Annotated in this window: 110 protein-coding genes, 1 tRNA gene, 1 other RNA gene and 1 riboswitch (2 of these 113 cut by a window edge); of the genes, 52 read left to right on the top strand and 60 right to left on the bottom strand. The window is 52.8% G+C overall.

Features of this window, described 5'->3' with window-relative positions; all coding sequences use genetic code 11:
• From rimP to mtr, 11 genes are all read left to right on the top strand, one after another.
• Positions 1 to 236, top strand: the 3' portion of a protein-coding gene (gene rimP, locus J4645_RS12800; protein ID WP_000105461.1) for a ribosome maturation factor RimP. Its footprint begins 217 nt before the window's first position; 236 of the gene's 453 nt are visible here — the last part of the coding sequence; its start codon lies off the left edge, out of view; it ends in the stop codon at positions 234 to 236.
• A gap of 27 nt (positions 237 to 263) precedes the next feature.
• Positions 264 to 1,766 (top strand): transcription termination factor NusA, encoded by a 1,503-nt coding sequence (nusA, locus tag J4645_RS12795; RefSeq protein ID WP_001031038.1) that lies wholly within the window; start codon positions 264 to 266, stop codon positions 1,764 to 1,766.
• 24 nt (positions 1,767 to 1,790) lie between these two features.
• On the top strand, positions 1,791 to 4,469 hold the full coding sequence (gene infB / locus J4645_RS12790) for a translation initiation factor IF-2 (protein WP_000133064.1): 2,679 nt from the start codon (positions 1,791 to 1,793) through the stop codon (positions 4,467 to 4,469).
• Positions 4,470 to 4,689: 220 nt separating this feature from the next.
• Positions 4,690 to 5,091 (top strand): 30S ribosome-binding factor RbfA, encoded by a 402-nt coding sequence (rbfA, locus tag J4645_RS12785; RefSeq protein ID WP_001040208.1) that lies wholly within the window; start codon positions 4,690 to 4,692, stop codon positions 5,089 to 5,091.
• Positions 5,091 to 6,035 carry a tRNA pseudouridine(55) synthase TruB gene (gene truB / locus J4645_RS12780; RefSeq protein ID WP_000089678.1) on the top strand — a complete coding sequence of 315 codons (945 nt, stop codon included), beginning with the start codon at positions 5,091 to 5,093 and terminating at the stop codon, positions 6,033 to 6,035. Before rbfA ends, truB begins: the two co-directional genes overlap by 1 nt.
• Before the next feature lie 150 nt (positions 6,036 to 6,185).
• Positions 6,186 to 6,455 carry a 30S ribosomal protein S15 gene (gene rpsO, locus J4645_RS12775; RefSeq protein WP_000059465.1) on the top strand — a complete coding sequence of 90 codons (270 nt, stop codon included), beginning with the start codon at positions 6,186 to 6,188 and terminating at the stop codon, positions 6,453 to 6,455.
• Positions 6,456 to 6,696: 241 nt separating this feature from the next.
• Positions 6,697 to 8,832: a polyribonucleotide nucleotidyltransferase gene (pnp, locus tag J4645_RS12770; protein WP_001670767.1), complete on the top strand. Its 2,136-nt coding sequence runs from the start codon at positions 6,697 to 6,699 to the stop codon at positions 8,830 to 8,832.
• 109 nt (positions 8,833 to 8,941) lie between these two features.
• Entirely contained in the window at positions 8,942 to 9,826 is an 885-nt protein-coding gene (gene nlpI / locus J4645_RS12765) for a lipoprotein NlpI (RefSeq protein ID WP_000802069.1), read from the top strand.
• Positions 9,827 to 9,931: 105 nt separating this feature from the next.
• On the top strand, positions 9,932 to 10,012 hold the full coding sequence (yrbN, locus tag J4645_RS12760; protein WP_010723222.1) for a protein YrbN: 81 nt from the start codon (positions 9,932 to 9,934) through the stop codon (positions 10,010 to 10,012).
• Positions 10,005 to 11,894, top strand: coding sequence for an ATP-dependent RNA helicase DeaD (deaD, locus tag J4645_RS12755; RefSeq protein ID WP_000807248.1), 1,890 nt, complete (start codon positions 10,005 to 10,007; stop codon positions 11,892 to 11,894). The genes yrbN and deaD overlap by 8 nt, the downstream gene beginning before the upstream one ends.
• 153 nt (positions 11,895 to 12,047) lie before the next feature.
• Entirely contained in the window at positions 12,048 to 13,292 is a 1,245-nt protein-coding gene (gene mtr / locus J4645_RS12750) for a tryptophan permease (protein ID WP_000224373.1), read from the top strand.
• Between the two features lie 90 nt (positions 13,293 to 13,382).
• Here mtr and J4645_RS12745 read toward each other — a convergent pair whose 3' ends face one another.
• From J4645_RS12745 to J4645_RS12735, 3 genes are all read right to left on the bottom strand, one after another.
• Positions 13,383 to 14,390: an LLM class flavin-dependent oxidoreductase gene (locus J4645_RS12745; RefSeq protein WP_000130432.1), complete on the bottom strand. Its 1,008-nt coding sequence runs from the start codon at positions 14,388 to 14,390 to the stop codon at positions 13,383 to 13,385.
• A gap of 177 nt (positions 14,391 to 14,567) precedes the next feature.
• Positions 14,568 to 15,464 carry a U32 family peptidase gene (locus J4645_RS12740; RefSeq protein WP_077911074.1) on the bottom strand — a complete coding sequence of 299 codons (897 nt, stop codon included), beginning with the start codon at positions 15,462 to 15,464 and terminating at the stop codon, positions 14,568 to 14,570.
• Entirely contained in the window at positions 15,455 to 16,450 is a 996-nt protein-coding gene (locus tag J4645_RS12735; protein WP_023214439.1) for a peptidase U32 family protein, read from the bottom strand. Before J4645_RS12735 ends, J4645_RS12740 begins: the two co-directional genes overlap by 10 nt.
• Positions 16,451 to 16,666: 216 nt before the next feature.
• On the opposite strand from J4645_RS12735, the gene J4645_RS12730 reads away from it, so the two are divergent.
• Together J4645_RS12730 and J4645_RS12725 are read left to right on the top strand one after the other, a co-directional pair.
• A complete protein-coding gene (locus J4645_RS12730; protein WP_000884721.1) occupies positions 16,667 to 17,191 on the top strand; it encodes an SCP2 domain-containing protein in 525 nt (174 codons plus the stop codon).
• The gene (locus J4645_RS12725; protein WP_000908562.1) at positions 17,185 to 17,688 is read left to right on the top strand and encodes an N-acetyltransferase; all 504 of its coding nucleotides are present in this window, start codon (positions 17,185 to 17,187) and stop codon (positions 17,686 to 17,688) included. Before J4645_RS12730 ends, J4645_RS12725 begins: the two co-directional genes overlap by 7 nt.
• On the opposite strand, the gene J4645_RS12720 is transcribed toward J4645_RS12725, so the two are convergent.
• On the bottom strand, positions 17,675 to 17,992 hold the full coding sequence (locus J4645_RS12720) for a GIY-YIG nuclease family protein (protein ID WP_000928379.1): 318 nt from the start codon (positions 17,990 to 17,992) through the stop codon (positions 17,675 to 17,677). The two genes, J4645_RS12725 and J4645_RS12720, sit on opposite strands and share 14 nt — an antisense overlap.
• A gap of 37 nt (positions 17,993 to 18,029) precedes the next feature.
• Between J4645_RS12720 and J4645_RS12715 the strand changes: the two genes are divergently transcribed.
• A complete protein-coding gene (locus tag J4645_RS12715; RefSeq protein WP_001608176.1) occupies positions 18,030 to 18,473 on the top strand; it encodes a YhbP family protein in 444 nt (147 codons plus the stop codon).
• Here J4645_RS12715 and yhbO read toward each other — a convergent pair.
• Positions 18,453 to 18,971: a protein/nucleic acid deglycase gene (gene yhbO, locus J4645_RS12710; protein WP_000037599.1), complete on the bottom strand. Its 519-nt coding sequence runs from the start codon at positions 18,969 to 18,971 to the stop codon at positions 18,453 to 18,455. The two genes, J4645_RS12715 and yhbO, sit on opposite strands and share 21 nt — an antisense overlap.
• A 130-nt stretch (positions 18,972 to 19,101) precedes the next feature.
• Between yhbO and J4645_RS12705 the strand changes: the two genes are divergently transcribed.
• Positions 19,102 to 19,737 carry an NAD(P)H-binding protein gene (locus J4645_RS12705; RefSeq protein WP_001552025.1) on the top strand — a complete coding sequence of 212 codons (636 nt, stop codon included), beginning with the start codon at positions 19,102 to 19,104 and terminating at the stop codon, positions 19,735 to 19,737.
• A gap of 66 nt (positions 19,738 to 19,803) precedes the next feature.
• Here the strand turns inward: J4645_RS12705 and dolP are convergent, their stop codons facing one another.
• Genes dolP through J4645_RS12685 form a run of 4 tightly spaced genes read right to left on the bottom strand, consistent with a single transcriptional unit; the run spans position 19,804 to position 23,396 of the window.
• Positions 19,804 to 20,379 carry a division/outer membrane stress-associated lipid-binding lipoprotein gene (gene dolP / locus J4645_RS12700; protein WP_000643280.1) on the bottom strand — a complete coding sequence of 192 codons (576 nt, stop codon included), beginning with the start codon at positions 20,377 to 20,379 and terminating at the stop codon, positions 19,804 to 19,806.
• Positions 20,380 to 20,388: 9 nt separating this feature from the next.
• The gene (gene diaA, locus J4645_RS12695; protein ID WP_000893481.1) at positions 20,389 to 20,979 is read right to left on the bottom strand and encodes a DnaA initiator-associating protein DiaA; all 591 of its coding nucleotides are present in this window, start codon (positions 20,977 to 20,979) and stop codon (positions 20,389 to 20,391) included.
• Between the two features lie 21 nt (positions 20,980 to 21,000).
• The gene (locus tag J4645_RS12690; RefSeq protein WP_000057283.1) at positions 21,001 to 21,396 is read right to left on the bottom strand and encodes a YraN family protein; all 396 of its coding nucleotides are present in this window, start codon (positions 21,394 to 21,396) and stop codon (positions 21,001 to 21,003) included.
• On the bottom strand, positions 21,354 to 23,396 hold the full coding sequence (locus J4645_RS12685) for a penicillin-binding protein activator (RefSeq protein WP_001608172.1): 2,043 nt from the start codon (positions 23,394 to 23,396) through the stop codon (positions 21,354 to 21,356). Before J4645_RS12685 ends, J4645_RS12690 begins: the two co-directional genes overlap by 43 nt.
• 63 nt (positions 23,397 to 23,459) lie before the next feature.
• Here J4645_RS12685 and rsmI point away from each other — a divergent pair, with 63 nt between their 5' ends.
• Positions 23,460 to 24,323 carry a 16S rRNA (cytidine(1402)-2'-O)-methyltransferase gene (gene rsmI / locus J4645_RS12680; protein WP_000812285.1) on the top strand — a complete coding sequence of 288 codons (864 nt, stop codon included), beginning with the start codon at positions 23,460 to 23,462 and terminating at the stop codon, positions 24,321 to 24,323.
• A 157-nt stretch (positions 24,324 to 24,480) separates the two neighbouring features.
• Here rsmI and J4645_RS12675 read toward each other — a convergent pair whose 3' ends face one another.
• From J4645_RS12675 to J4645_RS12630, 10 genes are all read right to left on the bottom strand, one after another.
• Positions 24,481 to 25,254: a DeoR/GlpR family DNA-binding transcription regulator gene (locus J4645_RS12675; protein WP_001083899.1), complete on the bottom strand. Its 774-nt coding sequence runs from the start codon at positions 25,252 to 25,254 to the stop codon at positions 24,481 to 24,483.
• A 110-nt stretch (positions 25,255 to 25,364) separates the two neighbouring features.
• The gene (gene gatD / locus J4645_RS12670) at positions 25,365 to 26,408 is read right to left on the bottom strand and encodes a galactitol-1-phosphate 5-dehydrogenase (RefSeq protein WP_000844174.1); all 1,044 of its coding nucleotides are present in this window, start codon (positions 26,406 to 26,408) and stop codon (positions 25,365 to 25,367) included.
• Positions 26,409 to 26,451: 43 nt separating this feature from the next.
• Positions 26,452 to 27,825, bottom strand: a complete 1,374-nt coding sequence (locus J4645_RS12665) for a PTS galactitol transporter subunit IIC (protein WP_000490601.1) — start codon at positions 27,823 to 27,825, stop codon at positions 26,452 to 26,454.
• Positions 27,826 to 27,828: 3 nt separating this feature from the next.
• Entirely contained in the window at positions 27,829 to 28,113 is a 285-nt protein-coding gene (gene gatB / locus J4645_RS12660; protein ID WP_000824293.1) for a PTS galactitol transporter subunit IIB, read from the bottom strand.
• A 30-nt stretch (positions 28,114 to 28,143) separates the two neighbouring features.
• Complete coding sequence (gene gatA, locus J4645_RS12655) at positions 28,144 to 28,608, bottom strand: PTS galactitol transporter subunit IIA (RefSeq protein ID WP_000080444.1); 465 nt, start codon at positions 28,606 to 28,608, stop codon at positions 28,144 to 28,146.
• Positions 28,609 to 28,622: 14 nt separating this feature from the next.
• On the bottom strand, positions 28,623 to 29,894 hold the full coding sequence (gene gatZ / locus J4645_RS12650; RefSeq protein WP_023214438.1) for a tagatose-bisphosphate aldolase subunit GatZ: 1,272 nt from the start codon (positions 29,892 to 29,894) through the stop codon (positions 28,623 to 28,625).
• 197 nt (positions 29,895 to 30,091) lie between these two features.
• A complete protein-coding gene (locus tag J4645_RS12645; RefSeq protein WP_023214437.1) occupies positions 30,092 to 30,898 on the bottom strand; it encodes an HPr family phosphocarrier protein in 807 nt (268 codons plus the stop codon).
• Entirely contained in the window at positions 30,885 to 32,312 is a 1,428-nt protein-coding gene (locus J4645_RS12640; RefSeq protein WP_000719914.1) for a PTS fructose transporter subunit IIBC, read from the bottom strand. The genes J4645_RS12645 and J4645_RS12640 overlap by 14 nt, the downstream gene beginning before the upstream one ends.
• Before the next feature lie 26 nt (positions 32,313 to 32,338).
• On the bottom strand, positions 32,339 to 33,253 hold the full coding sequence (gene pfkB / locus J4645_RS12635; RefSeq protein ID WP_000640685.1) for a 1-phosphofructokinase: 915 nt from the start codon (positions 33,251 to 33,253) through the stop codon (positions 32,339 to 32,341).
• 10 nt (positions 33,254 to 33,263) lie between these two features.
• On the bottom strand, positions 33,264 to 34,118 hold the full coding sequence (locus tag J4645_RS12630; RefSeq protein WP_000469985.1) for a tagatose bisphosphate family class II aldolase: 855 nt from the start codon (positions 34,116 to 34,118) through the stop codon (positions 33,264 to 33,266).
• Between the two features lie 333 nt (positions 34,119 to 34,451).
• Between J4645_RS12630 and J4645_RS12625 the strand changes: the two genes are divergently transcribed.
• Both J4645_RS12625 and J4645_RS12620 read left to right on the top strand, forming a co-directional pair.
• On the top strand, positions 34,452 to 35,285 hold the full coding sequence (locus J4645_RS12625; RefSeq protein ID WP_001118368.1) for a DeoR/GlpR family DNA-binding transcription regulator: 834 nt from the start codon (positions 34,452 to 34,454) through the stop codon (positions 35,283 to 35,285).
• A gap of 10 nt (positions 35,286 to 35,295) precedes the next feature.
• Entirely contained in the window at positions 35,296 to 36,243 is a 948-nt protein-coding gene (locus tag J4645_RS12620) for a sugar kinase (protein WP_001027806.1), read from the top strand.
• Between the two features lie 239 nt (positions 36,244 to 36,482).
• Here the strand turns inward: J4645_RS12620 and garD are convergent, their stop codons facing one another.
• Positions 36,483 to 38,054, bottom strand: a complete 1,572-nt coding sequence (garD, locus tag J4645_RS12615) for a galactarate dehydratase (protein ID WP_001273723.1) — start codon at positions 38,052 to 38,054, stop codon at positions 36,483 to 36,485.
• Between the two features lie 529 nt (positions 38,055 to 38,583).
• On the opposite strand from garD, the gene garL reads away from it, so the two are divergent.
• From garL to J4645_RS12555, 12 genes are all read left to right on the top strand, one after another.
• Positions 38,584 to 39,354, top strand: a complete 771-nt coding sequence (gene garL, locus J4645_RS12610) for a 2-dehydro-3-deoxyglucarate aldolase (RefSeq protein WP_001057715.1) — start codon at positions 38,584 to 38,586, stop codon at positions 39,352 to 39,354.
• 25 nt (positions 39,355 to 39,379) lie between these two features.
• Entirely contained in the window at positions 39,380 to 40,270 is an 891-nt protein-coding gene (gene garR, locus J4645_RS12605) for a 2-hydroxy-3-oxopropionate reductase (RefSeq protein WP_000178106.1), read from the top strand.
• Between the two features lie 97 nt (positions 40,271 to 40,367).
• Positions 40,368 to 41,513 (top strand): glycerate 2-kinase, encoded by a 1,146-nt coding sequence (gene garK, locus J4645_RS12600; RefSeq protein WP_000706458.1) that lies wholly within the window; start codon positions 40,368 to 40,370, stop codon positions 41,511 to 41,513.
• Positions 41,514 to 41,545: 32 nt separating this feature from the next.
• Positions 41,546 to 41,920, top strand: an RNA gene (rnpB, locus tag J4645_RS12595) — RNase P RNA component class A.
• A 1,159-nt stretch (positions 41,921 to 43,079) separates the two neighbouring features.
• A complete protein-coding gene (tdcA, locus tag J4645_RS12590) occupies positions 43,080 to 44,018 on the top strand; it encodes a transcriptional regulator TdcA (protein ID WP_001094907.1) in 939 nt (312 codons plus the stop codon).
• A 97-nt stretch (positions 44,019 to 44,115) separates the two neighbouring features.
• Entirely contained in the window at positions 44,116 to 45,105 is a 990-nt protein-coding gene (gene tdcB / locus J4645_RS12585; RefSeq protein WP_000548368.1) for a bifunctional threonine ammonia-lyase/L-serine ammonia-lyase TdcB, read from the top strand.
• A gap of 20 nt (positions 45,106 to 45,125) precedes the next feature.
• The gene (tdcC, locus tag J4645_RS12580) at positions 45,126 to 46,457 is read left to right on the top strand and encodes a threonine/serine transporter TdcC (RefSeq protein ID WP_000108129.1); all 1,332 of its coding nucleotides are present in this window, start codon (positions 45,126 to 45,128) and stop codon (positions 46,455 to 46,457) included.
• Positions 46,458 to 46,523: 66 nt separating this feature from the next.
• Complete coding sequence (gene tdcD / locus J4645_RS12575; protein WP_001527989.1) at positions 46,524 to 47,732, top strand: propionate kinase; 1,209 nt, start codon at positions 46,524 to 46,526, stop codon at positions 47,730 to 47,732.
• A gap of 33 nt (positions 47,733 to 47,765) precedes the next feature.
• A complete protein-coding gene (gene pflB, locus J4645_RS12570; protein ID WP_000867316.1) occupies positions 47,766 to 50,060 on the top strand; it encodes a formate C-acetyltransferase in 2,295 nt (764 codons plus the stop codon).
• Between the two features lie 69 nt (positions 50,061 to 50,129).
• Complete coding sequence (gene tdcG / locus J4645_RS12565) at positions 50,130 to 51,494, top strand: L-serine ammonia-lyase (RefSeq protein ID WP_000622071.1); 1,365 nt, start codon at positions 50,130 to 50,132, stop codon at positions 51,492 to 51,494.
• Positions 51,495 to 51,809: 315 nt separating this feature from the next.
• On the top strand, positions 51,810 to 53,141 hold the full coding sequence (locus tag J4645_RS12560) for an amino acid permease (protein WP_000443189.1): 1,332 nt from the start codon (positions 51,810 to 51,812) through the stop codon (positions 53,139 to 53,141).
• A gap of 25 nt (positions 53,142 to 53,166) precedes the next feature.
• The gene (locus J4645_RS12555) at positions 53,167 to 54,477 is read left to right on the top strand and encodes a serine dehydratase subunit alpha family protein (protein WP_000463082.1); all 1,311 of its coding nucleotides are present in this window, start codon (positions 53,167 to 53,169) and stop codon (positions 54,475 to 54,477) included.
• Between the two features lie 112 nt (positions 54,478 to 54,589).
• Here the strand turns inward: J4645_RS12555 and J4645_RS12550 are convergent, their stop codons facing one another.
• Together J4645_RS12550 and J4645_RS12545 are read right to left on the bottom strand one after the other, a co-directional pair.
• Positions 54,590 to 54,754, bottom strand: coding sequence for a hypothetical protein (locus J4645_RS12550; RefSeq protein WP_000039326.1), 165 nt, complete (start codon positions 54,752 to 54,754; stop codon positions 54,590 to 54,592).
• Positions 54,755 to 54,777: 23 nt separating this feature from the next.
• Positions 54,778 to 55,479 (bottom strand): pirin family protein, encoded by a 702-nt coding sequence (locus J4645_RS12545; RefSeq protein ID WP_000633549.1) that lies wholly within the window; start codon positions 55,477 to 55,479, stop codon positions 54,778 to 54,780.
• Between the two features lie 104 nt (positions 55,480 to 55,583).
• On the opposite strand from J4645_RS12545, the gene yhaJ reads away from it, so the two are divergent.
• Positions 55,584 to 56,480, top strand: a complete 897-nt coding sequence (gene yhaJ / locus J4645_RS12540) for a DNA-binding transcriptional regulator YhaJ (protein ID WP_001041026.1) — start codon at positions 55,584 to 55,586, stop codon at positions 56,478 to 56,480.
• A 38-nt stretch (positions 56,481 to 56,518) separates the two neighbouring features.
• Here the strand turns inward: yhaJ and J4645_RS12535 are convergent, their stop codons facing one another.
• From J4645_RS12535 to J4645_RS12470, 14 genes are all read right to left on the bottom strand, one after another.
• On the bottom strand, positions 56,519 to 56,884 hold the full coding sequence (locus tag J4645_RS12535; RefSeq protein WP_000384139.1) for a DUF805 domain-containing protein: 366 nt from the start codon (positions 56,882 to 56,884) through the stop codon (positions 56,519 to 56,521).
• A 123-nt stretch (positions 56,885 to 57,007) separates the two neighbouring features.
• Positions 57,008 to 57,994, bottom strand: a complete 987-nt coding sequence (locus tag J4645_RS12530) for a glutathione S-transferase family protein (RefSeq protein ID WP_023214435.1) — start codon at positions 57,992 to 57,994, stop codon at positions 57,008 to 57,010.
• A 67-nt stretch (positions 57,995 to 58,061) separates the two neighbouring features.
• On the bottom strand, positions 58,062 to 58,454 hold the full coding sequence (locus J4645_RS12525; RefSeq protein WP_001592732.1) for a DoxX family protein: 393 nt from the start codon (positions 58,452 to 58,454) through the stop codon (positions 58,062 to 58,064).
• A gap of 247 nt (positions 58,455 to 58,701) precedes the next feature.
• Positions 58,702 to 59,001, bottom strand: coding sequence for a YqjK-like family protein (locus J4645_RS12520; RefSeq protein ID WP_000095795.1), 300 nt, complete (start codon positions 58,999 to 59,001; stop codon positions 58,702 to 58,704).
• Complete coding sequence (locus J4645_RS12515; protein ID WP_000785626.1) at positions 58,998 to 59,396, bottom strand: phage holin family protein; 399 nt, start codon at positions 59,394 to 59,396, stop codon at positions 58,998 to 59,000. Before J4645_RS12515 ends, J4645_RS12520 begins: the two co-directional genes overlap by 4 nt.
• Before the next feature lie 2 nt (positions 59,397 to 59,398).
• Entirely contained in the window at positions 59,399 to 59,704 is a 306-nt protein-coding gene (locus tag J4645_RS12510) for a YqjD family protein (RefSeq protein ID WP_000031217.1), read from the bottom strand.
• A gap of 41 nt (positions 59,705 to 59,745) precedes the next feature.
• Positions 59,746 to 60,114, bottom strand: coding sequence for a DUF1090 domain-containing protein (locus tag J4645_RS12505; RefSeq protein WP_000877297.1), 369 nt, complete (start codon positions 60,112 to 60,114; stop codon positions 59,746 to 59,748).
• 144 nt (positions 60,115 to 60,258) lie between these two features.
• The gene (mzrA, locus tag J4645_RS12500) at positions 60,259 to 60,642 is read right to left on the bottom strand and encodes an EnvZ/OmpR regulon moderator MzrA (protein WP_000917516.1); all 384 of its coding nucleotides are present in this window, start codon (positions 60,640 to 60,642) and stop codon (positions 60,259 to 60,261) included.
• A gap of 3 nt (positions 60,643 to 60,645) precedes the next feature.
• Entirely contained in the window at positions 60,646 to 61,308 is a 663-nt protein-coding gene (yqjA, locus tag J4645_RS12495; protein ID WP_000422141.1) for a DedA family general envelope maintenance protein YqjA, read from the bottom strand.
• 449 nt (positions 61,309 to 61,757) lie between these two features.
• Positions 61,758 to 63,002 carry a serine/threonine transporter SstT gene (gene sstT / locus J4645_RS12490; RefSeq protein WP_000235360.1) on the bottom strand — a complete coding sequence of 415 codons (1,245 nt, stop codon included), beginning with the start codon at positions 63,000 to 63,002 and terminating at the stop codon, positions 61,758 to 61,760.
• Between the two features lie 254 nt (positions 63,003 to 63,256).
• A complete protein-coding gene (locus J4645_RS12485; protein ID WP_001098833.1) occupies positions 63,257 to 64,225 on the bottom strand; it encodes a TerC family protein in 969 nt (322 codons plus the stop codon).
• 270 nt (positions 64,226 to 64,495) lie between these two features.
• Positions 64,496 to 65,494 (bottom strand): Gfo/Idh/MocA family oxidoreductase, encoded by a 999-nt coding sequence (locus J4645_RS12480; protein WP_023214433.1) that lies wholly within the window; start codon positions 65,492 to 65,494, stop codon positions 64,496 to 64,498.
• Between the two features lie 87 nt (positions 65,495 to 65,581).
• A complete protein-coding gene (locus J4645_RS12475; protein WP_001646364.1) occupies positions 65,582 to 66,274 on the bottom strand; it encodes a vancomycin high temperature exclusion protein in 693 nt (230 codons plus the stop codon).
• A gap of 151 nt (positions 66,275 to 66,425) precedes the next feature.
• On the bottom strand, positions 66,426 to 66,923 hold the full coding sequence (locus J4645_RS12470; RefSeq protein ID WP_023207676.1) for a M48 family metallopeptidase: 498 nt from the start codon (positions 66,921 to 66,923) through the stop codon (positions 66,426 to 66,428).
• An 85-nt stretch (positions 66,924 to 67,008) separates the two neighbouring features.
• On the opposite strand from J4645_RS12470, the gene rlmG reads away from it, so the two are divergent.
• Positions 67,009 to 68,145: a 23S rRNA (guanine(1835)-N(2))-methyltransferase RlmG gene (rlmG, locus tag J4645_RS12465; RefSeq protein ID WP_023214432.1), complete on the top strand. Its 1,137-nt coding sequence runs from the start codon at positions 67,009 to 67,011 to the stop codon at positions 68,143 to 68,145.
• Between the two features lie 80 nt (positions 68,146 to 68,225).
• Here the strand turns inward: rlmG and J4645_RS12460 are convergent, their stop codons facing one another.
• Together J4645_RS12460 and ygjG are read right to left on the bottom strand one after the other, a co-directional pair.
• Positions 68,226 to 70,244, bottom strand: a complete 2,019-nt coding sequence (locus J4645_RS12460) for an NADPH-dependent 2,4-dienoyl-CoA reductase (RefSeq protein ID WP_000121531.1) — start codon at positions 70,242 to 70,244, stop codon at positions 68,226 to 68,228.
• 170 nt (positions 70,245 to 70,414) lie between these two features.
• Positions 70,415 to 71,794 (bottom strand): putrescine aminotransferase, encoded by a 1,380-nt coding sequence (gene ygjG, locus J4645_RS12455; RefSeq protein WP_001520281.1) that lies wholly within the window; start codon positions 71,792 to 71,794, stop codon positions 70,415 to 70,417.
• 429 nt (positions 71,795 to 72,223) lie between these two features.
• On the opposite strand from ygjG, the gene J4645_RS12450 reads away from it, so the two are divergent.
• A complete protein-coding gene (locus J4645_RS12450) occupies positions 72,224 to 73,744 on the top strand; it encodes a PAS domain-containing methyl-accepting chemotaxis protein (RefSeq protein ID WP_023214431.1) in 1,521 nt (506 codons plus the stop codon).
• A 386-nt stretch (positions 73,745 to 74,130) separates the two neighbouring features.
• Positions 74,131 to 75,699 (top strand): methyl-accepting chemotaxis protein, encoded by a 1,569-nt coding sequence (locus tag J4645_RS12445; RefSeq protein WP_000478462.1) that lies wholly within the window; start codon positions 74,131 to 74,133, stop codon positions 75,697 to 75,699.
• Here the strand turns inward: J4645_RS12445 and J4645_RS12440 are convergent.
• Positions 75,696 to 76,343 (bottom strand): PadR family transcriptional regulator, encoded by a 648-nt coding sequence (locus J4645_RS12440; RefSeq protein ID WP_000983434.1) that lies wholly within the window; start codon positions 76,341 to 76,343, stop codon positions 75,696 to 75,698. The genes J4645_RS12445 and J4645_RS12440 overlap by 4 nt on opposite strands.
• A 231-nt stretch (positions 76,344 to 76,574) precedes the next feature.
• Between J4645_RS12440 and J4645_RS12435 the strand changes: the two genes are divergently transcribed.
• The gene (locus tag J4645_RS12435; RefSeq protein WP_000213764.1) at positions 76,575 to 77,342 is read left to right on the top strand and encodes a siderophore-interacting protein; all 768 of its coding nucleotides are present in this window, start codon (positions 76,575 to 76,577) and stop codon (positions 77,340 to 77,342) included.
• A 79-nt stretch (positions 77,343 to 77,421) separates the two neighbouring features.
• On the opposite strand, the gene J4645_RS12430 is transcribed toward J4645_RS12435, so the two are convergent.
• Positions 77,422 to 77,497, bottom strand: a tRNA-Ile gene (locus J4645_RS12430).
• 125 nt (positions 77,498 to 77,622) lie between these two features.
• On the opposite strand from J4645_RS12430, the gene mug reads away from it, so the two are divergent.
• Positions 77,623 to 78,129 carry a G/U mismatch-specific DNA glycosylase gene (mug, locus tag J4645_RS12425; RefSeq protein WP_000237776.1) on the top strand — a complete coding sequence of 169 codons (507 nt, stop codon included), beginning with the start codon at positions 77,623 to 77,625 and terminating at the stop codon, positions 78,127 to 78,129.
• Between the two features lie 123 nt (positions 78,130 to 78,252).
• On the opposite strand, the gene rpoD is transcribed toward mug, so the two are convergent.
• From rpoD to rpsU, 3 genes are all read right to left on the bottom strand, one after another.
• Positions 78,253 to 80,235, bottom strand: coding sequence for an RNA polymerase sigma factor RpoD (gene rpoD, locus J4645_RS12420; RefSeq protein ID WP_001120159.1), 1,983 nt, complete (start codon positions 80,233 to 80,235; stop codon positions 78,253 to 78,255).
• Positions 80,236 to 80,249: 14 nt separating this feature from the next.
• Positions 80,250 to 81,995, bottom strand: a complete 1,746-nt coding sequence (gene dnaG, locus J4645_RS12415) for a DNA primase (RefSeq protein WP_000918862.1) — start codon at positions 81,993 to 81,995, stop codon at positions 80,250 to 80,252.
• A 235-nt stretch (positions 81,996 to 82,230) separates the two neighbouring features.
• Positions 82,231 to 82,446 (bottom strand): 30S ribosomal protein S21, encoded by a 216-nt coding sequence (rpsU, locus tag J4645_RS12410; RefSeq protein WP_001144069.1) that lies wholly within the window; start codon positions 82,444 to 82,446, stop codon positions 82,231 to 82,233.
• A gap of 227 nt (positions 82,447 to 82,673) precedes the next feature.
• On the opposite strand from rpsU, the gene tsaD reads away from it, so the two are divergent.
• Positions 82,674 to 83,687, top strand: coding sequence for a tRNA (adenosine(37)-N6)-threonylcarbamoyltransferase complex transferase subunit TsaD (gene tsaD / locus J4645_RS12405; RefSeq protein WP_001264396.1), 1,014 nt, complete (start codon positions 82,674 to 82,676; stop codon positions 83,685 to 83,687).
• Between the two features lie 23 nt (positions 83,688 to 83,710).
• Complete coding sequence (locus tag J4645_RS22355) at positions 83,711 to 83,905, top strand: hypothetical protein (RefSeq protein ID WP_001135053.1); 195 nt, start codon at positions 83,711 to 83,713, stop codon at positions 83,903 to 83,905.
• Between the two features lie 4 nt (positions 83,906 to 83,909).
• On the opposite strand, the gene plsY is transcribed toward J4645_RS22355, so the two are convergent.
• Entirely contained in the window at positions 83,910 to 84,527 is a 618-nt protein-coding gene (gene plsY, locus J4645_RS12395; RefSeq protein WP_001272785.1) for a glycerol-3-phosphate 1-O-acyltransferase PlsY, read from the bottom strand.
• 106 nt (positions 84,528 to 84,633) lie between these two features.
• Here plsY and folB point away from each other — a divergent pair, with 106 nt between their 5' ends.
• Together folB and bacA are read left to right on the top strand one after the other, a co-directional pair.
• A complete protein-coding gene (gene folB, locus J4645_RS12390; RefSeq protein ID WP_000355776.1) occupies positions 84,634 to 84,993 on the top strand; it encodes a bifunctional dihydroneopterin aldolase/7,8-dihydroneopterin epimerase in 360 nt (119 codons plus the stop codon).
• Between the two features lie 97 nt (positions 84,994 to 85,090).
• The gene (gene bacA / locus J4645_RS12385) at positions 85,091 to 85,912 is read left to right on the top strand and encodes an undecaprenyl-diphosphate phosphatase (protein WP_001281933.1); all 822 of its coding nucleotides are present in this window, start codon (positions 85,091 to 85,093) and stop codon (positions 85,910 to 85,912) included.
• A 103-nt stretch (positions 85,913 to 86,015) separates the two neighbouring features.
• Here bacA and J4645_RS12380 read toward each other — a convergent pair whose 3' ends face one another.
• Positions 86,016 to 87,257: a multifunctional CCA addition/repair protein gene (locus J4645_RS12380; protein ID WP_023206363.1), complete on the bottom strand. Its 1,242-nt coding sequence runs from the start codon at positions 87,255 to 87,257 to the stop codon at positions 86,016 to 86,018.
• A 62-nt stretch (positions 87,258 to 87,319) separates the two neighbouring features.
• Positions 87,320 to 87,934: a TIGR04211 family SH3 domain-containing protein gene (locus J4645_RS12375; RefSeq protein ID WP_001125344.1), complete on the bottom strand. Its 615-nt coding sequence runs from the start codon at positions 87,932 to 87,934 to the stop codon at positions 87,320 to 87,322.
• Between the two features lie 241 nt (positions 87,935 to 88,175).
• Here J4645_RS12375 and J4645_RS12370 point away from each other — a divergent pair, with 241 nt between their 5' ends.
• The 3 genes from J4645_RS12370 (at position 88,176) to hldE (ending at position 93,919) form a co-directional block, all read left to right on the top strand.
• The gene (locus J4645_RS12370) at positions 88,176 to 89,477 is read left to right on the top strand and encodes an inorganic triphosphatase (protein WP_023214429.1); all 1,302 of its coding nucleotides are present in this window, start codon (positions 88,176 to 88,178) and stop codon (positions 89,475 to 89,477) included.
• 117 nt (positions 89,478 to 89,594) lie between these two features.
• Positions 89,595 to 92,438, top strand: coding sequence for a bifunctional [glutamate--ammonia ligase]-adenylyl-L-tyrosine phosphorylase/[glutamate--ammonia-ligase] adenylyltransferase (gene glnE / locus J4645_RS12365; protein WP_000188317.1), 2,844 nt, complete (start codon positions 89,595 to 89,597; stop codon positions 92,436 to 92,438).
• A 47-nt stretch (positions 92,439 to 92,485) separates the two neighbouring features.
• The gene (hldE, locus tag J4645_RS12360) at positions 92,486 to 93,919 is read left to right on the top strand and encodes a bifunctional D-glycero-beta-D-manno-heptose-7-phosphate kinase/D-glycero-beta-D-manno-heptose 1-phosphate adenylyltransferase HldE (protein WP_000867679.1); all 1,434 of its coding nucleotides are present in this window, start codon (positions 92,486 to 92,488) and stop codon (positions 93,917 to 93,919) included.
• A 159-nt stretch (positions 93,920 to 94,078) separates the two neighbouring features.
• Here hldE and J4645_RS12355 read toward each other — a convergent pair whose 3' ends face one another.
• From J4645_RS12355 to J4645_RS12345, 3 genes are all read right to left on the bottom strand, one after another.
• On the bottom strand, positions 94,079 to 94,138 hold the full coding sequence (locus tag J4645_RS12355; protein WP_001804776.1) for a type I toxin-antitoxin system Ibs family toxin: 60 nt from the start codon (positions 94,136 to 94,138) through the stop codon (positions 94,079 to 94,081).
• A 238-nt stretch (positions 94,139 to 94,376) separates the two neighbouring features.
• Positions 94,377 to 96,056 (bottom strand): flotillin family protein, encoded by a 1,680-nt coding sequence (locus J4645_RS12350; protein ID WP_023214428.1) that lies wholly within the window; start codon positions 96,054 to 96,056, stop codon positions 94,377 to 94,379.
• An 18-nt stretch (positions 96,057 to 96,074) separates the two neighbouring features.
• The gene (locus J4645_RS12345; RefSeq protein ID WP_023214427.1) at positions 96,075 to 96,695 is read right to left on the bottom strand and encodes an OB-fold-containig protein; all 621 of its coding nucleotides are present in this window, start codon (positions 96,693 to 96,695) and stop codon (positions 96,075 to 96,077) included.
• 257 nt (positions 96,696 to 96,952) lie between these two features.
• Here J4645_RS12345 and glgS point away from each other — a divergent pair, with 257 nt between their 5' ends.
• Entirely contained in the window at positions 96,953 to 97,162 is a 210-nt protein-coding gene (gene glgS / locus J4645_RS12340) for a cell surface composition regulator GlgS (protein WP_000928927.1), read from the top strand.
• A 73-nt stretch (positions 97,163 to 97,235) separates the two neighbouring features.
• On the opposite strand, the gene ubiK is transcribed toward glgS, so the two are convergent.
• Entirely contained in the window at positions 97,236 to 97,532 is a 297-nt protein-coding gene (gene ubiK, locus J4645_RS12335) for a ubiquinone biosynthesis accessory factor UbiK (RefSeq protein ID WP_000566824.1), read from the bottom strand.
• 132 nt (positions 97,533 to 97,664) lie between these two features.
• Positions 97,665 to 97,863: riboswitch (FMN riboswitch) on the top strand.
• A gap of 105 nt (positions 97,864 to 97,968) precedes the next feature.
• Between ubiK and ribB the strand changes: the two genes are divergently transcribed.
• Positions 97,969 to 98,622 (top strand): 3,4-dihydroxy-2-butanone-4-phosphate synthase, encoded by a 654-nt coding sequence (ribB, locus tag J4645_RS12330; RefSeq protein WP_001076978.1) that lies wholly within the window; start codon positions 97,969 to 97,971, stop codon positions 98,620 to 98,622.
• Positions 98,623 to 98,792: 170 nt separating this feature from the next.
• Here the strand turns inward: ribB and dsbI are convergent, their stop codons facing one another.
• The 3 genes from dsbI to J4645_RS12315 are packed head-to-tail and all read right to left on the bottom strand — an operon-like array spanning position 98,793 to position 101,972.
• Complete coding sequence (dsbI, locus tag J4645_RS12325) at positions 98,793 to 99,470, bottom strand: protein-disulfide oxidoreductase DsbI (RefSeq protein ID WP_000345576.1); 678 nt, start codon at positions 99,468 to 99,470, stop codon at positions 98,793 to 98,795.
• A gap of 14 nt (positions 99,471 to 99,484) precedes the next feature.
• Positions 99,485 to 100,156 (bottom strand): thiol:disulfide interchange protein DsbA/DsbL, encoded by a 672-nt coding sequence (locus J4645_RS12320; protein WP_000096230.1) that lies wholly within the window; start codon positions 100,154 to 100,156, stop codon positions 99,485 to 99,487.
• A 19-nt stretch (positions 100,157 to 100,175) separates the two neighbouring features.
• Positions 100,176 to 101,972 carry an aryl-sulfate sulfotransferase gene (locus J4645_RS12315; RefSeq protein WP_023214426.1) on the bottom strand — a complete coding sequence of 599 codons (1,797 nt, stop codon included), beginning with the start codon at positions 101,970 to 101,972 and terminating at the stop codon, positions 100,176 to 100,178.
• Positions 101,973 to 102,371: 399 nt separating this feature from the next.
• Here J4645_RS12315 and J4645_RS22350 point away from each other — a divergent pair, with 399 nt between their 5' ends.
• Positions 102,372 to 102,548: a hypothetical protein gene (locus J4645_RS22350; protein ID WP_000469257.1), complete on the top strand. Its 177-nt coding sequence runs from the start codon at positions 102,372 to 102,374 to the stop codon at positions 102,546 to 102,548.
• Positions 102,549 to 102,614: 66 nt separating this feature from the next.
• Here J4645_RS22350 and zupT read toward each other — a convergent pair whose 3' ends face one another.
• Positions 102,615 to 103,388 carry a zinc transporter ZupT gene (gene zupT, locus J4645_RS12310; protein ID WP_000115874.1) on the bottom strand — a complete coding sequence of 258 codons (774 nt, stop codon included), beginning with the start codon at positions 103,386 to 103,388 and terminating at the stop codon, positions 102,615 to 102,617.
• 140 nt (positions 103,389 to 103,528) lie between these two features.
• Between zupT and ygiD the strand changes: the two genes are divergently transcribed.
• On the top strand, positions 103,529 to 104,317 hold the full coding sequence (ygiD, locus tag J4645_RS12305; RefSeq protein ID WP_001520560.1) for a 4,5-DOPA dioxygenase extradiol: 789 nt from the start codon (positions 103,529 to 103,531) through the stop codon (positions 104,315 to 104,317).
• Positions 104,318 to 104,378: 61 nt separating this feature from the next.
• Here the strand turns inward: ygiD and J4645_RS12300 are convergent, their stop codons facing one another.
• From J4645_RS12300 to tolC, 3 genes are all read right to left on the bottom strand, one after another.
• A complete protein-coding gene (locus J4645_RS12300) occupies positions 104,379 to 105,542 on the bottom strand; it encodes a glutathionylspermidine synthase family protein (protein WP_000442833.1) in 1,164 nt (387 codons plus the stop codon).
• A 5-nt stretch (positions 105,543 to 105,547) separates the two neighbouring features.
• On the bottom strand, positions 105,548 to 106,219 hold the full coding sequence (locus J4645_RS12295) for a DUF1190 family protein (RefSeq protein ID WP_000831528.1): 672 nt from the start codon (positions 106,217 to 106,219) through the stop codon (positions 105,548 to 105,550).
• Positions 106,220 to 106,431: 212 nt separating this feature from the next.
• On the bottom strand, positions 106,432 to 107,907 hold the full coding sequence (gene tolC / locus J4645_RS12290) for an outer membrane channel protein TolC (RefSeq protein ID WP_001663008.1): 1,476 nt from the start codon (positions 107,905 to 107,907) through the stop codon (positions 106,432 to 106,434).
• A gap of 200 nt (positions 107,908 to 108,107) precedes the next feature.
• Between tolC and nudF the strand changes: the two genes are divergently transcribed.
• From nudF to parE, 5 genes are read left to right on the top strand one after another with little or no spacing between them, the layout of a single operon-like run.
• Complete coding sequence (gene nudF / locus J4645_RS12285) at positions 108,108 to 108,740, top strand: ADP-ribose diphosphatase (RefSeq protein ID WP_001231950.1); 633 nt, start codon at positions 108,108 to 108,110, stop codon at positions 108,738 to 108,740.
• Positions 108,737 to 109,159: a DUF1249 family protein gene (locus tag J4645_RS12280; RefSeq protein WP_000833404.1), complete on the top strand. Its 423-nt coding sequence runs from the start codon at positions 108,737 to 108,739 to the stop codon at positions 109,157 to 109,159. Before nudF ends, J4645_RS12280 begins: the two co-directional genes overlap by 4 nt.
• 24 nt (positions 109,160 to 109,183) lie before the next feature.
• Positions 109,184 to 110,011, top strand: a complete 828-nt coding sequence (gene cpdA / locus J4645_RS12275; RefSeq protein WP_000444735.1) for a 3',5'-cyclic-AMP phosphodiesterase — start codon at positions 109,184 to 109,186, stop codon at positions 110,009 to 110,011.
• A complete protein-coding gene (gene yqiA, locus J4645_RS12270) occupies positions 110,011 to 110,592 on the top strand; it encodes an esterase YqiA (protein WP_000105725.1) in 582 nt (193 codons plus the stop codon). Before cpdA ends, yqiA begins: the two co-directional genes overlap by 1 nt.
• Before the next feature lie 27 nt (positions 110,593 to 110,619).
• On the top strand, positions 110,620 to 112,512 hold the full coding sequence (parE, locus tag J4645_RS12265; RefSeq protein ID WP_000195318.1) for a DNA topoisomerase IV subunit B: 1,893 nt from the start codon (positions 110,620 to 110,622) through the stop codon (positions 112,510 to 112,512).
• Between the two features lie 124 nt (positions 112,513 to 112,636).
• Here parE and J4645_RS12260 read toward each other — a convergent pair whose 3' ends face one another.
• The 3 genes from J4645_RS12260 to qseC form a co-directional block, all read right to left on the bottom strand.
• Positions 112,637 to 112,951: a putative quinol monooxygenase gene (locus J4645_RS12260; protein WP_000958587.1), complete on the bottom strand. Its 315-nt coding sequence runs from the start codon at positions 112,949 to 112,951 to the stop codon at positions 112,637 to 112,639.
• Between the two features lie 31 nt (positions 112,952 to 112,982).
• Entirely contained in the window at positions 112,983 to 113,564 is a 582-nt protein-coding gene (locus J4645_RS12255) for an NAD(P)H-dependent oxidoreductase (RefSeq protein ID WP_000065416.1), read from the bottom strand.
• 106 nt (positions 113,565 to 113,670) lie between these two features.
• Positions 113,671 to 113,812, bottom strand: partial view of a quorum sensing histidine kinase QseC gene (gene qseC, locus J4645_RS12250; RefSeq protein WP_000779332.1) — the final stretch only. It continues 1,208 nt past the right edge of the window; the window shows 142 of its 1,350 coding nt (coding positions 1,209–1,350); the start codon falls outside the window, past its right edge; the stop codon is at positions 113,671 to 113,673.

The following is a 113,812-nucleotide window of genomic DNA, read 5'->3' as shown; positions in this document are numbered from 1 at the left end:
ACCTTGAAGTCTCGTCACCGGGTCTCGACCGTCCTATGTTCACTGCCGATCATTATGCGCGTTTCCAGGGTGAAGAAGTCGCGCTGGTTCTTCGCATGGCGGTACAGAACCGTCGCAAGTGGCAGGGCATTATCAAAGCGGTGGACGGTGAAATGATTACCGTCACAGTCGAAGGCAAAGATGAAGTGTTCGCGCTGAGTAATATCCAGAAGGCGAACCTGGTTCCCCACTTTTAACAGTCTGGATGAGGTGAAAAGCCCGCGATGAACAAAGAAATTTTGGCTGTTGTTGAAGCCGTCTCCAACGAAAAAGCGCTGCCACGCGAAAAAATTTTTGAAGCGCTGGAAAGTGCGCTGGCGACAGCAACAAAGAAAAAATATGAGCAGGAGATCGATGTTCGTGTAGAAATCGATCGTAAAAGCGGTGATTTTGATACTTTCCGCCGTTGGTTGATCGTTGAAGAAGTGACCATGCCGACGAAGGAAATTACGCTGGAAGCGGCGCGCTTTGAAGACGAAAGTCTGAATGTCGGCGACTATGTTGAAGATCAGATTGAATCTGTCACCTTTGACCGTATCACCACGCAGACTGCGAAACAGGTTATCGTGCAGAAAGTGCGTGAAGCCGAACGGGCGATGGTTGTCGATCAGTTCCGCGACCAGGAAGGCGAAATCGTCACTGGCGTGGTGAAGAAAGTAAACCGCGACAATATCTCTCTGGAAATTAAATCTGAAGGGATGGCCGGTAACGCTGAAGCGGTGATTCTGCGTGAAGATATGCTGCCGCGCGAAAACTTCCGTCCTGGCGACCGTATTCGCGGCGTGCTGTATGCTGTTCGCCCGGAAGCGCGTGGCGCGCAGCTGTTCGTCACCCGTTCCAAGCCGGAAATGCTGATCGAACTGTTCCGCATCGAAGTGCCGGAAATCGGCGAAGAAGTGATTGAAATTAAAGCGGCGGCTCGCGATCCGGGTTCTCGTGCGAAAATCGCAGTGAAAACTAACGATAAACGTATCGATCCGGTCGGCGCTTGCGTGGGGATGCGTGGCGCGCGCGTTCAGGCGGTCTCTACCGAACTGGGCGGTGAGCGTATCGATATCGTGCTGTGGGATGATAACCCGGCGCAGTTCGTCATTAATGCGATGGCGCCGGCAGACGTCGCGTCTATCGTGGTGGACGAAGATAAACATACCATGGATATCGCCGTTGAAGCCGGTAATCTGGCGCAGGCGATCGGACGTAATGGTCAGAACGTCCGCCTGGCTTCGCAATTGAGCGGCTGGGAACTCAACGTAATGACCGTTGATGACTTGCAGGCTAAACATCAGGCTGAAGCACATGCCGCTATCGAGATCTTTACTAAATATCTTGATATTGATGAAGAGTTCGCGACCGTTCTGGTAGAAGAAGGTTTCTCCACGCTCGAAGAACTGGCCTATGTGCCAATGAAAGAACTGCTGGAAATTGACGGCCTTGATGAGCCGACCGTTGAAGCACTGCGCGAGCGTGCTAAAAACGCACTGGCCACTCTGGCGCAGGACCAGGAAGCAAGCCTCGGTGATAACAAACCGGCTGACGATCTGCTGAATCTGGAAGGATTAGATCGCGATATGGCTTTCAAACTGGCGGCTCGTGGTGTTTGTACGCTGGAAGATCTCGCCGACCAGGGCATTGATGATCTGGCTGATATCGAAGGGTTGACCGACGAAAAAGCCGGTGAGCTGATTATGGCTGCCCGTAATATTTGCTGGTTCGGCGACGAAGCGTAATAAACTGTAGCAGGAAGGAACAGCATGACAGATGTAACCCTAAAAGCGCTGGCCGCAGAGAGACAGGTTTCCGTGGATCGCCTGGTACAGCAGTTTGCTGATGCAGGTATCCGGAAATCTGCTGACGACTCTGTGTCCGCACAAGAAAAACAGACTTTACTGGCGCACCTGAACCGCGAAGCGGTTTCTGGTCCCGATAAACTGACGCTGCAGCGTAAGACGCGCAGTACCCTGAATATTCCAGGTACCGGTGGAAAAAGTAAATCGGTACAAATCGAAGTCCGCAAGAAGCGCACCTTTGTGAAACGCGATCCGCAAGAGGCTGAACGCCTGGCCGCGGAAGAGCAGGCGCAGCGTGAAGCGGAAGAGCAAGCCCGTCGTGAGGCAGAAGAACAGGCCAAACGCGAGGCGCAACAAAAAGCTGAACGCGAGGCCGCAGAACAAGCTAAGCGTGAAGCCGCTGAAAAAGCGAAACGTGAAGCTGCGGAAAAAGACAAAGTGAGCAATCAACAGACTGACGATATGACCAAAACCGCCCAGGCCGAAAAAGCCCGCCGTGAGAATGAAGCTGCAGAGCTGAAGCGTAAAGCGGAAGAAGAAGCACGTCGCAAACTCGAAGAAGAAGCGCGTCGTGTAGCAGAAGAAGCTCGCCGCATGGCGGAAGAAAACAAATGGACCGCAACGCCTGAGCCAGTAGAAGACACCAGTGACTATCATGTCACCACTTCTCAGCACGCGCGCCAGGCCGAAGACGAAAACGATCGTGAAGTTGAAGGCGGTCGTGGTCGTGGCCGTAATGCAAAAGCGGCGCGTCCGGCGAAAAAAGGCAAACATGCCGAATCCAAAGCCGATCGCGAAGAAGCGCGTGCTGCGGTTCGCGGCGGTAAAGGCGGCAAGCGTAAAGGGTCTTCTTTACAGCAAGGCTTCCAGAAGCCCGCTCAGGCCGTTAACCGCGACGTGGTGATCGGTGAAACCATCACCGTTGGCGAACTGGCGAACAAGATGGCGGTGAAAGGTTCTCAGGTCATCAAAGCGATGATGAAGCTGGGCGCCATGGCCACCATCAACCAGGTCATCGACCAGGAAACCGCACAGCTGGTTGCCGAAGAGATGGGCCACAAAGTTATCCTGCGTCGTGAAAACGAACTGGAAGAAGCGGTAATGAGCGACCGTGATACCGGCGCTGCGGCTGAACCGCGCGCACCGGTTGTGACCATCATGGGTCACGTTGACCACGGTAAAACCTCTCTGCTGGACTACATTCGTTCCACGAAAGTAGCCTCTGGCGAAGCGGGCGGCATTACCCAGCACATCGGTGCTTACCACGTTGAAACTGACAACGGGATGATCACCTTCCTGGACACCCCGGGCCACGCCGCATTTACTTCTATGCGTGCTCGCGGCGCCCAGGCAACGGATATCGTGGTTCTGGTGGTAGCGGCAGACGACGGCGTGATGCCGCAGACTATCGAAGCTATCCAGCACGCGAAAGCGGCAGGTGTGCCGGTCGTGGTTGCGGTGAACAAAATCGATAAGCCGGAAGCGGATCCGGATCGCGTTAAGAACGAACTGTCCCAGTACGGCATTCTGCCGGAAGAGTGGGGCGGCGAGAGCCAGTTCGTTCACGTGTCTGCGAAAGCGGGTACCGGTATCGACGAACTGCTTGATGCTATCCTGTTGCAGGCCGAAGTTCTGGAACTGAAAGCGGTACGCAAAGGTATGGCGAGCGGTGCGGTGATCGAATCCTTCCTGGATAAAGGTCGTGGTCCGGTGGCTACCGTTCTGGTACGCGAAGGTACGCTGCATAAGGGCGATATCGTGCTGTGTGGCTTCGAATACGGCCGCGTGCGTGCGATGCGTAACGAACTGGGTCAGGAAGTGCTGGAAGCGGGTCCGTCCATTCCGGTGGAAATCCTCGGCCTGTCCGGCGTTCCGGCTGCCGGTGACGAAGTGACCGTCGTTCGCGACGAGAAGAAAGCGCGTGAAGTGGCTCTGTATCGTCAGGGTAAATTCCGTGAAGTTAAACTGGCTCGTCAGCAGAAATCTAAACTCGAGAACATGTTCGCCAACATGACCGAAGGCGAAGTTCACGAAGTGAACATCGTGCTGAAGGCCGACGTACAGGGTTCTGTGGAAGCGATCTCCGACTCCTTGCTGAAACTGTCTACCGACGAAGTGAAAGTGAAGATCATCGGTTCTGGCGTAGGTGGTATCACCGAAACCGACGCGACCCTGGCTGCGGCATCCAACGCCATTCTGGTGGGCTTCAACGTTCGTGCCGATGCCTCTGCGCGTAAAGTGATCGAATCTGAAAGCCTGGATCTGCGTTACTACTCCGTCATCTATAACCTGATCGACGAAGTGAAAGCGGCGATGAGCGGTATGCTGTCTCCGGAACTGAAACAGCAGATCATCGGCCTGGCTGAAGTGCGCGATGTGTTCAAATCGCCGAAATTCGGCGCGATCGCGGGCTGTATGGTTACCGAAGGTACGATTAAACGCCATAACCCAATCCGCGTTCTGCGTGACAACGTGGTTATCTATGAAGGCGAGCTGGAATCCCTGCGCCGCTTCAAAGATGACGTTAACGAAGTCCGTAACGGCATGGAATGTGGTATCGGCGTGAAGAACTACAACGACGTTCGCGTTGGCGATATGATCGAAGTATTCGAGATTATCGAGATCCAACGTACCATCGCTTAATCTTCGTCGTCTTTTGGGCCGCAACGGCGTTGGCTGCGCTCGCTCACCCCGGTCACATAGTTATCTATGCTCCCGGGGATTTACGAGCTTGCCGCCTTGTTGCAATCCAAAATCCTTAGAAGATGATTAGGCGTAGGCCGGGTAAGCGAAGCGCCACCCGGCAAGAAATTTAAAAAGGGGCTTATGGCCCCTTTTTTGTCTTTATTCTGGAGAATTTATTATGGCGAAAGAATTTGGTCGCCCTCAGCGCGTAGCGCAAGAGATGCAGAAAGAGATCGCGCTCATCCTGCAACGCGAAATCAAAGATCCACGTGTAGGTATGATGACCACCGTATCGGGTGTTGAAATGTCCCGCGATCTGGCATACGCCAAAGTATTCGTGACGTTCCTCAACGATCAGGACGAAGCGGCTGTGAAAAACGGCATTAAGGCCCTGCAGGAAGCGTCTGGTTTCATCCGCAGCTTGCTGGGTAAAGCGATGCGTCTGCGCATCGTACCGGAACTGACCTTCTTCTACGACAACTCGCTGGTGGAAGGGATGCGTATGTCCAACCTGGTGACTAACGTGGTGAAACATGACGAAGAACGTCGTGTGAACCCGGACGACAGCAAGGAGGACTGATGAGTCGTCCTCGTCGTCGTGGCCGCGACATTCACGGCGTTCTGCTGCTGGATAAGCCGCAGGGTATGTCCAGCAATGACGTGCTGCAGAAAGTTAAGCGCATCTACAATGCCAACCGCGCCGGGCATACCGGCGCGCTGGACCCGCTGGCGACCGGCATGTTGCCGATTTGCCTCGGCGAAGCGACAAAATTTTCGCAGTACCTGCTGGATTCTGACAAACGCTATCGTGTTATTGCCCGTCTGGGGCAGCGCACGGATACCTCTGACGCCGATGGTCAAATCGTGCAGGAGCGTCCGGTGACTTTCAGCGCTGAGCAGCTTGCGAGCGCGCTGGAGACCTTTCGTGGGGATATCGAACAGATTCCCTCGATGTATTCGGCGCTGAAGTATCAGGGCAAGAAGCTGTACGAATATGCCCGCCAGGGTATCGAAGTGCCGCGCGAAGCCCGCCCGATTACCGTCTATGAGTTGCTGTTTATTCGCCATGAAGGTAACGAGCTGGAGCTGGAAGTTCACTGCTCCAAAGGCACCTATATTCGTACCATTATTGATGATTTAGGTGAGAAACTGGGCTGTGGCGCGCACGTAACGTACCTGCGTCGTCTGACGGTCAGCAAGTATCCGGTGGATCGTATGGTGACGCTGGAGCACTTGCGCGAGCTGGTAGCACAGGCGGAACAGCAGGGCGTTCCGGCGGCGCAGTTGCTCGATCCATTATTGATGCCAATGGACAGTCCAGCTTCGGACTATCCTGTTGTTAATCTGCCGTTAACATCTTCGGTATACTTCAAAAATGGCAACCCGGTTCGTACCACGGGCGCGCCGTTGAAGGGACTGGTTCGTGTGACGGAAGGTGAAGACGATAAATTTATCGGTATGGGCGAAATTGACGACGAAGGCCGTGTCGCGCCTCGTCGGCTGGTAGTAGAGTACCCAGCGTAATGTCGCTTCGTCTTGCGATAAGAGAGCGCTGCGAGTAGAATACCGCCGCTTAACGTCGCGTAAATTATTTAACAGTTTACGCGGCGTACACTGGGATCGCTGAATTAGAGATCGGCGTCCTCTCATTCTTAAATACTTTGGAGTTTTAAAATGTCTCTAAGTACTGAAGCTACAGCTAAAATCGTTTCTGAGTTCGGTCGTGACGCAAACGACACCGGTTCTACCGATGTTCAGGTTGCTCTGTTGACTGCACAGATTAACCACCTGCAGGGTCACTTTGCAGAGCATAAAAAAGATCACCACAGCCGTCGTGGTCTGCTGCGTATGGTTTCTCAGCGTCGTAAACTGCTCGACTACCTGAAACGTAAAGATGTTGCACGCTACACCGCGCTGATTGAGCGTCTGGGTCTGCGTCGCTAATTCTTTCGAGTTTCAGAAAGAGGGGGCCTTCATGGCCCCTTTTTTCCAGCAGATGGCAGCAATTCGCTGGAAACTAATGTATTGTTGCTATGAATGATCTTCCGTTGCAGAGGTTCGCGCGGCTAATGAGAGGCTTTACCCATATCAGGGTTAGGGTTGTCATTAGTCGCGAGGATGCGCAGAAGATCGGGTATTAACGACGGCGCGTATTATGCCGTCAAAAATTGGAAAGGATATTATTTTGCTTAATCCGATCGTTCGTAAATTCCAGTACGGTCAGCATACCGTTACGCTGGAAACTGGCATGATGGCGCGTCAGGCCACTGCCGCTGTTATGGTAAGCATGGATGACACCGCCGTATTCGTTACCGTTGTCGGCCAGAAAAAAGCCAAGCCAGGCCAGGACTTCTTCCCACTGACCGTTAACTATCAGGAGCGTACCTACGCTGCTGGTCGTATCCCGGGCAGCTTCTTCCGTCGTGAAGGCCGTCCAAGCGAAGGCGAAACCCTGATCGCGCGTCTGATTGACCGCCCGGTTCGTCCGCTGTTCCCGGAAGGCTTCGTTAACGAAGTGCAGGTTATCGCGACCGTCGTTTCCGTTAACCCGCAGGTTAACCCAGACATCGTTGCCATGATCGGCGCATCCGCTGCGCTGTCGCTGTCCGGCATTCCGTTCAACGGCCCAATCGGCGCGGCGCGCGTAGGTTATATCAATGACCAGTACGTGCTGAACCCGACCCAGGACGAGCTGAAAGAAAGCAAGCTGGACCTGGTGGTTGCCGGTACCGAAGCGGCTGTGCTGATGGTGGAATCCGAAGCTGAACTGCTGAGCGAAGACACTATGCTGGGCGCGGTGGTATTCGGTCACGAGCAGCAGCAGGTTGTTATCCAGGCGATCAACGATCTGGTGAAAGAAGCCGGTAAACCACGTTGGGACTGGCAGCCGGAAGCCGTCAACGACGCGTTGAACGCGCGTGTTGCTGCGCTTGCTGAATCTCGTCTGAGCGACGCGTACCGCATCACCGATAAACAAGAACGCTATGCTCAGGTTGACGTAATCAAATCCGAAACCATTGAGCAGCTTATTGCAGAAGATGAAACTCTGGATGCTAACGAGCTGGGCGAAATCCTGCACGCTATTGAGAAAAACGTGGTGCGTAGCCGCGTACTGGCAGGCGAGCCGCGTATTGATGGCCGTGAAAAAGACATGATCCGTGGTCTGGACGTGCGCACTGGCGTGCTGCCGCGTACTCACGGTTCCGCTCTGTTTACCCGTGGTGAAACGCAGGCGCTGGTTACCGCGACTCTGGGTACTGCTCGTGACGCGCAGGTGCTTGATGAACTGATGGGCGAGCGCACTGATAGCTTCCTGTTCCACTACAACTTCCCTCCGTACTCCGTAGGCGAAACCGGCATGGTCGGTTCTCCGAAGCGTCGTGAAATTGGTCACGGTCGTCTGGCGAAGCGCGGCGTGCTGGCAGTGATGCCGGACATGGATAAATTCCCGTACACCGTTCGCGTGGTGTCTGAAATCACCGAATCCAACGGTTCTTCCTCTATGGCTTCCGTGTGCGGCGCTTCTCTGGCGCTGATGGACGCTGGCGTGCCAATTAAAGCCGCCGTAGCAGGTATCGCTATGGGTCTGGTGAAAGAAGGCGACAACTACGTTGTACTGTCTGACATTCTGGGCGACGAAGATCACCTGGGCGATATGGACTTCAAAGTGGCGGGTTCCCGCGACGGTATCTCTGCGCTGCAGATGGATATCAAAATTGAAGGTATCACCAAAGAGATCATGCAGGTTGCGTTGAACCAGGCTAAAGGCGCGCGTCTGCACATCCTGGGCGTGATGGAACAGGCGATCAACGCGCCGCGCGGCGATATCTCTGAATTTGCGCCGCGTATCCATACCATCAAGATCAGCACGGACAAGATCAAAGACGTGATCGGTAAAGGTGGTTCTGTGATCCGCGCGCTGACTGAAGAGACCGGCACCACCATCGAAATCGAAGATGACGGTACTGTGAAGATCGCGGCGACCGACGGCGAAAAAGCGAAATATGCTATCCGTCGTATCGAAGAGATCACCGCAGAGATCGAAGTCGGCCGTATCTACAATGGTAAAGTGACCCGTATCGTTGACTTTGGCGCGTTTGTTGCCATCGGCGGCGGTAAAGAAGGTCTGGTTCACATCTCTCAAATCGCGGATAAGCGTGTAGAGAAAGTGACCGACTATCTGCAGATGGGTCAGGAAGTCCCGGTTAAGGTTCTGGAAGTTGACCGCCAGGGCCGTGTACGTCTGAGCATTAAAGAAGCAACCGAGCAGTCTCAACCTGCGGCTGCGCCGGAAGCTCCGGCGAGCGAACAGGCCGAGTAAGGTAGCCTTTTGCCCTCCGCACTGCGGAGGGCTTTAGACCTGGCTGGACGCCTTGTTGAGCCACCGGGGAACAGGACGTTCATTCAATCGTTGTCTTCGGGAGTGGGAAATGAAGCCTTTTTTGCGCTGGTGTTTCGTTGCGACAGCACTTACGCTTGCAGGATGCAGTAATTCCGCCTGGCGTAAAAGTGAAGTCCTCGCAGTACCATTGCAACCGACTTTACAGCAGGAAGTGATTCTGGCGCGTATGGAACAGATTCTTGCCAGTCGGGCTTTAACCGATGACGAACGCGCACAGCTTTTATATGAGCGCGGAGTGTTGTATGATAGTCTTGGTTTGAGGGCATTAGCGCGAAATGATTTTTCACAAGCGCTGGCAATCAGACCGGATATGCCTGAAGTATTCAATTACTTAGGCATTTATTTAACGCAGGCAGGCAATTTTGATGCTGCCTATGAAGCGTTTGATTCTGTACTAGAGCTTGATCCAACTTACAACTACGCGCACTTAAACCGCGGTATCGCATTGTATTACGGCGGCCGTGATAAGTTAGCGCAAGATGATCTGCTGGCGTTTTATCAAGACGATCCCAATGATCCTTACCGCAGCCTGTGGCTGTATCTTGTTGAGCAGAAGCTTAATGAGAAGCAGGCGAAAGAAGCGTTAAAAGCACGCTTCGAAAAATCGGATAAAGAGCAATGGGGATGGAACATTGTCGAGTTCTACCTGGGCGACATTAGCGAAGCAACGCTGATGGAAAGGCTCAAGGCGGACGCAACGGATAACACCTCGCTCGCTGAGCATCTCAGTGAAACCAACTTCTATTTAGGTAAGTATTACCTAAGTCTGGGGGATTTGGACAGCGCCACGGCTCTGTTCAAACTGGCGGTGGCCAACAACGTTCATAACTTTGTTGAGCACCGATACGCATTGTTGGAATTATCGCTCCTGGGCCAGGACCAAGATGACCTGGCAGAATCGGACCAGCAATAGCTGACGAACATATCAGCCCGTAATCTTTTTGATTGCCATCACCTTCGCGGGTGAGGGCGTTGTTGTTCGTTAATACACCTACTTTGAGCCGGTTCACACTTTTCAATGAAAATTGCAGATCAATTTCATGATGAGTTATGTAGACTGGCCGCCATTAATTTTGAGGCACACGTACTACATGGCTGAATTCGAAACCACTTTTGCAGATCTGGGGCTGAAGGCTCCTATCCTTGAAGCCCTTACCGATCTGGGTTACGAAAAACCATCTCCAATCCAGGCAGAGTGCATTCCGCATCTGCTGGGCGGTCGCGACGTGCTGGGCATGGCCCAGACCGGTAGCGGCAAAACCGCAGCGTTCTCTTTACCGCTGCTCAACAATCTTGATCCTGAGCTGAAGGCACCTCAGATTCTGGTGCTGGCGCCAACCCGCGAACTGGCGGTACAGGTGGCCGAAGCCATGACGGATTTCTCTAAACACATGCGCGGCGTAAACGTGGTTGCCCTGTACGGCGGTCAGCGTTATGACGTGCAGTTACGCGCCCTGCGTCAGGGGCCGCAGATCGTTGTCGGTACGCCGGGACGTCTGCTTGATCACTTAAAACGCGGCACCCTCGACCTCTCTAAACTGAGTGGTCTGGTGCTGGATGAAGCCGACGAAATGCTGCGTATGGGCTTCATCGAAGACGTTGAAACTATTATGGCGCAGATCCCGGAAGGTCATCAGACCGCTCTGTTCTCCGCCACTATGCCGGAAGCGATTCGTCGCATTACCCGCCGCTTTATGAAAGAGCCGCAGGAAGTGCGCATTCAGTCCAGCGTGACTACCCGTCCTGACATCAGCCAGAGCTACTGGACTGTCTGGGGTATGCGTAAAAACGAAGCGCTGGTGCGTTTCCTGGAAGCGGAAGACTTTGATGCGGCGATTATCTTCGTACGTACCAAAAACGCGACCCTGGAAGTAGCAGAAGCGCTGGAACGTAGCGGCTACAACAGCGCCGCGTTGAATGGCGATATGAACCAGGCGCTGCGTGAGCAGACTCTGGAACGCCTGAAAGATGGTCGTCTGGACATCCTGATCGCCACCGACGTTGCGGCACGTGGTCTGGACGTTGAACGTATCAGCCTGGTGGTGAACTACGATATCCCGATGGACTCCGAGTCCTACGTTCACCGTATCGGTCGTACCGGCCGTGCGGGTCGCGCCGGTCGCGCGCTGCTGTTCGTTGAGAACCGCGAGCGTCGTCTGCTGCGCAACATCGAACGCACCATGAAGCTGACCATTCCGGAAGTGGAACTGCCGAACGCAGAACTGCTGGGTAAACGCCGTCTGGAAAAATTCGCCGCGAAAGTTCAGCAGCAACTGGAAAGCAGCGATCTGGATCAGTACCGTGCGCTGCTGGCGAAAATCCAGCCGTCTGCTGAAGGCGAAGAGCTGGATCTCGAAACGCTGGCCGCCGCACTGCTGAAAATGGCGCAGGGCGAGCGTCCGCTGATTCTGCCGCCGGATGCGCCGATGCGTCCCAAGCGTGAATTCCGTGACCGTGACGACCGTGGTCCGCGCGATCGTAATGACCGTGGCCCGCGTGGCGACCGTGAAGAACGTCCGCGTCGTGAACGTCGTGACGTTGGCGATATGCAGTTATACCGCATTGAAGTGGGCCGTGATGACGGCGTTGAAGTTCGTCATATCGTGGGCGCTATCGCTAACGAAGGCGACATCAGCAGCCGTTACATTGGTAACATTAAGCTGTTCGCGTCTCACTCCACCATCGAGCTGCCGAAAGGTATGCCGGGCGAAGTGTTGCAGCACTTCACGCGTACCCGCATTCTGAACAAGCCGATGAATATGCAGTTGTTGGGTGATGCTGTTCCGCACGCGGGCGGCGAACGTCGCGGCGGTGGTCGTAGCTTCAGTGGCGAACGTCGTGAAGGCGGTCGTAATTTCAGCGGCGAACGTCGTGAAGGTGGTCGTGGTGATGGTCGTCGCTTCAGCGGCGAGCGTCGTGAAAGCCGTGGTCCGCGTCGTGATGACTCTACCGGTCGCCGTCGTTTCGGCGGCGATGCGTAACTCACGCTGACCTGCGCATTCACAGCGTAAAGTAAAATATACAGCCCCGATCGTCACAATCGGGGCTTTTTTTATTTCTTTTGTACTCGTGTACTGGTACAGTGCAGCGTATTGAGAGATAGTCACACTATAAATGACTGGAGAGAGAGCTGAATGGCAACACTTACCACCACCCAAACGTCACCTTCGCTGCTTGGCGGCGTGGTGATTATCGGCGGCACCATCATTGGCGCGGGGATGTTCTCCCTGCCGGTGGTCATGTCCGGGGCGTGGTTCTTCTGGTCGATGGCGGCGCTGGTCTTTACCTGGTTTTGTATGCTGCACTCCGGGCTAATGATCCTCGAAGCCAACCTTAACTACCGCATTGGTTCGAGTTTCGACACCATCACCAAAGATCTGTTGGGGAAAGGCTGGAACATTGTCAACGGCATCTCTATTGCCTTTGTGCTCTACATCCTGACTTACGCCTATATCTCGGCGAGCGGCTCAATTCTGCATCATACCTTTGCTGAGATGTCGCTGAACGTTCCGGCGCGAGCGGCAGGTTTTGCCTTTGCGCTGCTGGTGGCGTTTGTCGTGTGGCTGAGTACGAAGGCGGTCAGTCGGATGACGGCGATTGTGCTGGGCGCGAAAGTGATTACTTTCTTCCTGACCTTCGGCAGCTTGTTAGGACACGTTCAGCCTGCCACGTTGTTTAACGTGGCTGAAAGCCACGCGTCATATACGCCGTACCTGCTGATGACGCTGCCATTTTGTCTGGCCTCTTTTGGTTATCACGGTAACGTACCGAGCCTGATGAAATATTACGGCAAAGATCCGCGCACCATCGTGAAATGCCTGATTTATGGAACGTTACTGGCGCTGGCGCTCTATTCCGTCTGGCTGCTGGGGACGATGGGCAACATCCCGCGTCCAGAATTTATCGGCATTGCACAGAAAGGCGGCAATATTGATGTGCTGGTACAGGCGTTAAGCGGCGTGCTGAACAGCCGCAGCCTGGATCTGCTGCTGGTGGTGTTCTCTAACTTTGCGGTCGCCAGTTCCTTCCTCGGCGTGACGCTGGGGCTGTTTGACTATCTGGCGGATCTGTTTGGCTTTGATGACTCGGCAATGGGGCGTTTTAAAACGGCGCTGCTGACGTTTGTGCCGCCAATTGTCGGTGGCCTGCTGTGGCCGAACGGTTTTCTGTATGCCATTGGTTATGCAGGTTTAGCTGCAACTATCTGGGCGGCCATTGTGCCTGCGCTGTTGGCGCGTAAATCTCGCGAACGTTTCGGCAGCCCAAAATTTCGCGTCTGGGGCGGTAAACCGATGATTGCCCTGATTCTGGTCTTCGGTGTCGGCAACGCGGTTATCCATATTCTGTCGAGCTTTAATTTGCTGCCGGTGTACCAGTAACGTTATTGTGCCGGATGGCGGTTGCACCTTATCCGGCCTACTTGATGCTGTAGGCCCGGTAAGCGAAGCGCCACCGGGCAAAACAACGCGCTACCCCAACAATTCCTGCTTCACATCCATCGCCAAATCAAACGAATGCAGCCGCGCCTGGTGGTCGAAAATCTGCCCGTTTACCATAATTTCATCCGCCTGGGTTTCCCGCAGGATGGATTCCAGCCCGTGACGGACTTTCGCTTTATCACCGACCAGCGACATGCTCAGTGCCTGCTGCACGCCATACTGCTCGGATGGCGACCAGAAGGTCTCCATATTCTCAATCGGCGGCGGCAGTTGGCCGGTTTCCCCACGGCGTAGCTTCACAAAAGCCTGCTGCATAGAGGTAAACAGGAATTCGGCGTCGCGGTTGCTGTCGGCGGCGATAATATTGATACACACCATCGCGTACGGTTTTTCCAGCCGCGCTGAAGGTTTGAACTGGGTACGGTACAGATGCAGCGCCTGGAACAACATATCCGGCGCGAAATGCGAAGCAAAGGCGAACGGTAGGCCAAGCTGGGCCGCCAACTGTGCGCTATACAGGCTGGAGCCCAACAGCCAGACCGGGATCTTCTCGCCGTAGCCGGGCACCGGGCGCACATGCGGATTAGGATCGCGAGCGTCGAACCAGTCCACCAGCTCTGCGACATCGCGTGGAAAGTTATCAATATCGCCGCTCATATGGCGACGTAGCGCGCGCATCGTCGGCTGATCGCTACCCGGCGCGCGTCCCAACCCTAAGTCGATACGTCCCGGGTAGAGCGTATTCAGCGTGCCGAACTGCTCGGCAATCACCAGCGGTGAATGGTTAGGCAGCATCACGCCGCCGGAGCCAAGATGTAATGTTGTGGTATTGGCCGCCAGATAACCAATCAATACCGAGGTCGCCGCGCTGGCGATACCGGTCATGTTGTGATGTTCCGCCAGCCAGTAGCGGTGATAGCCGCGCTTTTCAGCCAGCCGTGCGAGATCAAGCGAGTGCGTGAAGGCTTCTTTTGCCGAAGATCCTTCAGGGATCGGCGCCAGATCCAGCACCGAGAATGGAATAGTTTTGTCAGTCATAACGGCTCACTTTGTTACCGGTTAATCTTTTAATACTGCATTAAAGATTAGCGAATGTTGTTAACAAAGTGAGCTTTATGAGACTGACGGCAAAAACAATGCCCGATAGCGCTGCGCTTATCGGGCCTACGGGAGCGCTATTTGTAGGCCCGATAAGGTCTTTATGCCGCCATCCGGCTAGGCCTGTAGCTCCAGCCCGGCCAGCCGCTTCCAGTAGCCGTTGCAGTCACTATGGGAGGCAAGCGGTAATGGCGCACCGCCGTTTTCGTTAGCGCGAAAGGCATCAAGCATGGCAAATGTCTCCGTACCCAACGGCGACAGCCGCACGATATCGACCAATCCCTGCATCGACATCAGTTCGTTGCCAAGGTTATAGACATAGCCGCTCATGGTCTGAATACCGTTAAGCACAAACACCTGCTGATTCTCTTGCGAGAGCACGTCACGACCGTTTGGATACTTGATACAGCAGGTTTCGCACTCATCTTTCGGGCGGTCTTCCGAACGGGCGGTAAAGCAGCGAGCGGAGTAGGCCAGCGGCAGATGCCCGTAGCTCAACACTTCCACTTCAAACTGATTGCGGATGCCCAGTTCATCGCACTGATTAAGCAAATTCACCAGCCAGTCGCGGGACAGCTCCACCGGCATACACCAGCGTACCATGCCTTCTTTCAGCAACCGGCGCAGCGTGACCGCGTTGTAGCAATTCAGCGCATGGCCGGCGACAAACGGCAGTTTGCGCTCGGCGCACAGATTCACCACGCCAAGATCGCTGGCTTCCAGCAGAAAATCGCCGTTGTCCACATAGCGTTTCAGCTCGCTTAATTCAGATGACGCCTGTACCAGCGCCAGGGTAGAGAGCACCACCTGCTTACCGCTGGCGGCGAGGGATTTCGCCATTTCCAGCCAGTCGCCGACTTTGGTCGCGCGACGCTTGCTGCACACCGCTTCGCCCAGATAAATGACATCAGCGCTGCTTTTTGCGGCCTGCTGATAAAAATCTTCCAGCGTCTCTTTCGGCCAGTAATAAAGCACCGGTCCTAAGGAATATTTCATAGCTCCTCTCACTGCCATTTACGGTGATATGCGCCAAGCGTGGTTTGAGTGCCTTCGGACATCGCGCCGAGCGTCTCCATCCAGTCGCGCTGTGGAACGAAGTTTTGCGGGGCGGCTTTGCAGCGATCGATCGCCTGGCGCCACACTTTCGCCACCTGGCTGACATAGGCCGGGCTGCGCTGGCGGCCTTCGATCTTCACCGAAGCGATGTTCGCCGCCATGAGCTCCGGCAGCAGTTCCAGCGTGTTCAGGCTGGTTGGCTCCTCCAGCGCGTGATAGCGCTCGCCGTCCACTAAATAGCGGCCTTTACACAGCGTTGGGTAGCCCGCGTTTTCGCCATCCTGGTAACGGTCAATCAGGACATCATTCAGGCGCGATTCCAGCCCCTGCGGCGTTTGCTGCCAACGGACAAAGCGGGCGGGCGAGCAGGCGCCGACGGTATTGGGCGACTCCCCCGTCAGGTAAGAAGAAAGATAGCAGCGACCTTCCGCCATAATGCACAGGCTGCCAAACGCGAATACCTCCAGCGGCACCGGCGTGACGCGGGCCAGTTGTTTTACCTGGTGAATCGACAGTACACGCGGCAGTACTACACGGTGGACATCAAAGTTGCGGTGATAAAAGTGAATCGCCTCTTCGTTGGTTGCCGAAGCCTGAACGGAAACATGGCGCTCAATATGCGGGTAACGCTCTGCGGCATATTCCAGCATAGCGAGGTCGGCGAGAATCAACGCGTCGGCGCCAAGCTGCGCCGCCATATCCACGGCGCGCTGCCAGCGGGCATAGCCGTCCGGATGCGCAAAAGTATTAATGGCGATGTGTAATTTGCGGCGATGCTGGTGAACAAAACTCACCGCTTCCTGCAATTTTTTTTCGGTAAAGTTAAGGCCGGCAAAATGACGGGCATTGGTATCGTCTTTTAACCCGATATAAACGGCGTCAGCGCCGTTTTCGATGGCCGCCTTCAGCGCCGGGAGATTTCCGGCAGGGCAGAGCAGCTCCATAATTTATCCTGAGGGTTACGTCTGAGACGCAAAATTGTTAACGAACAGGGATTTTAGTTAACCTTGCTGCGACAATTTTTGATTTAAGGCAGTTAAAGGCGTATTGGTAACACCAATAATGGGGTAGAAAATCAGACCCAATTGTTGATTTACGCCGCCATGTGATTTATTGGATATGGCAAAATAACAGGACTATTGAAACAGGGAGTAAAGCTCGTGTTAGATAAACTGCGTTCACGCTTAGTCCATGCTGGCCCGTCTCTGATGAGTGTACCGGTTAAACTGACGCCCTTTGCGCTAAAGCGCCAGGTTCTGGAACAGGTTCTGAGCTGGCAGTTTCGTCAGGCGCTGGCCGATGGAGAGCTGGAATTCCTCGAAGGTCGTTGGTTAAGCATTCATGTTCGTGACATCGACTTAAAATGGTATACCACGGTTGAAAATGAAAAACTGATCGTTAGCCAGCAGGCGGATGCCGACGTCAGTTTTAGCGCCGACGCCAGCGATCTGCTAATGATAGCTGCCCGTAAACAGGACCCGGATACGCTCTTTTTCCAGCGTCGACTGGTCATTGAAGGCGATACTGAGTTAGGGTTGTATGTGAAGAATCTGATGGACGCCATCGAACTGGAGCAGATGCCGAAAGCGTTACGCGTTATGCTGCTGCAACTGGCGGATTTTGTTGAGGCGGGTATGAAAAACTCGCCGGAAACCAAACAGACCTCGGTAGGTGAACCATGCTAATTCGAGTAGAAATTCCTATTGATGCGCCTGGTATTGATGCGCTGTTACGCCGTTCATTCGAAAGCGATGCGGAAGCGAAGCTGGTTCACGATTTGCGTGAAGATGGTTTTCTGACGCTCGGACTGGTGGCCACGGATGATGAAGGCCAGGTGGTGGGCTATGTCGCCTTTAGTCCGGTTGATGTGCAGGGCGAAGATTTACAGTGGGTCGGCATGGCGCCGCTGGCGGTCGATGAAAAGTATCGCGGGCAAGGGCTGGCGCGCCAGTTAGTGTATGAAGGGCTGGATTCGCTCAACGAGTTCGGCTACGCGGCGGTCGTGACGTTGGGCGACCCGGCGTTATATAGCCGCTTCGGTTTTGAACTGGCCGCGCATTACGATCTTCACTGCCGTTGGCCCGGTACGGAAAGCGCTTTCCAGGTACACCGTTTGGCTGAGGATGCGCTGGAAGGCGTGACGGGGCTGGTGGAGTATCACGACCACTTCAATCGTTTTTAAGCACCGGCGTTTGCAGGCTGGACAGCAGCGCCTCAAACGCTTCGCGTTCCGTCACAAGGCGCTCCTTCTGGCGCTTTGTGAGCTGTTTGATGCGATACTCTATGCGCAGGGCCAGCGAGCGATCGCCGACCTGCGCCGCAAACGCCAGCGTTAACTCGCCTTTTCCCCGTAATGCTTTTGCGCCTTTTCCCGTTTGATGCTGCCTGTAGCGACGCGCCACATCGGTGGTTATTCCGGTGTAAAGCGCATTGTCTGCAGTACGAATCAGATACAGATACCAGGGTGTCATTGTCGCCATCAGCATGATAATTTTCAGGTTCCCAGTATAAGCGAGAATAAAAATGGACACACTTACCGCTATTGGCCGTTGGCTGGCGAAACAACACGTGGTGACCTGGTGCGTACACCATGAGGGAGAGCTGTGGTGCGCCAATGCGTTTTATTTGTTCGATGCGCAAAACGTCGCGCTGTATCTGTTAACGGATGATAAAACCCGCCATGCGCAAATGTCCGGCGCGTGCGCGCCAGTTGCGGGAACGGTCAATGGTCAGCCGAAAACGGTGGCGCGCATTCGCGGCGTGCAGTTTAAAGGGGAAATTCGCCGTCTGGAGGGGGAGGAGAGCGACGCCGCGCGTAAAGCTTACCTTCGTCGCTTCCCGGTCGCCAGGGTGCTGCCAGCGCCGGTATGGGAAATCCGGCTGGATGAAATTAAATTCACCGACAACACGCTGGGGTTTGGTAAAAAACTGCACTGGTTACGCGACTCACGCGCCCAGCAGGCGTAGCGCCTCGCGGTTAAATGCCGGCAGGTCGTCAGGCGTGCGGCTGGTCACCAGCTGATCTTTATCGACGACGACTTCCTGATCGTAAAATTCCGCGCCCGCGTTCTTCACATCGATAATAATCGGTTTCACCGCCGTGAGTTTGCGGCCACGAATGACATCGGCGCTGATCAACAACTGCGGGCCGTGGCAAATGGCAAAAACCGGTTTACCGCTGTTAACGAAATCGCGGGTAAAATCCACGAAACGGCTGTCGCCGCGCAGGTAGTCCGGCGAATGACCTCCCGGCAATAGCAAGGCGTCGAACTCGTCGGGACGAACGTCATCAATAGCCTTATCAATGGTGACGCTGGCCTCGCCTTTTTTTCCTTTCACCGTTTTACCCGCCTCTTTTTCGATGGTGATGACCTCATGGCCGGCCTGACGGAATTCTGCAGCCGGCGAGGTAAATTCTGAATCTTCAAATTCATCGGTAATCAAAACGGCAATTTTCTTACTCATGCGTTTCCTCCGCAGTGGTGGCGTCGGGTAAGGCAAATTTTCCACAATGATGGATACTTACCTCGTAGACTATTAAGCCTGGTCGATAGGGCCGAGAGTGCAAGGTGGACAAATCTGTAAAGGAGCGAGGATGAGTCAGGTACTGATTACCGGCGCGACCGGACTGGTCGGCGGACATCTGCTGAGAATGTTAATCAACACGCCGCAGGTGAGCGCTATCGCCGCGCCGACGCGTCGTCCGCTGACGGATATTGTCGGCGTTTATAACCCTCACGATCCGCAGCTTACCGACGCGTTAGCTCAGGTGACCGACCCGGTAGATATTGTTTTTTGCTGCCTGGGCACGACCCGGCGTGAAGCGGGAAGTAAAGCGGCGTTTATTCATGCGGATTATACGCTGGTGGTTGATACCGCGCTGACCGGGCGTCGACTGGGCGCGCAGCACATGTTGGTGGTCAGCGCAATGGGAGCAAACGCGCACTCTCCGTTTTTCTACAATCGGGTGAAAGGAGAAATGGAGGAGGCGTTAATCGCGCAAGATTGGCCTCGTTTGACGATTGCCCGGCCTTCTATGCTGCTCGGCGACAGAACAACGCGGCGGGTGAATGAAACGCTTTTCGCTCCGCTATTCCGGCTGCTGCCCGGAAACTGGAAATCGATTGATGCGCGGGATGTGGCGCGGGCCATGCTGGCGGAAGCGCTGGCGCCAGCACAAGAAGGCGTGACGATTCTGACCTCATCGCAACTGCGGGAAAAAGCGGGGTAGCGAAGCCGGATGATTTACCGGATGGCGACGCGGTTTACACATTTTTATCGCCACCCGGCACACCGGTTACTTAATATACGTAAAGGCGGTGGTCACGCGTTTCACGCCGCTCACCCGGCTGGCGATGTCCGCTGCCGCTTTACCTTCACGTTCAGTTACCAGGCCCAGCAGGAATACTTCGCCATTTTCGGTGGTGACTTTCACATTTGACGATTTTACCTGATCGCTGGTCAGTAGCTGTGAGCGAACTTTCGTGGTGATCCAGGTATCGTTAGAGGCGGTCCCCAGGCCGATAGGCTGACCCTGGCGAATCTCGTTATAGACCTCGGTGGTGCCTTCAACGCCCATCGCTATCTGTTTCGCGCGTGCGGAGAGTTCGCTGTTTGGCGACTGGCCCACTAACAAAACTTTGCCCTGATAAGCCGTGACATTGATGCGCGTCTCTTTTTTGATTTGCTCATCTTTCGACAGCGCGCTGCTGACACGCAGTTCCAGCGTTCCGTCATCCACCTGGGTGCCCACGCTACGCGGGTCGGTTGCGGCTTTGGTGCCGACGGCTGCCGTACCCACTACCGCGGCGGCGACGCAACCTTGCAATAGCAACGCAGAAATAAGGACTGCGAGCGGCGAAAATGCCTTCATGTGTACTCCTTAATCATCCTGGTGAGGAAAAAGCGTGTTATCGATCAAATCGCACAGGCAGTTTACCGTCAGCATATGCATTTCCTGAATGCGCGCGCTGTGATGTGAAGGGATACGAATTTCAACATCCTGCGGCCCTAATAGTCCGGCCAGCTCACCCCCGTCATACCCGGTTAGCGCCACAATGGTCATGTCACGTGTGACGGCTGCTTCAACGGCTTTTACGATATCGCGACTATTACCACGCGTAGAGATCGCCAATAAAACATCGCCTGCATGTCCCAGCGCCCGGACTTGTTTTGCATAAACTTCATCGTGCAGGCGATCGTTAGCGATCGCAGTTAAGACCACATTATCGGTATTTAGTGCAATGGCGGGTAAACTGGGTCGCTCCGTTTCAAAGCGGTTAATCATGCTGGCAGCAAAATGCTGTGCGTTGGCCGCGGACGTCCCGTTTCCACAACAGAGGATTTTGTTGCCGTTAAGCAGGGAATGAACCAGCGTCATGGCGGCGCGGGAAATGGCATCCGGAAGCGCTTCCGCCGCAGCAATTTGAGTTTGAATGCTTTCTGTAAAGCAAACTTTGATTCTTTCGAGCACGCTAATCCTTAAAATCTTCAATTATGAGTGGTCGTTAAACGCATCCCGAAACCACTCAATCTCATTTCCGGTGAAGGCTAACACATCGAACCGACAATCCACAGTATCAAAACTCCCATTCTGGCGGGCGAGCCACAAGCGGGCAGTATGTAATAATTTGTGTTGCTTGCTGCGGGTCACACTGGCCGCCGCGCCGCCATAAAGTCCGGAGCGCCGATAGCGGACCTCAACAAAAACCGTCGTTTTTCCGTCGCACATGATCAGATCGATTTCGCCGCCGCGCTCGCGCACGTTGGCGGCGATAAACCGCAGTCCTTTGCTTTCCAGCCAGCGACGCGCGGCAGCTTCCCACGCGTCGCCAGCCTGTTTACGCGTTAGCTGGCGGGAACAATCTCCCCTTGCTGGTATTTGAGCCATGATAACTTCCTGTTAATCACACAATCCGGGCTGGCGGTTAATGCGCCGGTATTACCATTGATCTCAAACCCCTGCACCTGACGCATCTGCGAAAAGTGGTTCGCCAGCGTCCAGGCATCCACGCCCATGGCGTACATCCGCGCCAGAGAATAGTCGTTATGTACAGCGCTCAGCGCCTGCTGCATCAACGGCATATTGCCGCCTGCCAGCATAGGAATTTCACTGTATTGTAAACCTTCCATCTCCAGACGGAAGTCGGGGCCGGAGGTGCCTTGCGCGCTGCGGGAGCTGGCATACAGCGTCGCGCCGCTCTGGGTGCCGTTACGCATGGCGATCATCGGTTTGATAAAGCCAATCTCTTCCGGCGTAGCCAGAATATAGACCGCGTCTACGCGTCCGCCGCCGGTGATTTGCGCGTCGGTCGGCGGCGCAGGGATGGTCAGACCGCCAATGGTGACGCCAGGCTGCGTAGGCACGCTGGCGGCGACCGGACTGCCCGTCAACGCGATACCCGCGCCGCCGTTCACGCCCATTTTCAGCTCGGCTACGGAGCCGAATTTTTGCTGTAACACGATGCCGCCGCCCAGTTTTTGCCACTCCTGGGTGAAGGCGTTCGCCACGCGATCGCCAAGCGCGCTGCGTGGGATCAACAGCAGCGGCGACTGCTTGCCCTGGTCATAAATATGATGCGCCGCGTCACGGGCTTCATCTTCAGGAGAGAGCGCGAAATAGCAGATATTAGGGAAGCTACGTACAGTTTCCGGCTGGTTGAGCGCCAGCACGTTGAGCGGCGTGTTGCTTTTCATCAGCGCTTCCACATTGTTTTTCAACAGCGGCCCGACCACGATACTGGCGCCGTCTTGCTGAACCTGAGCGAGCACCTGATCCAACGGCTGGGAAGAGGTATCGTAGATTTTTAATTCAGCGGAGGGATCCGCCGGCGCGCTTGCTGTAGCAGGGGGAGTTTGTGGCGCGCTGACTGGCGTAGCGGACTGGGATGGAGCGTCATCAGTCAGATCGCTCACCGAGGCCTGCGACGGACTGGCGACGCCGTTGGTCATTTGTGGCTGCGTCTCCTCCACGCCAGGTTCTACTGGCGCATCAGGCGCGGCGGCAGGCTGCATCTCTACCGCCTGGGTGCCGAGGTTTTTCGCGGCTTCGAAACCTTGCTGGATGGTACGGCCAAACACGGCAGCCTGACCGTTCAGCGGCAGCAGCAGAGCGATTTTGCTGGTGGAAGCTGGTTTAAAACGTTGTACATTGACGAGCTGCGTCGGCAGCATTTTCGCCCCCGGATTTTGCGGGTAGCGTTTTTGCCAGTCGGCGATCCCGGCTTTCAGCATGTCCGGATCGTTGCGGTTGTCAAACCAGACGCGTTGCAGATCCAGCCAGCCCTGAAGCACATTTTCATCGGCGTTGATAACCAGCGTCCTGGCCTGATCCGGCGTCATGGCGGAGAGCGCCTGCCAGGTGGCGTCGATATTTTTTTGTTTCTCTTTCGCCGCCAGTAGCGGTTCCTGGGCGATTAACGCCCGCAATAGGGTAAGCGACGGGCGTCCCTGGCTGGCAACGATCTGCGCCTGCCAGTAACGCGCTTGCTGATTTGGCGCAAAGTCGGCGGGTTTTAGTTTATCCAGCAAGGCCTGCGCGCCTGCGACATCTTTTTGCGCCAGTTTGATTTCTACCGCTAATAAAGACTGTTCGCGACGCTGGGTATCGTTCAGATTTTGCGGGAGTTGGTTGAACAGGTCGACGGCCTGCTGGCTTTTTCCTTCTTTCAGCAGTGCATGAATGGCGAGTAATTGCCAGTTGGTCTTGCTATCATCTGCGCTTTGCTGCATCTGATGCAGGTAAAAGGCGGAGTCAGCTTGCGCTGAACCCTGCATATAGGCTGCGCTTTGATCTGGCGCCTGGGTGCCGCACCCGGCGAAAAGTAGCGCAGCCAGGACGACAGGCAGCGCGCGTGCGGCGTTCAAACGAGAAAATGTTGAGGGTACCATACTGTATCCAGTGATATTTTTTTACGCAATGCTCAATATTAAATCGGCAATACGGACGACACAATGAAACAAAACGAATCGGCGGATAATTCTCAGGGCCAACTCTTTATTGTACCTACTCCTATCGGTAATCTGGCGGATATTACCCAGCGTGCGTTGGAGGTGTTACAGGCTGTAGATCTGATTGCCGCCGAGGATACTCGTCACACCGGTTTATTGCTGCAACATTTTGGGATTAATGCCCGATTGTTCGCGCTGCACGACCATAACGAACAACAAAAAGCGGAAACGCTGGTCGCGAAGCTAAAAGAAGGGCAGAACATTGCGCTGGTTTCCGACGCCGGTACGCCGCTAATTAATGACCCCGGCTATCACCTGGTACGTACCTGCCGTGAAGCGGGGATTCGCGTGGTGCCGCTACCGGGGCCGTGTGCGGCGATTGCCGCCCTGAGCGCCGCTGGCCTGCCATCCGACCGTTTCTGCTATGAAGGCTTTTTACCGGCGAAATCCAAAGGCCGCCGTGATGCGCTAAAAGCCATTGAAGCGGAGCCGCGAACGCTGATTTTTTATGAGTCAACCCACCGCCTGTTAGATAGCCTGGAAGATATCGTCGCGGTATTGGGAGAATCCCGCTATGTGGTGCTGGCGCGTGAGCTGACCAAAACCTGGGAAACCATTCACGGCGCGCCGGTCGGCGAGCTGCTGGCGTGGGTCAAAGAAGATGAAAACCGTCGCAAAGGCGAAATGGTGCTGATTGTTGAAGGGCATAAAGCGCAAGAAGACGACCTGCCCGCCGACGCGCTGCGCACGCTGGCGCTGCTACAGGCAGAACTGCCGCTGAAAAAAGCGGCGGCGCTGGCAGCAGAAATTCACAGCGTGAAGAAAAATGCGCTGTATAAATATGCGCTGGGGCAGCAGGAAGAGTAAAAGCGAGCGCCCGGGAACCGCCTTTTATCGCCATCGCGTTAATACTCAATCAGGTGATTGATGTGGGTAAAGTGATGGGGGCATTGGGCGGTGATAGCGGGCCGGGCCTTTCCTTCGGGCTTACTCTCGCGATCAGCAACGCATAACCGACTCCTTTTTAGACGATCATTAGTTCCACGCCTGTTTTCGCTAATGCCGCTTTATCCTGTTTGCTGATGGTGTCATCGGTTATCACACAATCGATCTTGTCCATCGGCAATACCTGGTTAAAGCCGCGACGGTTAAATTTGGTCGCGTCCAGTACCGCGATAACTTTGTGTGCCGCCGCCGCCATGACGCCGCTAATGGAATAACCTTCGTTAAACGTGGTAATACCGTTTGTCGCATCAATGCCATCCGCCCCGACAAACATGACATCGGCGCTGATGCCGTGTAGCGATCGTTCCGCAATCGTGCCGTGCATTGAGTGGGTTTTATGCCGTACCGTACCGCCGCAGACCACCAGCGTGAGATCTTTATTTTCTGATAGCGTAAAAGCGGCAGGCAAGCTGTTAGTGATCACCGTAATATTGCTTTTTCGCGCGAGCGCTTCCGCAATCAGTAATGTTGTGCTCCCGCTATCCAGAATGATGGTCATTCCTTCTTCAACCATTGCCGCAGCCGCCTGGGCAATCCGCTTTTTCGGATCGCTGGCGAGTTGATACCGATCTTCCAGAATGACTTCCTGATTGTCGCCTTCCGCCAGATGACTTCCCGGTTTTGCCGCGCCGCCATGAAAACGGGTGACAAGGCCTTTCTCTTCCAGCAGACGCAGGTCAGCACGGATAGTCACTTCAGAAATACCAAAGGTATTTGAAAGGTCCATCACCAGCACGCTGCCTTGCGTATTAATCAGGTCGACAATTTTATTTCTTCGCTCAAATGAGTTCATATTGATTTGCCTGATAATTAACTGTAACTAGTTTAAACGAAGGATTGCGAAAGGTGAACGCTAAATTTCGAAAGGAAATGTGAGCCAGCGCAGGTTGCTGGCTCGTACCATCAGGAAAGTTGAAGTAGGATTTTGCCCTGCATGGGCGCGCCATTAAGCGCTTTGACTGCTTCTGCAAAGCTTTCCGCATCGCCGCGATGGGCAATGAGAGGGGTCAGTTGAAGACGTTTTTCAGCCAACAGGCGCGCTGCGGTTTCCCATTCTTCTCCTGGCCATGGCGCGGAGTAGTTCATCCAACTGCCGAGGAGCGTGAGCTCTTTACGCAAAATTAGCCCGAATGTACGCGTTGTCAGGGTGAGATCGTGATGTAACGTCCCCACCAGCGCCAGTTGCGCGCGCGGCCCGGCGATATCGATAGCCAGCGAGACGGTCTGGGGAGTTCCTGCCGTTTCGAGAACCAGTTGATCAAACTGAATGTCGGACAACGCGGTCTGGATGTCGTCGGCGGTCATTTCCCGGCTATTACAGGTATGCGTTGCGCCGAGCGCTTTCGCCAGTTCCAGTTTCTGCGGATTGATATCAATCGCCGTTACGCTTCGCGCGCCCAGTTCCCGCGCGCACTGTAAGGCCAGCAGGCCGATTGTCCCGGCACCGACGATAATTACGTTTTTCCCCTCGCAGCCCTGCGCCAGATGAAAGGCGTGTAAGCCCACGGTAATCGGTTCGATAAACGCGCCATCTTCAATCGGCATATCAGACGGCAAGCGGAAAAGATTGGCCCGTTTGACCACCACATATTCCGCATTACCGCCTTCGCTGCGCGATCCTACAAACTGATACTGTTTGCATAAAGAAAAGTAACCGCGTTCGCATTGCGGACAGTGAAAGCAGGGAAGAAGCGGGACACAAGCGACGGCATCGCCAGGCTGCATATCCGTTACGCCAGTACCGTAGGATTCAACGTAGCCGCTGAATTCATGGCCTAACGTAATAGGATAATAATGGGCGCCCTGCGCGAAAATACGCGGGATATCCGACCCGCAAAGCCCCGAGCTAACGACCTTGACCAACACATCGTCCTCGGCTTGCAGTTGTGGTAAGGGGCGTTCTTCAACGCGCACGTCTCCCTCAGCGTGAATAACCACTGATTTCATAACATTCTCCAGGAAGGTGAGGGGAGCGATTGCTCCCCTAAAATTAAGAGGCGATTTGACTTTGCTGTAGCGCCGTGGCTTTCTCAGCCGCGACAAACTGTCGGGCGCGACGCCAGGTCAGCAGTACGCCGGCCAGATAGATAATGGCAATGACGGCGAAGCCGACGATATTCTGCCAGGTAAAAAGTTGAATCAGCAGCCAGGTGATGGGGGAACCGCCCTGATCCAGCGAGGCGACTTGTCCGCCAGCTTTTAGCGCTCCGGCATTGGCAGCCAGCTGGGTATGCAGGCCAATCGTCTGGGTGGCTATCCACAGGGTGATACCCATGATAATGACACCTGAAATCAGCGTGCGGAACAGGTTGCCCTGGTGTACCGCGACCGCCATCGCAATAAAGAAACCGATGGTGGCGAGGTCGCCGAACGGCAGTACCTGGTTCCCCGGTACTAAGACGGCAATCAGGATGGTCAGCGGAATGAATATCAGGCTCGCGGAGACAACAGAGGTATGACCGAGCAGTAGCGCTGGATCAAGGCCTATCAGGAACTCCTGCCCGCCAAATTTGGCCTGTAGACGTTTACGCGCATGTTTCGCGATAGGCGTTAGGCCATCCATAATAGGTTTAATGACGCGTGGCATAAGCAGCATCACCGCTGCGGTTTTGACCGCCAGTTGCAGAACGGCTTTGGCGTCGTAGCCTGCCAGCACACCAATCACCAGCCCCATCACGAAGCCGACAGTCACCGGCTCGCCAAACGGTCCGAAGCGTTTCTGGACATCGTCTGCGCTAAAGTGAATACGATTGAGACCCGGAATTTTTTCGATAATGGTATCAACGAGCACCGCCACGGGGCCCAGGTACGCGGATGAGCCGTGTGGGATAGCAATCCCCTCGAGGCCAAAATAGTCGCGGGTATCTTTGGCAAACCAGTCCCCCAGTTTGTAGACAAAGGCGGCATGAACCACAACGCCCAGAATCCCCAGCCAGTATGAACCGGTCGCCAGATGCAGCATGGCGCCCGTGAAGGTCATGTGCCAGATATTCCAGATATCGACATTCACCACGCGGGTCATGCGGGTCACCAGCATCAGGACGTTAACCCCGATGGCGACAGGGATCGCGACCAACGCGATTTGTGACGCCCAGGTCATGGGCGATGAACCCGGCCAGCCGACGTCAATAACGTGGAGATTGATTTGGAAATGTTCCGCCATGGCTTTCGCCGCGGGGCCGATAGAATCCAGCATCAGGCCGATGACCAGACCAATACCCACGAAGCCGATACCAATATGCAAACCCGATTTAAAACAATCCCCAAGCTTCATTCCCAGCAGTTTAGAGAACACGATGATCACCAGAGGCAGCATCACCGTTGGGCCTAAGTCGAGGATATAACGCATTATTTCGCTAAACATACGTTACCCCATGAGAATGGACAGAATTTTTTGCTGTAATGCTTCAATACCCACGCCGGAAACAAAAGGCATACCGTGAACGACGGGAATATCGCCAAAGGCGCGATCGACCCTGGCAGTGGTACAGATAAGATCGGCGCCGTCCATATAGGTTTCGATTTCGGTGACCCGGCATTGCACTAAGTCGAGTTCAATATGGTTGGCATCACATAGCTCTTTAATTTCTTCCGCAGCCATCGTTGAGGTTGCAACCGCACCGCCACAGGCCACAATTACTTTACGTTTCATAGGGTATTCCTCATTATTATCAATTTATTATCAAACCTGGGCGCACTGCTCAGGCTCAAGGATGGTTTCCTGAAAGCGTATCGCCAGTTCGGCATCCGGCGCGCTTAACAGGGCATCGAGGGTGCTCGGGTTCTGTAGCTCACTAAACAGGCGGCGCAGAAGTTTTAGCTGTGCCGCCGGGTTTTCAACGATTAAGGCGATGATTAACGAAACGGCAATCTCTTCGTCATCATCCGCCTGTTGAAACATGACCGGCTTATCTGGACGAATCAGATAGATAGCGGGTGATTTCGCATGAACCGCCTCGCAATGAGGGATAGCGACGGCGTGACGCTCCAGCGCAATGCCGGTAGGAAAAGACGCTTCACGTTCCACCAGCGCCTGCGGATAACTATCATGTACCACGCCTTTCGCCAGCATCTCTTTGCCAATGTGCGCCAGCGCCTGTTGGCTCGAGTCGAATGTGATTCCGGTTCGGACAAATAGTTGGCTCATAAATTCTCCATTATTCAGGCGGCATCCGGCGTGCAACCGAAGCGATAAGCGCGCAGAACATCCTGAATTTTGTCAATAATCAGGTTATGCGGCGTGGGGGTGAGCACGCCCTCAGACAGGCGTTCAAACTGTACGGGCATAAACTGGCTAATTAATCCCAGCGGCAATGTGACGTTGTTCAGATTGGCGATTAAATTCTCTACGCTTTGACGAATACGCGGGTGCGGCCAGTAATAGCGAATACGGTCAGACAAACTAAAGTGGATGTCGACCATCGCCTGGCTCCAGGTTGGACGGTAGTATTTTTTCCAGTAGCCTGGCTCGTTTAGCATCACTTCATCGATAACTTCCATCACGCGGCTACGTTGTTCTGGGGATACCAGCTCATTTTCCATTTGCGCAAGTGCGAAAATGGCTTCGCGCAGCGCGAAAGTGAGCGCCGGGCCGACCTTCAGAATGGCGTAATGATCGCGAACGAGGGCGCGGTAGGCCTGTCGCGTCTGATAATCAGTCGAATGCGCTTCATAGACCATCGGCGTTTCTTTTATCCATGCGGAGAGCGCCTGTGCCGCCTGCGGCTGATAATGAATAATCTGGGTATGATCAAATTCAACGCCCGGTTGCACCACAATGGCGATCACGCGTGACAGTGCTTCTTCCAGACCTGATTCACGAAACGCGATTTGGTGAGTTTCCAGCGTACGGGCAGCATCGACTTCGCGGGTGACATGAACGCTGCCGATAGTACTGGCTTCACCGCCAGGAACGGGCACTTCCGTGCCGATGACATAAGTCAGATGGCATTTTTGTTCTTCGTTTGCGGTCTCTTCTGCTGCTTTACAAAGCACGGCGGCACGGCGTGCAACGACCATCGGATCCAACGGTGTCGGGTCATCTGCGCAGGACATCGACGCGTCCAGGTGAATTTTGCTAAAACCAGCGGCGACATACGCTTTTATTAACTCAACCGACTTTTCCATTGCCGCCGCTGCCGGTTCGTTCTGCCAGCAGTTAGGCCCTAAATGATCGCCACCAAGAATCAACCGCTCACGTGGAAATCCCACTTCCTGGGCGATGCCATAGACAAAATCACGAAAGTCAGCCGGTTTCATGCCGGTATAACCGCCAAACTGATTCACCTGATTGGATGTGGCTTCAATCAATACTTTGTTGTCAGTGTTGAGATCGAAAAGCAGAGCTGATTCGATAACCAGGGGATGAGCAGAACAAACTGAACAGATGCCCAGATGTTCTCCTGCTTTATGACGAGCAATTATTCCTTTCACTTTTATCTCCGAATTCTTTCGTTTGTCTTATTCGAAAGAATTTATAGGCTTTCGTAATGTTGTTTTGTGATTTTGATCTGATAAATGAAAGTTGCGAAAGAAAATGTAAGGTGACGAAAGGATGTGTAATGTCTGTAATTTCACTTTGTCATGAAAAACCGTACCCGCCGGAGCGAGCACGGAGGAACAAACGAAGGCTAATTAAACAATCGAGATAGCCAACTGCGCTTTGGCTTCATGGCTTCTGGTGGTGGGGTAACAGGAACGGTGATCATCTCGCCTGCACCAGAGGCGATAAACTCCTCGATTTCACGTAGTGCCTGCTGTGCATCTTCGCCCTGCGCCCGGAACAACAAGCGATGCCCCTTTTTCGCGCCGAGCGACACCACCCGCATCAGGTTTTTCCCGTCCACCGGGCCGGAGGCGTTATCCAGATTTTCTACCGTAATGTGGCTTTGAAACTGTTTGATAAACTTCACCAGCACCGCACTGGGTCTGGCATGTAAACCATGCGGATTATGGATGACAAACGTTGCCTGCTCACCCTCCTGCAACTCCACGGCTGCTGGCGTATTGGTCGTCGATCCAGTCAGTAGCGTTAAAACCTGACTGGGGGATTCGGCTTTAGCCAATGCTTGCGGAATAGCGTCATCGCTGAGCACGCGAGTCAGTTGGCGCAAAATCTCAAGATGTTCATTGGAGCGCGCGGCAATTCCGGTGACCAGATACGCGGTGTTGCCGTCACCCCAGTCAACGCCGTAGCGAAAAACGATTACCTTTACACCGGTTTGTAATACCGCATCGCGAGACTCTGGCGTACCGTGTGGGATCGCGATTCCATTGCCCAGATAAGTGGAAATCTGTGCTTCGCGATCCAACATGCCGCGTAAATAGTCAGGCGTGGTATTGCCAGCCGCAGATAACTTTTCCACCACACGGTGCAGAGCGGTGACTTTATCGAGGCGCTCATCGCTGACAAAAATATCGTGTTCACAGAGCTGCATTCTGACCTCCAGCCTTTACTACAGGAGTTGTGTTGACTGAATTTTTGCGCACAGCCCACAATCTCCATAGGCCAAGCATCACCGCACCACATGCAGAGCCCGCAAGGATACATAACACCCAGGCCAGCGGCTGACTCACCAAAGGTAAAATTAAGAAGCCGCCGTGAGGAGCCGGAACCTGAATACGCAAGCTGTAGCTAAGTACCGCGGAAATGCTGGAAGCAATCATCATCATCGGGATGACACGCAAAGGATCTTTCGCTGCGAAAGGAATCGCGCCTTCAGTGATGTGTGTACAACCGAGGATATAGTTAACCATGCCTGCGGCACGTTCTTCCTCGCTAAAACCTTTTGGAAAGAAGGTGGTCGCCAGAGCAATTACCAGTGGTGGAGTAATACATGCGGCAGACACACCAGCCATAAAGTAGAAGTTGCCCTGGCCCAGTAAAAGCGTGCCGGTGACATAAGCGGCTTTGTTTACCGGGCCGCCAAAGTCAAAGGAGCACATTGCACCCACCACAATACCCAGCAATATTGGATTCGCTTCCTGTAGAGATGCCAGCCAGTTCATCATGCTATTATTGATAGCTGCGACAGGTTGCCCAAGCAGCGACATCAACACGCCAATAACCAGTACGCCAATGAGCGGCATAATAAAAATCGATTTCAGGCCTTCATACTGACGCGGTAAGCCTTCGAGTCGATTCTTTACCCATAACATCAGGTAACCGGCGGCGAATCCGGCAATTATCCCACCGAGAAATCCTGCGCCGGTAGCATTTGCCAGTAAGCCGCCGACAAATCCAGCCACCATCCCTGGTCTGCCAGAAATAGAGAATGCAATATAAGCGGTAAAGACCGGAACCATAATCGAAAAGGCTTGCTGACCGATTTTCATTAGCATAGCGGCGGTTGCATTGTATTCAGCTGAATTAGGATCAGCGGAATAAATCCCCCATAAAAACGACACCGCAATTAATATGCCTCCGGCAACTACAAAAGGCAGCATATTTGAAACACCACTCATCAGGTGTTTATAAATTTGTCGCCCAAGCGATTCTTTTTCGATAATTTCCGTTCTGGTGGTTGATTCGCCTTTACGTATTGGGGCTTCACCATTAATAACTTTGTTAATCAGCTCCGCAGGATGATGGATTGCTTCTTTTACCGGTACTTCAATAACCGGTAAACCATTAAAGCGATCAGGTAAGACATCTTTATCCGCCGCAATAATGACTCCGGCAATATCTACCAGATCAGCAGGTTGAATAGCATTTTCAACGCCACTGGCACCATTGGTTTCAACTTTTATTTCAACAGATAATTTTTTCGCGGCATTTTTTAAGGCTTCTTCAGCCATAAATGTATGCGCAATACCGGTAGGGCAGCCGGTCACTGCAATGATCTTTTTCATAAGCAGACCTTAAATTGTAATTTAACCTACAGCTTTCTGACGTGGATTTGCGAAAGTAAGGTTTCTATTGCCGCAAGTTGGCCTAATCCGGCAGAACTTGCGACATCAGCTCCTGTTGCACTGGCAAGAGATAAGGCATATTCCACTTCTCCTGTAGATAACCACTGGCTGAGAAAGGCGGCCAGTGCAGCATCGCCTGCACAGGCGGAGCTCACCAAATCAACTGTTGGCGCGCTACAAAACCAGTAATCAATCCCATTGGAGAAATACATTCCTTTAGCGCCAAGGGTTAGCAGAACATTTTGTGCACCAAGTGCATGTAAAGTGGTAAGAGTATTTTTCGCATCATTGTCGTCAGAGACAGTTAAACCGAATATTGCTTTAACCTCTTCATCATTTGGTTTAATTAATAACGGTTTGAACTCCAGTAACTGACGTAATGACGGATGACTAATATCTAAAATTACGCCGATATTTTTTTGCTGACAAATATGCATAATTTCTGCGTAAAAGCGGCTTTCAATACCTTGTGGCAGGCTGCCGCTTATCACCAGATATTCTGCATCGGGCAGTTGAGAAATAATCGTGATGATTTGTTGTTTACATTCATCTGGAATATATGAGCCAGGGTTGATCAGTTTATATTCCTGCTGCCCGTCATGAATGAAAATATTAATCCGCGTGGGTTCTTCTACCCATGCTGGTGTGACTGGCATTTTTCGGGTACGCAGGCTTTCTACAATATAATGCCCGGTGAAACCTCCAAAAATTCCTAATATATGCGCAGGTATTTGAAAGTGATCCAGAACCAGCGCAACATTTACCCCTTTACCATTTGGGCAAAACTCGGTGTGGTGAGTGCGATTGACAATATTTGGCTGTAAAGGATCGCTAAATATATTCATATCAATCGCGCTATTAAGTGTTAGCGTGTAGATCACAGGCGATTCCTCACAGTTGCCCTTCACAGCCGCAAACATGAATTACTTTGCGTACCACCTCTTTCATCGCCTGTTTTGCTGGTTGCATATAGTGGCGGGGATCATTGGCTTTCGGGTTTTGCAGGAAATACTCTTTTAAGGCGTCGGAGAAGGCGATTTTCAGTTCGGTGGCAACATTGACTTTGCATACCCCAAGGCTGATGGCCTGGCGAATATCGCTTTCCGGCAAACCAGATGCCCCATGCAATACCAGAGGGATATCCACCAGAGCGCGTATTTCTGCCAGTCGCTCAAAATCAAGTTTAGGTTCAGCGGCATACATGCCGTGTGCCGTGCCGATAGCAACCGCCAGCGAATCAATGCCGGTGCGCGCCACAAACTCACGTGCTTGCTGTGGATTGGTGTAAAGGGCATCTTTGCTGTCTACCACTAAATCATCTTCGATCCCACCAAGGCGGCCCAGTTCTGCCTCCACGCTGGTGTCGTAGCGATGGCAAAAATCGACCACGCTTTTCACCAGCGCCACATTCTCTTCAAAGGGAAAGTGGGAACCATCGATCATGACTGAACGGATCCCTGCCATAACTTTGCTTTCGATATCGGCTAACGATTCATGATGATCCAGATGAATGGCCAGTGGCAGATTGTATTCACGAGCCAGATCGCCCGCGATCGCCACAATGTTACCCATTCCGGCATAGCTAAACGTGCCTGGTGTTCCGGCAACGATCAGCGGTGAGCGCATTTCTGCGGCGGTTTCTACCACCACCTGCAAGGTTTCCAGGTTATGGATGTTAAAGGCTGGCACGGCATAGCCTGCATGCTGGGCCTTCTGGAGCATATTTTTACTGGAAATAATGAACATAGTGGTCTCCGTTTATAACTTTCGAAATTAAAGTTTAAAATAAAAATAACCTTCGTTTTGAAAGTAATGTAACGATCATTGCCACACATGATTGTGATCATCGACACAAAAGCAGGATAATTTTTCTTAAATGAAAGCAAAAATGTGGATTTAAATTTTGTTTTGTAAGTAAATAGGAGACGTGAAAATTCTATAATTAATTGATTTTATTGTTGTGTTTTCCATTGAGCATTCGGTGACGTGGTGCAAAATTGACATCCCCTGTCAGAAGTTTAAAAATGAAAGTTAAAGCACGGGATAACTTCCCGACGAAGCGGAAAAAAAGGGTATGTTGTGGCAAAACCATCTACCAGCCTGTTGAAAAGGCGTCTGGACATTGCCGAAATCGTCCGTAAAAACGGCGAAATAAAAGTAGACGATTTGGCTGAAATGTTATCGGTTTCAGGGGTAACGATCCGTAATGATCTCAATTACCTGGAGCAACAAGGCTATCTGAAACGCTCCTTTGGCGGAGCGATTTACACGGCCCAACCCGTCAGAGCAGCGGTAAGCCATGAAGTGGTGCAGTCGCAGGCGTTAGAGCATAGCGTAGAGCTGGAACTGGCTAAGCAGGTTGCCCGTCTGGTCTGCGACGACGATACCGTGTTTCTGGGGGCCGGAGAGGTGTTGCGTAAAGCGCTTCCTTTCCTGGGCGATTATCGGGATCTGTGCCTTATCATCAACGATCTTAGCCATGTTGCGCCGGCCCGTGATTATATCGATGGTGAAATTGTGTTGTTGGGCGGTGTACTGGGGCGTAGTGGCCAGGCGCTGGGGGGCGAAATCGCCATCCAATCTTTGCAACAATTTCAACCGTCATGTTGTCTGGTGATGGTAGACCATATCAGCGAGGATGGCACGCTCAACGTGAAAAACGAAAGTGCAGCTGCTTTGCTAAGTGAATGCCTGCGCCTTAGTGGACAGAGTATTGCCGTGGTGGCGCAGCGTCCGATTCATGATGTGGCGCGTTATCCGGTAGGGAAACTGAATACGCTGAGCGCGATTATTACGCCACAGATTGTCGCCGCTGAGTACCACTCACGGTTTCTGGCCGACGGCTTAACCAACAGTTATACCAATAACGAATGTCTGACCTGGATAAACCCGACCCTGCATCAGGCAAGATGAAGGACAACGCATGAACATAACAATCGCAACATTGGGTGAATTGCTCGTCGAGTTTCTGGCAAAAAAAGAGAACCAGGGATTTTCCTCTCCGGGAGAATTTTGGGGGCCGTATCCCAGTGGGGCGCCCGCCATATTTGCCGATCAGGTTGCTAAACTTGGTTTTCGTTCATTGTTGTTTAGCTGTGTTGGCAACGATGCCTTTGGCGTTATGAATATTACCCGCTTGTCGCGCGATGGCGTAAATGTACAGGGAATTTCCGTACTGCCGAACGCCACAACAGGCAGTGCTTTTGTCAGCTACCGAAGCCAGGCCCAGCGCGATTTTATTTTCAACATGCCGGACAGTGCGTGCGGTTTGCTGAGTGCCGATCACCTTGATGAAACATTACTCAGACAATATCGCCACTTTCATATTATGGGATCGTCATTATTTTCCTTTCGTTTGATCGATGCCGTACGCAAGGCGATTAGCATTGTAAAAGAAAATGGTGGCACAATTTCTTTCGATCCTAATATCCGTAAAGAGATGCTAAAGATCCGCGAAATGTCGCAGGCCTTTGAATACATTCTTGATTACACGGATTTCTTCCTGCCAAGCGATGGCGAACTGGATTATTTCGGCCTGAGTAAATCCCGCGATGAAGAGAAAATTGTCGCAAGGCTTCACAAGCGTGGAATTGCCCACGTCATCATTAAACGTGGCGCCCGTGGAGCCAGTTACTATTCAAAAGACGAACAACATCATGTGGCTGGGTATCCGGTGAAGGTGGTTGATCCTACAGGCGCTGGCGATTGCTTTGGCGCAACCTTTGTTAGCCTGTTTCTTGCGGGATATTCCGTACCCGATGCTTTAGCCCATGCTAATGCCGCAGGATCGCTGGCTATCTCTGCGCGTGGGCCGATGGAAGGCACGTCCACGCTGGCACAAATTAAAGAATTGATGATGCAGCAGAATTGAGTAAAGGTGATTAATAGGCTGTCGTTATATTCGACATACCTCAAATTGCATGTGCTGCGACTCAAATTAGTGAGAAACGTAATGTTGCGCCTGGCAGAGAATTTCAATTTATTGAATTTTAATGCTTTTATGGTGGAGTGGGTGTTTTTGCCATATCCGGTATGAACATGGCGCAGTTTATCAAACATATGAAAACATGGCCCTTAAGCCATGTTTTGCGAGGCGCTTTCCAGAATAGATCAGGTCACAGGTGCCGGGTTAAACACTGCCAGCTGGTTATGCAATCCCCACTGGTCCGAGAAAGTCTTTTTCCGGCCGCTGGCGACATCGAGAATAAAGTGAAACAGCTTCCAGCCCACATCTTCGATTGTCTCTTCACCCGTGGCGATGGTGCCTGCATTGATATCCATTAAGTCATACCAACGGTTCGCCAGCTCGGTACGCGTCGCCATTTTAATGACCGGCACCGCCATCAGCCCGTAAGGCGTGCCGCGTCCGGTGGTAAAGACCTGTACGGTAATGCCGGAAGCGACCTGCTGCGTGCCGCAGACGAAATCGCTGGCGGGCGTCGCGGCGTAAATCAGGCCGCGTTTGGTGGGGCGCTGGCCCGGCGATAATACTTCGACAATGGCGCTCTTACCCGATTTAGCGATAGAGCCCAACGCTTTTTCCACGACGTTCGCCAGGCCGCCTTTTTTGTTGCCAGGGGACGGGTTAGCGCTGCGATCGGTTTTCCCCATATCAAGATAGTTATCGTACCAGGCCATTTCATCCAGCAGGCGTTTACCCACGGCTTCGTTGATGGCGCGCGGCGTCAGAAGATGAATGGCATCGCGCACTTCGGTGACCTCCGAGAACATGACGGTCGCGCCGCAGCGTACCAACAGATCGGAAGCATAACCCACCGCCGGGTTTGCCGTGACGCCGGAAAACGCATCGCTGCCGCCACACTGCATCCCGACGACCAGCTCGGAGGCCGGGCAGGTTTCGCGCTGGCGCTGGTTCAGTTTCGTCAGATGGCGTTCGGCGACCCGCAAAATATCGTCGACCATTGATTTAAAGCCGACATGCTGCTCGTCCTGTAAACGCACAATACTGGCGCTTTCAACGGCGATGGCGGGAACATCCTCGGTGCCTTCCAGCAGCCGTTCCGGCTGCAGTTTTTCGCAACCGAGGCCAATCACCATCACTTCGCCGCCAAAATTGGGGTTGAGCGCGATATTATGAATCGTGCGAATCGGCACGACCGCCGCCGGCGCGTTGATTGCCACGCCGCAGCCGTACAGATGGTTTAGCCCTACAACGCCATCGACATTCGGGTATTTGGGCAGGAGATCGCGCTCAATCACTTTCACCACATAATCGACCACGCCCGCCACACAGTGCACGCTGGTGGTAATGCCAAGCAGATTTTTGGTGCCGACGCTGCCATCGGCGTTACGATAGCCCTCAAACGTATAGCCTTCCAGCGGCGGCAGCGGTTCCGGTACTTTGGTCGCCAACGGTAGCGTATTCAGCGGCGGCGCTTTTGGCAGTTCAACCAGCGACTCGTCGATCCAGCTTCCGCGCGGGATGTCGCGTACCGCATAACCGATGACTTCGCCATAACGGATGATTTCGCCGTGAGCGGGGATATCCGTCAGAGCGACTTTATGGCCTTGCGGAATATGTTCAGTCAGTTCCAGGCCATCCGGAAAACGTGTTCCGGCTTTAAGACCGTGGTCATTAACAATAATTGCGACATTATCGGTTTCATGTACTTTTATATAAAACGCCGATGGCGATTCCTGGCGAATTTCGATATTGGCCATTGTTCAACATTCTCCAGCCTGGATGATAGAAATAGGATTATCTATTTTGGTTATGGTTAAATCGTTAAATCTCAATATAAGAAATAAAGTTCATGCATAATGAAATAAGAATGACAGGAGTATAAATATAAGAATGTGATCCAGATCACCGCAAATTATGAAATTTTTTATGTAGGCCGGGTAAAGCGTAAATGTGTGCATTAGCGCCCAGTATCATGGGCGTATGCTCAAAAATAAGCGTTAAATAATCCCTTTTTAATGAGCGTTTGCACAATGATTATCCGCCATAGGCTGTTTATACTGAATGGCGAATTCAGTGTATCTGACGAGTTATTTGAAAATACCATGATAATAATAAAAGACGATAAAGATATCAGAACGGTATATTGTGCTACAGGATGTGTACCACATTAGAAATAGAATGTGGAGATCCATTCTGATTTCAGATAAGCATTTTATTGTCGTTGCTATAAGTTATGGTGGCGGCATCACATGTAGAGAATTAAAGAAATAAGCGAAGGTATAAGCGATGAATAACGCTATTTTCCCTAATAAGTTTAAAGCGGCGCTGGCGGCGCAACAGGTGCAGATTGGCTGCTGGTCTGCACTGGCAAGCCCAATCACCACCGAAGTTCTCGGTCTGGCGGGATTTGACTGGCTGGTGCTGGATGGCGAACATGCGCCGAACGATGTGACCACCTTAATTCCGCAGCTAATGGCATTGAAAGGCAGCGCCAGCGCGCCTGTAGTACGTGTGCCAACCAATGAACCGGTCATTATCAAACGGATGCTGGATATTGGGTTTTATAACTTCCTGATCCCCTTTGTTGAAACGCAAGAGGAAGCGGCTCGCGCCGTCGCCTCGACGCGTTACCCGCCGGAAGGCATTCGCGGCGTCTCCGTTTCTCACCGCGCGAATATGTTCGGTACGGTGCCTGATTACTTTGCGCAGTCGAACAAAAACATCACCATTATTGTTCAAATCGAAAGCCAGTTGGGTGTCGACAATGTTGATGCCATCGCCGCAACGGAAGGCGTTGATGGCATTTTTGTCGGCCCCAGCGATCTGGCCGCCGCGCTGGGTCATCTCGGCAATGCTTCTCACCCTGACGTGCAGCAGACGATTCAACATATTTTCGCCCGCGCTAAAGCGCACGGTAAACCGTGCGGCATTCTGGCGCCGGTAGAGGCGGATGCCCGCCGTTATCTGGAATGGGGCGCGACCTTTGTCGCCGTTGGCAGCGATTTAGGCGCATTCCGCGCCAGCACGCAGAAGCTTGCCGACACCTTTAAAAAATAATCCTGGTATGGAAAGAGAGAACGCTATGACGATGAAAGTTGGCTTTATTGGCTTAGGCATCATGGGTAAGCCCATGAGCAAAAACTTACTGAAAGCAGGGTATTCGCTGGTGGTGTCCGATCGTAATCCTGAAGCGATTGCCGACGTCATTGCCGCAGGCGCGGAAACGGCCTCTACGGCGAAGGCGATCGCTGAACAGTGTGACGTCATCATCACGATGCTGCCTAACTCTCCGCATGTGAAAGAGGTTGCGCTGGGCGAGAACGGTATCATCGAAGGCGCGAAGCCGGGAACCGTATTGATTGATATGAGTTCTATCGCGCCGCTGGCAAGCCGTGAAATCAGCGATGCGCTGAAGGCGAAGGGCGTTGAGATGTTGGATGCGCCGGTCAGCGGCGGCGAGCCGAAGGCGATTGATGGCACGCTGTCGGTGATGGTGGGGGGCGATAAAGCCATTTTCGACAAGTACTACGACCTGATGAAAGCGATGGCGGGTTCCGTGGTGCATACCGGCGATATCGGCGCAGGCAACGTCACAAAACTGGCTAACCAGGTGATCGTGGCGTTGAATATCGCCGCCATGTCTGAAGCGCTGACGCTGGCGACTAAAGCGGGCGTCAACCCGGATCTGGTCTATCAGGCGATTCGCGGCGGTCTGGCTGGCAGCACGGTACTGGATGCGAAAGCGCCGATGGTCATGGACCGAAACTTTAAGCCAGGTTTCCGTATCGATCTGCACATTAAAGATCTGGCGAATGCGCTGGATACCTCCCACGGCGTTGGCGCGCAGCTCCCGCTGACCGCCGCCGTTATGGAAATGATGCAGGCGTTACGCGCGGATGGACACGGTAATGACGACCATAGCGCGCTGGCGTGCTACTACGAAAAACTGGCGAAAGTGGAAGTCACTCGCTAACGACGTTGTGCCCGGATGGCGTGTAGCGATCCGGGCCTGAATTTCAGGCTGGATAAGTGAAACGCCATCCGGCGTTGTGCAGTAACAGGCTACCACTATGAAAATCGTAATTGCCCCCGACTCCTACAAAGAAAGCCTTTCTGCCGCCGAGGTAGCGCAGGCGATAGAAAAAGGATTTCGGGAAATTTTCCCCGATGCGCAATATGTCTCTGTTCCGGTTGCCGATGGCGGCGAAGGAACGGTCGAAGCCATGATTGCCGCGACGCAGGGCGTTGAACGCGCCGCATGGGTGACCGGGCCGTTGGGTGAAAAAGTGAAAGCCTGCTGGGGAATGTCCGGGGATGGTAAAACCGCGTTTATTGAAATGGCGGCGGCCAGCGGACTGGCGCTGGTTCCGCCAGAAAAACGCAACCCTTTGATTACTACCTCGCGGGGAACGGGGGAGCTGATATTGCAGGCGCTGGAAAGCGGCGCAAGCAATATCATTATCGGCATTGGCGGCAGCGCGACAAATGACGGCGGCGCAGGGATGATGCAGGCGCTGGGCGCAAAACTGCGCGATGCAAACGGCGCGGATATCGGTTACGGTGGCGGAAGCCTTCATTGTCTAAGCGACATTGATATTTCAGAGCTCGATCCCCGTTTAAAACTCTGCGCTATTCGTGTCGCTTGCGATGTCTCTAATCCTCTGATCGGCGACAACGGCGCATCACGAATTTTTGGGCCGCAGAAAGGCGCGACCGAAGAGAACATTGTTGAGCTGGACAGAAATCTTGCTCACTATGCCGACATCATAAAAAAATCGCTGAATGTCGACGTAAAGGCGGCGCCCGGCGCAGGCGCGGCAGGCGGTATGGGGGCGGCGTTAATGGCTTTTCTCGGTGCGGAATTACGCAGCGGGATCGAAATTGTCACGGCGGCACTGAACCTGGAGGAGCATATCCACGACTGTACGCTGGTGGTGACGGGAGAAGGGCGGATTGATAGCCAAAGTATTCGCGGTAAAGTGCCGATTGGCGTCGCGAATGTGGCGAAAAAATATCATAAGCCAGTGATTGGCATTGCCGGCAGCCTGACGCACGATGTAGGGATAGTGCATCACTATGGCATCGACGCTGTCTTTAGCGTACTCACGCGCATCGTGACGCTGGAGGAGGCTTTTCGGGGCGCTTTTGACAATATTTATCGGGCATCCAGAAATGTTGCTGCTGCTCTGGCGATAGGAATGCGCAGCGCAGGGTGACAAAGTCGCGCGAACCCTCTATACTGCGCGCCGAAGCTGACCAGACAGTCGCCGCTTCGTCGTCGTCCTTTCGGGGAGACGGGCGGAGGGGAGGAAAGTCCGGGCTCCATAGGGCAGGGTGCCAGGTAACGCCTGGGGGGGAAACCCACGACCAGTGCAACAGAGAGCAAACCGCCGATGGCCCACGTAAGTGGGATCAGGTAAGGGTGAAAGGGTGCGGTAAGAGCGCACCGCGCGGCTGGTAACAGTCCGTGGCACGGTAAACTCCACCCGGAGCAAGGCCAAATAGGGGTTCATAAGGTACGGCCCGTACTGAACCCGGGTAGGCTGCTTGAGCCAGTGAGCGATTGCTGGCCTAGATGAATGACTGTCCACGACAGAACCCGGCTTATCGGTCAGTTTCACTTCTTCATAAAACCCGCTTCGGCGGGTTTTTGCTTTTACAGGGCGACAGGATGAATGACTGTCCACGACACTATACCCAAAAGAAAGCGGCTTATCGGTCAGTTTCACCTCTTCATAAAACCCGTCAGTGTAAGCTGGCGGTTTTTTGCTTTTACAGGGCGGCAGGATGAATGACTGTCCACGACGCTATACCCAAAAGAAAGCGGCTTATCGGTCAGTTTCACTTCTTCATAAAACCCGCTTCGGCGGGTTTTTGCTTTTACAGGGCGACAGGATGAATGACTGTCTACGACGCTATACCCAAAAGAAAGCGGCTTATCGGTCAGTTTCACCTCTTCATAAAATCCGTCAGTGTAAGCTGGCGGGTTTTTGCTTTTACAGGGCGACAGGATGAATGACTGTCCACGACACTATACCCAAAAGAAAGCGGCTTATCGGTCAGTTTCACCTCTTCATAAAACCCGCTTCGGCGGGTTTTTGCTTATCAGGCCGGTGAAGGGTATAGAGGTTGCAGAAGACGCCAGCGTCACTATCCGGCAATTAATTGACAGCCGTGGTGACATAATATTATTCGTTTTTGTGATGAGAAACACAAAACGCTATAGACTGCGCTCTTTTTAGTTGAAGTGAAAAGCAATCGATTTCTTTCACAAAATTACATCCTGAAAAACAGCAAGAAAGCGGTGTAAATTATTTGTTGTAAATGAAAATTAAATGTATGAAATATTTTGGTTAAAATTTTATTAAATGTTTCTTTACAAACAAATAAGGTAAAAAAATGTGACGCGTAACGGTTTTTAAGCGCATTTACCTCCGGTTTATACTTAAATTTGAGAAATTACACTTTAAATTTAACGCTGGAATTGTCGATAAAATGTCCCGTAATTGATTGAAATATCGTCTTCACAGGACGTCGAAAATAGGAGGTAAAATAGACTGGTTATCGCCATAATATATCGTTATCCCGACCCTGTTTTTTGATTGAAATCAGACTAAGTTACTGCTTTGTTTTTGCAACTTATTGAAATAATAGGTTTTATTTATTTAATAAAGACCATGTAAAAATTGCGGCAAGTTAATTTGTGAGTGGTCGCACATAACCTTTAAGATTTAATTTGCTACACTTCCTGCCGTTCACAATGTTATTTCAGAGCGGTAGATATGAATACTCTTGTTCTCCCTAAAACACAGCATTTGGTGGTCTTTCAGGAAGTCATTAGAAGTGGTTCTATCGGTTCTGCCGCAAAATCGTTAGGGTTAACCCAGCCCGCCGTCAGTAAAATCATTAGCGATGTTGAGGCCTATTTTGGCGTTGAGCTAATTGTACGCAAAAATACCGGCGTTACGTTGACCGAAGCGGGACAGGTACTGCTTTCCTGGTCTGAATCTATCACCCGCGAAATGAAAAACATGATCAACGAGATGAACAGTATGACGTGCAATACCGTTGTCGACGTCTCGTTTGGTTTTCCTTCGCTGATTGGCTTTACCTTCATGTCCGATATGATTCATAAGTTCAAAGAGGTCTTTCCAAAAGCGCAGGTATCCATGTACGAAGCCCAGCTCTCTTCATTCCTGCCGGCCCTGCGCGACGGGCGGCTGGACTTTGCTATTGGTACGCTCAGTAATGAAATGCAGCTACAGGATCTGCATGTCGAGCCGCTGTTTGAATCAGAGTTTGTCCTGGTAGCCAGCAAGTCCCGAACATGCACCGGCACCATCACACTGGAATCGTTAAAGGACGAACAGTGGGTGTTGCCGCAAACGAATATGGGCTACTACAGCGAATTACTCACCACTCTACAACGAAATGGCATCAGCATCGAAAACATTGTTAAAACAGATTCCGTTGTCACAATATATAATCTTGTTCTCAATGCTGATTTCTTAACTGTTATTCCCTGCGATATGACCACGCCTTTTGGCTCTAATCAATTTATCACGATACCCATAAAAGACACGTTACCCGTCGCACGTTATGCGGCGGTATGGTCTAAAAATTATCGTATCAAAAAAGCCGCTTCAGTATTAGTAGAATTGGCTAAGCAATATTCATCATATAATGGATGCAGACGCAGGCAGTTAATAGAAATTGAATGATATGGAATAAACATATTTAGCGAGATTGACGCCAACTGTTTCTTTTGAACAGTGGGCAACGGTAACTTATTTTTAATACCCAGGTTAAGAGGTTATAATGCACATTACATACGATCTCCCGGTTGCAATTGAAGATATCCTCGAAGCGAAAAAAAGACTGGCGGGGAAGATATATAAAACGGGAATGCCTCGCTCTAACTATTTTAGTGAACGTTGCAAAGGCGAAATATTTCTCAAGTTTGAAAATATGCAGCGTACGGGTTCATTTAAAATTCGTGGCGCTTTTAACAAACTTAGCTCGTTAACGGAGGCGGAAAAACGTAAAGGCGTCGTGGCCTGTTCCGCAGGTAATCATGCACAGGGCGTTTCTCTTTCTTGCGCAATGCTGGGTATTGACGGCAAAGTCGTGATGCCGAAGGGCGCGCCAAAGTCAAAAGTGGCGGCCACCTGTGATTATTCGGCGGAAGTGGTGCTCCACGGTGACAACTTCAATGACACCATTGCTAAGGTGAGTGAAATTGTCGAAACCGAAGGCCGCATTTTTATTCCGCCTTACGACGATCCAAAAGTCATTGCCGGACAGGGCACTATTGGTCTGGAAATTATGGAAGATCTGTACGATGTCGATAATGTCATCGTGCCTATTGGCGGCGGCGGTTTAATTGCAGGTATTGCCATTGCGATTAAATCGATTAACCCGACCATTAAAGTTATCGGCGTACAGGCCGAAAATGTTCACGGTATGGCGGCGTCTTATTACGCTGGCGAAATAACCACGCACCGAACGACCGGCACCCTGGCGGATGGTTGTGATGTCTCCCGCCCGGGTAATTTAACCTATGAAATCGTTCGTGAATTAGTCGATGACATTGTCCTGGTTAGCGAAGATGAAATTCGTAACAGCATGATCGCTTTAATTCAGCGCAATAAGGTTATTACTGAAGGCGCTGGCGCTCTGGCCTGCGCCGCACTATTAAGCGGGAAATTAGATAGCCATATTCAGAACAGAAAAACGGTCAGTATTATTTCTGGCGGCAATATCGATCTTTCTCGTGTATCACAAATTACGGGTTTAGTTGACGCTTAATCTTTTCGTGAGGATAGGATATGAGTACTACTGATAGCATTGTATCCAGCCAGGCAAAACAGTCGTCATGGCGTAAATCGGACACGACGTGGACGCTGGGTTTATTTGGTACCGCCATTGGCGCCGGGGTGCTGTTTTTCCCTATCCGCGCCGGGTTTGGCGGGCTTATCCCCATTCTGCTGATGCTGGTTTTAGCTTACCCCATTGCGTTCTATTGTCACCGGGCGCTGGCGCGTCTGTGTTTATCCGGATCTAATCCGTCCGGCAATATTACGGAAACGGTCGAAGAGCACTTTGGTAAAACGGGCGGGGTAGTTATCACGTTCCTTTACTTCTTTGCGATTTGTCCGCTGCTGTGGATTTATGGCGTCACCATTACTAATACGTTCATGACGTTTTGGGAAAACCAGTTGCAGATGCCAGCGTTGAATCGCGGTTTCGTGGCGCTGTTCTTGCTGCTGCTGATGGCCTTTGTGATCTGGTTTGGTAAAGATCTGATGGTTAAGGTGATGAGTTACCTGGTATGGCCGTTTATCGCCAGTCTGGTGCTAATCTCATTATCGCTGATTCCTTACTGGAACTCGGCGGTTATTGATCAGGTTGATCTCAGTAATATCGCGCTGACCGGGCATGATGGCATACTGGTTACGGTGTGGCTGGGCATCTCTATCATGGTGTTCTCCTTTAACTTTTCGCCCATCGTCTCTTCCTTCGTGGTGTCTAAGCGTGAAGAGTATGAGAAAGAGTTTGGTCGCGAATTTACCGAGCGGAAATGTTCACAGATCATCTCGCGCGCCAGTATGCTGATGGTCGCCGTGGTGATGTTCTTCGCCTTTAGCTGCCTGTTTACGCTCTCTCCGCAGAACATGGCGGATGCGAAAGCGCAGAACATTCCGGTACTTTCCTACCTGGCCAACCATTTCGCCTCTTTGTCGGGGACAAAATCTACTTTTGCAACGGTGCTGGAGTATGGCGCGTCTATCATCGCGCTGGTTGCTATTTTCAAATCTTTCTTCGGTCACTACCTGGGGACGCTGGAAGGGCTGAACGGCCTGGTGCTGAAATTCGGTTATAAAGGCGATAAAACCAAAGTCTCTATGGGCAAGCTTAACACCATCAGCATGATCTTCATTATGGGGTCTACCTGGGTCGTAGCTTACGCAAACCCGAACATTCTGGACCTGATTGAAGCGATGGGCGCGCCGATTATCGCCTCGCTGTTATGCCTGCTGCCGATGTACGCCATTCGTAAAGCGCCGTCGCTGGCGAAGTACCGTGGTCGTCTGGATAACGTGTTCGTCACCCTGATTGGTCTGCTGACCATCCTGAATATTGTCTACAAATTGTTCTAATCCTCACGTTTAGCCTGCGTTTCGCCCCAGGGCGCGGACGCAGGCTGACATCGACGGGGGCACTACATGAATGAATTTCCGGTCGTTCTGGTCATTAATTGCGGCTCATCTTCTATCAAATTCTCTGTACTGGATGTCGCTACCTGTGATGTTTTAATGGCGGGAATAGCAGATGGGATGAATACTGAAAACGCCTTTTTATCTATTAATGGCGATAAGCCGATACACCTCGCGCACTCTAATTATGAGGACGCGTTAAAAGCCATTGCCTTTGAGCTGGAAAAACGTGATTTAACGGATAGCGTGGCATTAATTGGTCACCGTATTGCGCACGGTGGAGAGCTATTTACACAGTCCGTCATTATTACCGATGAGATTATCGATAATATTCGTCGGGTATCGCCTTTGGCGCCGCTGCATAATTACGCTAATTTAAGCGGCATTGACGCGGCGCGGCACCTTTTCCCGGCCGTGCGTCAGGTGGCGGTATTTGATACCAGTTTCCACCAGACGCTGGCGCCGGAAGCCTATTTGTACGGATTGCCGTGGGAGTATTTTTCCAGCCTGGGTGTGCGTCGCTACGGCTTTCACGGTACGTCGCATCGCTATGTTTCGCGGCGCGCGTATGAACTACTCGATCTCGATGAAAAAAACTCGGGTCTGATTGTCGCGCATCTGGGCAATGGGGCGTCTATCTGCGCGGTACGCAATGGTCAGAGCGTGGATACCTCAATGGGGATGACGCCGCTTGAGGGGCTGATGATGGGCACTCGCAGCGGCGACGTTGATTTCGGCGCGATGGCGTGGATAGCCAAAGAAACCGGGCAGACGTTGAGCGATCTGGAGCGAGTGGTGAATAAAGAGTCCGGTTTGCTCGGCATCTCCGGGTTGTCATCCGACCTTAGAGTCCTGGAAAAAGCCTGGCACGAAGGACATGAGCGCGCCCGGTTAGCGATAAAAACATTTGTCCACCGTATCGCCCGTCATATTGCCGGACACGCGGCATCGTTACATCGGTTGGATGGCATTATTTTTACCGGCGGTATTGGTGAAAATTCAGTATTAATTCGCCAGTTGGTAATTGAACATTTGGGCGTGCTGGGGCTTACGTTAGACGTTGAAATGAATAAGCAGCCGAATTCTCACGGCGAGCGCATTATTTCCGCTAACCCTTCTCAGGTTATTTGCGCTGTTATTCCCACGAATGAAGAGAAAATGATTGCTCTTGATGCCATTCATTTAGGCAACGTGAAAGCACCAGTGGAATTTGCATAACTTAACGGCTGTTCTGTAGAGAGATTATTTTTCATGAAGGTAAATATCGATACCAGCGATATGCTGTATGCCGAAGCATGGCGTGATTTTAAAGGTACGGACTGGAAAGAAGAAATTAATGTCCGTGATTTTATTCAGCATAACTATACGCCCTATGAGGGGGATGAATCTTTTCTCGCCGACGCGACGCCAGCGACCACGGCGTTGTGGGAAAAGGTGATGGCGGGAATACGTATCGAGAACGCGACCCATGCGCCGGTGGATTTCGATACCAACATCGCGACGACGATTACCGCGCACGATGCGGGATATATTGAAAAAGATCTGGAAAAAATCGTTGGTTTACAAACGGATAAGCCGCTTAAACGCGCTTTGCATCCGTTTGGCGGCGTTAACATGATTAAAAGTTCATTCCACGCTTATGGCCGCGAAATGGACGCCGATTTTGAATATACCTTTACCGACCTGCGGAAAACCCATAATCAGGGCGTATTCGATGTTTACTCGCCGGATATGCTGCGCTGCCGTAAATCCGGCGTATTAACCGGTTTGCCGGATGGTTATGGTCGCGGGCGCATTATTGGCGATTATCGCCGCGTCGCGCTGTATGGCATCCGTTATCTGGTGCGCGAACGCGAGCTGCAATTCGCCGACCTGCAGTCGAATCTGGAGCGGGGACAGAATCTTGAGGCGACGATTCGCCTGCGTGAGGAGTTGGCGGAGCATCGTCGCGCGCTGCTGCAAATGCAGGAGATGGCGGCGAAATACGGCTACGATATCTCCCGCCCGGCGCGAAACGCGCAGGAAGCGGTACAGTGGCTCTACTTCGCTTATCTGGCGGCGGTAAAATCACAAAATGGCGGTGCAATGTCGCTGGGAAGAACCGCCTCGTTCCTTGATATCTACATTGAGCGCGATTTCAACGCGGGCCTTCTGACAGAGCAGCAGGCGCAGGAACTGATCGACCATTTCATCATGAAGATCCGCATGGTGCGCTTCCTGCGCACGCCGGAATTTGACTCGCTCTTTTCCGGCGATCCGATCTGGGCCACCGAAGTTATTGGCGGGATGGGGCTTGATGGCCGCACGCTGGTGACGAAGAACTCCTTCCGTTATCTGCATACCCTGCACACGATGGGGCCAGCGCCGGAGCCGAACCTGACCATACTGTGGTCTGAAGCGTTGCCGGTGGCATTCAAGAAATATGCTGCGCAGGTCTCCATCGTGACCTCATCTTTGCAGTATGAAAACGACGATTTAATGCGTACCGATTTTAACAGCGACGATTACGCCATCGCTTGTTGCGTCAGCCCGATGGTCATCGGTAAGCAGATGCAGTTCTTCGGCGCGCGCGCCAACCTTGCCAAAACGTTGCTGTACGCTATCAATGGCGGCGTTGATGAGAAACTGAAAATCCAGGTCGGGCCGAAAACCGCGCCGTTAACGGATGAGGTGCTGGATTACGACGCAGTAATGGAGAGCCTCGACCATTTTATGGACTGGCTGGCGGTGCAGTACATTAGCGCGCTGAACATCATTCACTACATGCACGATAAGTACAGCTATGAAGCTTCGCTGATGGCGCTGCACGACCGTGATGTGTATCGGACGATGGCGTGCGGCATCGCCGGACTGTCGGTGGCGGCGGATTCCCTGTCCGCCATCAGGTACGCTCAGGTGAAGCCGATTCGCGACGAAAATGGCCTTGCCATCGACTTCGCTATTGAAGGCGAGTATCCGCAGTACGGCAACAACGATGAGCGCGTGGACAGCATCGCCTGCGACCTGGTGAAACGCTTTATGCAAAAAATTAGCGTGTTGCCGACGTATCGCAATGCGGTGCCGACGCAGTCCATTTTGACCATCACCTCGAACGTCGTGTACGGGCAGAAGACCGGCAATACGCCGGATGGACGCCGCGCCGGAACGCCATTCGCGCCGGGGGCGAACCCGATGCATGGTCGTGACCGCAAAGGGGCGGTAGCCTCGCTGACGTCGGTGGCGAAACTGCCGTTTACCTACGCCAAAGACGGTATTTCGTACACCTTCTCGATTGTGCCTGCGGCGCTCGGGAAAGAAGATGCGGTGCGGAAAACCAATCTTGTCGGCCTGCTGGACGGCTATTTCCATCATGAAGCACAGGTAGAAGGCGGGCAGCATCTGAACGTCAATGTCATGAACCGTGAAATGTTGCTGGATGCGATTGAACATCCGGAAAACTACCCGAACCTGACGATCCGCGTTTCCGGCTATGCCGTGCGCTTCAATGCGCTGACTCGTGAGCAGCAACAGGACGTTATTTCGCGCACCTTTACTCAGGCGATGTAACGTGAACGGGGCGATCGTGTGGATCGCCCCGCGACGGATCTTCACTGAACGGTAATCTTAGGGGGAGATATGATTAGCGCATTTGATATTTTTAAGATTGGCATTGGACCTTCAAGCTCCCATACCGTAGGGCCAATGAATGCAGGAAAATGTTTTATCGATCGGCTGATCGACAGCGGCGACCTGCCGCGAACGACGCGCATCACGGTTGATCTTTACGGATCGCTATCGCTGACGGGCAAAGGCCACGCGACCGATACCGCCATCATTATGGGCCTGGCAGGCAATACGCCGCAGGATGTCAATATTGATAGCATTCCGGCGTTTATCCAGGAGGTTGCCCGCAGCAGCCGTTTATCGGTGGCGGGTGGCGCGCATGTGGTGGATTTTCCCGTCGCCGACAGTATTCTCTTTCACGCTGAAACCCTGGCGCGCCATGAAAACGGTATGCGAATTACCGCCTGGCACGGGCAAACGCCGCTTTTACACAAAACGTATTACTCTATTGGCGGCGGCTTTATTGTCGAAGAGGAACGCTTTGGTCAGTCGCACGACGTAGAAAAATCGGTGCCGTATGATTTTCATTCCGCCAGCGAACTGCTGACGCTGTGTGAAAGACAGGGGCTCTCGGTTTCCGGTCTGATGATGCAAAATGAACTGGCGTTGCGGAGCAAAGAGCAGATTGACGCTGGCTTTGCCCGCATCTGGCAGGTGATGGCGACCGGAATTGAACGTGGCATGAATACTGAGGGCGTGCTGCCGGGGCCGCTGAACGTTCCACGCCGCGCGGTAGCGTTACGGCGTCTGCTGGTCTCCAGCGATAATCTCTCCCGCGATCCAATGAACGTCATCGACTGGATTAACATGTTCGCCCTGGCCGTGAGCGAAGAGAACGCGGCGGGCGGGCGAGTGGTCACCGCGCCGACCAACGGCGCGTGCGGCATTATTCCTGCGGTGCTGGCCTATTACGACAAATTCCGTCGTCCGGTCAATGCCAACTCTATCGCCCGCTATCTGCTGTCGGCGGGGGCGATTGGCATGCTGTACAAGATGAACGCCTCGATATCCGGCGCGGAAGTGGGGTGTCAGGGCGAGGTTGGCGTCGCGTGTTCGATGGCGGCGGCGGGGCTGACAGAACTGCTGGGCGGCAGCCCGGCGCAGGTCTGTATTGCGGCGGAAATTGCGATGGAGCATAACCTTGGCCTCACCTGTGACCCGGTGGCGGGTCAGGTACAAATCCCTTGTATTGAACGTAATGCGATTAACGCCGTTAAAGCGGTAAATGCGGCGCGAATGGCGCTACGCCGAACCTCTGAGCCGCGGGTTTCGCTCGATAAAGTGATCGAAACCATGTACGAAACGGGTAAAGACATGAACGACAAATATCGCGAGACGTCGCGCGGCGGTCTGGCGATTAAAGTCGTTTGTGGATAGGCCCGACAGGCGCAGAGTGAGCAGGCTATGGGATAACGCAGAAGACAGAAGCTGAGAAAAGGGCGCACCAATGTGCGCCCTTTTTTGTTGTGATGTGCGTCAAATAGAGAAAATAACAACATTAAACCAATAGTAAATAGAAAAGAATTCTTAACCCACAAGAAATGCAGGTGTTTTATTGGTAAGTTTTTCTCTTATCGTGCGCGTATGATTTTCTTATTACAAGAAAGTACCTGCACCTCACGTTCTGCATATCGCCTTGCTGCGGCACGAAAAATAAAAAAAACCTCTACCTACACATTGAGCGAGAATTTTATGGAATCGGCTAGTAATACCAGCGTAATCCTCGACGCATCAGCCCCGGCGCGTCGGGCAGGGATGACAGAAAGCGAATGGCGTGAAGCCATCAAATTTGATAGTACCGACACCGGTTGGGTCATTATGAGTATCGGGATGGCGATCGGCGCAGGAATCGTTTTTCTTCCTGTCCAGGTTGGCCTGATGGGACTTTGGGTCTTTTTACTCTCTTCTATTATTGGCTATCCGGCCATGTACCTGTTCCAGCGGCTGTTTATTAATACGCTGGCGGAATCCCCGGAATGTAAAGACTACCCCAGCGTGATCAGCGGCTATCTGGGCAAAAACTGGGGTATTTTATTAGGCGCGCTGTACTTTGTAATGCTCGTCATCTGGATGTTCGTCTATTCTACGGCGATTACTAACGACAGCGCCTCTTATCTGCATACTTTCGGCGTAACGGAAGGATTACTTTCCGATAGTCCGTTTTATGGTCTGGTGCTGATCTGCATCCTGGTGGCGATTTCCTCACGCGGTGAAAAATTACTGTTCAAAATTTCCACCGGCATGGTGCTGACCAAGCTACTGGTAGTAGCGGCGCTGGGCGTCTCCATGGTGGGTATGTGGCATCTGTATAACATTGGCGCGCTGCCGCCGATGGCCCTGCTGATTAAAAACGCCATTATTACCCTGCCATTTACGCTGACCTCGATTTTATTTATCCAGACGTTAAGCCCAATGGTGATCTCTTACCGTTCACGCGAAAAATCTATTGAGGTCGCACGTCATAAAGCGTTGCGCGCCATGAATATCGCGTTTGGCGTCTTGTTCGTTACCGTATTTTTCTATGCGGTTTCCTTCACCCTGGCGATGGGGCATGACGAAGCGGTGAAAGCCTACGAGCAGAATATTTCCGCCCTGGCGATCGCCGCGCAGTTTATTAGCGGCGATGGCGCTGGCTGGGTCAAAGTGGTTAGCGTAATTCTGAACATCTTTGCCGTCATGACCGCCTTCTTTGGCGTTTACTTAGGATTCCGCGAAGCGACGCAAGGCATTGTGATGAATATCCTGCGCCGCAAAATGCCCGCCGAGAAGATTAAGGAAAATCTGGTACAGCGCGGCATTATGATTTTCGCTATTTTGCTGGCCTGGAGCGCCATTGTGCTCAACGCGCCGGTACTGAGCTTCACCTCTATTTGTAGCCCTATCTTCGGTATGGTGGGCTGTTTAATTCCGGCATGGTTGGTCTACAAGGTTCCCGCATTGCACAAATATAAAGGCGCTTCGTTGTACCTGATTATTATTACCGGTCTGCTGCTATGCGTTTCTCCGTTCCTGGCATTCTCTTGATATACCTGAGATTAAGGTTGTTGTTATGTTTGAATCTAAAATAAATCCATTGTGGCAAAGTTTTATCCTGGCCGTACAGGAAGAAGTAAAACCGGCGCTGGGGTGTACTGAGCCAATTTCACTGGCGCTGGCGGCAGCGGCGGCGGCGGCTGAACTTGACGGCACAGTTGAACGCATTGACGCGTGGGTTTCGCCTAATCTGATGAAAAATGGTATGGGCGTTACCGTTCCAGGAACGGGAATGGTAGGGCTACCGATCGCCGCGGCGCTTGGCGCGTTGGGCGGTGATGCGAAAGCCGGGTTGGAGGTGTTAAAAGACGCTTCCGCTAAAGCCGTTGCCAATGCAAAAGCGATGCTGGCCGCCGGACATGTCGCAGTGATGTTGCAGGAGCCATGTAACGATATCCTGTTTTCACGGGCGAAAGTGTATAGCGGCAATAGCTGGGCATGTGTCACGATCGTCGGCGATCATACAAACATTGTGCGGATAGAAACCGACAAGGGCGTGGTATTTACCCAGGCCGATAATGCGCAGGAAGAAGAAAAAACCTCGCCGCTGGGAGTGCTGTCTCATACCTCGCTGGAAGAGATCCTGGCGTTTGTGAATGCGGTGCCCTTTGACGCTATCCGCTTTATTCTGGATGCGGCCAGGCTAAACGGCGCGTTGTCGCAGGAGGGACTGCGTGGTTCCTGGGGGCTGCATATCGGTTCGACGCTGGCCAAACAGTGCGATCGCGGTCTGCTGGCGAAAGATCTCTCCACGGCGATTTTGATCCGTACCAGCGCGGCGTCAGACGCCAGAATGGGCGGCGCCACGTTGCCCGCGATGAGCAACTCCGGCTCCGGCAACCAGGGGATTACCGCCACGGTGCCAGTCATGGTGGTTGCTGAACATGTCGGTGCCGATGACGAGCGCCTGGCGCGCGCGCTAATGTTATCGCATTTGAGCGCTATCTATATTCACCATCAGCTTCCGCGTTTGTCGGCGCTGTGCGCGGCAACTACGGCGGCGATGGGCGCGGCGGCGGGTATGGCGTGGCTGATAGATGGTCGTTATGACACTATCGCAATGGCTATCAGCAGTATGATCGGCGATGTCAGCGGGATGATTTGCGATGGCGCGTCGAATAGCTGTGCGATGAAAGTCTCTACCAGCGCGTCGGCGGCGTGGAAAGCCGTACTGATGGCGTTGGATGATACGGCGGTGACCGGAAACGAAGGGATTGTGGCGCACAATGTCGAACAATCTATTTCGAATTTGTGTTCGCTGGCGTGTCGCTCAATGCAGCAGACAGACAAGCAGATCATCGAGATTATGGCCAGTAAAGCGCATTAATAATAACGCCCCGGCATGACGTCGGGGCAGCGTGTTGCCCGATGGCGCTGCGCTTATCGGGTCTACCTGTTCTAAGCCGGATCGGGCGCTTGCGCCGCCATCCGGCATGATTTCAGGCTGCGGCCTCTTCTTCTGCCAGCCGGGCTTCGGCGTCCGCCACGATGGCTTCCAGTTCGGTTAGCATCTCTTCATAGCCCAGCGGCACAGTGGCGCTCATCGCCTCCTGTACGGCAGGTTTTACCACGGGCTGACGTTTCTTCGCCGATTTTTTGCTCATCTTGCGACTCCTTTTCTGGCTGGCTACACCGGTAAATCTACCAGTAATGCGCGCAGCGGCGTATCGGCAACCAGCGTAATGTTAGGTTCATCACGAATAAATGCGCCATCTCCGCAGGTTAACGCCTCGCGTTCTTCGTTGTGCGTCATCGCGTGGAACGTACCGTGAATCGACTGCAAATAGGCGCGCGGCCCGTGAAGCTGGAAATTAAGCGATTCGCCTTTCTCCAGCGTAATATGATGTACCCAGACCTGTTGGCGCAGTTGTAAGCTGTTTTGCTCACCGTCGGGCGAGGCAAGAAGCTGTTGTTGCGCCGCCAGGAGTGGGATTTTTTGTACCAGCGCGTTTTCCCGTTCAGGACAGGCGTCAAGCCACAGTTGCATTCGGGTTAACGGCTTAACTTTGCTGAGATTATGTTCGCTGTAGCTAATGCCCGGCTGCGCGGCGAGCAGCAACGCTTCGCCCGCTTTAGCCTGTACATGGTTGCCGTCGCTGTCGCGGTATTCCGCTTCGCCGTCCAGAATCAGGTTTAAAATATCCACCTTTGGATAAGTTCGAGGCTGAAAAGAGGCGCCCGGCGCCAGCACTTCCTGGTTCAGTACGCGCAACGACGCGTAGCCCAGCAGTGTAGGGTCGAAATAGTGTCCAAAGGAGAAGGTATAGCGGGCCTGTAGCCATCCGTAGTCTGCCTGTCCACATTGTTTGGCGGTTCGGGTCGTAATCATCGTTATTAACCTCTCTTTACTTCCTTTTATGTTAAGGGGCTGGACGCTGCATTGTTAGCCAGATATTCTGCCCGGTATGTTCAAATTTCCTGAATGAGAACGTTATGGCTAAAGAGAGAGCGCTGACGCTTGAAGCATTGCGTGTGATGGACGCCATTGACCGCCGGGGCAGTTTTGCCGCAGCGGCTGATGAGTTGGGGCGGGTGCCCTCCGCGCTGAGTTACACCATGCAGAAGCTGGAAGAAGAGTTGGACGTTGTACTGTTCGATCGCTCCGGCCATCGTACAAAATTCACCAACGTCGGGCGTATGCTGCTGGAACGCGGGCGGGTATTGCTGGAAGCGGCAGACAAGTTAACGACGGATGCTGAAGCGTTGGCCCGTGGTTGGGAAACGCATCTGACGCTGGTCACTGAAGCTCTGGTACCGACGCCTGCTTTTTTTCCGCTGATCGACCGGCTGGCCGCTAAAGCCAATACGCAGCTTTCATTGATTACCGAAGTACTGGCTGGCGCATGGGAGCGGCTTGAGCAGGGACGGGCGGATATCGTTATCGCCCCGGATATGCATTTTCGATCGTCGTCGGAAATTAACTCCCGTAAGTTGTATACGTTAATGAATGTGTATGTCGCCGCGCCTGACCACCCTATTCATCAGGAGCCGGAGCCGCTTTCGGAAGTGACGCGGGTTAAATACCGCGGCGTAGCGGTAGCGGATACCGCGCGCGAGCGGCCGGTATTAACGGTGCAACTGCTGGATAAGCAGCCACGTCTGACGGTAAGCACGATTGAAGATAAACGTCAGGCGCTGCTGGCCGGGCTTGGCGTCGCGACCATGCCATATTCGATGGTGGAACAGGATATTGCCGAAGGGCGGCTACGCGTGGTCAGCCCGGAATCGACCAGCGAAATCGATATTATTATGGCCTGGCGGCGCGACAGTATGGGGGAGGCAAAAGCCTGGTGCCTGCGGGAAATACCTAAGCTATTCGCCGGAAAATAAATAGCGCGCGGCGCTTTAAAAGCGGCGCCGCGCCGCCATCAGGAAAAACGTTTCGGATCGGGGCCGAAGCGGTTGTCGCCCGGCGTACCATTCTGGCAGTTGAACGCGATGATGATAAGCCAGCCGATAATGGGGATAAGTAGCAACAGTAGCCACCATGCGGAGCGGTCAGTGTCATGCAGACGACGGAACTGCACGGCCCACCACGGTAAAAAGATCAGAACGCCGTAAATGGTGGTCAGAACGCCTTCACCCCCGGCGCGTTGCCAGCCAAGCATGGCGTCCAGCAGGCCCAACACAAAGGTAAAGATGATATTGACCAGAATAAACATCCAGTACTCTTTGCGTCGCGCGCGGCCGCCAAATCCCAGATAATTTTTTAAAACCTTTAAATACCAATCCATTTTCGCCTCAATAATGGTTCAATCACTTGTTTTTAAAGTAATCAAACTAAGAATAGCCGCGAATGAAATGCTGGTAAATATTTGTGGTATTAATTAATAAGGCGTCCCGGAGGACGCCTGAAATTAGCCAAAGCGCACGTCGCGCCCGTGAGGTTCGAGCAGATCCTGCCACGGTCCGATAGAAATGATACCTGTGGGGTTAATCGTTTTATGGCTACGGAAATAGTGGTGACGAATATGGTCCATATTAACGGTTTCAGCAATGCCCGGTATTTGATAGATATCGCGCAGGAAACCGTATAGATTCAGGTAGTCGCTGATTCGGTATTTGTCGCACTTGAAATGAGTCACGTAAACCGGATCAAAGCGTACCAGGGTCGTCCATAAGCGGATATCCGCCTCGGTCAACTGGTCGCCCGTCAGATAGCGGTGCTGTCCGAGAATCTGCTCCAGGCGCGCCAGCGCAGTAAACACCTTTTCTACCGCTTCATCATACGCTTGCTGGCTGGTGGCGAAGCCTGCTTTATAAACGCCGTTATTAACGTTGTCATAAATCCAGCCGTTTAACTCGTCAATTTTGCTTTGCAGCGCGGGGGGATAGTAATCCCCGGCTTTAGCGCCCAGCCCATCGAAGGCGGAGTTAAACATACGAATGATTTCGGCGGACTCGTTGCTGACGATAGTATGATTTTTTTTATCCCATAAGACCGGCACGGTGACGCGGCCGCTGTAGTGTGGATCGGCGTGCAGATACAACTGGTAGAGAAATTCATGCTGATAGAGGGTATCGCCGGTGGCCGCCGGAAAATTATCATCAAACGTCCAGCCGTTTTCCAGCATCAATGGATTCACGACGGAAACCGGAATAAATGGCTCCAGACCTTTCAGTTTACGGAAAATGAGCGTGCGATGCGCCCAGGGGCAGGCAAGGGAAACGTACAGATGGTAACGATCTTTTTCTGCGGCGAATCCGCCTTCGCCGGAAGGTCCGGGCGCGCCGTCAGCGGTAAGCCAGTTGCGGAAAGCCGACGCTGAACGCTGAAATTTCCCCCCGGAAGATTTGGTGTCATACCAGGTGTCGTGCCAGACGCCATCGATCAGTTGTCCCATGTCTCTCTCCTTCAGATGACAAAAGCGAGGCGCTATTCCCTCGCTTTTTTAATTGAGTATAGATTGCTTACCACTTTTTATTCAGCAGACGGTCAAGGCTGAACGCGCCAGGCCCGGTTAACGCCAGTAATAAGAATCCGCCGGCAATGGTCAGGTTTTTCATAAACATCAGCGAGTTTACACCTTCTGCAAAATTGCTATGGAAGATCAATGCCGTCAGCAACGTAAAACCAGCGGTAAAAAGCGCAGTGGTGCGGGTGAGGAACCCCAGCAGAATCGCCAGACCGCCGCCGAACTCAAGCAGTATGGTGAGCGGCAGCAGGAATCCTGGTACGCCCATCGCTTCCATATACTGTTGTGTGCCCGCATAGCCGCTAATTTTTCCCCATCCTGCGGTAATAAACAGAACTGGCATTAAAATACGCGCTATCAGTACACCAACATCTTCTAATTTTTTCATTTTATTCTCCAGGAGGCCGATTCGGCTGCTGCTGCTATTTTCATGAGCAATGGCGCGGTTTAGCGCGTCATTGTTATCGCTGGAGAGAATCATAAACGTGGCGTACAGGAATTGTTAGCAAGGAAAATTGCCAAATTTTTTCAAAAAATTTGAGTGATTGCTAAAGAGACGATATGCATAAAAGTATCGCGCCACCAGGTGTAATCGGGCTATAACCTGATGGCGCGATGCTATAAAAGAAAAGATATTAACCGCGGAGCTGTTGTTGACGGAGGGTAGTTTTTACCAGGCGCCAGGCGCTCCAGATACCCAGGCCGCGTTTCGCCCAGCGTACCAACATATTAGGATGACGGATGGTCCAGATGGCCATTACGCTGCTACCGACCAGCGCCCAGGAGCGCAGGCTTAACACCGTATTCCAGCCGCGATCGTACGCACCGGTGGTCTCCAGCCAGTCGCGACGGCTGGCGGACAGATCCAGCCGTTGCTGCTGGATCTGACTGAGAAGCAGCGCTTTACGTTTTTCGCGTTCGCTTTTGCTGCTCACGACTGATCGTCCTCCAGAATTTGCCGATCGTTAGCCAGTTCGTGCCGCGTATGGCGCAATAGCGTGGACTGACGCGCTTTGCGCAAAGTCCAGATGCCGCCGATTAGCGCAAGCACTAACAGCACAACTGTGGTAGCGATCATCGCGTTCAAACGGTACTGAGGATCGATAGCCCAGATGACCAGAACCATCAGGCTCATTAAGCCAAACGCCGCGAAGAGCATGGTAAGACCTACCATCAGCAAAAGCTGAAAGAGGTTCGCCTTCTCTTCTTCCAGTTCTACTACCGCCAGTCGCAGCCGGGTTTCCACCATCTCAACGATAATGGTGACAATCCGCTGCCCGATACCCAGTACGCTTTTGCCTGGTCCTTGTGCCTGTCGAGAGTCCGCCATAATTAACGACGCGTCAGCAGTACGCCCAACACCAGACCGACAGCGGCGCCAATGCCTACGCCTGTCCAGGGATTTTCGCGCACATAATCATCGGCGCGGGCGGCGGCGGCGCGAGTCTGTTTGGCAATCACATCACCCGTTTCGCCCAGGCGGTAACGGCTCTCTTTCAGCGCGCGCTCGGCTTTGCTACGAATCTTACTCAACTCTTCTTTCGACTTTTCGCCCGAAGAGCTCAGCACTTCTTCAAGCGTATCGGTCAGGGATTTCAACTCAGCGCGCAGATGTTCCGTAGTGTTATCTTTCGACATAGTTTTCTCCAGGTGAGTGAGTATTTACATTCGGCGTTAATTTAGTAGTCTCTGGCCTCAAGTTTTTTTAGCTCATCCTGAGCCTCGGCCAGCTTACGTTCACGTTTGTCTATTTTATCCGCATCGCCTTTTGCTTTTGCCTCGGCTAAATCACGTTGGCGTTCGGCTACCTCTTCTTTTTGCTCAGCGATCTTTTTCTGATGCTCGGCGCGCAGCTTGCTGTCAGTACAATTGGCGCGTACTTCGCTGAGCGCCTTGTTCAGACCCTCAATACGGCGCTGATTGTTGTGCTTTTCAGCGTAGCTAATTTCCTTTTGTATATCCTGCTCTTTTTCCTGACAAAGCGAATTAGCGTAGCTACCGGCGCTAAGTGTAAAAAGCGTGATAGCCAAAGCGATGCGGTATTTCATTCCTGAACTTTCCCTTATGTTCGGACCCGTTGTCCGGGGCGGTGATCCCGATAATAACGCGGTGGGTTAAACACCGCTTTATTAATCATAGTCATTAAACAATGAAATCACCAAAGTGAGTGATATGATTCGGATTCCTGGAGATTAGCCAAAGCGGTGTGAGCTTTCCCGTAAGCGGGACAGCCACTGTACCGTTTCGTTGTCATCGTCCTGCTGAGCGACGACATAACCGTGTGGTAACGTTTGATCAAGCACTGTTTTTGCTGCGGCGCTTTGCGCAGGGGAATCGAAGGTAATGAGCAACATGTCATTTTTAGGCGTAATGCTTTTAAAATGAATGCCGTTCGCATCCAGATGATGCAGAACTGAGAAGCCGTCTGGCATACTGGCGCCCTGGTTAACCGCGCGAATGGCCAGCGTCGACTCTTGCTGACGCAGCGTTGACCACGTCATCATGAGTATGGTCAGCATCAGTAGAAAAGCGCTGATCCAAATGAGTTGTCGGGCAGTTATGCGTGGTTTAAGCATAAGTTATCCCCGGCTCCCATACTTCTTTTTCCACAGCATGACCAGCGAACCCGCCAGACCAAAAAAAAGCAGCACCACGGGCAGCAGCATCAGGCATGACATTAACTGATCTTCATACTTCATAAAGACGGGCGTTTTACCCAGCAGATAGCCCAGCGACGTCAGGATAAGCACCCACAACAAGCCGCTCATCCAGTTGAAGAACTGAAAGCGCGCGTTATTCAGGCCGGATATGCCGGCAATGGTGGGCAGCAGTGTTCTGACAAACGCGATAAAACGGCCTATCAATAATGCCGACAGGCCGTGTTTATGGAAAAGGTGATGGGCGCGTTGATGATAATGTGCGGGGAGATGAGAGAGCCAGTTTTGCACGGTGCGGGTATTCCCCAGCCAGCGGCCCTGAATATAGCTCACCCAGCAACCCAGGCTGGCCGCGACGGTAAGCAGCAAAATGGTTTGTGGAAAACCCATCGCGCCTTTGGCGATCAGCACGCCGACCAGGATCAACAGGCTGTCGCCAGGCAAAAAGGCGGCAGGGAGCAGCCCATTTTCCAGAAACAAAATCATAAATAACACAAAATATAACATGCCAATCATGGAAGGATTGGCCAGTGTTTCAAAGTCCTGAGCCCACAGGGCATTCAGCAATTGAGTCAGTAGTTCCATTCAGTATTCCTGGAGAATCGGTTAACGTCACGCCGGTGATCTGAGGTTTGCACTGCCGCAACAGAGTTGGAGTTTTTATCAGCGTTGCGGAAACGGCAAATTCGCGGCCTGAACTATTCCTTGTTAAGTTGTGAAGTAAGCAAGCACTAACACACAAAAATTCAAAATGCATCTAATTGTAACAAAGGTCAACGAAGTCCGTTATAGAAATTACGCGTCGTTGAGCTTTGATTTTGCTTATCGCAAAGGAGGGTGGCGAGAGGATTTACACAGGCTGACACTTTATACTGTACGCTGACCGAGCGCCGCGGCAGACGCCATCTACATATAACGTTACGCGAGGATGTCGCGCGTGAACATCAATTCGCTTTCCGTCACAGCCTATGGATTGGGAGATTCAGATCTATCGTCACGCCGGATGGCACGCGCCATCCGGCATCGATAATCACTTAGCTACGCAAGGCGTTATTCGCCAGACGTTCGTCCTCTGCCTGGCAGGCTGCCGCAGTGAACAGAACATCGGTAGATGAGTTCAGCGCCGTTTCACACGAATCCTGCAATACGCCGATAATAAAGCCGACCGCTACTACCTGCATCGCGATATCGTTCGGGATGCCAAACATGTTGCACGCCAGCGGGATCAGCAGCAATGAACCGCCTGCCACGCCGGAGGCGCCGCAAGCACACAGCGAGGCCACCACGCTCAGCAGCAGCGCTGTAGGCAGATCCACCGGGACGCCTAACGTATGAACTGCCGCCAACGTCAGAACCGTAATGGTAATTGCCGCGCCGGCCATATTGATGGTGGCGCCCAGCGGAATGGAAACGGAGTAAGTATCCCTGTCCAGATTCAGCTTTTCGCACAGCGCCATATTCACTGGAATATTGGCGGCAGAGCTGCGGGTAAAGAAGGCATAAACGCCGCTTTCACGCAGGCAGGCGAACACCAGCGGATAAGGGTTGCGACGAATTTTCCAGAATACCAACAGCGGGTTGACCACCAGCGCGACCAGCAGCATACAGCCAATCAAGACGACCAGCAGGTGCGCATAGCCCCACAGGGTGGAGAAGCCGGTGGTTGCAAGCGTTGATGAAACCAGACCAAAAATACCGATTGGCGCGAAACGGATCACCAGTTTCACCATAAAGGTCACGGCGTTAGACATATCGTTCACGAGGTTTTTGGTAGTTTCATTGCCATGACGCAGGGCAAATCCCAGACCGACGGCCCATACCAGAATCCCGATATAGTTAGCGTTCAGCAGCGCGTCGATGGGGTTCGACACCATACTCATCAGCAGACCGCGCAGGACTTCTACAATGCCGGACGGCGGCACGATATCCTGGGCGCTACTGGACAGATGCAGCGTTGAAGGGAAGGCGAAGCTGAACACAACGGCCGCCAGCGCGGCTGAAAAGGTGCCTAGCAGGTAAAGAAAGAGAATAGGGCGAATATTGGTTTTTTGACCGTGCTGGTGGTTGGCGATCGAGGCCATGACCAGCATCAGCACCAGAACGGGGGCGACCGCTTTTAAGGCGCCGACGAACAGGGTGCCAAGCAAGCCAACCGCTTCCGCCGCAGGCTTAGAAATCCATGCCAGTAAAATCCCCAGTACCAGACCCACTAAAATTTGTTTAACCAGACTGCCTTGCGCTAAACGCTGCAGTAGCCCTGATGCTCGTTGCGTAGCCATTTCATGTTCCTTGTATTGTGTTGCTGGTCATCCCCTGCACGCTCTTACGGCGCATCTTTCAGGATGTAACAAAGTGTTTGCCTGGTTGAGTATAAGGAAAGTTGAAGGTTCGGGAAGCGAAATATCCTGGATTTTTTGCTGCGATCATGTTTTATAACTTTATATTAACAGTATTGTGACATGTTAAACAAAAACGCCCGGCAGGTGCGCGCTGCCGGGCGTTTTTGACGGGGCAGGTTTACCCCGATAAAAGATTATTGCGCTCGCAGTTTCTTATCGCGCTGATGGTTAACCCAGGCGTTAATCACCAGCGTAATGGTCAGAATGCCAAACACTACGCCCAGCGAAATCGCGATAGGAATATGGTAGAAGTCGACGATCAGCATCTTAATGCCGATAAAGACCAGAATGACCGCCAGACCATATTTCAGCATCGAGAAGCGTTCCGCCACGCCGGACAGCAGGAAGTACATCGCGCGCAGTCCTAAGATGGCAAACAGGTTAGAGGTCAGTACGATGAACGGGTCGGTGGTGACCGCAAAGATCGCCGGAATACTGTCAACGGCGAAGATTACATCGCTGAACTCAACCATAATCAGCACCAGCAACAGCGGCGTGGCATACAACAGGCCGTTTTTACGTACGAAAAAGTGCTCGTTCTCGATCGTATCGGTCATACGCAGATGCCCGCGCAGCCAACGCACCATCGGTTTTTCGCCAATGCCGGATTCGTCTTCCTTCGCCAGCGCCATTTTTACGCCGGTAAACAGCAGGAAGGCGCCGAACACATACAGCAGCCATTCGAACTGAGTGATAAGCCAGGTACCGGCGAAAATCATGATAGTACGCAACACGATCGCGCCAAGAACCCCATACACCAGCACCCGGCGTTGCAGAGCCGGAGGGACGGAGAAATAGCTAAACAGCATCAGCCAGACAAAGACGTTATCTACGGCCAGCGACTTTTCAATCAGATAGCCGGTAAGGAACGCCAATGCCTGCGGGTCAGCAACTTCGCGCCCTTGCGTTTCAGCCAGATACCACCAGAAAGCAGCGTTAAACAGTAGCGAGAGCGTTACCCACAGGATTGACCATCCTGCTGCTTGTTTCATCGACATCGCATGTGCGCCACGGCGTCCCTGCAACAACAGGTCGATGGATAGCATTATCACCACAACAACCGCGAATCCACCCCATAATAATGGCGTACCAACAGTATTCATTATTTCTCCCTATGCAAAAAAAAAACGGCTAACGCCGAATGGCATTAGCCGCTGCTTTTATGCATAGACCTTGCCATTCGGCAAGGTCTCACTTACAACAATAAAGGAATACGCTGACGCATTCCTTTATGGCTGCCCGGTGACCGGATGTGGTTTTGCACACATCGTAATGACGATCGACCGACAATGAAGTTACTCCCCTTTGCGCGTAACAAAGTATGACAGGCCACGCGTAGAGTCAATGACCTGTAACATATAATTTACATAATTTTACGCAGTAAGGGGATGAGTCAGATCGTCCGCCGGGAAGATGACCCCGGTTTGACGGCGTATTTCTGTCAGCCATTTTGCCGTGGCGCGACTTAGCGATAACCCCGGATGTTCCACGGTATGGTTTTCAATAAGCTGGGCAAACGCCCCGGCTTCATACAGCATGGTATTAATATGCTGAGGCTGGGTCAGATCCTGCATCAGCGCGCCGCGCGGCGCAAAACACACTTTCTGGCATTCCGACAGCTTTTCAATGACCAGCGATCCCCTCTCGCCCTGAATTTCACTGGCCAGTACCGAGTCGCTGACTTTGGAATGCTGTAGCGTGACGCTAAAATCGCCGTAATCCATAACCACGACGCCGTGCGCATCTACTCCGCTTTCCAACAAATTCGCCGACGCCTGAACGCTGCGCGGCTCGCCCCATAGCGCGATCGCCGACGCCAGACAGTAATACCCGATATCCATAATCGAACCATTGGAGAAGGCCGGATTAAACGTATTCGGATTTTCACCGTTCAGATAGCGCTGATAACGTGAAGAGTACTGGCAGTAATTTAGGAATGCTTTATGCATTCTGCCGATTTTCGGCAACGATTCCCGCAGCAGCAGGAAATTGGGCAGGCAGGCGGTTTTAAAGGCTTCAAACAGTACCCGCTGGTTATCGCGCGCGCAGGCGATAGCGGCATCAACCTCCGCCAGGTTAGAAGCCAGCGGCTTTTCGCACATGACATGTTTTTTATGCTGCAAAAAGCGCTGTGTCTGGGAGAAATGCAGGGAGTTCGGGCTGGCGATATAAACCGCCTCAATCGCGTCGCTTTGCGCCATCGCTTCCAGCGAGGTAAACAGATGCTCGACGGGATAATCATTTGCGAAAGACTGCGCCTGTTCAAGACTACGGGAGTAAACGGCGGCGAGCCTGAATTTGCCGGTTTCATGGGCGGCGTCGACAAACTGGCGCGTGATCCAGTTAGTCCCAATTACAGCGAAACGTATCATAAACGTCAGCGGACTCCAGAAAGGGATTTTCGTCAATGTAGCACGCCTTTCCGCCCTTGCCAGTGCGCTGCGACGCACTCTGGCATTTTACTGGCGAGAAGGGCACCCGTGTGCGCTATCAGCCCCAATAGTGACGCCAGCGCCCAGATATTTAGGCTGACGGTGCAAAATTTTGGCATCCAGCACCGCGCTAACCCGCGCCAGCTTTTCCCGAAGTCGTGTGTAGGTTCCGTGCCTTTTATTCAGATCCGGCGCGTTAACTCCGATAGCGTCAATGCCATATTGTTGCGCCAGCCAGATCGCCCGTTGATTATGGAATGCTTGCGAGATAATCGTAATGCGGTTTTCGCCAAACACTTTCCGGGCGCGAACCACGGAGTCCAGCGTGGAGAATCCGGCATAATCACAAAAAATGGCCGCTTCCGGCACACCTTTCGCTATCAGCGCCTGCTGCATCGCCGAAGGTTCATCGTACTCTTTTTTGCCGTTATCGCCGCTGACTAACAGCCACTTCACTTTACCGGCGTGATACAACGCGGCGGCAGTATTAATCCGCCGGGTAAAATACCGATTGCCGGGTTTAGCGCCTAACACCAGCCCGACGTTGCGGGCGGGAACGGTCTGAATGTCATTCCATGTCAGATGCTGCGAGGCGTTGACGATAAGCCAGTTGGAATAGAAAAGCGCGACGCCTGCTGCGACAAGCAGAAAACACGCCACTGTTAACGCCCGGCGTGTAAAACAGAGGCGGCGGATAAAACGGGCACATTGTGAGAGCATGGTTGTTGCGCGGTTCCGTTGGCGGTGGATAAAAAATACCCTCTACAGATCGTCATCCTTGACGTGGCGGCAGGCAATGAGCGAAATGTGAACGCGCCGATTTTATGCCCACGCCGTTAAAAAGATACGGGGGAAGGGGCATTTTCAGAATTTATTGTGCCGACAGCGCCTGATGCGTCAGCCACAGTCGCGTATCAAACTCCAGTTGATGGTACTGCGGCTCCATATGGCAGCAGAGCTGATAAAACGCTTTGTTATGATCTTTCTCTTTCAGGTGCGCCAGCTCGTGAACCACAATCATCCGTAAGAATGGCTCCGGGGCGTTGCGAAACACGGTGGCGACGCGGATCTCCGCCTTTGCCTTGAGCTTGCCGCCCTGAACGCGCGAGACAGCGGTATGCAGTCCCAGCGCATTTTTCAGCACATGGATCTTGCTGTCATACATCACTTTATTAATGGGCGGCGCATTGCGCAGAAACTGACTTTTCAGTTCCTGAGTATAGTGATATAGCGCTTTGTCAGTGGCGTAATCATGCGCGCCGGGATAACGTTTTTCCAGCACTGCTCCCAGGCGCTGCTCGGTGATTAAGGCGCGCACCTGGGCAAGGAGATGTTCAGGATACCCCTGAAGGTAAGTTAGTGAGGTCATCAAAGCTCCATGTTGCTGATAAAAAGTGTATACTCACGCACCCTTTTCAGGGATAACGCCGCAATTTTACCATTCAGGAGGCCTAATGAGCCACGTAGACGACGGTTTCCGTTCACTGACGCTGAAACGTTTTCCGCAAACGGATGATGTTAACCCGCTTCTGGCGTGGGAGGCGGCCGATGAGTATCTGCTGCAACAGTTGGATGAGACGGAAATTCGCGGCCCGGTGCTGATCCTGAATGATACGTTTGGCGCGCTAAGCTGTGCGCTGGCGGAGCATTCGCCATACAGTATTGGCGATTCGTATTTAAGCGAACTGGGTACGCGAGAGAATTTACGCCATAACGGCATCGCGGAGTCCAGCGTAACGTTTCTCGACAGTACCGCTGACTACCCGCAGGTGCCGGGCGTGGTATTGATTAAGGTACCGAAAACACTGGCGTTGCTGGAACAGCAGTTACGCGCTTTGCGTAAGGTCGTTACGGCGCAAACGCGTATTATCGCCGGCGCGAAAGCGCGTGATATTCATACCTCTACGCTGGAACTGTTTGAAAAAGTGCTGGGCCCAACCACGACGACGCTGGCGTGGAAGAAAGCGCGCCTGATTAACTGTACATTCAGTCATCCGCAACTGGCCGACGCGCCGCAAACGCTAAGCTGGAAACTGGAAGATACAGGCTGGACGATTCACAACCACGCGAATGTGTTTTCTCGTACCGGATTGGATATCGGCGCGCGCTTCTTTATGCAGCATTTGCCGGAAAACCTCGACGGGGAGATTGTCGATCTCGGCTGCGGCAATGGGGTGATTGGCCTGAGCTTACTGGCGAAAAATCCGCAGGCGAACGTGGTATTTGTCGATGAATCGCCGATGGCGGTAGATTCCAGCCGTTTGAATGTAGAAACGAACCTGCCGGAAGCGTTCGAACGCTGCGAATTTATGATCAACAATGCGCTCTCCGGTGTGGAGCCGTTCCGTTTTAACGCTGTGTTCTGCAACCCGCCGTTCCACCAGAAACATGCGCTGACGGATAATATCGCCTGGGAGATGTTCCATCATGCCCGCCGCTGCCTGAAAATCAACGGCGAACTGTATATTGTGGCGAACCGCCATCTGGACTATTTCCACAAGCTGAAGAAGATTTTCGGTAATTGTGCGACGATAGCAACCAACAATAAATTTGTCATTTTGAAAGCGGTGAAGCAGGGACGCCGTCGATAAGGCGCTCAAGCGTCATACCGGCCTATAAAACCGGTATGACGGTGTAAGCCCGATAAGCGCAGCGCCATCAGGCAAAGTCGTTAAATCTCCAGCGCCAGTCGGGTGCCCTGGGCAATCGCCCGTCGGGCATCCAGCTCCATCGCGACATCGCATCCGCCGATAAGATGTACCGTTTTACCTGCGGCGCGTAACGGGTCCGCCAGCTCGCGGCGAGGTTCTTGTCCGGCACAGATCACCACATGATCCACTTCCAGCAACTGCGGTTCGCCGCCGATCAAGAGATGTAATCCGTCGTCGTCGATTTTCTGGTAACTAACCGCCGGGATCATCTTCACGCCGCGCGCCAGTAACGTCGCGCGATGGATCCAGCCGGTGGTTTTACCTAATCCTTCGCCCGGCTTGCTGGCTTTGCGTTGCAGCATGACGATTTGCCGTGGACTACGTGCCAGGCGTGGGCCTTCCGGGCGCAGACCGCCTGCCTGCTGCAGGCTGGTATCAATTCCCCATTCCGTACAAAATTCAGCAATATTTTGGCTGGTGGATTCGCCGTGCTGGCTCAGATACATGGCCGTGTCAAAACCGATCCCGCCGCAGCCGATGATCGCCACTCGTTTACCAACCGGCGCTTTATCGCGCAATACCTCCAGGTAGGTCAATGCCTTTGGATGATCGATACCGTCTATCGGCGGGCGGCGCGGTACTATTCCACAGGCGAGGATCGCTTCGTCAAACGGCTGAAGATCCTCTGCGTTCACCTGTTGGTTCAGTTTCAGCGTAACGCCAGTAATATCGATCATTCGACGGTAGTAGCGCAGCGTTTCGTAAAACTCCTCTTTACCCGGGATCTGCCTGGCGATAGTGAACTGACCGCCAATTTCACTCTGGGCGTCAAACAGCGTGACATGATGGCCGCGCGACGCGGCGTTAATCGCGAAAGCCAGCCCCGCCGGGCCTGCGCCGACAACGGCCAGATTCTTTTTGCGTATGGCCGGCGTTATCGGCATGTGGGTTTCGTGACAGGCGCGTGGGTTCACCAGACAGGAGGTCACTTTGCCGATGAAGATCCGATCCAGACAGGCCTGATTACAGCCGATACAGGTGTTGATCTCATCTGCGCGTCCGGATTGCGCTTTAGTCAGGAATTCGGCATCGGCAAGGAAGGGACGCGCCATCGACACCATATCGGCATCGCCGCGCGTCAGGATCGTCTCAGCGACCTGCGGATCGTTAATGCGATTGGTCGCGATCAGCGGAACCGACACATGACCTTTGAGTTTCCGCGTCACCCAGCTAAAGGCGCCACGCGGTACTGGCGTGGCGATGGTCGGGATTCGCGCCTCATGCCAGCCAATGCCGGTATTAATTAGGCTTGCGCCTGCGGCTTCAATGGCTTGCGCCAGTTGTACCGTTTCGTCGAACGTGCCGCCATTTTCCACCAGATCGAGCATCGACAGGCGATAGATAATAATAAAGTCGTTCCCTACCCGCTGGCGTACCGCGCGTACTACCTCAACCGCGAAGCGCATACGGCTGGTATAGTCGCCGCCCCATTCGTCATCGCGATGGTTAGTTCGCCGGGTGAGAAATTCATTAATCAGATAGCCCTCTGATCCCATCACCTCTACGCCGTCGTAGCCTGCTTCCCGCGCCAGTTGCGCGCAATGCGCGAAGTCGTCGATTAACTGCAAGATTTCATCATGCGTCAGTTCGTGCGGCATAAAGCGGTTGATTGGCGCCTGAATTGCCGACGGCGCGACCAGGTGCGGCTGATAGCTGTAACGTCCGGTGTGCAGAATTTGCAGCGCGATTTTACCGCCTTGCGCATGTACGGCATCGGTCACCACGCGGTGAGGCGTTAATTGGCTGGCATCGTTCAGCATCGCACCGCCAGTCATCACGACCCCGGAGGGAACGGGCGCAATACCGCCGGTGACGATTAACGCTACGCCGTGTCGCGCGCGCTCGGCATAAAATGCCGCCAGGCGCTCAGCGCCATCAGGATGTTCTTCCAGACCCGTGTGCATCGATCCCATCAGCACGCGGTTTCTGAGAGTAGTAAAGCCCAGATCGAGCGGGGCGAACAGCGACGGGTAGCTCATAAGCGTATCCAGTATGTAAAATTATTGTTATGTGGTCGGATGAGTTACTACTGTAGCCGTCGCGAGGTAAAAGGGAAAAGGGGAATGTGGTGATTGTGATGGGATTCAAAAAAGAGGCCGCGACCCGGGGAAAACAGGCCGGATAAGCATAGCGCCATCCGGCATCGTTTTTAAACCTCTTCAACGCTCACCTGCATCGCCGCCAGCGCATTACGCGCTGATTTCAATACCTGTTCGCACAGTTCAATGGTTAGCGTGAGCGGTGGCTCGATACGAATTGTTTTCGCATTATTCAGCGTACCAGCGACCAGCACGCGTTGACGGAACATCTCACTGGCAAAACGGTAGCCCGTTTCGTTATCGACAAATTCAATGGCCATCAACATACCTTTGCCGCGCGCATCGTGTACCAGATTGGGATATTCACGCGCAAGTTGTCGAAAACCATCCAGTAGCGTATCGCCTTTTTGTTCCGCCTGGGCCGGGAGGTTTTGCTCCAGCAGGACGTTAATGGTCGCCAGCGCGGCAGCACAAGCCAGCGGATTACCGCCAAAAGTGGTGGTATGCAGGAAGGGGTTGTCGAACAGAACCGAAAACACCTCTTCAGTCGCGATGGTGGCGCCAATCGGCATCACGCCGCCGCCCAGGGCTTTCGCCAGACACAGAATATCAGGCTGCACATTTTCGTGCTCGCAGGCAAACATCTTGCCGGTACGCCCCATGCCGGTTTGTACTTCATCCAGAATCATCAGCGCGCCGAATTCATCACAGAGCTTACGTACCTCTGTCAGGTATCCCTGCGGCGGCAGGATCACGCCGCCTTCACCCTGAATAGGCTCCAGAATCACGGCTGCTATCTCGTCGCCCGTTTTTTTGCCTTCGCTAAATGCCATGCTCATCGCGTCGATATTGCCAAACGGCACATGGCGGAAGCCCGGCAGTAAAGGCATAAAGGGTCTGCGGAAGGTGGATTTGGCCGTGGCGGAGAGCGCGCCCAATGATTTGCCGTGAAATGCGCCGCTGGTGGCGATAAAGGTAAACTTGCCGCGCGGCGACTGATACGCTTTTGCCAGTTTTAACGCCGCTTCGACGGATTCGGTGCCGCTGTTACAGAAAAAGCTGTACTTGAGTTTCCCCGGTGTCAGCGCCGCCAGCGTTTTTGCCAGCATCGCCCGCAAGGGGTCAAGTAACTCCTGGCTGTGGAGAGGTTGTTTTGCGAGTTGATTCTGGACGGCGGATACCACAACAGGATTACGGTGCCCCACGTTAAAGATGCCAAACCCCCCAAGACAGTCGATAAACTCTTGCCCCTGGGTGTCGACAAGCGTATTCAAACTGCCCGCTTGCCACTCTACGGCTCCGTAATCCCCGCCGGCGGTAACAGATTTCCGGTATTCCAGAAATCCTGGATTTACATGCTCTTTAAAGTAGTCAATGACCTCTCGGTTTAGTGCTTTCATTTCCTCATGGTTTAGCGTTCGCTTCTCGATGAGATTCAGTGCGTGCGCGCTACAGGCCAAAGCCGATGCGCTGGAAGGTAACCTGTTCAAAATGAGCTCCAGAGGGCCGTGTATCACATGATACTGAATTAAGTATTGCAGGGATTAGCGGGGGTCTAAGCCCATAGTGAAAATCGGGATAAACACCAGGAATAATCACATTTACACAACATTTAATGTTATGTGTTAACAATTGGATGCATTTTGAGCAGATCTTGTTTTATGGTTTACGGTGTGTTGCGTTAACGGCGGCGTGAGAAAAAGGTGAGCCAGGGCAGATTTTAAAGAAAAAGGTTGTCCATGCTAAACAATTTCATAATGAAAATAAGGCGCAGGATGAGGTGAAAATCGTACAAATATTAAGGATTAATCGCAAATTGCGATCCAGAGCAATTTTAACAACTAAAGATAAATAGATTAGCGCCGAAATAACATCTGAGCGAAAAATTAACATCCAGATAACCTGCACAGGACGCTATCATGTCTTCTCATCCCTACGTCAGCCAGCTAAATACCCCGCTGGATGATGATACCACTCTGATGTCTACGACCGACCTGGAAAGCTATATCACTCACGCCAATGACACTTTTGTCCAGGTGAGCGGCTATCAGTTAAACGAGTTACTGGCGCAGCCACATAATCTGGTGCGTCATCCGGATATGCCGAAAGCTGCCTTCGCAGATATGTGGTACACCCTAAAACAGGGCGAACCGTGGAGCGGCATTGTGAAAAACCGGCGTAAAAACGGCGACCATTATTGGGTGCGGGCCAACGCGGTACCGATGATACGTGAAGGGCGTGTGGCGGGATATATGTCGATCCGTACCCGCGCCACGGATGATGAGATTGCCGCCGTTGAGCCTTTATATCAGGCGCTAAATGAAGGGCGGTGTAGTAAACGTATTCATAAAGGCCTGGTGGTTCGTCAGGGCTTGCTGGGCAAACTGCCCGCTATGCCTGTTCGCTGGCGAGTGCGTAGTATTATGGGGCTAATGGCCGTAATGCTGGCGTTGGCGCTGTTCGGTACGGATGCCTCATGGCAGGCGTTGTTGTTGGGCGCGTTGGCGATGCTGGCAGGTACGGCGCTATTGGAATGGCAAATTGTGCGTCCCATTGAAAATGTGGCGACGCAGGCGCTGAAAGTGGCGACCGGCGAACGCAACAGCGTACAACATCTTAATCGCAGCGATGAGTTGGGGCTGACGCTGAGGGCCGTGGGGCAGCTTGGCTTGATGTGCCGCTGGCTGATCAATGACGTATCAAGTCAGGTTTCCAGCGTCAGAAACGGCAGTGAAAGGCTGGCGAAGGGTAACAATGATCTGAACGAACACACCCGTCAGACCGTGGAGAATGTTCAGGAAACGGTAACGACCATGAACCAGATGGCGGAGTCCGTGAAGCTCAATTCCGAGACGGCTTCCGCTGCGGATAAGCTTTCCATGGCGGCCAGTAGCGCGGCGACTCAGGGAGGTGAGGCGATGGATACGGTGATTAAAACGATGGATGATATCGCTCACAGTACGCAACGTATCGGGACGATCACCACGCTAATTAACGATATCGCTTTTCAGACGAATATCCTGGCGCTGAATGCGGCGGTAGAAGCGGCGAGAGCGGGCGAGCAGGGGAAAGGGTTTGCCGTGGTTGCTGGCGAGGTACGCCATCTTGCCAGCCGCAGCGCTAACGCGGCGAACGATATTCGTAAATTAATTGATGCCAGCGCAACAAAGGTGCAGTCAGGCTCCGAGCAGGTTCACGCCGCAGGCCGTACCATGGATGACATTGTAGCCCAGGTGCAAAATGTCACCCTGCTTATCGCACGGATCAGTCAGTCGACGCAGGAACAGACAGATGGGCTTTCCAGCCTGACTCGCGCCGTGGACGAGTTGAACCGCATAACCCAGAAAAATGCGGCGCTGGTGGAAGAGAGCGCACAAGTCTCCGCAATGGTAAAACACCGTGCCAGCCGGCTGGAGGATGCGGTCACGGTACTGCATTAAGTTTATTTGTAGGTAGCAACGGTAATGACATCCGCCCGGTAGCAACAAGCTTACCGGGCGGATGCGCTCTGATAGAAGGCGGTGCCTGCCATCACAGAGAGTATCAGTGGCCTGTGATGTTAAAAATAATGTGATATTTATTCCTTCTTTCTTCCTACCTATTAATAGGTATAAGCTCAGTTAATAAATAAGAAATGGTTAACCTTTTAGCGTATTTCTTTCATTATTGGTGCCAATTTATGTCACTATTGGTTCATCTTTCTGTGAACAATAAAAATTACTTACTAATAATGTTCCGAAATAAAAAGCGATCAATATCATAAAGTTAGTAACATTATTGCCGATAAATCTTCCTGTATGAGGATATGCAATCCCAGGGAGAAAATATGTTTTTGCATAACATTAAAATACGTTCAAAATTATTTATGGCCTTTGGCTTATTCATTGTTCTCATGGTGGTGAGTTCCGCTCTGTCTTTGTTTAGCCTTGATCGGGCTAATACGGGTATGCAGGACATTATTACCAATGATTATCCCACCACGGTAAAAGCCAATCTGTTAATCGATAATTTTAATGATTTCATCATCGCGCAGCAGCTCATGTTACTGGATGAAGAGGGGCGCTGGAGCCAGAGCTCGCAGAAAGAACTCAGTGAGATAAGCCAGCGCATTTCGGCGTTACTGGATGAGCTTTCCAGGGAAAATAGTCACGATGCGGATTCACAGAAAATCATTAATGAGATCCGTGAAGCGCGCCAGCAATACCTGGAGTCCAGATTCCGTATTTTGAAAGATATTCAAAGCAATAATCGTCAGGCGGCCATTCAGGAGATGATGACCAGAACGGTGCAGGTGCAAAAAGTCTATAAGGACAAAGTCCAGGAACTTATCGCTGTTCAGGACGCGCAGATGCATGAAGCGAGCGTGCAGGTCAAAGAGGATTTTAAAAATAATCGGACGCTGTTAATCACTTTGGCGCTGATAAGCATCGCCGCCGGAGGCGTAATGGGATGGTATATTGTGCGTTCTATTACCCGACCGCTTGATGACGCGGTACGCTTTGCCGAGGCGATCGCCGATGGCGATCTGACTCGTCATATCACCACCGACTATAAAGATGAAACAGGCGTACTACTGCAAGCATTAATGGCGATGAAAACGCGTCTGCTGGATATCGTACAGGAAGTGCAAAACGGTTCGGAGAGTATCTCCACGGCGGCGGCGCAAATTGTCGCCGGTAACCAGGATTTGGCGGCGCGTACGGAAGAGCAGGCCAGCTCGGTTGAAGAAACGGCGGCGTCGATGGAACAGATTACCGCCACGGTTAAAAATACGGCTGACCATACCAGTGAAGCGACCAAACTCTCTGCCGGCGCCGCCAGCGTGGTGAAAAACAATGGGGAGATGATGAATCAAGTGACGCAGAAAATGCGCGTCATTAACGATACGGCAAATCGTATGTCGGATATCATCAATATCATTGATTCCATTGCCTTTCAGACCAATATTCTGGCGCTGAACGCGGCGGTTGAAGCGGCGCGCGCGGGCGAACATGGACGTGGTTTTGCCGTTGTCGCCGGAGAGGTTCGCCAGTTGGCGCAAAAGAGCGCCTCGTCAGCCAGTGAAATCCGTAATTTGATTGAAGATTCAACCAGTCAGACTCAGGAAGGGATGCACCTGGTGGAGAAAGCCAGCGCCCTGATTAATGGCATGGTGGATAACGTCGAAGAGATGGATGTGATATTACGTGAGATTGGGCAGGCCAGCCGCGAGCAAACTGACGGTATTTCGCAGATTAACAGCGCGATTGGCCTGATTGACGCCGCCACGCAACAAAACTCCTGCCTTGTGGAAGAGTCTGTTGCCGCCGCAGCGTCGCTGAACGAACAGGCGTTACATTTAAAAGAGCTGGTTAACGTGTTCCGCGTCCGCGAAGAGGACACGCAGCCCGCTTAATCCAGTTCGGCGATTTCCAGCGCCGCGCGATCAATCACGCCGATAATGCGTTTGATTTGCGCGTCGTTGATATCGCTGTGGTTTATCCGCAGATCCAGCACGGCCTTGAAGTTATCCAGCGCCCGCTTCATCTGCGGATTTTTACGTAACTCCATGCCCACACAACGGGCTTTTAGCCGCGCCTGAATATGCGTCAGATGTTCGCGATTTTCATCAAGCCATTGCGCGCCGTTCGCGGTAATCGCGATTTTTTTCCGCCCGCCTTCTTCGTCGCTAATCGTGATAAATTGCTGATCCTGTAAAAAATCCAGCGTAGGGTAGATCACGCCAGCGCTTGGCGTATAGCCGCCCCCCGTCAGGTTTTCTATCGCTTTAATCAGTTCATAGCCGTGGCTGGCGTCCCGGGTCAGGATATCAAGAATGACCAGCCGAAGTTCCCCGTGGCCAAAAAATCGCTGACGTCGACCACCGCCCTGTCCATGACGACCACAGCCGTGTCCGTGACGGTGTTCGCCGCCGCAACTGGCGTTCTCATGCTGATGCGCGCTATGGCAGCCTTCATGCTGATGTTCTCGATCTTTGCAGCAACCATCGTGCTTATGATCCCGGTTTTTGCAACACCCTTCATGTTGATTTTGCATCATTGCCTCCTGCTTGTTTAGATATATCTAATTTATATCTAAATTATGGGTTTTAGCAAGGGTAAAAGCGATTGTTGCTATAATCTATTAATTTATAACGTTTTATTCTAAGGTTATAGTTAGCGACTCGTTGCCAGAACACTATCAAAAAACAGTTGCATTTTTACTGATTAACAATCATTATCATTTAAAACTTTAATTTAGATATATCGTATTACTTCACGAAGGCAAAAAATGACGACATCATCCGTACGCTACCCACAACGTGTTCGTAATGAACTGCGTTTTCGCGAGCTGACCGTTCTGCGGGTAGAACGTATTAGCGCAGGATTTCAGCGGATCGTACTTGGCGGCGAGGCGCTGGACGGTTTCACCTCCCTGGGCTTTGACGATCACACGAAAGTTTTTTTCCCTGAGCCAGGCTGTCGCTTTACGCCTCCGACAGTCACTGAGGAAGGCATTATCTGGGGGGAGGGCGTTCGTCCGGTCTCCAGGGATTACACGCCGCTGTATGATGAGGCGCGTCGCGAGCTGGCGCTGGATTTCTTTATCCACGATGGCGGCGTAGCCAGCCGTTGGGCAATGGAAGCCCGTGAAGGCGATACACTGACGATCGGCGGGCCGCGCGGTTCGCTGGTGGTGCCGGAGGATTATGCCTGTCAGGTTTATGTCTGCGATGAGTCCGGTATGCCTGCGCTGCGTCGTCGTCTGGAATCGCTTAGTCGTCTGCCTGCGCGCCCTGCGGTAACCGCGCTGGTGAGCATTCAGGATGCCGAATATCGCGATTATCTCGCCCATTTGACGGATATTACTGTGGAATATGTTGTTGGCGGCGATGAACAGGCAATACAAACGCGCCTGTCGCAGCTGACAATACCAGAATCAGACTATTTCATCTGGATTACTGGCGAAGGCAAAACGGTAAAACGTTTAAGTCAGTGCTTTGAAAAGGGGTTTGATCCACACCTGGTACGTGCGGCAGCCTATTGGCATCGTAAATAGCGGTATGGGGCGAGCTCTGTCAGAAACAAAAAAGCCACTCTTTAGAGTGGCTTAATTGTATGATTTTAAAGCTAAAATTTGGTGGCCCCTGCTGGACTTGAACCAGCGACCAAGCGATTATGAGTCGCCTGCTCTAACCACTGAGCTAAGGGGCCGTGGCGGTGGATTATAATGTAACTTTACGCTGTAATCCAGCCGTAACCGTGCGGGTGCTGTTTTTATAAACAATGTGTTTTCAACCCGTTATACTTAAAGTACGTTGTATTGCTCAGGAGTAATAATGGTTAAGGACATACTGGCGCCAGGGCTACGGGTGGTTTTTTGCGGCATCAATCCGGGACTCTCCTCGGCGAATACCGGCTTTCCGTTTGCGCATCCCGCGAATCGTTTTTGGAAAGTTATTCATTTGGCCGGTTTCACCGATCGACAGTTGAAACCGGAAGAGGCGGAAAAATTACTGGATTTTCGCTGCGGGGTAACGAAACTCGTCGACCGACCGACAGTACAAGCGACTGAGGTGAAGTTGCATGAATTACGTAGCGGCGGACGCAACCTGATTGAAAAAATAGAGGACTACCAGCCCGCAGCGCTGGCGGTGCTTGGTAAACAGGCTTTTGAACAGGGATTCAGCCAGCGTGGTATCGCCTGGGGTAAACAAAAGATCGCCATTGGCGCGACGATGGTGTGGGTGTTGCCGAATCCCAGCGGCTTAAACCGAATTAAAACGGAAAAACTGGTCGAGGCCTATCGCGAACTGGATCAAGCGCTCATTATGCGTGGGCTATAGCAATGGGGAATGAGGGCGCGAATACTCGCGCTGTGTAGAAATTCTGCAGGCCAAATAGGGCGCTCGCGCATGACCTGATAAAAAAACGCCGCCTTGCGGCGGCGTTTATACGTGTGCGGCGAATTAATCGTCGAGGAAGCTGCGCAGCACTTCAGAACGGCTCGGGTGGCGCAGTTTACGCAGCGCCTTCGCTTCGATCTGACGGATACGTTCGCGGGTAACATCGAACTGTTTACCCACTTCTTCCAGCGTGTGGTCGGTGTTCATATCGATACCGAAACGCATACGCAGCACTTTCGCTTCACGAGCGGTCAGGCCAGCCAAAACGTCGTGAGTGGCGGCACGCAGGCTCTCGGTAGTGGCAGAGTCCAGCGGCAGCTCGAGGGTGGTATCCTCGATGAAATCACCCAGATGCGAATCTTCATCGTCGCCGATCGGCGTTTCCATGGAGATTGGCTCTTTGGCAATCTTCAGCACCTTACGAATTTTATCTTCCGGCATCAGCATCCGTTCAGCCAGCTCTTCCGGCGTCGGCTCGCGGCCCATCTCTTGCAGCATCTGGCGAGAAATACGGTTGAGCTTGTTGATGGTCTCAATCATATGCACCGGAATACGGATGGTGCGCGCCTGATCGGCGATAGAGCGGGTGATCGCCTGACGGATCCACCAGGTTGCGTAGGTGGAGAACTTGTAACCACGACGGTATTCAAACTTATCAACCGCTTTCATCAGACCGATGTTGCCTTCCTGAATCAGGTCAAGGAACTGCAAGCCACGGTTGGTGTATTTCTTAGCGATAGAAATAACCAGACGTAAGTTCGCTTCAACCATCTCTTTCTTCGCACGGCGGGCTTTCGCTTCCCCGATGGACATGCGACGGTTGATGTCTTTCACCTGTTCGATGGTCAGACCGGTCTCTTCTTCAATCTGCCGCAGTTTTTGCAGACAGCGTTGCACTTCTTCCGCGACATCGTGCAGTTTTTCCGACCACGGTTTGTTCATCGCGATAGCGGCATTGAACCAGGTTTCGCTGGTTTCGTTACCGGTAAACAGCGTGATAAAGTTCTTCTTCGGCATTTTGCACTGCTCGACGCAGAGCTTCATGATCAGACGTTCCTGGGTACGCACGCGATCCATCATCACGCGCATACTGTTGACCAGATAGTCGAATTGCTTCGGTACCAGACGGAACTGTTTGAACACTTCAGACAGCTTCAGAATCTCTTCCTGCGCGGCAGCATGGCTGCGGCCTTTCGCTTTGATGGTGTCGCGCGTAACGACGTATTGCGCGCGCAACTCAGCGAATTTTTCGCGTGCCAGTTCAGGATCAATGCTGTTGTCGTCATCGGCGGCGTCATCGTCGCCGTCTTCTTCATCTTCGTCTTCGTCATCATCCAGGTCTTCCTGGGAGAGTTCAGAACCGACGTGAGTTGCGGTCGGCGCCATCTCTTCTTCCGCGTTCGGATCGACAAAGCCGGTGATAAGATCGGACAAACGAGCCTCTTCAGCCTCAACGCGATCGTACTGTTCCAGCAGATAGGTAATGGCTTCCGGGTATTCGGCAACGGAGCATTGAACCTGGTTGATCCCGTCTTCGATACGTTTAGCGATGTCGATTTCGCCTTCCCGGGTCAATAGTTCAACAGTGCCCATTTCACGCATATACATGCGTACCGGGTCAGTCGTACGACCGATTTCAGACTCAACACTGGACAGAACTTGTGCAGCAGCTTCTTCCGCATCTTCATCGGTGCTGGTGGTATTTTCAGCCAGCAGCAGATCATCGGCATCAGGCGCTTCTTCCATTACCTGAATACCCATGTCGTTGATCATTTGGATGATATCTTCAATTTGATCTGAATCGACGATATCTTCCGGCAGATGGTCATTGACCTCAGCATAGGTCAGATAGCCTTGCTCCTTACCACGGGTGACAAGAAGTTTCAGCTGTGACTGCGGGTTTTGCTCCATAAGACGGTATCCACACTTATTCGTTTGATTGGTGTCGACGGTATAGCTGTCGACATTTAAAGCGAGGGCATACTTATATTTTGGCCGCTGCCTCTCACTGCGGCTGTCGGGGGCTTCCCGATCGATATGCGGCATTTAAGCCGTTAAATTCATTTTCTGGCCAGCTCCTGGTTTAACGTCCAGAGCTCTCGGCGTTCTTCGCTGCTTAAACCGTGAGTGCGATCGCGAGCGATCAGCTCTTCTTGTCGCAGTTGCAGCAGCGAATCAAACATATGGTTGAGTGAGTCGGTAAAGGTCTTTTCGGCAATCGCCTTATCTGCTATATCGTCCCACATCGATAATTTTTCAAGGGTCGCAGCATCATTTGTGCCACGGTAGAGTTCCAGAAGTTGTCCGGTAGTAAGACCTGGCTGAGCCAAACAAGTTTTGACCAATTCTTTAAATAAGCCAAGCCCAGGCAGCTTATTCTCATCCAGCGCGTCTAAGGGCGGCACTAACGGCGCGAGATCCGGATTTTGCACCAGTAATCCTATCAGTATACGCATGGTCGTGCGTTTTAGCTGCGGAGCCGGGCGGGAAACGCCGCTTTCCGCCTGTTTTGGCACTAAACGATCAAGCTGACTATCATCGAAAATGCCTAACTTCAGCCCCAACGTCTGGCGCAACTGAATACGGTGTGCGTCGCCAGGCACCTGATTAATGAGCGGCAGCGCCAGTGCGGCTAACTGCGTGCTGCCATCCGGCGAGCTTAAATCCACCTGCGGCAGGAGGCTATTAAACAGAAACGTAGAGAGCGGCTGCGCCTGCTCCATCCGCGCTTCAAAAGCCGCCTTGCCTTCTTTACGCACCAGCGTATCCGGGTCTTCGCCGTCAGGTAAAAACATAAAGCGTACCTGCCGACCATCGGTCATATAAGGCATTGCTGTTTCCAGCGCTCTCCAGGCGGCATCACGGCCAGCCCGGTCGCCGTCGTAACAGCAAATTACGTTGTTCGTCGCCCGGAATAACATATGCATATGGTCTGCCGTGGTTGAGGTACCCAGCGAAGCAACCGCATAGTTAATGTCGTATTGCGCTAGTGCGACGACATCCATATAACCTTCGACCACAAGCAAGCGTTGCGGTTCAGCACTATATTGCTGAGCCTCATAAAGACCATATAGCTGGCGGCCTTTATGGAAAATGTCCGTTTCCGGAGAGTTAAGGTATTTCGGCGTGTCGTTCCCCAGAACTCGACCGCCAAAACCAATCACCCTGCCGCGTTTGTCCCGGATAGGGAACATGACCCGATTACGGAAACGATCGTAAGTGCTGCCCTGCTCGTTATTGACCAGCATTCCGGCATCCAGCAACAATGCCTTGTTATCGCTGTTATTACCGAAGCGCTTTAACGCGTTATCCCAACCAGGCGGCGCGAAGCCAATGGCGAAACGCTGAATAATTTCAGCGCTCAGACCGCGCTTTTGCAGATAGTCACGCGCAGGTTTTGCCGCAGGATGGGTAAGCGACTGCTGATAAAAGTCATTCAGACCATTCATCAACTGATAGAGGTTTTGCCGTTGATGGCGCTCTATCTGGCTAAGCCCGGTGCCTGCTTCATAGGGAATTTCCAGGTTATGCATGGCCGCTAATTCTTCGACGGTTTCGACAAATTCGAGCTTGTCGTAATTCATCAAAAAGTCGATCGCATTGCCATGTGCGCCGCATCCAAAGCAGTGATAAAACTGTTTTTCACCGTTTACGGTGAAAGAAGGAGTTTTCTCATTATGGAATGGACAACACGCGTGATAGTTCTTGCCCTGTTTCTTGAGTTTTACGCGCACGTCGATCAGATCGACGATATCGGTTCTCGCCAGCAGGTCATTAATGAATACGCGTGGGATTCGTCCAGCCATATGCCCCTTTTATACACGTCATTCTTCAGGCTGCCGCAGTGTTGACTACGTTCGCTCACCCCTGTCGCTGACTTGCGTAAGCGCCGGGGACTTGCTCTCTTGCCGCCTGGACGCAGCATGAATGATTTTGTGTATATGCTAATGCATAAACGAAAACAAGCCGCGCATTCCTTTCGGAAGCACGGCCTTACAACTACAACTCGATCTGAATTGAGAGCAGCCCGCTCTCAAAAGATTAGTACAGACGAGTACGGCGTGCGTTTTCGCGAGCCAGTTTCTTCGCGTGACGTTTCACTGCAGAAGCTTTAGCGCGCTTACGTTCGGTCGTCGGTTTTTCATAGAACTCACGACGACGAACTTCCGCCAGAACACCTGCTTTTTCGCAGGAACGCTTGAAGCGACGCAGAGCTACGTCGAACGGCTCGTTTTCACGTACTTTAATTACCGGCATGTGCCTCTCACCTTTGATTAATTCGGTTTGCCGCTGGCATCAACGCCAGCTTATTTCAAAATGGTGCGGAATTTTACTGCAATTGCTGCTGCTTTGTAAAGCACCGCGGCCTTTTTTGAACGGGACTTTTATAAGGTGAGGGAGTATACACGAAGTCGGGACTGAGGGTATACATCCACCCGCATTCGACCTACACTGCGCGGTATTAGAGCGAGGTAAAACAAGTCATGCGTGTACTGGGTATTGAAACATCCTGCGATGAAACCGGCATCGCTATTTACGACGACAAAAAAGGTCTGTTAGCCAACCAATTGTATAGTCAGGTGAAATTACATGCTGACTACGGCGGCGTAGTGCCTGAACTGGCTTCCCGCGATCATGTGCGTAAAACCGTGCCGCTGATTCAGGCGGCATTAAAAGAAGCCGGTTTGACGGCGAGCGATATCGACGCGGTGGCCTATACCGCAGGCCCGGGCCTGGTCGGCGCGCTGCTGGTCGGCGCAACCGTCGGGCGTTCACTGGCATTTGCCTGGACTGTGCCGGCCATTCCTGTACACCATATGGAAGGTCATCTGCTGGCGCCGATGCTGGAAGATAACCCTCCGGATTTCCCGTTTGTGGCGCTACTGGTCTCCGGCGGACATACGCAGCTCATTAGCGTGACCGGAATCGGTCAGTACGAACTGCTGGGAGAGTCGATTGACGATGCCGCCGGTGAAGCGTTTGATAAAACCGCCAAATTGTTGGGGCTGGATTATCCTGGCGGCCCGATGCTGTCGAAAATGGCGTCGCAGGGGACGGCGGGACGTTTTGTCTTTCCGCGCCCGATGACCGATCGTCCGGGGCTGGATTTTAGTTTTTCCGGTCTGAAAACCTTTGCCGCTAACACCATTCGTAGTAATGGCGACGACGAACAAACTCGCGCTGATATCGCGCGCGCTTTTGAAGATGCGGTCGTGGATACGCTGATGATCAAGTGCAAGCGCGCGCTGGAAAGCACCGGTTTTAAGCGTCTGGTCATGGCGGGCGGCGTCAGCGCTAACCGCACGCTGCGCGCGAAGCTTGCCGAAATGATGCAAAAACGCCGCGGCGAAGTGTTCTATGCGCGTCCGGAGTTTTGTACTGACAACGGGGCGATGATCGCCTATGCCGGAATGGTGCGGTTTAAGGCGGGCGTTACGGCGGATCTTGGCGTAACGGTACGTCCGCGCTGGCCGCTGGCCGAGCTGCCGGCGGCGTAAAAGCGGAAAAAGGGGGCGACATCATGCCGCCCCAACGGGTTTACAGCAAAACGACGGGCATCCACAACAGCCCGGTGACGATCAGCAGCACCAGGAAAATCAGGCCGAAAATCGCGCCTAACCACGCCAATGGTGGAAGAGTGACGCGCGGCGGATTCGATATGTACGCCTATCACCGAGCTATTTATCCGGCGATGCGCAGGCACGGCATAGCGTAAAAAACTACTCCGAATCTTTCTGGCGTTTCTTTTTCAGCTTCGTCCAGATTTTCGTCTCCTGGCGACGCCACAGACGCTGGATGTTGTCATGATGGCGCAGCAAAATGAGACATGACAGCATCGATACCGGGAAGGTGAACTGCGGTTTAAACCACCAGACGTAAAACGGCGCAATCAAGGCGCTGACAATCGCCCCTAACGATGAATAACCGCTTAACAGGACCGTCAGCAGCCAGGTGCCAGCCATAACGCCGGTTAAATCCCAGCCGATGGGCGCAATGGCACCAAATGCGGTTGCTACGCCTTTCCCACCTTTAAAGCCAAAAAAGACCGGCCAGATATGCCCCAGACAGGCGGCGATAGCGATAAGCCCCAGCCAGAAAGGGGTAACGCCTAACGCATACGCGCCCCAGACGGGCAACATGCCTTTAAGGATGTCAAAAATAAGTACCGCGACAGCCGCTCCCTTGCCACCGATTCGTAATACGTTCGTCGCGCCCGGGTTGCCGGAGCCGCTTTCACGCGGATCGGGCAGCCCGGCGATGCGGCAAACCAGAATGGCACTGGAAATTGAGCCGCAGAGGTACGCGAAGAGGATCATTCCAGGCGCGATTGCACTCATAAGCTGTTCCGTATTGAAAGTGTCGTTTTATTTACTATTTCTGTGGATAATACGCACATTTCGCCGGAAGTGGTATCCGGGTTAGCCAAAAAGCAGGCAGGTCGTGATGGATATTGTATTTATAGAGCAACTTTCGGTAATCACCACTATCGGTGTTTACGACTGGGAACAGACTATCGAGCAAAAACTGGTGTTCGATATCGAAATGGCGTGGGATAACCGTAAGTCGGCGAAAAGCGATGATGTCGCAGATTGTCTAAGTTACGCGGATATCGCCGACACGGTGATAAATCATGTCGAAGGCGGGCGTTTTGCTCTGGTCGAGCGCGTGGCGGAAGAGGTGGCGGATCTGCTGCTTAGTCGATTTAATTCTCCGTGGGTTCGCATCAAACTGAGCAAGCCTGGCGCCGTCGCGCGCGCGGCGAACGTAGGGGTAATTATTGAGCGTGGCAATAATCTGAAATAAAAATAAATAATTTTATATTTTTTAAACCAAACGGTTATATATGGGGTCTTAACGCGAGATCCATTTTTGCAGTGTTTTTCATTTTAGGGGTTTATTGATGAGCGATATGCACTCGCTGCTGATAGCGGCAATTTTGGGTGTGGTCGAAGGATTGACGGAGTTTTTGCCGGTATCCAGCACGGGCCATATGATTATTGTGGGTCATCTGCTGGGGTTTGAAGGCGATACGGCCAAGACATTCGAAGTGGTGATTCAACTTGGATCTATTCTGGCGGTCGTGGTGATGTTCTGGCGGCGGTTGTTTGGTCTCATCGGTATTCACTTTGGCCGCCCGCTACAGCGTGAAGGTGAAAGTAAAGGTCGATTAACGTTGATTCACATCCTGCTGGGCATGATTCCGGCGGTGGTGCTGGGGTTAGTCTTTCATGACACGATCAAGTCGCTATTTAACCCAATTAACGTGATGTACGCGCTGGTGGTAGGCGGTCTGTTGCTGATTGCCGCCGAGTGCCTGAAGCCGAAAGAACCGCGCGCGCCGGGGCTGGATGATATGACGTATCGTCAGGCTTTTATGATTGGCTGTTTCCAGTGTCTGGCGCTGTGGCCGGGCTTCTCGCGTTCCGGAGCGACCATTTCCGGTGGGATGCTGATGGGCGTCAGCCGTTACGCCGCCTCTGAGTTCTCGTTCTTACTGGCTGTGCCGATGATGATGGGCGCAACGGTTCTGGATCTCTACAAAAGTTGGTCATTCCTGACCGCAGCGGATATTCCGATGTTCGCAGTGGGCTTTGTGACGGCGTTTGTGGTGGCGCTGATCGCCATCAAGACCTTCCTGCAACTGATTAAGCGTATCTCGTTTATTCCGTTTGCGATTTACCGCTTTGTGGTGGCGGCTGCCGTTTACGTTGTCTTCTTCTGATGATTGACCTGCCGGATGGCGGCGTACCGCCTTGTCCGGCCTAACTGTTTTGTCGGTCTGATAAGCGCAGCGCCATCAGGCAATTTATCGTGCCGGATGGCGTTTAGCTGGCGGGGTTCGGGCAGCGCTTCTCTTTCCAGTTGGCGACCGCTGCAATTCGTCGCTTTGTCAGCTCCTCGCGAATCTCAATGCCCTTAAATCCGGCCTCTACCACCTCTTTCGTCGGTACCGCCTGCGCCACCTGCCAGGCTTCGCGCAGCCAGCGCCCCTGCGGGTAATCCGACGCTTCAAAGCCGGTACGTCCACGGACATCGGCCTCGCTGGTCAGCGCAATCTGCTCGACGCGCTGCGGTTTACGCCATGCATCAATGGCGTCAAACAGCTTAACGATCGTTTTCGGCTGGAGTATCGGAAAGGTGTGGATCAGATCGTGGTACTCGGCGACCAGTTTAGCTAAATCACGCAGGTCATTGGGGACGCGCAAACGCTGGCATAACTGTTCGACCAGTTTCACGCCCGCCGGGCCGTGGCCATGATGGCGCGGCCAGAGGTTTTTCGGCGTTAAGCCTTTGCCCAGATCATGACAAAGCGTGGCGAAACGGACATCAAGCTGCGGACTGAGCATGGCGGCCATCGACAGCGTCATCAGCGTATGAACTCCGGTATCAATTTCCGGATGCCACTTTGCCGGCGCGGGTACGCCAAACAGGGCGTCGATTTCCGGAAACAGGACGCGCAGGGCGCCGCAGTCGCGCAATACCTGGAAGTAAACCTGCGGATTGCGGGTGGTAAGCGCATTTTCCGTCTCTTTCCATACCCGTTCCGGCGTCAGATGTTCCAGCTCGCCTGCCGCGGTCATGTCGCGCATTAGCGCCAGTGTTTCATCGGCGATACGGAAACTCAGATGAGCGTAACGGGCGGCAAAACGCGCCACGCGCAATACGCGCAAGGGATCTTCGCCAAACGCGGGAGAGACATGGCGCAGTAGACGCGCCTCCAGATCCCGGCGCCCGTGGTAAGGGTCGATAATCTGGCCGTCATCGTCGCGCGCCAGAGCATTAATGGTCAGATCGCGACGCTGGAGATCGGCTTCCAGGGTAACGTCCGGCGCGGCATAACAGGTGAAGCCCGTGTAGCCGGAACCGGATTTACGCTCAGTACGCGCCAGCGCGTATTCTTCGTGAGTTTGCGGATGGAGAAACACAGGAAAATCACGGCCTACCTGCTGGTAGCCCGCATCAAGCATCTCCTGCGGCGTGGCGCCGACAACGACCCAATCTTTATCTTTAACCGGTAGCCCTAACAACGCATCCCGAACCGCACCACCGACCAGATAAATCTTCACGCCACTTTCCTTTTAAAAACGATCATCCTCTAATGATAAGACAGTGCCGCAGAGAAGGCGATTTAGTTCATCCAGCGGTCTTTGCGTTTACGGCTTGGGATCATATGCGGCAGCACCAGCCCTAACAGCAAGCCAATACCCAATACGCCGCCGCCATACATAAACCACTGCATAATAATGGTGCGCTGTTTGTCATCCAGCTGCAGATTCGCGGCGCTAACTTTTTTCTGCGCGACAATCAGCTCGTTTTTCAGCTTCTGGTTCTCTTCTTTTAGCCCGTTGATGACGCTGTCGCTTTGCGCCACTTTCTGCTGCATATCGGCGGTGCGCTGATTCCACGTGGTATCAATATTGTTGAGTTTATCGGTCAACGTTTTGACCTGATTTTCCAGATCCGGCACGCGGGTACGCAGGCTTGGCGTGGTATTCAGTTCTTTTAACGGTATCCAGGCAGTACGACCAGAACTGTCTTTGATTTGACCATAGTTGGCATCGCTCTGTAAGAGCGTGACTTCCTCGCCGGCGTTGACGGTACCCACAAGGCGATAATTATCTCCCGGACCGCTGCGGACCCAGGTATTCAGTTCATCAGAAACGTAACGCGTCTCTTCAGCATGAGAGACGGCGGTGGCGCTAAGCGCAAGTAAAGTTAGTCCAATCAGGCGTAATTTTGGCATCAGGCTGTCGTTATTGTCAGAGAAAGTGGAACGATAGTAACGGCATCAGTGTCGCTACGCAAAGCAGTCGACATCAATCGGAATCATCTGTGTCGCCTTTGCCGCTACGTCAAACTTTTACGCCCGTCAAATTGCTCGTTGCATGGCAATTTGGCGCAAAATACTATCTACTGACAAAAATAATGCGGGTAAGTTCGCCAAGAATCTTCCCAGATGTGACATAACCCATAAGTACAAGGCCATGGCTCAGGAAATCGAATTAAAGTTTATAGTCAATCACGACGCCGTAGATGCGCTGCGAAATCATCTTCATACGCTCGGCGGCGAGCATCATGCGCCCAGCCAGTTACTGAATATCTACTTCGAAACGCCTGATAACTGGCTACGCCGCCATGATATGGGGCTGCGTATTCGTGGTGAAAATGGGCGCTATGAAATGACCATGAAAATTGCCGGCCGGGTAACGGGGGGGCTGCACCAGCGACCCGAATACAATGTCGCGCTAAGCGAACCCGTGCTGGATCTGACGCAACTTCCGGCGGAGGTCTGGCCGGATGGCAACCTGCCCGCTGGCCTGGCATCAAGCGTACAGCCGCTGTTCAGTACCGATTTTTACCGGGAAAAATGGTGTCTGGACGTTGACGGCAGCAGGATTGAAATTGCGCTCGATCTCGGCGACGTAAAAGCGGGCGAGTTTGCCGAACCGATTTGTGAGCTGGAGCTTGAGTTGCTTCGCGGCGATACGCGCGCCGTGTTAAAACTGGCGAAGCAACTGCTGTCGCAAACCGGTTTGCGTCAGGGCAGTCTGAGTAAGGCGGCGCGAGGTTATCACCTGGCGCAGGGGAATGCGCCGCGAGAGAATACACCAACGGCAATTCTGCGGACTGCCGCGAAAGCCACGGTAGAGCAAGGGCTGGAGGCTTCGCTGGATCTGGCGTTGTCACAGTGGCAGTACCATGAAGAGCTCTGGCTGCGCGGCGACGAGTCGGCGAAAGAACACGTGCTGGATGCTATGGGATTAGTGCGCCATGCCTTAATGCTCTTTGGGGGCATTGTTCCACGTAAAGCGAGCGCTCACTTACGTGATCTACTTACCCAGGCGGAAGCGACGATGACATCCGCGGTGTCCGCCGTCACAGCCGTTTATAGTACGCAAACGGCGATGGCGAAACTGGCATTGACGGAATGGCTGGTGACGAAAGCCTGGCAGCCATTTCTGGACGCGAAGGCGCAGGCCAAAATGGCCGATTCTTTTAAGCGTTTCGCCGACATTCATCTTTCTCGTCATGCTGCTGAATTAAAAAAAGTCTTTGGACAACCGCTGGGTGATAAGTATCGCGACCAGTTGCCGCGTTTGACTCGCGATATCGACAGCGTTTTACTGCTGGCTGGGTATTATGATGCGATGATCGCGCAGGCATGGCTGGAGAACTGGCAGGGATTGCGTCACGCCATTATTACCGGACAACGTATTGAAATTGAACATTTCCGTAATGAGGCCATTAACCAGCAGCCGTTCTGGTTGCACAGCGGAAAACAATAATCAGAACCGTAGAAAGCGCCTGATGACGCTGCGCTTATCAGGCTTACGGTATGCGGACTTGTAGGCCGGGTCAGGCGAAATGCCGCCATCCGGCATTATTTAAAGGATATCCCCTAAATGACGCCGCTCTCTTCACCCTTATCGCAGTACTGGCAGACCGTTGTTGAGCGCCTACCAGAAGGATTTACTGAGACATCGCTTAGCGTGCAGGCGAAGTCAGTACTTACATTTAGCGATTTTGCGCTGGATAGCGTGATAGCGCATCCGGAGTGGCTTGCCGAACTGGAATCCGCATCGCCGCAGGCTGATGAATGGCGACATTATGCTGGCTGGTTACAGGAGGCGTTGGCAGGTGTCTGTGACGACGCCTCGCTGATGCGTGAACTGAGGCTTTTTCGTCGTCGCATCATGGTACGCATCGCCTGGGCGCAGACGCTGTCGCTGGTGGACGATGAGACTATTTTACAACAGTTGAGCCATCTGGCGGAGACGCTCATTGTGGGGGCGCGCGACTGGCTGTATGCCGCCTGTTGCCGCGAATGGGGAACCCCCTGTAACCCGCAGGGCGTTCCGCAGCCGCTGTTGATTTTAGGCATGGGCAAGCTGGGCGGCGGCGAACTGAATTTTTCGTCTGATATCGATCTGATTTTCGCCTGGCCGGAACATGGCGAGACCCGGGGCGGGCGTCGTGAACTCGATAACGCCCAGTTTTTTACGCGTCTCGGGCAGCGGCTGATCAAAGCGCTGGATCAGCCCACAATGGATGGTTTTGTCTATCGGGTGGACATGCGCCTGCGACCGTTTGGCGACAGCGGCCCGCTGGTACTGAGTTTTGCCGCGCTGGAGGATTACTATCAGGAGCAAGGACGCGACTGGGAACGCTACGCCATGGTGAAAGCGCGGCTAATGGGCGATAACGACGACGCCTGGTCTCGTGAATTACGCGCCATGCTGCGACCTTTCGTTTTCCGCCGCTATATCGATTTTAGCGTCATCCAGTCGCTACGCAATATGAAAGGGATGATCGCCCGCGAAGTGCGACGCCGCGGTTTGAAGGACAACATTAAACTTGGCGCGGGCGGTATTCGTGAAATTGAGTTTATCGTGCAGGTATTCCAGCTCATCCGCGGCGGGCGCGAGCCGTCGCTACAGTCGCGTTCGTTACTGCCGACGTTGGATGCTATCGCTGCGCTGCATTTGCTGCCTGAGAATGACGTGGCGCAACTGCGCGTGGCCTATCTTTTTCTACGTCGTCTGGAGAATCTGCTGCAAAGCATCAATGACGAACAGACACAAACGTTGCCTGCCGACGATCTGAACCGGGCGCGGCTGGCCTGGGGAATGAAGGCGGAGAACTGGCCGCAGCTTGTTGGCGAACTGACGGATCATATGGCTAATGTACGCCGCGTATTCAACGAATTAATTGGCGATGATGAAGCCGATACCCCGCAGGAGGAAGAACGTTCAGAGCCGTGGCGTGAAGTATGGCAGGATGCGCTACAGGAGGATGATTCGACGCCAGTGCTGGCGCATTTAGCCGATGAGGATCGGCGACAGGTTCTGACCCTCATCGCTGACTTCCGTAAGGAACTGGATAAACGCCCTATCGGCCCGCGCGGGCGGCAAGTGCTGGACCAACTGATGCCGCACCTGCTTGCTGATGTCTGTTCCCGCGAAGACGCCGCTGTTACGCTATCGCGGATAACGCCGTTGCTGGCGGGGATTGTCACTCGCACCACCTATCTGGAGCTGCTGAGCGAATTTCCTGGCGCGCTGAAACACCTGATTATGCTCTGCGCCGCTTCGCCAATGATAGCGAGCCAACTGGCGCGTTATCCGTTGTTGCTTGATGAACTGCTCGACCCCGGCACGCTTTATCAGCCGACGGCTACCGACGCTTACCGCGACGAATTACGCCAATATTTACTGCGCGTGCCGGAAGAGGACGAAGAACAACAACTGGAGGCATTACGCCAGTTTAAACAGGCACAGCTTTTGCGGATTGCGGCGGCGGATATTGCCGGTACGCTGCCGGTGATGAGAGTGAGCGATCACCTCACATGGCTGGCAGAGGCGATGATTGATGCTGTGGTGCAGCAGGCGTGGACGCAAATGGTTGCGCGTTATGGTCAGCCAGTGCATCTGGACGAGCGCCAGGGGCGGGGGTTTGCGGTTGTCGGTTATGGCAAGTTGGGCGGATGGGAGCTGGGCTACAGTTCCGATCTGGATCTCATCTTCCTGCATGACTGTCCGATGGACGTCATGACCAACGGCGAACGCGAAATCGACGGGCGGCAGTTTTATCTGCGCCTGGCGCAGCGCATTATGCATCTGTTCAGTACGCGCACCTCCTCCGGCATTTTGTATGAGGTGGATGCGCGTCTACGCCCCTCTGGCGCGGCGGGAATGCTGGTGACTTCAGCGGACGCGTTTGCCGATTATCAGCAGCATGAAGCCTGGACCTGGGAACATCAGGCATTGGTACGCGCTCGCGTGGTATATGGCGACCCGCAGCTTACCTCACAGTTTGATACGGTGCGCCGCACTATCATGACGACGGCGCGCGACGGCAAGACATTGCAGACTGAAGTGCGTGAAATGCGCGAGAAAATGCGGGCGCATCTCGGCAATAAGCATCGCGATCGTTTTGATATTAAAGCTGATGAAGGCGGTATTACGGATATTGAGTTTATCGCGCAATATCTGGTACTGCGCTACGCTCATGAAAAACCTAAATTAACGCGCTGGTCTGATAACGTGCGCATCCTGGAGCTTCTGGCGCAAAACGACATTATGGATGAACACGAAGCGCAGGCGCTGACGGTAGCCTACACCACACTGCGTGATGAACTGCACCACCTGGCGTTGCAGGAGCTTCCCGGTCATGTGGCGCAGACGTGTTTTAGCAAAGAGCGCGCGCTGGTGCAGGCAAGCTGGCGGAAGTGGCTGGTAGCCGTTTGAATTATGCTATTATCGCGCGCAAATTTTGAATCTCTCAGGAGACAGGAATGAAAGTAAATCTGCCAGCGTTTGAACGTGCAGGCGTCATGGTTGTGGGTGATGTAATGCTGGATCGCTATTGGTATGGCCCCACTTGCCGTATTTCACCGGAAGCGCCGGTGCCCGTGGTTAAGGTAAATACCGTTGAGGAACGTCCGGGCGGCGCGGCGAACGTGGCGATGAACATTGCGTCTCTGGGAGCGAACGCCCGTCTGGTCGGCCTGACGGGTATTGATGACGCCGCGCGCGCGCTGAGCAAAACGTTGGCGGAGGTCAATGTGAAGTGCGACTTCGTTTCTGTGCCGACGCATCCGACGATTACCAAACTGCGCGTACTATCACGTAATCAGCAGCTCATTCGTCTTGATTTTGAAGAAGGCTTTGAGGGCGTGGACCCGCAGCCGTTGCATGAGCGTATCAACCAGGCGCTGGGATCGATCGGCGCGCTGGTATTGTCCGATTATGCCAAAGGCGCTCTGACCAGCGTGCAGACTATGATTTCCCTGGCGCGCCAGGCGGGCGTGCCGGTGCTCATCGATCCGAAAGGAACGGATTTTGAACGTTACCGCGGCGCCACGCTGCTGACGCCAAACCTTTCTGAATTCGAGGCGGTCGCGGGGAAATGTAAAAGCGAAGACGAACTGGTTGAACGCGGCATGAAACTCATTGCCGATTACGATCTTTCCGCGCTGTTGGTCACGCGTTCCGAACAGGGAATGACGCTGCTGCAACCGAATAAAGCGCCGCTACATATGCCGACGCAGGCGCAGGAAGTTTATGATGTTACCGGTGCGGGCGATACGGTGATCGGCGTGCTGGCGGCGACGCTGGCGGCGGGAAATACCCTGGAAGAGGCGTGTTATTTCGCCAATGCGGCGGCGGGCGTAGTGGTAGGTAAACTCGGGACGTCAACGGTTTCCCCTATTGAGCTGGAAAACGCAGTGCGCGGACGCGCGGATACCGGCTTCGGCGTTATGACCGAAGAGGAGTTGGGACAGGCCGTCGCCAGCGCGCGTAAGCGTGGCGAGAAAGTGGTCATGACCAACGGCGTTTTCGATATTCTGCACGCGGGCCATGTCTCTTATCTGGCGAACGCGCGCAAACTGGGCGACCGCCTGATTGTTGCGGTCAATAGTGACGCCTCGACTAAACGTCTGAAAGGCGAAAGCCGTCCGGTTAATCCGCTCGAACAGCGTATGATCGTGCTGGGCGCGCTGGAGTCAGTCGACTGGGTTGTCTCTTTTGAAGAGGATACGCCGCAACGACTGATTGCCGGTATTCTGCCGGATCTGCTGGTAAAAGGCGGCGACTATAAGCCGGAAGAGATCGCGGGCAGCGAAGAGGTCTGGGCCAACGGCGGCGAAGTCATGGTGCTGAACTTCGAAGATGGTTGTTCCACGACCAATATCATCAAAAAGATCCAGACCGAGAGCGAGAAGTAAAACCGCGTCATCAGGCGTTACAGACGCTGCGGGCGCTGATTTTGAAGGCGCGTCGGACATTTTGTTTCGACGCGTATCTCGCGGTTGACGCTGCTTTTTTTTCGACCTAGAGTAAAGGAATAAGGGTGAGAGGGGATCTCTCCCCCCTCTGATTGGCTGTTAGTAAGCTGCGAAACTTATCAGTAACAGAACAATCAGTATGATGACCTGGTGCATCATAACCCTTTCCTTATTAAAGCCCCTTCCTCGGGAGGGGCTTTCCCGTTTCAGCCCCTTGCTGACATCGCGATTGTTGGTGAGTGGCCTGTCTGGCGCAAGGGCTTTCTCCCGCCGATTTTGCGTTACTGGATCGCCCACGCAAAACGGCCTGCTGGTCATAACGCTTTGTACAGACAAGGTGGAAAAAAGATAAAAAAATCCCCGGCCTTATGACCAGGGACAGGAGATATGGCGGGGGTTATTGCTCTTTTACCGTTGCTTCGTGATTAATCTCATCCGTTGCCGATGAAACCAACGGTGTGGTCAGCGCCTTTAGCGAGCCGCCGGCGATGCCAATCTCGTTTAACAGCGAATCGATCAGCGGCGCCTGGGTACGATAGGTGAGCGCGGCAGATAACGCTTGTTCCGCCAGGTTTCCCCCGTTAGCGCCGCCAGCGGCGACGTCGCCCGCCATCGCGCCGCGATTGAGGCCATCGACCTGAATAATCTTAATGCCGTCGATGGATTTCATCGGTTCAACAGACTTCTCAATAACAGCAGGCAACGATTGTAAGAGCGCTAGTTTAAATTTGAGGCTGGTTTGTTCGTCAGATAGTACGTTGATAGCGTCATTCAGCGCCCGCTGCGCTTCGGCTTCCGCCAGACCTTTTTTACGCGTTGCTTCCGCCAGTTCGATGATGGCGGCGGCTTGCAATTCTGCCGCTTCTTTCTCTGCTTTTGCCCGAACGGTCAGTTCGACCGCTTTGGTTTCCGCATCCTGCGCCGCGGCGATCAGAGCGACCTGCTTGGCGCGATCCGCTTCGGCGGTCTGGCGGGTGGTTTCTACGTTTTGCTGGGCGCGAACCGCATCGGCCAGCGCGTCGTTGGCGCGCGCTTCCGCTTGCGATTGCTGCTCGGATTTGGCGGCAATGGCGATAGATTTCGTCTGGTTGGCGATTTCTGTCACCTGTTGCTGTTCGATCTCTTTAATACGTACTTCACGCTCGGCCTCAACTTTCCTGGACCGTACTGCTTGCTCACGTTCGATCTCCGTCTCCTGGATCTGCCGCTCAGCAAGAATGCGCGTCTGTTCTGCTTCACGATGGCGCTCGGCCTCAAAAGCGGCAATTTTAGCGTTTTGTTCGGCGGTGCGGGTTTTAACCTGTTGCTCCTGCTCCAGAGTCATAAAGGCTTCTTGTTGCTCGATTTCCAGCTTGCGTTCAAGCGCGTCGCGGTTCTTTTCGCGCACCGCTACTTCCACATCCTGTTCCACTTCATTACGTTCACGACGGCGGCGTTCGGTTTCCTGCGTCAGTTTCGTCAGACCTTCGGCATCAAAGGCATTGTTTGGATTGAAATGCTCTTTGGACGTTTGGTTAAAGTTGGTTAATGAGACGCTTTCCAGTTCCAGGCCGTTTTTCGACAAATCTTCCGCAACGGTGTTTTGTACGCCCTGAACGAAGTTTTCACGCGTGTCCTGTAGCTCATGCATCGTCATCTGGGCTGCGGTAGCGCGTAAGGCGTCAACGAATTTATCTTCAACCAGCATACGCAGATCTTCCGGCGACAGCGTTCGCTGGCCAAGGGTTTGTGCGGCGGTGGCAATACCTTCAACAGAGGGCTTTACACGCACGAAGAAAGCGACGACCACGTCAACGCGCATACGATCTTTGGTGATCAGGCTGTCGACGGTAGCACGGCTGACTTCAAGTTTTAGGGTATTCATATTGATCGGAATAATTTCGTGAAAGATTGGCATCACAATAGCGCCGCCGCTCATCACCACTTTTTGCCCGCCAAGCCCGGTACGGACAAACGCCTGTTCCGCAGATGCGCGGCGATAGAGGCGAGCAAAAATGATCCCGATAATTAGTAAGACGATAACCGCAACGATGGCGGTAAACATCCATGATGGCAATATGCCAAAAACATCATCCATTATGTAAGTTCCTCTCAATTAGACATAGAAGGTACGCTCAGCCAAATAACGCGTTGCGGAAAGTCGGCAGACAATCAGCACCTTGTCTCCTTTTTTAAATTCTTTTCCCGTTTCGGGTTCCAGCAGTAAATAGTGAATCTGGCCGAACTTATCGGTAAATTTTCCTTCGCAAGGTGTACCGGCGACGGCGGCGTGGCCGGTAATAATTGCCATGCCGCCGATAAATTCCTCTTCCCTGAGGGCGGAGCTTTCATCTCTGGGTAGCCAGGGCGCGAGGATTTTTCCGCTGTAATGCACGGCAAAGACCGACAGGACAATGCTCAACGGGACCAGCAGCAGATTGCTGAGCGGCGCTTGCCAGAGCATGATCCCGCCATGCTGGATGAGGATACCGAAGAGGCCGAAATAACCAGCCAATAGACAGAGGACGACCAGTGCGGGAACGCGTCCAATATTCAGATAATGAAGCGCCTGGCCCGCAGGGCCAGATGACAGGGCGTCATAATGATCGAGATGGGCGTCGAGCGTGCCTGAAAGAAAGTGGCCAAAAATCAGAGAAATCATCTCCAGCACGCCGATAAAGAAAACGAACGCGATGGCAAACAGATAGGGGCTGTTATACTCCGCAAATAAGGTCATATTTTCTATCCTTGTCGCCGCCTTCAGAAGGGTGTTCGCGTGATAATTTTCATGCTTGTTATTTCATTGCGTTACAATATCATGTGACCCATATCTCCTTAAGTCCGAAAAGCGATTTATCCGTCGCTATCTTTGGTGAATATTGTGATTTTGCGCATTAAATTTGCGCACGTTATGTATAAAACCGCCGTACATATAGGGAAATACTGAAATTAGAAAAAGCATATAGCCTTAACAGAATTCAATAACTGGAGGGTATGCTGATGAACAACAATAACGTCTATTCATTAAATAATTTCGATTTTCTGGCGCGCAGTTTTGCCAGAATGCAGGCGGAGGGGCGTCCTGTTGATATCCAGGCGGTAACCGGCAATATGGACGAGGAGCACCGCGACTGGTTTTGCAAGCGTTACGCGCTTTACTGCCAGCAGGCGACTCAGGCGAAAAGGTTAGAATTAGAACACTAATGCAGGCTCCCTTTACAGGTGCAGGGCATTATTCAGATCTTATATGAGCGGGCCGTCAGGCCCGTTCACGTTTTTACTCTTGTGGATCGACTGGCGGGATGGCGGGCGCAGGTTTTACTTCTTCAGGCTTGTCGCGAGCTTCCAGTTCGCTGAGGCGTTGCTCCAGCAGCGCCAGTTTTTCCCGGGTGCGCAGCAAGACCTGAGTCTGGACATCAAACTCTTCGCGGCTCACCAGATCGAGACGCGTCAGCTGAGATTGCAGCGTTTGACGGATTTTTTTCTCGATATCTTCCCCGAACTCGCGAATACCTTTCGGCATTGACTCATGAACCTGGCGTGCGATTTGCTCAATTTTTTTCGGGTCAATCATTGTGGTTTCCCTGAACTGGTAAGTGTTAGCTCTTATTGTAGTGCGATATGTGGACGCCATAAACCAGAATTGTGTGACGTCATACGGAGTAAAGGCGTTGATGAAGGTAATCAATAGCGTTATAGTTAACCCGCTTATTCTCAGGGCGGGGCGAAATTCCCCACCGGCGGTAAATCAGCGATGTTTAACGCATTTCTCATCACGGCGCGCCGTGACGGAACGCGGAGAGCAGGTTGAAAGCCCGCGAGCGCTTTTTGCCATAGCGAAAAGGTCAGCAGATCCGGTGTAATTCCGGGGCCGACGGTTAAAGTCCGGATGGGAGAGGGTAACGATCCAGTCGGGCATGGACCCGCTCACGTTATTTTTTTGCCGCTTGTCGGCACTCCTAAGACTGCCCTGATTCTGGTAACCATAATGTTAATGAGGTTTTTTTACCATGAATCAGACGCTACTTTCCTCTTTTGGTACGCCTTTTGAACGTGTTGAACTTGCACTGGATGCGCTGCGTGAAGGACGCGGTGTGATGGTGCTTGATGATGAAGATCGTGAAAACGAAGGCGATATGATTTTCCCCGCAGAGACGATGACCGTAGAACAGATGGCGTTAACCATTCGTCACGGTAGCGGTATTGTTTGCCTGTGCATTACTGAAGACCGTCGTAAGCAGCTCGACTTGCCAATGATGGTGGAAAACAACACCAGCGCCTACGGCACCGGTTTTACCGTGACCATTGAAGCCGCAGAAGGCGTGACCACCGGCGTTTCCGCCGCTGACCGTGTCACTACGGTGCGTGCGGCAATTAAGGATGGCGCAAAACCGTCCGATCTTAACCGTCCGGGGCACGTTTTCCCACTGCGCGCTCAGGCGGGCGGCGTGCTGACGCGCGGCGGTCATACGGAGGCGACCATCGATCTGATGACGCTGGCCGGTTTTAAACCTGCAGGTGTACTGTGCGAGTTGACTAACGACGATGGGACGATGGCGCGCGCGCCGGAGTGTATCGCGTTTGCAGGCCAGCATAATATGGCGGTGGTCACGATTGAAGATCTGGTGGCTTACCGCCAGGCACATGAGCGCAAAGCCAGCTGATCGAACGGATCATGGTTGAAAAAAGCCGATGAGATGTCATCGGCTTTTTTGTATTCCTTCGGTGCCATACTGTTCAGTTTCAAAGAACGACGAATAAGCTGAATGGTAAAATTATTGTGAGAAAAGCAGAGGCCTGAATGCAGACCTCTGCTTTGGTTTATCTATTCAGGTTATTTGCCTCTGGCCAGTTTCAATGCCCAGGCGCCGCTCATCACCAGCAGCAGAATCAGGCACAACCCAAAGGCCAACATACATGCCTGTGCCATGTTCATAAAGTGCCAGGGCGGAAGCAGATACCAGCCTTCAGACTGCTGGTAGAGATCGACAAACCACTGCTGTACGCTACTGAGCGTTACGCCATCAGGGACGATAGGCGCGTCATAACCGCAGTCTCCGGTAGGTTTAAACCACTCCGGTGCCCATTCCGCCAACGGTAAGTTGAAAGGAAAGGTCGGGTCAGTCGAACATCCTTGCACGCCAAAAAGTGAATCGGGGTCCGCATTATGTACCGCATGATGGATACCATTAAGCTTAATAGAAAACTTAATGCCCATAATGCTGCCATAAAACGCCGCGATGCAGCCAATCAGCTTCAGCACGATATTTTTGGGATTTATCGCCGCAATCACCCCGCCAATTACCATCACAAACATCGCGTAACGAATGTAAACACACTGTTCGCACGGCGCCATGTAGAGATAGATTTGGAAGAACGAGTGCGCCAGGATAATTAACCCTCCCATCGCGATGGCCATTAACAGCCACAGAAAGCGCTGTTCCTGCCATCTCACCAGCGTATCTACTGGTCTTGCGCGTAGGTCTCGCCATAATCCCTTAATAAAATCCATAATCGTTTCCCTGCTTATTTTTTAGTGGCCAGTTCCCGGACGAGTTCAGCCATAGAATCGATGGATTTGATGTTTTTGGTATAGATAAGGTACTTGCCGTTGACGACGTAAGCCGGAACACCCTGAATTTTGGCAACGTCATAGGCGGCTTTCCATTTTTCCAGAGTCTCCTGAACGGCAGGATCTTTCAGCGCCGCTTCAAAATCAGCCTGGCTCATGCCTGCGGCGTCCAGCCCGGTTTTAATAAATGCTGCCGGATCTTTCCCATCTGACCAGCGCTCTTTCTTATCATGGTAAGCCGCGTACCAGGCGAACTTCGCTTTTTTGAATTGTGATTTAGCATCAAATAACGAAATCCCGGCAGCTTTATCTTTGGCGATCAGGACTGCAAATACTTCGCTGGCCTGTTTGCCATATTCGCCTTTTGTTTCCAGGTGGAACGGGGTGAACGTAACAAGATCGGCTACTTTATCAGAAACCGGACCTGTTACGGCTTTGTCATATTTGTAGCAGAAAGGGCAGGCGTAGCTAAATACCTTAATCAGCGTTTTATCCGCATTAGGAATCGGTTTCTCCAGAACCATATAATCTGTGCCCTCGGTAAAAGCCGATGCTGCAAAAGGAGTGACCAATGCCGCGGTTAATACTACGCTTTTAAATAAAGAGGTAATCCATTTAGATGACATATTAATTCCTTCCCGTGATTTATTTAAACATTTGCGTTGGATGAACCAGTAACGCACGATAGTGAGTCTGGTTGGGCTTATCCGACAGCACATCAATTTCAACTTTCACTTCTTTCGTTTTATAGTCAATCTCATTCAGTTTGCCGACTGTTGGTTTACCAACGTCGAACAGGTTAATAGAACCGCCAAAGCCGAACATGGTGTCGCGGTCTTTTTGATATTCAACAACCGAGGTAATAGGACTATAGAAATCATATCCACGTTCTTTACCGTATTCCCAAACTTGTTGTACGGTGCCTTTCTTCTCATCGATCTTATATTCGACAAAACGGGAATATTTCATGGTCGGTAGAGCCGGTTGCTCCAGGCCGCGACCATCGCCGTTATCAAAGACCGTTAACGTGCCTTTGCTGGAAAGCCATGCCGTATGTTGGGTATAGGTGAAATCGAAATCGGTGTCCTTACACTTGCCGTTTTCGTCACAGGTCAACGGCTTACCATGATCGTCTACCGGTTTCAGCAATTTACTGGCTAGCTGCTTATTCCAGCCTTTAGACGGTGCCAGTATCCATTTCACCTGCTTATCGCGACCAATTTTTACAATACCCTGATGGCGGGAAGAAAGGATGATGGAGTCGTCTTTCGCGTCATAAGCGATAGAGTTGACGTGCGCCCAGTTACGACCGGCACCAACGCCAAGCGCATCGCCATACGGCGTATCCGGTTCGAGTTTCGCCTGCTGTCCGGCATGGGCCAGATCGACGTTCACGCATACTGCGCCCGCATCCAGCGCGCCGAGCAGCGCATCACGCATAGGGTCGAGGATTTTGGTTAAATCCCAAACGTCTACTACGCGGCCAGACTTATCGACCTCAATGATTTGGTCACGAATCGTATGAACATGTATGCCGTCTTCTTTGCGGTAATCGCGTTTGCCGACGCGCAGCAGTACGGTGCCGTTCACGGTTTCGATGGATTCATGAGACGCATCCAGGAACCCGCGCGGCAGTTTATGATCGGCAAGAATTTGCCCCATCATGTCAAACTCGTACCAGTGTTGGCCCTGCACCGCGGTAAAGGTGCCGCGAGGCGTTTCACGAATACCCATCAGATAGCCGCGTTTGTTGATATTCATATCGTGGCCGTCGTAGAAGGTATCTTGATCCAGCCACCAGCGATATTCACCCTGGGTGTCGACCACAAACGTATAAGGGGCGATATCGAAAGGCAAAGCCCCGCCCGCCGGACCGGCATCAAGAATGCCCGCATTTTTATCTTTTTCGCCGTGCCAGTGAAATTCAGCGCCCTGCGGCGTAAAGGTATGGGTATTTACCAGATAAAGGCGATCTTCAAATCCTGGCGCGACTTTAATAACTTTCGTTTGCTGGAGATCTGAAATAGAACGGTTATCCATATAATGGTTGACGATGGCGGACGTCTGCACCACATAGTCATCCTTCATGGCTTTGCCGTTTTCTTTATATTCTACCGTGACGTTGTTGGAAAATTTCTGATAAAGGCCAAAAATAGGAATACCGTCATAGGTTTCTAAAGACTCTTTCCCAACGGTATAAGTAACGGGAACGCCTTTTTCCCCTTTGCCATGTACAGTAACTTTAACGTCTGAAATAATATGGCTATCTAATTCCACCAGTGCGGTGAGAGGGGCATTACCGTAAGGATCGACAACGACTGCGCCTAATTTCCCTGCGGGCTGCGCCGGTTGAAAACCTGCGGCAAACGTACTGGCTGCGGTGAGTCCGCATGTCAGTGCGACGGCACCGGCAAGTATTGTTTTCCGGTATTGGTCAAACATGGATATATCTCCTTATATACAACTTCTAAATATAATACTTCTGAATATACTATGTTTTTATTAATGATAAATGAGGTAAATGATTGGTCTTTAAATATAAGTCATGATGCTATTACTTATTTTAAAGTATATTTTGTATCAATATTTTTTAATTGCCTGAGTGAGTCGATAGTAGGAGTGTGATATTTTAAGAACAATATAAATTAGTACGAAGTGTGATCTTATCGACATTGTTTTCTGCTTAATACCTCTTTCATTATTGTGTTTCACCACTGATTTATATGATCAAAATCATTTATTTGTTCCACAAATATGCCAGTATATGAATACGTCAAAATAAGGGTATGTAAAATTTTAACGTTAAATGTTTAGTGATGTTAAATTTTAAGGGTAAAAAGGATGTTTATTGCCTGGTATTGGATAATATTAATCGTTCTGGTGGTAGTAGGGTATATTTGCCATATGAAGCGTTATTGCAGAGCGTTTCGGCAAGACAGAGATGCATTACTTGAAGCGCGAACGAAACGTTTTCGCCAGACGAACGAAGGCGACAGCGTGATGAATGAGCAGAAATAGCGCATATCCTTGACGGGCAGCCGGATGTTGCCTGGCTAAAGGCCTGCATCCGGCGCGAGGTTTCTCTTAACCGATACCTATCGTCTGCAAAATGACGAGACTGAGCCCCATGATGGACATACCGCAAAGCACGCCATAGCTGGGGTTATTGTTAGGATCGATCTCTTTTGCCAGCGGCATCAGTTCATCGACGGAGAGCGCCACCATAATACCGGCGACTGCCGCCATGATAGCCGCCATAACGATTGGCGAAACCAGGCTGCCCAAAATCAGCCACGCCAGCACGCCGCCAAGAATTTCCGCCATGCCGGAGATACCGGCCCAAAAAATCGCGGTACGTTTTGAGCCCGTCGCGGCATAAACCGGACCGGCAACCGCCAGACCTTCAGGAATATTGTGCAACGCCACCGCCAGTGCGATGCCGAAACCCAGTTCAAGATTGCTGCTGGCAGTGACAAAGGTGGCGATCCCTTCCGGAAAGTTATGCAGGCTAATGCCGAGCGTCAATAAAATCGCAGTGCGTTTTATCGAGCCGGGAAGCGGCTGCTGCCTTTTTTGCACCAGATCCTGCGGATGAGCGTGAGGAAGCAGGCGATCCAGCCCGAAGTAGCCCAACAGGCCGATAATAAACATCCCGTAGCCCAGTACGGGCGACATTCCCTCGGTATCAAGCGCGGCGGGCAGCATCTCCATCAGCGAGATGAGCAGCATGATCCCTGCGGCGAAGCCCAGAGAAAAAGCCAGCACGCGATTAGACGGTTTTTGGCCGAGAACGCCAAGAAACGCGCCAATAAAGGTGGCGGCGCCCGCCAGTAAGGTCAGAATAAGTGGTACTGACATCCATTACTCCTTATCAATTTGCCGTCCGAACCTGACCTTCAAAATAACTGATGATCTTCATCATAGTTATCTGAGTTCTTCCTCTGTGAAGAAAGCGTATGGTGATGTTAACAAAATGTCTTTCCTGTAAGGATAACATCATGTCTTTAACGTGTATGCCAGCATTGTTTTTGGGGCATGGCAGCCCGATGAACGTGCTGGACGATAACGATTATACCCGCGCCTGGCGGCGATTGGGGGAAGCCCTGCCTCGACCACAGGCGATAGTGGTGGTGTCGGCGCACTGGTATACCCGCGGGACGGGCGTCACAGCGATGGAAAGGCCGCAAACTCTCCATGATTTTGGCGGTTTTCCGCAGGCGCTGTATGACACGCATTATCCGGCCCCTGGATCGCCTGCGCTGGCGCAGCGTTTGGTTGAACTGTTGGCTCCCGTTCCCGTCGCGCTCGATAAAGAGGCGTGGGGATTTGATCATGGCTCCTGGGGCGTATTGATCAAGATGTACCCGAATGCGGATATCCCGATGGTGCAGCTTAGTGTTGATAGTACCAAACCGGCGGCATGGCATTTTGAGGTGGGTCGTAAGCTGGCGACGCTGCGTGACGAAGGCGTGATGCTGGTGGCCAGCGGGAATGTGGTTCATAACCTGCGGACTGTGCGTTGGCACGGTGACAATATACCGTATCCCTGGGCGGCGTCATTTAATGACTTTGTGAAAGCCAATCTGACGTGGCAGGGGCCGGTGGAACAGCACCCGCTGGTGAATTATCTGCAACATGAAGGGGGGGCCTTATCGAACCCGACGCCGGAGCACTTTTTACCTTTGCTGTATGTACTTGGCGCCTGGGACGGCAAGGAACCTATCACCATCCCGGTCGACGGTATTGAGATGGGCAGTATAAGTATGTTGTCGGTGCAGGTGGGGTAGGCCGGATAAGGCGCGGAATGGTTGCCCGATGGCGCTACGCGCATCGGGCTTACAGGAGAATCTATCCTTCGACAAAAATATGCGGATAGAAGCGGGAGAGATCCTGGGTGATCAGCGCCCGATCTTCACGGATACCAATTCCGGCGGGCTGATCGTTAATCAGCCAGCTACCAATCAGGGTGTAACTGTCGCCGAATTTTGGCAGCGGATAGAACTGTTGCACGATCATACCCTCTTCGCCATACGGGCCTTCCACGGATTCGATCGTTTTACCGTTCTCAATAATCGATACGTTCGCCCCTTCGCGGGAGAAGATCGGTTTCACGACATATTTATCCATTGGTGGATGTTCGTCTTCGGCGAAATACGCAGGCAACAGATTCGGATGGTCCGGGAACATCTCCCACAACAGCGGCAATAACGCTTTATTGGAGATAATGCTTTTCCAGGCCGGTTCCAGCCAGCGCACGCCGGCATCTTCCAGCTTGGTGGAAAACATCTCGCGCAGCATAAATTCCCACGGATAGAGCTTGAACAGGTTCGCAATGACCTGATCCTGCAGATCCGTAAATTGGCCTTTTTCCCCCAGACCAATATCGTCGATATAGAGAAATTCGGTGGCGATTTCCGCTTCGGCCGCGCAATCCTGTAAATACTGAATGGTGCCGCGATCCTCAACCGTATCGCGACAGCAGGTGAGATGCAGCAACTGAAAACCGTACTGCTCGCGAAGTTCAGCAAAGCGTTCAATCAGCTTTTCCTGCAGGCTATTAAACTGATCGCTGCCTTCCGGCAGATTGCCCGCGTTGATCTGATCTTCCAGCCAAATCCACTGAAAAAACGCCGCTTCATACAGCGACGTTGGCGTGTCGGCATTATTTTCGAGCAGCTTAGGCTCGCCGATGCCGTCCCAGGCCAGATCGAGGCGGGAATAGAGCGACGGTTGTTGCGTTTGCCAGGACTGGCGAACAAAACCCCAGGTATGTTTTGGAATACGAAACTTCGTCATCAGCTCATCGCTGGCGATGACGCGTTCTACTACCTTGAGGCACATCTGGTGTAGCTCGGCGGTAACGTCTTCCAGTTTTTCCACCTGGGCGAGCGTTAACTTGTAATAAGCGTCTTCACACCAGTACGGTTCACCATACATAGTGTGAAAATTAAACCCGTATTCAGTCGCTTTATCGCGCCAGTCCGGGCGCTCGGTAATACTGACTCTTTCCATGCGTATCAGCCGCCCATCGAACGTGTTGAAGTACCGGCAGCGCTACGCTGCATGGTGCTCTGTTTGGCGACGGATTCGCCAAAACCGCCGCGGGTAACGGTTGTTGTGGTAGCAGGTTTCGGCGCCATCGCGGTTTTCGGTACGGTCATTGTCCGGCCCGGTTGCGCCGCGCCGTAGTTTTTACCTGCCGCATCGGTATATTTGCCGTATGCAGGGCTGGCCGGGTTTTTCGAGCTAAACAGCGGCTGTTGCGCAAAGCCTGCGCCGCCGCCCATCAGACGCCCCATCATGTAACCTGCCATAAGCGGCATCCAGAAACTGCCGCTGGATTGTTGGGCCTGCGCCTGATTTTCCGGCGCCATGCCAGCCTGTGCGGGCGCTTGCTGGCACTGACCTTCGCCAAACTCAGCGACGCAATCTTCGCGTGTAGCGTACTTAGGCGCAGTACGTTCGGCCTCTTTCAGCGCATTGTTATACGCGGTTGTACACTCCGCGCTTTTGCCCGGATTCGCCGCTGAACAGTCATCAGCGTTTTGATACAGCGATACGGTTTCATCGCTTTTTTCACAGCCAGCCAGCATAAAAACAGCCGTAACCGCCAGGGCGACCGGCGTTAAATGCCGCGCGCTCCAGCTTTTGCGAAATGATGCGTGATGGATGGATTTTGTCCGTTTCATATTTGTCTTCCAGGACCCAGTGGTAAATACAACATGCGTTCAGAATAGAGGATGACTGGTCGAAATTGAAGCGAGAAAAGGCGAGAATGCGGCGGAATAGCAGGATCTTTACGTTGTCTTACGTTCAGGCGCGGCTTTATGACAGGTAGCGCCGCGCTTACCAGACCTACAAGGGCACAGGTCTGATAAGCGCAGCGCCAGCGAATAACTTATCAATGCCGGAATGGATTGCCGTTATTGCTGTTGGCGCGAGCGGCGGTCGGCTGTACTGCCGGCGCAGCGCTATGGGCATTATAACCGTCTGCGGCAGCATCCTGCTCTGGCGTTTCCGGCGCTACGCTTTCCGGCGACGTCGGGATAGGTTTACCCAACGTACTGTTAAGCGCGAGCAGATCCTGCTCGTTCAGCGTACCGAGCGCATATTTGATATTTAACTGATTAATCAAATAGGTATAACGCGCGTTGGCCAGTTGCTGCTTGGCATCATACAGAGTGGTGGTGGCATCCAGTACGTCAACAATGGTACGTGTACCGACCGAGTAACCGGCTTCCATTGCATCCAAAGAACTTTGCGCGGAAACGACTGCCTGTTTATACGCGTTGATGCTGCTGATGGAGGCGTTAATATTGTTAAAGGAAGAACGTACGGTCTGCACCACGCTACGGTGCGCGCTTTCCAGCTGTTCGCTTGCGCCGACGAAGTTATACTGCGCCTGTTTTACCTGCGAGTTAACCATCCCGCCTTGATACAGCGGCAGGGAGAAGTTCAGGCCGATTTTATTCTGCCCCATGTTGCTATCGTCGTACTGGGCGGAGTTGGTTTTAGAACCGCTATAAGAGGTATCAGAAATGCCGGTTGAGGCCGTTAAATTCAGCGTCGGCAGATGGCCATCCTGCGCCTGACGGATTTGTTCGCGCGCCAGATCCTGACTTAAACGCGCCTGCAACAGCGACAGGTTACGGTTTTCCGCTTCCTTCAGCAGCGCATTAACAGCTTTGGGTTTGTCGGTTTTAAAATGCTCGACGTTAAGCGACGCCAGCTCCGGGTAATAATTGCCGGTTACCTGGCGCAGCTCTTCTACCGCGTTATCCAGGTTGTTGCGGGCGGTCACTTCATTCGCCAGTACGGTATCATATTGCGCACGGGCGTTTTGCACGTCGGTAATGGCGACCAGACCCACGTTAAAACGTTGCGTCGTTTGATCTAACTGACGGTAGATAGCCTCTTTTTGTGCCTGGGTATAGGAAAGCACATCAATAGCGTTCAATACCTTAAAATACGCGTTCGCGGTATTGAGGATCAGCGTCTGCTGATCGGTCTGATAGGTGACATCCTGAATGCCTGCTGCTTTTTCTTGCAGGGTGAGCCCACGCCATTTCGACATATCAAATAACGTCTGCGTTAATTGCAGGGAAGCGCTGGTTTCATTGGAGTTGATACCGTTCGCATCGCGATAACCGTTGCTGTAGGTGTAGTCGGCACCTAAACCCAGTTGCGGCAGTAAAGGACTACGCGCTTCGTTAATTTTTTCGAATGCAGCATCGCGATCGGCAGCGGATTTACGCAATTCCGGGTTGCTCAGGCGTGCTTGCTGATAAACTTGCATCAGGTTCTCTGCCTGGCTTAGTGTGCTGAACCCCGACAGGCTCAGGCCGATAAGGATGGGGAGCAATTTCTTCATTTGCATTCCTTGTTGTGAAGCAGTATTTAGCGCTGATCAATTTGTAAAAATAATTGCTGATTCTAGCAGAATCCGCCACTGCAAAAAGTTGGCGTTACGTGCCATACGAGCCTTAATTGGCACCAATTTACCACAAGGGTGATAAAACAGCAGTCAACCACCCTTGAAATTCATCATTTAATCATTATTGCTAGCAGGGCAGCACAATGCGTAAATCAGACAACTTGCCAGTTACTTTCACCAAAAGCGATGTAGAAATTATTGCACGGGAAACGCGCTATCGCGGTTTTTTTTCATTGGATGTGTATCGATTCCGCCATCGTTTATTCAACGGAGAAATGAGTGGCGAGGTAAAGCGCGAAATTTTTGAGCGCGGGCACGCCGCCGTCTTGCTACCCTTTGACCCTGAACGCGACGAGGTGGTGCTGGTCGAACAGATTCGTATTGCCGCGTATGACACAAGCGTTACGCCGTGGCTGCTGGAGATGGTCGCCGGCATGATAGAAGAAGGCGAAACCATTGAGGCGGTCGCCCGGCGAGAGGCGATGGAAGAAGCGGGGCTGACCGTAGGCCGCACCCGACCGGTCATCAGTTACCTGGCGAGTCCAGGAGGAACCAGCGAGCGCTCATCTATTCTGGTGGGTGAAGTGGACGCCACGACCGCGGCAGGTATTCATGGTCTGGCGGATGAAAACGAAGATATTCGGGTTCATGTGGTAAGCCGGGAACAGGCATACCAGTGGGTAGAAGAGGGGAAAATCGACAACGCAGCCGCAGTCATCGCTTTGCAATGGCTTCAGTTGCATCATCAAGAGTTAAAAAACGAGTGGAAAAAATGAAGCGTTATACACCTGACTTCCCAGAAATGATGCGTTTGTGCGAAACCAATTTTTCGCAATTGCGCCGCCTGCTGCCGCGCAATGACGCCCCCGGTGAAACGGTGAGCTATCAGGTGGGTAACGTACAATATCGGTTAACGATTGTGGAATCGACCCGATACACTACGCTTGTAACGATCGAGCAAACGGCGCCAGCCATCACCTACTGGAGCCTGCCGTCGCTGACGGTGCGCCTCTACCATGATGCGATGGTGGCTGAAGTGTGTTCAAGCCAGCAGATCTTTCGCTTCAAAGCGCGGTATGATTATCCAAATAAAAAGTTGCATCAACGCGACGAAAAGCATCAAATTAATCAGTTTCTGGCCGACTGGCTACGATTCTGTTTAGCACATGGAGCGATGGCGATTCCGGTTTATTAGCGTCGTGAAACCTAAGGACACCATTTGGAAAGCCTGTTAACCCTACCTCTGGCTGGTGAGGCCCGAGTCAGGATTTTACAAATTACAGATACTCACCTGTTTGCCGAAAAGCATGAAACGCTGTTAGGCGTCAATACCTGGGAAAGTTACCAGGCTGTGCTGGAGGCTATTCGGGCGCAACAGTATGAATATGATCTGATCGTGGCCACCGGCGATCTGGCGCAGGATCAATCCGCTGCGGCTTATCAGCATTTTGCTGAGGGTATCGCAAGCTTTCGCGCGCCTTGCGTTTGGCTACCGGGCAATCATGATTTTCAGCCGGCAATGTACAGCGCGCTGCAAGAGGCGGGGATTTCCCCGGCTAAACGCGTGTTAATCGGTGAACAATGGCAGATTTTGTTGCTGGATAGCCAGGTGTTTGGCGTTCCGCATGGCGAACTGAGCGAGTTCCAACTGGAATGGCTTGAGCGTAAGCTCGCCGATGCGCCAGAGAGACAGACATTGCTCCTTTTGCACCATCATCCGTTGCCGGCAGGGTGCAGTTGGTTGGATCAGCACAGCTTGCGTAATGCCGGTGAGCTGGATAGCGTGCTGGCGAATTTCCCGCGTGTAAAATATCTGTTATGCGGACATATTCACCAGGAGCTGGATCTTGACTGGAACGGTCGCCGTCTGTTGGCGTCGCCGTCAACCTGCGTACAGTTCAAACCACACTGCGCGAACTTTACGCTGGATACTATCGCGCCGGGCTGGCGTACGCTGGAGCTCCGGGCGAACGGCGTCCTGGAGACGGAAGTGCATCGCCTGCAGGATACCCGGTTCCGACCCGATACCGCTTCGGAAGGATACTGATGTCTACGCTTCTCTATTTGCACGGATTCAACAGTTCCCCTCGCTCGGCAAAAGCGTGCCAGCTAAAAAACTGGCTGGCGGAGCGTCATCCGCATGTTGAGATGATCGTCCCTCAACTCCCGCCGTATCCTGCCGATGCGGCGGAGTTGCTGGAATCTCTCGTGCTTGAGCATGGCGGTGCGCCATTAGGGCTGGTAGGATCGTCGCTGGGTGGTTATTACGCCACCTGGCTGTCGCAATGTTTTATGCTGCCGGCTGTGGTGGTGAATCCCGCCGTGCGGCCCTTTGAATTACTGACCGACTATCTCGGTCAGAACGAGAACCCCTACACCGGGCAGCAATATGTGCTAGAGTCTCGCCATATTTATGATCTTAAAGTCATGCAGATTGACCCGCTGGAAGCGCCGGACCTGATCTGGCTACTGCAACAGACGGGCGATGAAGTGCTGGATTACCGCCAGGCGGTGGCATATTACGCCTCCTGCCGTCAGACAGTGACCGAGGGTGGTAATCACGCATTCACGGGCTTCGAAGATTATTTCAACCAGATTGTCGATTTTCTTGGACTGCACAGTTGCTGACAATCAATTCGAATTGCTAATTAAACCATGACGCAAACTTATAACGCTGATGCCATTGAGGTACTCACTGGGCTTGAGCCGGTACGCCGCCGCCCGGGGATGTACACCGATACGACCCGCCCCAACCATTTGGGTCAGGAAGTGATTGATAATAGTGTGGATGAAGCACTCGCAGGTCACGCCAAACGCGTGGATGTCATTTTACATGCCGATCAATCGCTGGAAGTGATTGACGACGGACGCGGGATGCCGGTGGATATCCATCCGGAAGAGGGGGTTCCGGCGGTAGAACTGATCCTCTGTCGGCTTCATGCCGGCGGTAAATTCTCCAATAAGAACTATCAGTTCTCTGGTGGTCTGCATGGGGTGGGGATTTCGGTCGTGAATGCCCTGTCAAAGCGCGTGGAAGTGACCGTGCGCCGCGACGGTCAGGTCTATAACATCGCGTTTGAAAACGGCGAAAAAGTGCAGGATTTGCAGGTTGTCGGCACCTGCGGTAAACGTAATACTGGCACCAGCGTCCATTTCTGGCCCGACGAAAGTTTCTTCGACAGCCCGCGTTTTTCTGTCTCTCGCTTAATGCACGTTCTGAAAGCAAAAGCGGTGCTGTGTCCCGGCGTGGAAATCACTTTTAAAGATGAAGTGAATAACAGCGAGCAGCGCTGGTGCTACCAGGATGGCCTGAACGACTATCTGGGCGAAGCGGTAAACGGCCTGCCGACGCTGCCGGAAAAACCGTTTATCGGTAATTTTAACGGTGAAACGGAAGCGGTTGACTGGGCGCTATTGTGGCTGCCGGAAGGCGGCGAATTACTGACGGAAAGCTACGTCAACCTGATCCCGACCATGCAGGGGGGGACGCACGTCAACGGTCTGCGCCAGGGCCTGCTCGACGCGATGCGCGAATTTTGCGAATACCGCAATATTCTGCCGCGCGGCGTCAAACTGTCGGCGGAAGATATCTGGGATCGCTGCGCTTATGTGCTCTCCGTGAAAATGCAGGACCCGCAATTTGCCGGGCAGACTAAAGAGCGTCTGTCGTCGCGTCAATGTGCGGCATTTGTTTCCGGCGTGGTGAAAGATGCCTTCAGCCTGTGGCTGAACCAGAACGTGCAGGCGGCGGAACAACTGGCAGAGATGGCGATTGCCAGCGCGCAGCGGCGACTGCGCGCCGCAAAAAAAGTGGTGCGCAAAAAGCTCACCAGCGGTCCGGCGTTGCCGGGGAAACTGGCGGACTGTACCGCGCAGGATCTTAATCGGACCGAGTTGTTCCTTGTCGAAGGGGATTCGGCGGGCGGTTCCGCCAAGCAGGCGCGCGATCGCGAATATCAGGCGATCATGCCGCTCAAAGGTAAGATCCTTAACACCTGGGAAGTCTCTTCCGATGAAGTGCTGGCCTCGCAAGAGGTGCATGATATCTCCGTGGCGATCGGTATCGATCCGGACAGCGACGATCTGAGTCAGCTGCGCTACGGCAAGATCTGTATCCTGGCGGATGCGGACTCCGATGGTTTGCATATCGCTACTCTGCTTTGCGCGCTGTTTGTCAGACATTTCCGCGCGCTGGTGAAGAATGGTCATGTCTACGTCGCGCTACCGCCGCTATACCGTATCGATTTGGGTAAAGAGGTCTATTACGCGCTGACGGAAGAAGAGAAGGCGGGCGTACTGGAACAACTGAAGCGTAAGAAAGGCAAGCCGAACGTACAGCGTTTCAAAGGCCTGGGTGAAATGAACCCGATGCAGTTACGCGAAACCACGCTTGATCCAAATACTCGCCGCCTGGTGCAGCTCACCATTAGCGATGAAGACGATCAGCGTACTAATGCGATGATGGATATGCTGCTGGCGAAGAAACGTTCTGAAGATCGACGCAACTGGCTACAGGAAAAAGGCGATCTCGCGGATCTCGACGTGTAACGGTTGTTGCACGCTTTATCCGGTCTGCATGCCGCAGGCCGGATAAGCGAATCCGACATGACGCCGCAGCCTGATGGCGACACTTGCGCATCGCATCAGGGCGACGTCAGACGAGGGTAATAACTTAAACGCCGGATTCCAGAATACGAATATTCATTTCCAGCACATCGTCTTTTACCGCGTCGCTGTAGGCTTTCATATGCGGGGTTTGCAGATGCGCCTCAAGGTGCGCAACGCTTTCCCACTGTTCAATCATCACGATCGAGTCAGGCGCCAAAGTCTGAAAACTCACGCCCGCGGCATGATCCACCATCGGCGCGTAACCGTGGCACCCCTCTTCTTTAAGAACGGTTGGAATAATTTTCGCAAACTGGTCGAGGACGGCCTGACGGTGATGTTGGCCCGGACGCGTGCGAATTTCGGCAATGACGGTAAGCATGGTTAACTCCTTCTAATTCCAGGATGACCAGTTAAGCAAAAATTTCGCTCAGATGCTTGCGATATTCTGCGGTATAGCGCGGAACATCCGGCATTTTAATCACGTCGTTGGCAATAAACGTTGGCAGCGCGTCCATGCCCAGGAACTGGTTGGCTTTATGGAAGGGCAGATAGACGCCATCTACGCCTACGCCGTGGAAAAACTGATCTTTTTCGGTAAATGCTTCCATCGGCGCGTTCCACGTCAGTGACAGCATATATTTTTTCCCCTGCACCAGACCGCCGGAACCGTACTTTTTAGCGGCATCGGAACGCGTGCGGCCATCGCTGGCATAGAGCGTGCCGTGACCTTCGGTAAAGACATCATCCATATATTTTTTTACTGTCCATGGCGCGCCCATCCACCAGCCTGGCATCTGCCAAATCACCACGTCAGCCCAGACGAAATTCTGCACCTCTTCTTTAATGTCATAGTCGCTGTCGGCGCGGACGATCTTAACCTGATGACCCAGATCGCGCAGAAGCCCATCGGCAACTTCGGTCAGGGTGTCATTCAACTGGCCGTTGGAGTGCGCGAATTTTTTCGCCCCGTTGATAATCAGGATGTTACTCATTTTGTGTCCTCAAGAAATGCGTTTGCTGCTGATTCTACGCTGACGGGCGGTGCGGTGAAATTAGCAAAATGTGCAAAGTCTTTTGCGTTTTTGGCAAAAATCTCTGCTACCAGCGTACTACGGCCTCAAATCCACCTTCCGCGGCGTTGCCAAACGACACCGTCATGCCGTGCAGCGTAGCGATGCGGCGGACGATTGATAATCCCAGACCGCTGCCGGTCACACTTTGGCCAGGCGGGCGGTAAAAA

The organism is Salmonella sp. 32082101201600294FB01SM01 (genome assembly GCF_017572865.1).
In the GTDB taxonomy this organism is placed as follows: Bacteria; Pseudomonadota; Gammaproteobacteria; order Enterobacterales; family Enterobacteriaceae; genus Salmonella; species Salmonella enterica.
Note: the sequence above shows the minus strand (reverse complement) of the source record. Positions and strands in the feature narration are given on the sequence as shown.

What these genes read in the sequence shown, in the direction of transcription:
- nusA (WP_001031038.1), top strand. Translation starts at nt 264, where the DNA reads ATGAACAAAGAAATTTTGGCTGTTGTTGAAGCCGTCTCCAACGAAAAA.
- infB (WP_000133064.1), top strand. Translation starts at nt 1,791, where the DNA reads ATGACAGATGTAACCCTAAAAGCGCTGGCCGCAGAGAGACAGGTTTCC.
- rbfA (WP_001040208.1), top strand. Translation starts at nt 4,690, where the DNA reads ATGGCGAAAGAATTTGGTCGCCCTCAGCGCGTAGCGCAAGAGATGCAG.
- truB (WP_000089678.1), top strand. Translation starts at nt 5,091, where the DNA reads ATGAGTCGTCCTCGTCGTCGTGGCCGCGACATTCACGGCGTTCTGCTG.
- rpsO (WP_000059465.1), top strand. Translation starts at nt 6,186, where the DNA reads ATGTCTCTAAGTACTGAAGCTACAGCTAAAATCGTTTCTGAGTTCGGT.
- nlpI (WP_000802069.1), top strand. Translation starts at nt 8,942, where the DNA reads ATGAAGCCTTTTTTGCGCTGGTGTTTCGTTGCGACAGCACTTACGCTT.
- yrbN (WP_010723222.1), top strand. Translation starts at nt 9,932, where the DNA reads ATGAAAATTGCAGATCAATTTCATGATGAGTTATGTAGACTGGCCGCC.
- deaD (WP_000807248.1), top strand. Translation starts at nt 10,005, where the DNA reads ATGGCTGAATTCGAAACCACTTTTGCAGATCTGGGGCTGAAGGCTCCT.
- mtr (WP_000224373.1), top strand. Translation starts at nt 12,048, where the DNA reads ATGGCAACACTTACCACCACCCAAACGTCACCTTCGCTGCTTGGCGGC.
- J4645_RS12745 (WP_000130432.1), bottom strand. Translation starts at nt 14,390, where the DNA reads ATGACTGACAAAACTATTCCATTCTCGGTGCTGGATCTGGCGCCGATC.
- J4645_RS12740 (WP_077911074.1), bottom strand. Translation starts at nt 15,464, where the DNA reads ATGGCAGTGAGAGGAGCTATGAAATATTCCTTAGGACCGGTGCTTTAT.
- J4645_RS12735 (WP_023214439.1), bottom strand. Translation starts at nt 16,450, where the DNA reads ATGGAGCTGCTCTGCCCTGCCGGAAATCTCCCGGCGCTGAAGGCGGCC.
- J4645_RS12725 (WP_000908562.1), top strand. Translation starts at nt 17,185, where the DNA reads ATGCTAATTCGAGTAGAAATTCCTATTGATGCGCCTGGTATTGATGCG.
- J4645_RS12720 (WP_000928379.1), bottom strand. Translation starts at nt 17,992, where the DNA reads ATGCTGATGGCGACAATGACACCCTGGTATCTGTATCTGATTCGTACT.
- J4645_RS12715 (WP_001608176.1), top strand. Translation starts at nt 18,030, where the DNA reads ATGGACACACTTACCGCTATTGGCCGTTGGCTGGCGAAACAACACGTG.
- yhbO (WP_000037599.1), bottom strand. Translation starts at nt 18,971, where the DNA reads ATGAGTAAGAAAATTGCCGTTTTGATTACCGATGAATTTGAAGATTCA.
- J4645_RS12705 (WP_001552025.1), top strand. Translation starts at nt 19,102, where the DNA reads ATGAGTCAGGTACTGATTACCGGCGCGACCGGACTGGTCGGCGGACAT.
- dolP (WP_000643280.1), bottom strand. Translation starts at nt 20,379, where the DNA reads ATGAAGGCATTTTCGCCGCTCGCAGTCCTTATTTCTGCGTTGCTATTG.
- J4645_RS12690 (WP_000057283.1), bottom strand. Translation starts at nt 21,396, where the DNA reads ATGGCTCAAATACCAGCAAGGGGAGATTGTTCCCGCCAGCTAACGCGT.
- J4645_RS12685 (WP_001608172.1), bottom strand. Translation starts at nt 23,396, where the DNA reads ATGGTACCCTCAACATTTTCTCGTTTGAACGCCGCACGCGCGCTGCCT.
- rsmI (WP_000812285.1), top strand. Translation starts at nt 23,460, where the DNA reads ATGAAACAAAACGAATCGGCGGATAATTCTCAGGGCCAACTCTTTATT.
- J4645_RS12675 (WP_001083899.1), bottom strand. Translation starts at nt 25,254, where the DNA reads ATGAACTCATTTGAGCGAAGAAATAAAATTGTCGACCTGATTAATACG.
- gatD (WP_000844174.1), bottom strand. Translation starts at nt 26,408, where the DNA reads ATGAAATCAGTGGTTATTCACGCTGAGGGAGACGTGCGCGTTGAAGAA.
- J4645_RS12665 (WP_000490601.1), bottom strand. Translation starts at nt 27,825, where the DNA reads ATGTTTAGCGAAATAATGCGTTATATCCTCGACTTAGGCCCAACGGTG.
- gatB (WP_000824293.1), bottom strand. Translation starts at nt 28,113, where the DNA reads ATGAAACGTAAAGTAATTGTGGCCTGTGGCGGTGCGGTTGCAACCTCA.
- gatA (WP_000080444.1), bottom strand. Translation starts at nt 28,608, where the DNA reads ATGAGCCAACTATTTGTCCGAACCGGAATCACATTCGACTCGAGCCAA.
- J4645_RS12645 (WP_023214437.1), bottom strand. Translation starts at nt 30,898, where the DNA reads ATGCAGCTCTGTGAACACGATATTTTTGTCAGCGATGAGCGCCTCGAT.
- J4645_RS12640 (WP_000719914.1), bottom strand. Translation starts at nt 32,312, where the DNA reads ATGAAAAAGATCATTGCAGTGACCGGCTGCCCTACCGGTATTGCGCAT.
- J4645_RS12630 (WP_000469985.1), bottom strand. Translation starts at nt 34,118, where the DNA reads ATGTTCATTATTTCCAGTAAAAATATGCTCCAGAAGGCCCAGCATGCA.
- J4645_RS12620 (WP_001027806.1), top strand. Translation starts at nt 35,296, where the DNA reads ATGAACATAACAATCGCAACATTGGGTGAATTGCTCGTCGAGTTTCTG.
- garD (WP_001273723.1), bottom strand. Translation starts at nt 38,054, where the DNA reads ATGGCCAATATCGAAATTCGCCAGGAATCGCCATCGGCGTTTTATATA.
- garL (WP_001057715.1), top strand. Translation starts at nt 38,584, where the DNA reads ATGAATAACGCTATTTTCCCTAATAAGTTTAAAGCGGCGCTGGCGGCG.
- garR (WP_000178106.1), top strand. Translation starts at nt 39,380, where the DNA reads ATGACGATGAAAGTTGGCTTTATTGGCTTAGGCATCATGGGTAAGCCC.
- garK (WP_000706458.1), top strand. Translation starts at nt 40,368, where the DNA reads ATGAAAATCGTAATTGCCCCCGACTCCTACAAAGAAAGCCTTTCTGCC.
- tdcA (WP_001094907.1), top strand. Translation starts at nt 43,080, where the DNA reads ATGAATACTCTTGTTCTCCCTAAAACACAGCATTTGGTGGTCTTTCAG.
- tdcB (WP_000548368.1), top strand. Translation starts at nt 44,116, where the DNA reads ATGCACATTACATACGATCTCCCGGTTGCAATTGAAGATATCCTCGAA.
- tdcC (WP_000108129.1), top strand. Translation starts at nt 45,126, where the DNA reads ATGAGTACTACTGATAGCATTGTATCCAGCCAGGCAAAACAGTCGTCA.
- tdcD (WP_001527989.1), top strand. Translation starts at nt 46,524, where the DNA reads ATGAATGAATTTCCGGTCGTTCTGGTCATTAATTGCGGCTCATCTTCT.
- pflB (WP_000867316.1), top strand. Translation starts at nt 47,766, where the DNA reads ATGAAGGTAAATATCGATACCAGCGATATGCTGTATGCCGAAGCATGG.
- tdcG (WP_000622071.1), top strand. Translation starts at nt 50,130, where the DNA reads ATGATTAGCGCATTTGATATTTTTAAGATTGGCATTGGACCTTCAAGC.
- J4645_RS12560 (WP_000443189.1), top strand. Translation starts at nt 51,810, where the DNA reads ATGGAATCGGCTAGTAATACCAGCGTAATCCTCGACGCATCAGCCCCG.
- J4645_RS12555 (WP_000463082.1), top strand. Translation starts at nt 53,167, where the DNA reads ATGTTTGAATCTAAAATAAATCCATTGTGGCAAAGTTTTATCCTGGCC.
- J4645_RS12550 (WP_000039326.1), bottom strand. Translation starts at nt 54,754, where the DNA reads ATGAGCAAAAAATCGGCGAAGAAACGTCAGCCCGTGGTAAAACCTGCC.
- J4645_RS12545 (WP_000633549.1), bottom strand. Translation starts at nt 55,479, where the DNA reads ATGATTACGACCCGAACCGCCAAACAATGTGGACAGGCAGACTACGGA.
- yhaJ (WP_001041026.1), top strand. Translation starts at nt 55,584, where the DNA reads ATGGCTAAAGAGAGAGCGCTGACGCTTGAAGCATTGCGTGTGATGGAC.
- J4645_RS12535 (WP_000384139.1), bottom strand. Translation starts at nt 56,884, where the DNA reads ATGGATTGGTATTTAAAGGTTTTAAAAAATTATCTGGGATTTGGCGGC.
- J4645_RS12530 (WP_023214435.1), bottom strand. Translation starts at nt 57,994, where the DNA reads ATGGGACAACTGATCGATGGCGTCTGGCACGACACCTGGTATGACACC.
- J4645_RS12525 (WP_001592732.1), bottom strand. Translation starts at nt 58,454, where the DNA reads ATGAAAAAATTAGAAGATGTTGGTGTACTGATAGCGCGTATTTTAATG.
- J4645_RS12515 (WP_000785626.1), bottom strand. Translation starts at nt 59,396, where the DNA reads ATGGCGGACTCTCGACAGGCACAAGGACCAGGCAAAAGCGTACTGGGT.
- J4645_RS12510 (WP_000031217.1), bottom strand. Translation starts at nt 59,704, where the DNA reads ATGTCGAAAGATAACACTACGGAACATCTGCGCGCTGAGTTGAAATCC.
- J4645_RS12505 (WP_000877297.1), bottom strand. Translation starts at nt 60,114, where the DNA reads ATGAAATACCGCATCGCTTTGGCTATCACGCTTTTTACACTTAGCGCC.
- mzrA (WP_000917516.1), bottom strand. Translation starts at nt 60,642, where the DNA reads ATGCTTAAACCACGCATAACTGCCCGACAACTCATTTGGATCAGCGCT.
- yqjA (WP_000422141.1), bottom strand. Translation starts at nt 61,308, where the DNA reads ATGGAACTACTGACTCAATTGCTGAATGCCCTGTGGGCTCAGGACTTT.
- sstT (WP_000235360.1), bottom strand. Translation starts at nt 63,002, where the DNA reads ATGGCTACGCAACGAGCATCAGGGCTACTGCAGCGTTTAGCGCAAGGC.
- J4645_RS12485 (WP_001098833.1), bottom strand. Translation starts at nt 64,225, where the DNA reads ATGAATACTGTTGGTACGCCATTATTATGGGGTGGATTCGCGGTTGTT.
- J4645_RS12480 (WP_023214433.1), bottom strand. Translation starts at nt 65,494, where the DNA reads ATGATACGTTTCGCTGTAATTGGGACTAACTGGATCACGCGCCAGTTT.
- J4645_RS12475 (WP_001646364.1), bottom strand. Translation starts at nt 66,274, where the DNA reads ATGCTCTCACAATGTGCCCGTTTTATCCGCCGCCTCTGTTTTACACGC.
- J4645_RS12470 (WP_023207676.1), bottom strand. Translation starts at nt 66,923, where the DNA reads ATGACCTCACTAACTTACCTTCAGGGGTATCCTGAACATCTCCTTGCC.
- rlmG (WP_023214432.1), top strand. Translation starts at nt 67,009, where the DNA reads ATGAGCCACGTAGACGACGGTTTCCGTTCACTGACGCTGAAACGTTTT.
- J4645_RS12460 (WP_000121531.1), bottom strand. Translation starts at nt 70,244, where the DNA reads ATGAGCTACCCGTCGCTGTTCGCCCCGCTCGATCTGGGCTTTACTACT.
- J4645_RS12450 (WP_023214431.1), top strand. Translation starts at nt 72,224, where the DNA reads ATGTCTTCTCATCCCTACGTCAGCCAGCTAAATACCCCGCTGGATGAT.
- J4645_RS12445 (WP_000478462.1), top strand. Translation starts at nt 74,131, where the DNA reads ATGTTTTTGCATAACATTAAAATACGTTCAAAATTATTTATGGCCTTT.
- J4645_RS12440 (WP_000983434.1), bottom strand. Translation starts at nt 76,343, where the DNA reads ATGATGCAAAATCAACATGAAGGGTGTTGCAAAAACCGGGATCATAAG.
- J4645_RS12435 (WP_000213764.1), top strand. Translation starts at nt 76,575, where the DNA reads ATGACGACATCATCCGTACGCTACCCACAACGTGTTCGTAATGAACTG.
- mug (WP_000237776.1), top strand. Translation starts at nt 77,623, where the DNA reads ATGGTTAAGGACATACTGGCGCCAGGGCTACGGGTGGTTTTTTGCGGC.
- rpoD (WP_001120159.1), bottom strand. Translation starts at nt 80,235, where the DNA reads ATGCCGCATATCGATCGGGAAGCCCCCGACAGCCGCAGTGAGAGGCAG.
- dnaG (WP_000918862.1), bottom strand. Translation starts at nt 81,995, where the DNA reads ATGGCTGGACGAATCCCACGCGTATTCATTAATGACCTGCTGGCGAGA.
- rpsU (WP_001144069.1), bottom strand. Translation starts at nt 82,446, where the DNA reads ATGCCGGTAATTAAAGTACGTGAAAACGAGCCGTTCGACGTAGCTCTG.
- tsaD (WP_001264396.1), top strand. Translation starts at nt 82,674, where the DNA reads ATGCGTGTACTGGGTATTGAAACATCCTGCGATGAAACCGGCATCGCT.
- J4645_RS22355 (WP_001135053.1), top strand. Translation starts at nt 83,711, where the DNA reads ATGCCGCCCCAACGGGTTTACAGCAAAACGACGGGCATCCACAACAGC.
- plsY (WP_001272785.1), bottom strand. Translation starts at nt 84,527, where the DNA reads ATGAGTGCAATCGCGCCTGGAATGATCCTCTTCGCGTACCTCTGCGGC.
- folB (WP_000355776.1), top strand. Translation starts at nt 84,634, where the DNA reads ATGGATATTGTATTTATAGAGCAACTTTCGGTAATCACCACTATCGGT.
- bacA (WP_001281933.1), top strand. Translation starts at nt 85,091, where the DNA reads ATGAGCGATATGCACTCGCTGCTGATAGCGGCAATTTTGGGTGTGGTC.
- J4645_RS12375 (WP_001125344.1), bottom strand. Translation starts at nt 87,934, where the DNA reads ATGCCAAAATTACGCCTGATTGGACTAACTTTACTTGCGCTTAGCGCC.
- J4645_RS12370 (WP_023214429.1), top strand. Translation starts at nt 88,176, where the DNA reads ATGGCTCAGGAAATCGAATTAAAGTTTATAGTCAATCACGACGCCGTA.
- glnE (WP_000188317.1), top strand. Translation starts at nt 89,595, where the DNA reads ATGACGCCGCTCTCTTCACCCTTATCGCAGTACTGGCAGACCGTTGTT.
- hldE (WP_000867679.1), top strand. Translation starts at nt 92,486, where the DNA reads ATGAAAGTAAATCTGCCAGCGTTTGAACGTGCAGGCGTCATGGTTGTG.
- J4645_RS12350 (WP_023214428.1), bottom strand. Translation starts at nt 96,056, where the DNA reads ATGGATGATGTTTTTGGCATATTGCCATCATGGATGTTTACCGCCATC.
- J4645_RS12345 (WP_023214427.1), bottom strand. Translation starts at nt 96,695, where the DNA reads ATGACCTTATTTGCGGAGTATAACAGCCCCTATCTGTTTGCCATCGCG.
- glgS (WP_000928927.1), top strand. Translation starts at nt 96,953, where the DNA reads ATGCTGATGAACAACAATAACGTCTATTCATTAAATAATTTCGATTTT.
- ubiK (WP_000566824.1), bottom strand. Translation starts at nt 97,532, where the DNA reads ATGATTGACCCGAAAAAAATTGAGCAAATCGCACGCCAGGTTCATGAG.
- ribB (WP_001076978.1), top strand. Translation starts at nt 97,969, where the DNA reads ATGAATCAGACGCTACTTTCCTCTTTTGGTACGCCTTTTGAACGTGTT.
- dsbI (WP_000345576.1), bottom strand. Translation starts at nt 99,470, where the DNA reads ATGGATTTTATTAAGGGATTATGGCGAGACCTACGCGCAAGACCAGTA.
- J4645_RS12320 (WP_000096230.1), bottom strand. Translation starts at nt 100,156, where the DNA reads ATGTCATCTAAATGGATTACCTCTTTATTTAAAAGCGTAGTATTAACC.
- J4645_RS12315 (WP_023214426.1), bottom strand. Translation starts at nt 101,972, where the DNA reads ATGTTTGACCAATACCGGAAAACAATACTTGCCGGTGCCGTCGCACTG.
- J4645_RS22350 (WP_000469257.1), top strand. Translation starts at nt 102,372, where the DNA reads ATGTTTATTGCCTGGTATTGGATAATATTAATCGTTCTGGTGGTAGTA.
- zupT (WP_000115874.1), bottom strand. Translation starts at nt 103,388, where the DNA reads ATGTCAGTACCACTTATTCTGACCTTACTGGCGGGCGCCGCCACCTTT.
- ygiD (WP_001520560.1), top strand. Translation starts at nt 103,529, where the DNA reads ATGTCTTTAACGTGTATGCCAGCATTGTTTTTGGGGCATGGCAGCCCG.
- J4645_RS12300 (WP_000442833.1), bottom strand. Translation starts at nt 105,542, where the DNA reads ATGGAAAGAGTCAGTATTACCGAGCGCCCGGACTGGCGCGATAAAGCG.
- J4645_RS12295 (WP_000831528.1), bottom strand. Translation starts at nt 106,219, where the DNA reads ATGAAACGGACAAAATCCATCCATCACGCATCATTTCGCAAAAGCTGG.
- tolC (WP_001663008.1), bottom strand. Translation starts at nt 107,907, where the DNA reads ATGCAAATGAAGAAATTGCTCCCCATCCTTATCGGCCTGAGCCTGTCG.
- nudF (WP_001231950.1), top strand. Translation starts at nt 108,108, where the DNA reads ATGCGTAAATCAGACAACTTGCCAGTTACTTTCACCAAAAGCGATGTA.
- J4645_RS12280 (WP_000833404.1), top strand. Translation starts at nt 108,737, where the DNA reads ATGAAGCGTTATACACCTGACTTCCCAGAAATGATGCGTTTGTGCGAA.
- yqiA (WP_000105725.1), top strand. Translation starts at nt 110,011, where the DNA reads ATGTCTACGCTTCTCTATTTGCACGGATTCAACAGTTCCCCTCGCTCG.
- parE (WP_000195318.1), top strand. Translation starts at nt 110,620, where the DNA reads ATGACGCAAACTTATAACGCTGATGCCATTGAGGTACTCACTGGGCTT.
- J4645_RS12260 (WP_000958587.1), bottom strand. Translation starts at nt 112,951, where the DNA reads ATGCTTACCGTCATTGCCGAAATTCGCACGCGTCCGGGCCAACATCAC.
- J4645_RS12255 (WP_000065416.1), bottom strand. Translation starts at nt 113,564, where the DNA reads ATGAGTAACATCCTGATTATCAACGGGGCGAAAAAATTCGCGCACTCC.